Below are 110,708 nucleotides of genomic sequence, written 5' to 3' on the forward strand. Positions count from 1 at the left end.
GCAGGCGGCGCTGCCAGACCGCCAGGTTGACGCCATCCTGAAGAATGTCGGTCATCACCTGGGGCGATTCACCGAACACCTGGCGGATATCCACAGTCATGCCACCGCGTCCTCATGCCAGGCACCGAAAGGATCGGGTAGCCGCAGCCAGGCCATCGGTCCAGTTTCCATCTCCTCGTCCGTGAGCAGGCAGGCCTCCAACTCTGTGGATAACCGCTGGAAGTCGATGTTCTGCCCGATGAACACCAGTTCCTGGCGGCAATCGCCGCTTTCCACCGACCACTGCTTGAGGATCGCCGCGGTGTTCTCTTCGTCCTGCGGCCATTGCTCGCGTGGCACGAAGCGCCACCAGCGCCCCGCCAGGCCGTGACGCATCATGCCACCGGCCTGGGACCAGCTCCCGGCCTCCTGATACTTGCTGGCCAGCCAGAAGAAGCCCTTGGAACGCAGCAACCGGCCGTTGCTCCAGGGCGTGTGGATAAAATCGAAGAAGCGCTGCGGGTGGAACGGCCGACGAGCCTGCCAGGTGCTGGCGGCGATGCCGTATTCCTCGGTTTCGGGTACATGCTCGCCCCGCAGTTCGCGCAGCCACCCCGGAGCCTGGGCTGCCTGGTCGAAATCGAACAGGCCGGTATCGAGGATGCGCGACAGCGCCACCTGGCCCATCACCATCGGCACGATCTGCGCCCGGGCATTGAGGCTGCGCAGGATGGCCACCAGCTCCTCGCGGTCAGACTGGCTGATCAGGTCGATCTTGCTCAGCAACAGCACGTCGGCGAATTCGACCTGCTCGATCAACAGGTCACTGATCGAGCGCTCGTCCTGCTCACCCAAGGTCTCGCCACGGCTGGCGAGACTCTCGGCGGCCTGGTAGTCACGCAGGAAGTTCAGCCCGTCGACCACGGTGACCATGGTGTCCAGGCGCGCCATGTCGGAGAGGCTGCGCCCCTGTTCGTCGCGAAAGGTGAAAGTCTCGGCAACCGGCAGCGGCTCGGATATTCCGGTCGACTCGATCAGCAGGTAATCGAAGCGGCCCTCACTCGCCAACCGCGCCACCTCTTCCAGCAGGTCCTCGCGCAAGGTGCAGCAGATGCAGCCGTTGCTCATCTCCACCAGTTTTTCTTCGGCCCGGTTCAGGCTGACGTTGCGCTGGACCTCGCTGGCATCGATGTTGATTTCGCTCATATCGTTGACGATCACGGCGACGCGCAGGTTGTCGCGGTTGCGCAGCACATGGTTGAGCAGCGTGCTCTTGCCGGCGCCGAGGAAGCCGGACAGCACGGTGACAGGGAGACGGTTGGGCATGACTAACCTCATCGGGCAGGCGCATTCGAATCGATGCATTGCACAATGTTATATTATAACAATACAATTTCGCCAAGCCGTGTCGACCGAACGGTTGTCTGGAGAGCGTCATGAAATCATCCGGCCTCGCTGCCTTGCTGCTGCTCGCAACACCCACGCAGCTCTTCGCCATGCCTCACACCGACCTCGCTCTGTGCACCCGCAGCGCGACCTTGCTCGCCTGCCAGGATGGCCAAGGCAACTACTACAGCGTTCGTACCGAAGGCAGCACCTTCTACCTGCGTGGCTACGAAGTGGCAGGCAAACGCCTGTGGGCTCAGACCAACAGCCGCTACGGCACGCTGACCTTCTTCACCGGGCTGGCCAGCGACGGTGAAGCCTGGGTGGGTTACAGCCGCCGCATCGGCTGGACCACCCTCAACCGTGTCTCCAGCTCCAGTGGTCAACGCTTCAACCTGCACTGCAGCCTTGTCGGCGGTTGCCGTTGACTGCCATCACTTCAGGATCCTTTCATGTCTAGCCTCGCCCTTCCCGACATCGCCGCACAGAGCAGCCAGCAGGCACTTCCGCTGGACTGGGTCGGCATGTACGGTATCGCCCTGCCACTGCTGGTCGACGGACGCAGCCTCGGCGCACACGCCGATGCCGGCGTGAGCCTGGATGACGGCGCAGCCCGGGGCATCCATATGTCACGGCTGTACCTGGCGCTGGAAGCGCTGGAACAGCGAGCGTTGAGCCCGCAGCTGATTCGCCGGACGCTCGAGCATTTTCTCGCCAGCCACGAAGGCCTTTCGAACACCGCCTACCTGCGCCTGGCATTCGATCACCTGTTAAAGCGCCCAGCGCTGGTCAGCCCGCTGGCAGGCTGGAAACGTTACCCGGTGAATATCGAAGCTCGGCTAAAAGATGAAATGTTCCACGTGGAACTATCGGTGCACATTCCCTATTCCTCGACCTGCCCGTGCTCGGCGGCGCTGGCCAGGCAGCTGATCCAGACGCAGTTCGACCGGGACTTCGCTGGCCAGTCGTTGGAGCGGGAACGTGTTCGCCAGTGGCTTGGCAGCAGCGACGGCATCGTTGCGACACCCCACAGCCAGAGGAGCTTGGCCAAGCTGCAAGTCCGCCTGGACGGCGACGAGTTCAGACTGACCGAGTTGATCGAGACTGCGGAGGCAGCTTTGGGCACGGCCGTACAGACGGCAGTAAAGCGCGCCGATGAGCAGGCCTTTGCCCTGGCCAACGGACAGAACCTGATGTTCTGCGAGGATGCCGCCCGCCGCCTGCATGCGGCCTTGCGAACGCTAACGGGCGTGAGCGGCTTCAGCGTGCGCGTGGAACATGCAGAGAGCCTGCATGCCCACGACGCAGTGGCGGTCAGTCGTTATCGCTGGTGACAGATCAGGTACGCGGCTTGACGGTTCCACAGTCATTCCCAAGCCACACCGCCCGGGTGTCCATGCTGCCCTGCTGCTGGACCCCGGAGGCATTGAAGGTGCCGTTGACCTTGGTCAGGAACTCCCGGTCGCTGAGGAAGGTGGCCTGGCCGTTGCCCTGGGCCTTGGGGCAACTGAACTGGAACTTCCAGACATTGCCATTGCGCTCGGTGATCTTCTGCGTGCACCCGGACTGCGGATCCTGCAGCGGAATGTCATTGGTCTTGACCTGCTCCGCAGTCAGGCACGAGCGCACCCCCTTGCCTCCCACCGTGATGCCCTGCTTGGCCAGGGCCCCCTCCATCATCGCCCGTTGCTCGGGCGGCAGGTTCTTCAACTGACCGAGCATGAACTCCATGTCCGGCAACGGCTTGCCATCGACCTGCATGTTGCTGGTGGTCAGTTCCCACAGGCCGGGTTGCAGCATCTGCGCATGAACCAGCGGGCTGCCCAGCCCCAGTACCAGGGCGAGCAGTGGCAGACGAATCTTCATGGATGAAAGCTCCTCGAAATACCGGCTCCGGCCGGACTGAGCCGTTAGACGTCAAAATCGCCTTTGTGTTGCAGGCATACCCTCGAACGTGGTCTGTTAGCAGCAGTGCTCTCGGCAAGCAGGATGCGTATGGATTTCCACAGCCCCTACTTCTTCGGTTACTTGCTCGGCCTGATTCATCTGCTCGGTCTCATCGCCGCGTTGCATGCGGTGTTCACCGTGCGCACCGCCCAGGGTGCGATCGCCTGGGCCATGTCGCTGCTGTTCATCCCCTACCTCACCCTCATCCCCTACCTGGTGTTCGGCGCCCGTTCCTTCTACGCCTACATCCAGGCCCGACGCCAGGCCAACCAGGAGATGCACGTGGCCATGGCCAACCTGAACTGGCGGCCCTGGGTGGAGGAAGCGTTGACCGCCCGCGAGTCCGACAGCTACGCCGCCCTGCGCGCCATGCCCAAGCTGGGGCGCATGCCGTGCCTGGCCAACAACGAGGTGAAGCTGCTGATCGATGGCGCCGCCACCTTCGAGGCGATCTTCTCGGCCATCCGCACCGCGCGCGACACCGTGCTGGTGCAGTTCTTCATCATCCATGACGACGCCCTCGGCCGGGAGTTGCAGCAACTGCTGCTGCGCAAGGCCGCCGAGGGGGTGCGGGTGTTCGTGCTGTACGACCGCGTCGGCAGCCATGCCCTGCCAACCAGCTACAGCCAGGTGCTGCGCGACGGCGGCGTACAGATCGAAGCGTTCGCCACCCGGCGCGGCTGGTTCAACCGCTTCCAGGTCAACTTTCGCAACCATCGCAAGATCGTCGTGGTCGATGGCCTGCTCGGGTTTCTCGGCGGCCATAACGTAGGGGACGAGTACCTCGGGGCGCACCCCAAGCTGTCACCCTGGCGCGACACCCATGTGCAGATCGGCGGTCCGGTGCTGGCCTGCCTGCAGGAGTCCTTCGCCGAGGATTGGTACTGGGCCACGCGCCAGCTGCCGCCGCTGATCCTGCCCGACGTCTACCCGGAGAACGGCGTGCTGTGCCAGGCCTTGGCCAGCGGCCCGGCCGATCCACAGGAAACCTGTGCGCTGTTCTTCCTCGAGGCGATTCACTCGGCCACCCGACGGGTCTGGATCACCAGTCCCTATTTCATCCCCGACGAAGCCATCTTCGCCGCCCTGCGCCTGGCAGTGCTGCGGGGTGTCGACGTACGCATCCTGATTCCCTCGCGCCCCGATCACCGCATCGTCTACGCCGCCTCCAGCCTGTTCGCCTTCGAGGCGGTGCGCGCCGGGGTGCGCATGTTCCGCTACCTGCCGGGCTTCCTGCACCAGAAGGTGGTGCTGGTTGACGATGAGGTCAGCGCCATCGGCAGCGCCAACCTCGACAACCGCTCGTTCCGGCTGAACTTCGAGATCACCCTGCTCACCGTGGACCGCGCTTTCGCCGACCAGGTCGAACGGATGCTGGAGAATGACTTCGAGCAGGCCCGGGAGATCACCGCGGAGGACAGCCGCGACACCCACCGCCTGCAACAGCTGGGGATGCGTATCGCACGGCTGATTTCACCGATCCTGTAGCCCGGCGAGCCTTGTCGGCACGCCGGGCTAGCCGATCAGCGATAGAGGTCCTCACGGGTCCACGGCAGGTCGTGGTGGCCGTCGGCGTAGGGCTTCACCGCGAGAATCTGGTGCAGGTTGATCCAGCCCTTGGTGAAGGCGTAGGCGCAACCGGCCAGGTACAGGCGCCAGATACGCAAGGTCTTCTCCGGCACCAGCGCGGCGGCGCGGTGCAGCTGGTTCTCCAGGTTCTCGCTCCAGTGGTTGAGGGTCTTGGCGTAATGCAGGCGCAGGCTCTCGATATCGACCACCTCCAGGCCCGCCTCGCAGATCCGCGCCGTGATCATCGAGATATGCGGCAGCTCGCCGTGGGGGAACACATAACGGTCGATGAAGTCCCCCGCGCCACGGCCAACCGGACGACCATCGACGTGCTTGGCGGTGATGCCATGGTTCATCACCAGGCCACCTTCACGCACCGCGCCGAACAGCCGCTGGCAATACAGCTCGAGGTTGGCATGCCCGACGTGTTCGAACATGCCGACGCTGACCGCCTTGTCGAAGCGACCATCCTGGGGCAGGTCGCGGTAGTCGAGGATCCGCAGGTCGACCTTGTCGGCCAGGCCCTCCTCCTTGACCCGTTGGCGACCGAGCTTCAGCTGCTCCTTGCTCAGGGTGATGCCAAACACCTTGGCGCCGTACTCGCGGGCGGCGAATCGCGCCAGCCCGCCCCAACCGCAACCGACATCCAGCAGGTAGTCGCCGGCCTGCAGGCGCAGCTTGCGGCACAGGTGGTCGAACTTGTCCTGCTGGGCCTGGGCCAGGGTGTTATCCGGCTCCTTGAAGTAGGCGCAGGAGTAGACCATGTCCGGGTCGAGCCACAGTTGGTAGAAATCGTTGGACAGGTCGTAATGGTAGGAAATGGCTTCGGCATCGGTGCGCTTGTCATGGGACGTGCGCTCCGGCAAGAACTCGTCTTCATCCTTGAGCAAGGCTTCGCTGAGCTCGTCGCAGACCCGGATGACTTCGCCGATATCGCCTTCCAGCTCCAGCTTGCCCTCGACAAAGGCGGAGCCAAGCGCCTCCAGGTTCGGATGGGTGAGCTGGGCGATCAGCTGGGGTTCCTTGACCAGGATGGTGACCTGCGGGCTCGGCCCCAGATCGAACTGGTTGCCGTCCCACAACTTGACGCGCAAAGGTAAGTGCAGGCTCTGCAATGCGGGTGGAAGTTGCGCAAGCATTCATGACCCTCCCTTTCATTGATACGGGACGCCAAGCCTCAAGCTGTCGGACGTCACCGGATCAGGGTAGTTCATTCGTGCGAAGTTTCCGTTAATCGCGACCATAGTCTAGAACTATCTGGTCCGGGCCGCACAACAGATTGTATACAATTTGCATATCTCAGACTAACCTTGTGCCCCTCTTCGCTTCCTCACACTCTCGGAGTAACGAAACCCATGAAATCCTATGACGTGGTGATCATTGGCGGCGGCCCCGGCGGCTACAACGCAGCGATCCGCGCCGGCCAGCTGGGCCTGAGCGTGGCCTGTGTCGAGGGTCGCCCGACCCTGGGCGGCACCTGCCTGAACGTCGGCTGCATGCCTTCCAAGGCGCTGCTTCACGCGTCCGAGCTGTACGAGGCGGCCAGCGGCGAGGAGTTCGCCCACCTGGGGATCGAGGTCAAGCCGACCCTCAACCTGGGCCAGATGATGAAGCAGAAAGACGAAAGCGTGACCGGCCTGACCAAGGGCATCGAGTACCTCTTTCGCAAGAACAAGGTCGACTGGGTCAAGGGCTGGGGCCGCCTGGACGGCGCCGGCAAGGTGGTGGTCAAAGCCGAGGACGGCAGTGAAGCCACCCTGCAGGCCAAGGACATCATCATCGCCACCGGTTCCGAACCCACGCCGCTGCCCGGCGTGACCATCGACAACCAGCGCATCATCGATTCCACCGGCGCCCTGTCGCTGCCCCAGGTACCCAAGCACCTGATCGTGATCGGCGCCGGAGTGATCGGCCTGGAGCTGGGTTCGGTGTGGCGCCGCCTGGGTGCCGAAGTGACGGTGATCGAATACCTGGACCGCATCTGCCCGGGCACCGATGAGGAAACCGCCAAGACCCTGCAGAAGGCCCTGGCCAAGCAAGGCATGACCTTCAAGCTCGGCAGCAAGGTGACCCAGGCCACATCCAGCGCCGACGGCGTCAGCCTGACCCTGGAGCCCGCCGCCGGTGGCAACGCCGAAACCCTGCAGGCCGACTACGTGCTGGTGGCCATCGGTCGCCGTCCTTATACCAAGGGCCTTAACCTGGAAAGCGTGGGGCTGGAAACCGACAAGCGCGGCATGCTCGCCAACGACCATCACCGCAGCACGGTCCCGGGCATCTGGGTGATCGGCGACGTCACCTCCGGCCCGATGCTGGCGCACAAGGCCGAGGACGAAGCGGTGGCGTGCATCGAGCGCATCGCCGGCAAGCCCCACGAGGTCAACTACAACCTGATCCCCGGCGTCATCTATACCCGCCCGGAATTGGCCAGTGTCGGCAAGACCGAGGAGCAGCTCAAGGCCGAAGGCCGTGCCTACAAGGTCGGCAAGTTCCCCTTCACCGCCAACAGCCGGGCCAAGATCAACCATGAGACCGAAGGCTTCGCCAAGGTTATCGCCGACGCCGTCACCGACGAGGTGCTGGGCGTGCATCTGGTTGGCCCGAGCGTGAGCGAGATGATCGGCGAGTTCTGCGTGGCCATGGAATTCTCGGCCTCGGCCGAGGACATCGCCCTCACCTGCCACCCACACCCGACCCGCTCCGAGGCCCTGCGCCAGGCGGCGATGAATGTGGATGGGAAAGCGATGCAGATCTGACGCAAAGCCTTGCGTTAAACCGTGTGGGAGCGGCTTTAGCCGCGAAGCAAGCGACTCGGTGGATGGCACCGGCTTCGCCGGTGTTCGCGGCTAAAGCCGCTCCCACAGGTACTACGCCAACCTGTAGGAGCGGCCTTGCCCCACGAGTGCTCGACCTAGCCGTGGGCCAGTTGTTTATCCACACCCTCACGGAAGCGCGACGCCAGGAATGGCGTGATATCCAGCGGTAACGCCTCGTTGTGGACAACCTTGTCCAGCAACACACCGGTAATCGCCGACGTGAGGATTCCTGTACGGAAATGTCCACAGGCATTGAAATAGCCCTGCACATTATCCACAGGCCCGAGAATCGGCAGCTCGTCCGGTGACCCCGGGCGCAGGCCGGCCCAGGTGCGCTTGAGGTTCACCTGCGCCAGCTGCGGTACGCAACGAATCGCACCCTGCACCAGGCCGCTGATTTCCGGGAAAGTGTTGCTGACATCGAAGCCCTTCTCTTCCGTGGTACTGCCGATCAGGATCTCGCCATTGTCCTTCTGCGCCATGTAGCAATCGCTGGTGGTGATGCAACCATCGAGCAGCTTGGGCAGGCGTTCGGTCAGCACGATCTGGCCCTTCACCGGCTTGACCGGAATGCTCTCCCCGGTCGCCCATTCGCTCAGCTCGGCGGCCCAGGCGCCAGCGGCATTGATCAAGGTGGCGCAATGGAACTCGCCGGCCTCGGCGGTGCGCACGCCCTTGATCCGCGAGCCTTCATGCAGCACGCCGGTGATGTTCACGTTCGGGTACAAATCGACGCCGTTCTGCCGCGCCGCCTCCATGTAGGCATCGCCCAGGCGGAACGGGCTGACCTGATGGTCGCAGAGAAACTCCAGCGCGCCATTGGCCTTGAGCGTCACCGCCGGCTCCGAGGCCCGCAGCGCGTCGCGGTCGAGCCAGCGTACCTGGTCGGCCAGGTGCGGGATCTGTTTGACGATGTGTTCGGCGTACAGTTGGTCTTCTTCATCCTGGATGATGTACTTGAGCCCGGTGCGTTCGAACTTGAAGTCCATTCCGTGGCGCTCGATCAGCTCCTGGTGCAGCTGTGGATAAAGCGCGTTGGACTGCAGGGCGAAGTCAAAGAAGCACTCCGGCAGGATGTGCGGCGTGCTCGAGTCAACCACCACCGCCGCGCCGTTGGCCTCACGCTTGTTGCGCGAGGACATCATGCGAAAGAAGATCACCCCGCAGCCCAGTCCCACCGACTCGCCGATGGCCCACAGGCCGCCGGCCGAGGCACGGGTGGCGTTGCCCGGGCGCTTGCAGTCGATCAGGGCGATCTTCAGGTTGTGCCGCTTGGACAGCTGGTAGGCACAGGACGCGCCGATCACGCCGCCACCGGCAATGATGATGTCGTAATGCTTGTTCATGCTCAGGCCTCCGTGCCGAGTTGTTCGAATGCGGAAAACGGGATCGGGTCCACCGGGAAGCGCGGGCGCAGCCAGCCCACGTCCGGACGTCCAGTGGCGCTGCGCAAGCGGTCGCTGCAGTAGCCGACGCACATGCGCCCCTGGCAGTCGCCCATGCTTACCCGGGTACGCATCTTCAGGCTGGCCATGTCCTCCACGCCCTGCTCCAGGGCCAGGTCGATCTGATCGCGAGTGACGTTTTCGCAACGGCAGATCACCGTGTCGGCCTGAGGCAGCTGGATCTGCGCCGCGCCGCGCGCGGTGTAGCGTTCCACCCCAGAGCGGAAGCGCTTGATCGCCGCCAGCTTGCCGAGGAAACGCTCACGGCGCTCGATCGCCTGCTCGGCATCGAGCTTGCCCATCTGCTGCAGCATCGACACCGCGGCGATACGCCCGGTGAGCATCGCTGCCTCACCACCACGAATACCGGCCATGTCGCCGGCCAGGTGAATGTTCGGCTGGCTGCTCTGCTGCCACACGTTGCACTCGGCGCGCAGGTAGCCGTCCTCGCTGAAACCATGGGCCAGGCCCAGTTGCTGGCTGAGCTGGGTCCGCGGAATGAAGCCGTAGCCTACCGCCAGGGTGCGCACCTGCTCGCGCTGGATGCGGGTCATGTCCGGCTGCCAGTCCTGGGTGTAAGGCGCGACCTGGACCTCCTGCAACTCGCCGTCACCCGTGGCGCCCACCACGCCCCAGCCATAATGCATGGGGATGCCGTTGAGCTTCATGTAGGCCAGCATGCTCAGGCCATCGAGGAACAGCTGCGGCTTGTTCATCAACGCCAGGCTTTCCTTGGCGATACGGTTGAACGAGCAGGCTTCGTACACGCCGGCTACCTTGGCGCCGGCGGCGTGCAGCTGGCAGGCGACCAGCGGCAGCAACGGCCCGGTACCGGCAATCAGCGTGCTGCCCAGTGGCTTGACCACGCCGCTCTTGATCTGTAGCTGCAAGCCGCCGAGCAGGATCACACCGGGCAAGGTCCAGCCGGGGAACGGCACGTTGCGCTCGTGGCATCCGGCGGCCAGCAGCAGGTGCGAGTAGTCGATCTCGTGCAGCTGTTCATCAGCATCGAGGACCATCAGCCGTTGATCGTCCCCACCCACCACGCGATGGTTCAGGCGCAGGTCGATGCGCTCGGCGCAGGCGGCGAAATCTTCATGCAGCTTGGTCAGGGCCTTGGTGTAGCGCGGCCCCAGGTAGCCCAGGTCGACACCCGCGCGCAGCGGGCCCCGATAGACCACGCCACCAGGGCGCGAGGCCTCGTCGAACAGCAGGCAATCCACGCCATGTTCAGCCAGCTCGATGGCGGCGCCCATGCCGGCCGAACCGCCACCGACGATCACGGGACGAAGGCTCATGGATGGGCCTCCTCTTGCACGCGATTGACCTCAGTCTCGATGCTCATGCCTGGCTTGACGATGGTCTGGCAGGCGCGACGCTTGGGACGACCATCGATCTGCACCAGGCAGCAATGGCAGACGCCCATGCCGCAGTAGGCACCGCTGAGCTGGCCATGATCGTTGCGTGCCAGCTGGCGCAGGCCAACGGCGTTGAGCACGCTGAGTACGGTTTCGCCGGCACTGGCGACTGCAGGCAGGCCATTGACCAGCAAGGTCATTTCAGCGCCTTCCAGTGGCTGGATATCGTGCTTTCGTTGCAGCGTCTGCATTTACTGTCGTCCTTGATGACTGATGGGTCGGGCGACGTTAGGGCAAACAACGAGGGAAAACATTGATCCATGCCAGAGGCACGTTTAAGAAATGTCCTACAGCGACGGACGTACAATCGCGTAGGACGAGAGCGCTACAAATCCATTGTCGGACACTCAGAAAAAAAAAGCCCCTGGCGGACCAGGGGCGTTCGGTAGCCTTGCTTCGACAGCCGTGGGGTTACTCCACGGTCACCGACTTGGCCAGGTTACGCGGCTGGTCGACGTCGGTGCCCTTGAGCACGGCGACGTAGTACGACAGCAGTTGCAGCGGAATGGTGTAGAGGATCGGCGCCAGCGCATCGTTGATGTGCGGCACGTTGATCACATGGGTGCCCTCGCCGTTGCTCATGCCGGCCTGCTCGTCGGCGAACACCACCAGCTCGCCGCCACGGGCGCGGACTTCCTGCAGGTTCGACTTGAGCTTCTCCAGCAGTTCGTTGTTCGGCGCCACGGTCACCACTGGCATGTCGCTGTCCACCAGCGCCAGCGGGCCATGCTTGAGCTCGCCGGCCGGGTAGGCTTCGGCGTGGATGTAGGAGATCTCCTTGAGCTTGAGCGCGCCTTCCATCGCCACCGGGTACTGGGCACCGCGGCCGAGGAACAGGGTGTGGTGCTTGTCGGCGAACAGCTCGGCGATCTTCTCGACCACGCCATCCATCGCCAGCGCTTCGCTCAGGCGGGCCGGCAGGCGACGCAGCTCGTCCACCAGCTCGGCTTCGACACCGGCTTCGAGGGTGCCGCGCACCTGGCCGAGGGCCAGGGTCAGCAGCATCAGTGATACCAGCTGGGTGGTGAAGGCCTTGGTCGAGGCGACGCCGATCTCCGGCCCGGCCAGGGTCAGCAGGGTCAGGTCGGATTCACGCACCAGCGAGCTGATGCCCTTGTTGCAGATCGCCAGGCTGCCGAGGAAGCCCAGCTCCTTGGCGTTGCGCAGGGCCGCCAAGGTGTCGGCGGTTTCGCCGGACTGCGAAATGGAGACGAACAGGGTGTCCGGCTGCACCACCACCTTGCGGTAGCGGAACTCGCTGGCCACTTCCACCTGGCAAGGGATGCCAGCCAGGCTTTCCAGCCAGTAACGGGCGACCATGCCGGCGTGATAGCTGGTGCCGCAGGCGACGATCTGCACGTTGCGGACCTTGGCGAACAGCTCGGCGGCCTGTGGGCCGAAGGCCTGGACCATCACGTGGTCCTTGCCCAGGCGCCCTTCCAGGGTGCGCTGCACCACGGTGGGCTGCTCGTGGATTTCCTTGAGCATGAAGTGGCGGTAGTTGCCCTTCTCGGCCGCTTCGGCGCCTTCGTGGTACTGCACCGTCTCGCGCTGGACCGGATGGCCGGCCTGATCCCAGATCTGCACCTGGTCACGGCGGATCTCGGCGATGTCGCCTTCCTCCAGGTACATGAAGCGGTCGGTGACCTGACGCAAGGCCAATTGGTCGGAGGCCAGGAAGTTCTCGCCGAGGCCAAGGCCGATCACCAGCGGGCTGCCGCTGCGGGCGGCGACCAGGCGGTCCGGCTGGCTGGCGCTGATCACTGCCAGGCCATAGGCGCCGTGCAGGCGCTTGACCGCGGCCTTGAGCGCGTCGGTCAGGTCGGGAATGTCCTTGAGCAGGTGGTGGATCAGGTGGACGATCACTTCGGTGTCGGTCTGCGAGACGAAGACATAGCCCAGGCCCTTGAGCTCTTCACGCAGCTCTTCGTGGTTCTCGATGATGCCGTTGTGCACCACCGCCACGTCGTGCCCGGAGAAGTGCGGGTGGGCATTGGTCTCGGTCGGCGCGCCATGGGTCGCCCAACGGGTATGGGCGATGCCCAGCTGGCCGGCCAGCGGATCGGCGCTCACGGCGCCTTCCAGCTCGCTGACCTTGCCAATACGGCGACGACGCTCGAGCGCGCCTTGCTGGTTCAGGACGGCCAGGCCGGCGCTGTCATAACCACGGTATTCCAGGCGCTTGAGGCCTTCGATGAGGATGGCTGTGATATTGCGCTCGGCAACGGCACCAACGATTCCACACATAAGATGTTGCTCCTAGCTGATAGCGGCGCAGATAAGGGTGATGCCGCGGGCTTGAATCCGGTCGCGCGCCTCGGCGGGCAGGCGATCATCAGTAATCAGGGTGTTGACGCTGCCCCAGGGCAGCTCGAGGTTGGGGATCTTGCGACCGACCTTGTCCGACTCGACCATGACGATCACCTCGCGCGCCACCTCGGCCATGACCCGACTCAGCCCCAGCAGCTCGTTGAAGGTGGTGGTGCCACGCTCCAGGTCGATGCCGTCGGCACCGATGAACAGCTGGTCGAAGTCGTATGAGCGTAGTACCTGCTCGGCCACCTGGCCCTGGAAGGACTCAGAGTGCGGGTCCCAGGTGCCACCGGTCATCAGCAGCACGGGCTCATGCTCCTGCTCGCTGATGGCGCGGGCCACGTGGAGCGAGTTGGTCATCACCACCAGGCCTGGCTGGCGCCCGAGCTGTGGGATCATCGCTGCCGTGGTGCTGCCGCTGTCGATGATGATGCGTGCATGCTCGCGAATGCGATCGACCGCTGCCCGGGCGATGGCCTGCTTGTAGAGGGACACCGGCTGGACCGTATCGCCCAACAGCTCCTGGGGCATGGTCACCGCGCCACCGTAGCGGCGCAACAGCAGACCGTTGGCCTCCAGGGCGTGGAGATCCTTGCGGATGGTCACTTCGGAAGTTTCGAAACGCTTGGCCAGGGCATCGACGCTCACCTCGCCCTGCTCGCTGAGCAAGGCCAGGATGTTGTGGCGGCGCTGAGGGGTATTTCGTTTCGACATGTCGGCTTTAAGTTTCGATTCGAAAGATAAGTGTTGCAATCAAAACCTAAGATGGACGATTCGTCAAGTTTATCTCTGCTTCGGCACGGTCCCTGTAGGAGCGGCCTTGTGCCGCGATGGGGCGCGCAGCGGCCCCAATGGAATTCACCTTGGCACCCAATAAAAAGCCGGCTTATTCACATAAGCCGGCTTTCGATCAAAAGCGCTGTGGATAACTCAGCTCTTCTTAATCTTCTCCGGCCGCTTCCAGCCTTCGATGTTGCGCTGGCGCGCACGGGCCACGCCCAGCTGCCCGGCTTCAACCGTCTGGGTGATGGTCGAGCCCGCCGCGGTAGTGGCCCCCGCCTGGATTTCCACAGGTGCCACCAGCGAGTTGTTGGAACCGATAAACACGTCCTCGCCCATCACGGTGCGGAACTTGTTGGCGCCGTCGTAGTTGCAGGTGATGGTGCCAGCACCGATATTGGTACGGGCACCGACCTCGGCATCACCCAGGTAGGTCAGGTGACCGGCCTTGGCGCCCTCGCCCAGGTGCGCGTTCTTCAGTTCAACGAAGTTACCCACATGGGCACGAGCTTCCAGGACGCTACCTGGACGCAGACGGGCGAACGGGCCGGCATCGCTGCCCTCGCCCAGCACCGCGCCTTCAAGGTGGCTGTTGGCCTTGACCACCACGCCCTTGCGCAGGGTGCTGTCCTTGATCACGCAGTTGGGGCCGATCTGCACGTCGTCCTCGATCACCACCTTGCCTTCGAGAATGACGTTGATGTCGATCAGCACGTCGCGGCCGACCGTCACCTCGCCACGTACATCGAAGCGCGCCGGATCACGCAGCGTGACGCCCTGGGCCATCAAGCGGCGGCCTTCACGCAGTTGATAGTGACGCTCGAGCTCCGCCAGCTGGCGGCGGTCGTTGGCGCCCTGCACTTCCATCGGGTCGTGGGGCTGCTCAGTGGCGACCACCAGGCCATCGGCCACGGCCATGGCGATCACGTCGGTGAGGTAGTACTCGCCCTGGGCATTGTTGTTGGACAACCGGCCCATCCAGTCGGCCAGGCGTGCGGCAGGCATGGCGAGGATGCCGGTGTTGCCTTCCTTGATTGCCTTCTGCGCTTCGCTGGCATCCTTGTGCTCGACAATCGCGGTCACGTTGCCCGCTGCATCTCGGACAATGCGGCCGTAGCCGGTCGGGTCCTGCAAGGTCACGGTGAGCAGACCGAGCTGCTGCTCGCTGACCTTGGCCAGCAGACGCTGCAGGGTCTCTACCTCGATCAGCGGCACATCGCCGTAGAGCACCAGCACGGTATCGGCGGTGATGGCCGGCAACGCCTGGGCCACGGCATGGCCGGTGCCCAGTTGCTTGTCCTGCATGACGAAGTTCAGATCGTCGGCTGCCAGGCGCTCACGTACCAGCTCGGCGCCATGGCCGATTACCACGTGAATACCTTCGGGCTGCAACTGGCGCGCGCTGTGGATAACGTGGCCAAGCATGGAATTGCCGGCGACCGGGTGCAGTACCTTCGGCAGCGCGGAGCGCATGCGGGTGCCTTGGCCTGCGGCGAGAATGACGATATCGAGGGACATTGACTGGCTACCAATCCTGGGCGGTCAGGGACGTGACCGAAGGGGAAATTCTGAAAAAGAAAAAGGGTAGCCGAGGCTACCCTTTAACTCAATCGCAACGGCGGTAAGCGGCCAAGGCCGGATTACTTGCCTTTGCGCAATTGCTGGACAGTACGCAGCTGAGCTGCAGCCTCGGCCAGACGTGCGGCAGCAGCACCGTAGTCGAAGTCCGAGCTTTTCGCGTTCAGCGCGTTCTCAGCAGCCTTGAGGGCTTCCTGAGCCTGAGCTTCGTCCAGGTCGGCAGCGCGCTGCACGGTGTCGGCAAGAACCTTGACCATGTTCGGCTGCACTTCGAGGAAGCCACCGGAGATGTAGAACACCTCACGATCGCCACCTTGCTTGGTCAGCGTGATCGGACCAGGCTTGAGATTGGTGATCAGCGGCGCGTGGCCCGGAGCGATACCAAGATCACCCAGGTTACCGTGCGCGACTACCATCTCGACCAGGCCGGAGAAGATCTCTCCTTCCGCGCTGACGATATCGCAATGGACTGTCATAGCCATCTGCTTGCCTCAACCTGATTAGCGCCCCTTGCGGGGCGCCGGGATTACAGTTTCTTGGCTTTCTCGATCGCTTCGTCGATGCTGCCGACCATGTAGAACGCTTGTTCTGGCAGGTGGTCGTAGTCACCTTTGAGGATGCCGCTGAAGCCAGCGATGGTGTCCTTGAGCGAAACGTACTTGCCTGGCGAGCCGGTGAAGACTTCGGCCACGAAGAACGGCTGCGACAGGAAGCGCTGGATCTTACGAGCGCGGGCAACCAGTTGCTTGTCGGCTTCGGACAGCTCGTCCATACCCAGGATCGCGATGATGTCCTTCAGCTCTTTGTAACGCTGCAGAACATACTGAACGCCACGAGCGGTCTCGTAGTGCTCGGTGCCGATCACGTTCGGGTCCAGCTGGCGCGAAGTCGAGTCCAGTGGGTCGACCGCTGGGTAGATACCCAGGGAAGCGATGTCACGGGACAGAACGACGGTGGCGTCCAGGTGGGCGAAGGTGGTCGCTGGCGACGGGTCGGTCAGGTCGTCCGCAGGTACGTATACGGCCTGGACGGAGGTGATCGAACCTTCTTTGGTCGAAGTGATACGCTCTTGCAGAACGCCCATCTCTTCGGCCAGGGTCGGCTGGTAACCTACTGCCGAAGGCATACGGCCCAGCAGTGCGGATACTTCGGTACCGGCCAGGGTGTAACGATAGATGTTGTCGACGAACAGCAGAACGTCGTTACCTTCGTCACGGAACTTCTCAGCCATGGTCAGGCCGGTCAGCGCTACGCGCAGACGGTTTCCTGGTGGCTCGTTCATCTGACCGTAGACCAGCGCTACCTTGTCGAGAACGTTGGAGTCCTTCATCTCGTGGTAGAAGTCGTTACCCTCACGAGTACGCTCACCCACACCAGCGAACACGGAGTAACCGCTGTGTTCCATGGCGATGTTACGGATCAGTTCCATCATGTTCACGGTCTTGCCGACGCCGGCACCACCGAACAGACCAACCTTACCACCCTTGGCGAACGGGCAGACCAGGTCGATAACCTTGATGCCGGTTTCCAGCAGGTCGTTGCCGCCCGCCTGGTCGGAGAACGAAGGCGCTGGCTGGTGGATACCGCGACGCTCTTCTTCGCCGATTGGACCGGCTTCGTCGATCGGGTTGCCCAGGACGTCCATGATACGGCCCAGGGTTGCCTTGCCGACAGGTACCGAGATGGCAGCCTTGGTGTCGACGACATCCAGACCGCGCTTCAGACCTTCGGTCGAGCCCATCGCAATGGTACGAACCACGCCGTCGCCCAGCTGCTGCTGAACTTCCAGGGTGGTTTCCGCGCCTTGTACTTTCAGCGCGTTGTAAACACTCGGCACGGCATCACGTGGGAATTCCACGTCGATGACGGCGCCGATGATTTGAACGATACGTCCGCTACTCATAGCTGGATCCTCTGAATTTTTGAACCGTTAAACCGCGGCAGCGCCGCCGACGATTTCCGAGATCTCCTGGGTGATCGCAGCCTGACGCGCCTTGTTGTAGATCAACTGAAGCTCTTTGATCAAATCACCGGCGTTGTCTGTGGCGTTTTTCATGGCGATCATCCGGGCCGCTTGTTCAGCAGCGTTGTTCTCGACCACCGCCTGGTAGACCTGCGACTCCACGTAACGCACCATCAAGCCGTCCAGCAGCTCTTTTGCGTCGGGTTCGTACAGGTAGTCCCAGTGGTGCTTGAGTTCCTGATCCGGGGTTGCCACCAACGGTACCAATTGCTCGACCGTCGGTTTTTGGGTCATGGTGTTGATGAACTTGTTCGAAACCACCGAGAGGCGATCGATGCGGCCGTCCAGGTAGGCGTCCAGCATCACCTTGACGGAGCCGATCAGATCATTGATCGAAGGCTCTTCGCCCAGATGGCTGATCGCGGCTACGACGTTACCGCCAAAGATGCGGAAGAAAGTCGCACCCTTGCTGCCGATCACGCACAGGTCGATTTCAACGCCCTGTTCGCGGTTTTCGTTCATGTCCTTGACCAGGGCCTTGAACAGGTTGGTGTTCAAGCCACCGCACAGACCACGGTCACTGCTCACCACGATATAACCAGCGCGCTTTACAGGGCGCTCGATCATGAACGGGTGGCGGTATTCCGGGTTGGCGTTGGCCAGATGACCGATCACCTGGCGGATACGCTCCGCGTAAGGACGGCTAGCAGCCATGCGCATTTGTGCCTTGCGCATCTTGCTGACCGCCACTTTCTCCATGGCGCTGGTAATTTTTTGCGTGCTTTTGATGCTCGCAATCTTACTGCGAATCTCTTTTGCGCCTGCCATGTATCACCTATCAGGTTAGCAAGCGGGGGCCGGAGCCCCCGCTGCGGCTTACCAGGTCTGGGTGGCCTTGAACTTCTCGATGCCGGCTTTCATGCCAGCGTCGATTTCGTCGTTGAAGTCACCCTTCACGTTGATCTTCGCCATCAGTTCGGCGTGATCACGGTTGAAGTAGGCGATCAGAGCTTGTTCGAAGCTACCGACCTTGGCGACTTCTACGTCGGTCAGGAAACCACGCTCAGCGGCGTACAGCGACAGGGCCATGTCGGCGATCGACATTGGCGCGTACTGCTTCTGCTTCATCAGCTCGGTAACGCGCTGACCATGCTCCAGCTGCTTGCGGGTAGCCTCGTCCAGGTCCGAAGCGAACTGGGCGAATGCCGCCAGTTCACGGTACTGGGCCAGGGCGGTACGGATACCACCGGACAGCTTCTTGATGATCTTGGTCTGGGCGGCACCACCAACACGGGATACCGACACACCGGCGTTAACGGCAGGACGGATGCCTGCGTTGAACATGGCCGATTCCAGGAAGATCTGACCGTCGGTGATCGAGATCACGTTGGTCGGAACGAACGCGGAAACGTCGCCAGCCTGGGTTTCGATGATCGGCAGAGCGGTCAGCGAGCCAGTCTTGCCGGTTACGGCACCGTTGGTGAACTTCTCGACATACTCTTCGGAAACGCGCGATGCACGCTCCAGCAGACGGGAGTGGAGATAGAACACGTCGCCTGGGTACGCTTCACGTCCTGGTGGACGGCGCAGCAGCAGGGAGATCTGACGGTAGGCAACGGCCTGCTTGGACAGGTCATCGTAAACGATCAGGGCGTCTTCACCGCGGTCACGGAAGAACTCGCCCATGGTGCAGCCGGCGTACGGGGCCAGGAACTGCAGTGCGGCGGATTCCGAGGCGCTGGCAACGACCACGATGGTGTTGGCCAGGGCGCCAGCTTCTTCCAGCTTGCGAACGATGTTGGCAACGGTGGAACGCTTCTGGCCGACTGCAACATAAACACAGAAAATACCGGAGTCTTTCTGGTTGATGATGGCGTCGATGGCCATGGCGGTCTTGCCGATCTGACGGTCACCGATGATCAGCTCGCGCTGGCCACGGCCGACAGGGATCATGGCGTCGACGGACTTGTAGCCAGTCTGTACAGGCTGGTCTACCGACTTACGCCAGATCACGCCTGGAGCTACTTTCTCGACCGCGTCGGTCTGGGTGTTGCCCAGAGGACCTTTGCCGTCGATCGGGTTACCCAGTGCGTCGACGACGCGACCCAGCAGTTCCTTACCAACCGGAACTTCCAGGATACGGCCGGTGCACTTGGCGCTCATGCCTTCGGCGAGGGTGTCATAGGCACCCAGGATCACTGCACCTACGGAGTCTTGCTCCAGGTTCAGGGCCATGCCGAATACGCTGCCAGGGAACTCGATCATTTCGCCGTACATGACGTCGGCCAGACCGTGGATCCGCACGATGCCGTCGGAAACCGAAACGACGGTACCTTCGTTACGGGCTTGGGAGCCGACATCGAGGTTGTCGATGCGGCCCTTGATGATTTCACTAATTTCGGAAGGATTGAGTTGCTGCATTGCTCTGCTGCCCCTTCAAACTCAAGATTTCAAGGCTTCGGCCAGTTTCGCGATCTTGCCGCGAACCGAACCGTCGATTACCAGGTCGCCAGCGCGGATGACGACGCCGCCGATCAGGCTGGCATCCTCCGACGCGTGCAGGCGCACTTCCTGGCCTAACCGTGCACTGAGAACCTTGGCGAGTTTGTCTTGCTGTTCTTGGTTCAACGCAAAAGCACTGGTGACTTCCACGTCCACGGACTTCTCTTGCTCGGCCTTGTACAGGTCGAACAGAGTCGAAATCTCCGGCAGAAGCAGGAGACGTTCGTTTTCCGCGGCAACATGAATGAAATTCTGTGCCTTGGCGTCAAACTTGTCACCGCACACTTCAATGAATGCGGCGGCCTTTTCTGCGCTAGTCAGTTGCGGGGCCTTGAGCAGGCGCTGCATGGTGTCGTCTTGCGACACCGCAGCAGCCAGGCCGAGCATGGCTGACCAATTGGCCAGTTGCTGATGGGCCTGGGCATGCTCGAAGGCAGCCTTAGCGTAAGGTCGGGCCAACGTGGTCAGTTCTGCCATGATCGCCCTCGCTTAAATTTCAGCGGCCAGTTTGTTAACCAGCTCCGCATGCGCGTTTTGATCGATTGTGGCGCCAAGGATCTTTTCAGCACCGCCAACGGCCAGGGCACCCACTTGGGCACGCAGGGCGTCTTTGACGCTGTTCAGTTCCTGTTCGATCTCGGCTTGAGCCTGAGCCTTCACACGGTCAGCTTCGACGCGAGCCTGTTCACGGGCTTCCTCGACAAGCTGAGCAGCGCGTTTCTTGCTTTGCTCAATGATTTCGGCTGCCTGTGCCTTCGCTTCACGCAGTTGCTGACCCGCTTTCTCTTGGGCCAGCTCCAGGTCGCGAGCTGCGCGGTTGGCAGCGTCCAAGCCGTCGGCAATCTTCTTTTGGCGCTCTTGCAGGGCAGTGATGACCGGAGGCCATACGTACTTCATGCAGAAGAGTACAAAAATCAGAAAAGCAACGGATTGGCCAATCAGGGTTGCATTAATGTTCACGCCAACACCTCGCTCGGTCTTTGTCCATCACACCAATCAACTCGTAGGAACGAGTGATTAGCCGGCGATCTGACCAACGAAGGGGTTCGCGAAGGTGAAGAACAGAGCGATACCAACACCGATCATGGTTACGGCGTCGAGCAGACCGGCAACGATGAACATTTTGACCTGCAGCATCGGAACCATTTCTGGCTGGCGAGCAGCGCCTTCCAGGAACTTGCCGCCCAGCAGGCCGAAACCAATGGCGGTACCCAGAGCACCCAGGCCGATCAGCAGAGCAACAGCGATAGCGGTCAGACCAACTACAGTTTCCATCTTTCCTCCCGACTTTTACGTCGTATTGGTTAGGTTTTTAGTTTGAAGCGGTAAAACAAATCGTTTGGTACAGCATGCCCTTGCGGACTTTTTAAGCCCTCCCCCCAAACGGGCAGGGAAGGCTATCAGACACGCCAGGCGGTCTTAATGGTTATCTTCGTGAGCCATCGACAGGTAAACGATGGTCAGCATCATGAAGATGAAAGCTTGCAGGGTGATGATCAGGATGTGGAACACGGCCCACGCCCACTGCAGCACCACACCCAGGCCGCTGAGCCACAGCAGGCCGGAGCCGAACATCACGGCGATCAGGATGAATACCAGCTCACCGGCGTACATGTTGCCGAACAGACGCAGGGCCAGCGAGATCGGCTTGGCGATCAGGGTGACGAACTCGAGCAGGAAGTTGACCGGAATCAGCAGGATCTGCACGAAGATGTTCTTGCTGCCGAACGGGTGCAGGGTCAGCTCGCCGAGGAAGCCACCCAGGCCCTTGACCTTGATGCTGTAGAAGATGATCAGGGCGAACACGCAGAAGGCCATGGCCAGGGTCGCGTTCGGGTCGGTGGTTGGTACCGCACGGAAGACGAGATGCGGATCACCGGAGATCCAGGCCGCCGCTTTCGGAATCCAGTCGACCGGAACCAGGTCGATGGCGTTCATCATGAACACCCAGACGAAAATGGTCAGTGCCAGCGGGGCGATCACCGGGCTACGGCCGTGGAAGGAGTCCTTCACGCTGCCGTTGACGAAGTCGACCAGCACTTCAACGAAGTTCTGCAGACCGCCAGGTTGGCCGGAAGTCGCCTTCTTGGCCGCCATGCGGAAGATGAACAGGAAGATCAGACCCAGCGCGACGGACCAGCCCAGGGTGTCCACGTGGAACGCCCAGAAGCCCATTGCCTTGGCTTCTGCAGCCGAATGGGCGAAGCCCCAGCTGCCGTCTGGTAGTTGACCGTAGGTCAGGTTCTGCAAGTGGTGCTGGATATAACCCGAAGCGGTTTCTTCTGCCATGGTTGCCTCAAACGCCCTAAGGTCTCGAAAGTCTTTTATTCATCAGCAGGGGCGCGAACCAGCTGACCAAAAGGGTCAGCACGAAGACGCCGAATACTGCCAACGGCGCCAATGGCTTCACTCCTGCGAAGGTCAGTGCAAACAGCACTGCCGTCAAAATCATCTTGCCTGCCTCGCCCGCGTAGAACGACTTGACGATGGCCTGCGCCGCCCGGGCTCCGCTGAAGCGAAAAGCCTTCCAGGCGAAATACACATTGGGCAGCCAGGCAATCAACCCTCCGCAGAGGCCTGAATATCCACTGACCGCCCCTTTCCACTGCCACAACACCAGCGTTGCCAGCAGCAGGACGACAAATTGAGCCAGCAGTACCGGAAAAACCGCCCAGCGATGGAAAGGCAGGCGGTTTGGCGTGCGGATTTCCATCACAACTGCTCCTCTAAAGTCGACCGCCTAGTCAGCAATGACTTGGCATAATTTGTGCCGACAAAATGCGCGCAGAGTATAGGGGTGGATTAACCCCTATTCAACTCTTCGGTAGTGATTTCCGACTGCGCGCTACAACAGGAATTGTTTCAGCGGATGTGAGCAAGCACGCCCTGCAACTCGTCAAGGGAGTTATAGCGAATAACCAACTGACCTTTGCCCTTGTTGCCATGGCGAATTTGTACCGCCGAGCCCAGGCGCTCTGCCAGACGCTGTTCGAGACGGGCAATGTCCGGATCAGGTTTGCTCGCCTCGACCGGCTCAGGTTTGCCATTGAGCCACTGGCGCACCAGTGCCTCGGTCTGGCGCACGGTGAGCCCGCGTGCGACAACATGACGCGCCCCTTCTTCCTGGCGATCTTCCTCGAGGCCGAGCAAGGCGCGGGCATGGCCCATCTCCAGGTCGCCGTGGGCGAGCATGGTCTTGATCGCCTCCGGCAGCGAGATCAGGCGCAGCAGGTTGGCCACGGTTACCCGCGACTTGCCGACGGCGTCCGCCACCTGCTGCTGGGTCAGCTCGAACTCCTGCTGCAGGCGCTGCAGGGCGAGCGCCTCTTCCAGCGGGTTGAGGTCCTCGCGCTGGATGTTCTCGATCAGCGCCATGGCGATGGCGGCTTCGTCGGGCACTTCGCGGACCATGGCCGGAACGGTGTCCAGGCCGGCCTGCTGGGTGGCGCGCCAGCGCCGCTCACCGGCGATGATCTCGTAGCGGTTGTCGCCGATCGGGCGCACCACGATCGGTTGCATCACGCCATGGGTGCGGATCGAGTGCGCCAGTTCTTCCAGCGCCTCGGGATCCATGTCGCGGCGCGGCTGGTACTTGCCGCGCTGGATCAGCTCGACCGGCAGGTGTTGCAGTTCCTTCTGGTCGATCTTGACAGCCTGCGCCTCGAGCGCGCTGACGGAAGGACCACTGAGCAGTGCATCCAACCCACGTCCGAGACCGCGTTTCTTGATGGCCATGCGGATTCCTTAAGTTGTCTGTGCAATGCGTGATGGACGGCGCTGACGGCGAACCAGTTCCCCGGCCAGCGCCAGATAAGCGAGCGCGCCGCGGGATTGCTTGTCGTAGGCCAGGGCCGGCATGCCGAAGCTCGGCGCCTCGGCCAGGCGGATGTTGCGCGGGATCACCGTGTCGTACAACTGGTCGCCGAAGTGCTCCTTGAGCTGCGCCGATACATCGTTGTTCAGGCTCAGGCGCGGGTCGTACATGGTCCGCAGCAGGCCTTCGATCTTCAGCTCCGGGTTCAACCGGGCAGCGATGCGCTTGATGTTATCCACAAGGTCGCTGAGACCTTCCAGCGCGTAGTACTCGCACTGCATGGGGATGATCACGCCATCGGAGGCGACCAGGGCGTTGAGCGTCAGCATCGACAGCGACGGTGGGCAGTCGATGAGGATGTAGTCGTAGTTCTCGCGGATCGGCGCCAGCGCGTTGCGCAGGCGGCTCTCCTTCATCTGCATTTCCAGCAGGACCACCTCGGCGGCGGTCAGGTCGCGGTTGGCCGGCAACAGCTGGTAACCGCCGTGCTCGGAGTAGTGCATGGCCTGGGCCAGGTCGCATTCCCCGATCAGCAGGTCGTACACCGAGTGCTCGAGCTCGTGTTTATCCACACCGCTGCCCATGGTGGCGTTGCCCTGTGGATCGAGGTCGATCAGCAGCACGCGACGCTTGGTCGCGGCCAGCGATGCGGCGAGATTGATGCAGGTGGTGGTCTTGCCCACACCACCCTTCTGGTTCGCGATTGCGAATACCTTAGCCATTGTTGCGTGTGTTCCCAGTCATGCCTTGCGGCGCAGTATCAGCAGATGGCGCTGGCCCTGGCAACCTGGAACGGTCAGGGCCTGCTCGCTTTCCACTGTGAAGTCTGCGGGCAATGCTACCAGTTCGTCGGCAGGATGCAGCCCCTTCATTGCAAGCCATTGCGTGCGGGCGTCACCCAGGTGGCGGGTCCAGTTGGTGAAATTCTCCATGCTGCTGAACGCTCGGGAAACGATCCCGCAGAACGGCTGCTCGGGCTGGACCTCTTCCACCCGGCTGTGGATAACCGTGAGGTTGTCCAGTTTCAGTTCCATCTTCACCTGGGTGAGGAAACGGGTCTTCTTGCCGTTGCTGTCCAGCACCGTCACCTGTTTGTGCGGATGCAGGATGGCCAGCGGAATACCCGGCATGCCGCCGCCGCTGCCGACATCCAGCCAGCGCTGGGTGTCATTGTGGATAAACGGCATGACACTCAGGCTGTCGAGCAGGTGGCGCGAGACCATCTCGTCCGGGTCGCGCACCGCGGTCAGGTTGTAGGCCTTGTTCCATTTGATCAACAGGGCCAGGTAGCCCAGCAGCAACTCATGCTGCTGCGCGCTCAGCTCGACACCAAGCTGGCGCGCACCTGTGGACAACTCTTCGGCGTGTTGCGGGGTGACCGGGGAACTCAAGCGCTTTGCTCCAATTCGCGGCCTGCGCCGCGCTTTTTCAAGTGAATCAGCAACAGGGAAATCGCCGCCGGGGTGACACCCGGAATGCGCGAAGCCTGGCCCAGGGTCTCCGGGCGGGTCTGCCCGAGCTTGCCCTGGATCTCCTTGGACAGGCCGGAAATCGTGGTGTAGTCGATATCCACAGGCAGGCGCGTGTCTTCGCTGGCGCGCAGTCGGGCGATCTCGTCCTGTTGGCGGTCGATGTAGCCGGCGTACTTGGTCTTGATCTCGACCTGCTCGGCAACCTGTGGATCGATCACTTCACCGCCGGTCGCCTCGATCAAGCCAGCGTAGTCGACTTCCGGACGGGCGAGCAGGTTGAGCAGGCTGTATTCATGGGCCAGCGGCGTGCCGAACTTATCCACAACAGCTTGGCCCTGCGGCGTACCCGGACGAACCCAGGTGCTCTTCAGGCGCTGTTCTTCACGCTCGATGCCTTCGCGCTTGGCGCAGAACGCAGCCCAGCGCTGGTCGTCGACCAGACCCAGTTCGCGGCCTTTCTCGGTCAGGCGCAGGTCGGCGTTGTCTTCGCGCAGGATCAACCGGTACTCGGCACGTGACGTGAACATGCGGTACGGCTCCTGGGTCCCCAGGGTGATCAGGTCGTCGACCAGCACGCCGATGTAGGCCTCGTCGCGGCGCGGGCACCAGCTTTCACGGCCCTGGGCACGCAGCGCGGCATTGGTCCCGGCCAGCAGGCCCTGGGCGCCGGCCTCTTCGTAACCGGTGGTGCCGTTGATCTGGCCGGCGAAGAACAGGCCGCCGATGACCTTGGTCTCGAGGCTGTACTTCAGGTCGCGCGGGTCGAAGTAGTCGTACTCGATGGCATAGCCCGGACGGACGATGTGGGCGTTTTCCATGCCGCGGATCGAGCGGACGATCTCCAGCTGCACGTCGAACGGCAGCGAAGTGGAAATACCGTTGGGGTACAGCTCGTGGGTGGTCAGGCCTTCCGGCTCGATGAACACCTGGTGGCTTTCCTTGTCGGCGAAGCGATGGATCTTGTCCTCGATCGACGGGCAGTAGCGCGGGCCGATGCCTTCGATCACGCCGGAGTACATCGGCGAACGGTCGAGGTTCGAGGCGATGATCTCGTGGGTGCGGGCGTTGGTGTGGGTAATCCAGCAGCTCACCTGGCGCGGATGCATTTCGGCATTGCCCATGAACGACATCACCGGGATCGGCGTGTCGCCCGGTTGTTCTGTCATCACCGAAAAGTCCACGGAACGGCCATCGATGCGCGGCGGCGTGCCGGTCTTCAGCCGGCCGACGCGCAGCGGCAGTTCACGCATGCGCTGGGCCAGGGCGTTGGCGGGTGGATCGCCGGCGCGACCACCGGAGTAGTTCTGCAGACCAATGTGGATAAGTCCGCCGAGGAAGGTGCCGCTGGTCAGGACCACGGAGTCGGCGAAGAAGCGCAGGCCCATTTGCGTGACCACGCCCTTGACCTGGTCCTGCTCGACGATCAGGTCATCGCAGGACTGCTGGAATATCCACAGGTTCGGCTGGTTTTCCAGGATTTCGCGCACCACCGCCTTGTAGATGGCGCGGTCGGCCTGCGCACGGGTGGCGCGTACGGCCGGGCCCTTGCGGTTGTTCAGGATGCGGAACTGGATGCCGCTCTTGTCGGTGGCCAGCGCCATGGCGCCGCCGAGCGCATCGATTTCCTTGACCAGGTGGCTCTTGCCGATGCCGCCGATGGCCGGGTTGCAACTCATGTGACCGAGGGTTTCCACGTTGTGGGTCAGCAGCAGGGTTTTCACACCCATGCGTGCGGACGCAAGCGCAGCCTCGGTACCGGCATGGCCGCCGCCGATGACGATCACTTCAAAACGGGAAGGGAAATCCACCACGCACCTCGTGCCTGTTTTTGCGAATAGAGAAGGTAAGCGGACAAGTATAGGGACTTACCGCCCTTCAAAGAAACCTTCTGAGCAAAAAATGAGCAGGCTGTGGATGAGTGGCAGGCAAAAGAAAACAAAGAGGAAAAATTTAAAAAAGCTTTGTTTTTATGTTTATGTTTAGGGCCCATCCTGTCTGTGCATAAGTCTTTCAAGGCCACAGAATACGGCATGTACAGAGAATCAAAACCCTGTGTCGAAACGGGCCTGTGGGCTCTGGATAGCGCTGTTTAACCTGTGGATGAATGTGCCTGTTACCCACAGGGCGGTTTGTCCTCAGAAAAAAAGCCCGGTTATCAACGGAGCTGAGGCCGAGTTTTCCACAGAGCTCCCGAGTCAGGACTTTAATCTGTGGATGACGTCGTGGGAGCGAGCTTGCCTCGCGAAGCAGGCTTACAGATTTGGCAACGGCTGCACCGGTGTTCGTGGGTCAAGCCCGCTCCCACAAACCTGAATCACAGGCAAAAAAAAGCCGCTCCAGACTGGAGCGGCCTTGTTATCGAAGGGCTGTGGACTATTTGCCGATGCAGAAGCTCGAGAAAATCCTGCCAAGCAGGTCGTCCGAACTGAACGCCCCGGTGATTTCACCCAGCGCCTGCTGTGCCTGGCGCAGATCCTCCGCCAACAGCTCTCCGGCGCCAGCCAGGGTCAGCTGCGCACGACCATGCTCCAGGTGCTCACTGGCCTGGCGCAGCGCTTCCAGGTGCCGGCGACGGGCGCTGAAGCTGCTCTCCGCGGTCTGTTCATACCCCATGCAGGCCTTGAGGTGGTCACGTAGCAGGTCCAGCCCCATGTCGTCTTCGCGGGCACTCAGGGTAATGGTTACATGCCCATCGTCACTCTGCTCCATGCCGACACGTTCACCACTCAAGTCGGCCTTGTTACGGATGAGCGTGACCTTTGCCACATCTGGTCGTTGATCCAGGAATTCCGGCCACAGCGCAAAGGGATCACTGGCTTCCGGTGCGGTCGAGTCGACGACCAGCAGCACCCGATCAGCCTCGCCGATGGCCTTGAGCGCCCTTTCCACCCCGATCTTTTCCACATGGTCATCGGTATCGCGCAGACCGGCGGTGTCGACCACATGCAACGGCATGCCATCGATGTGGATATGTTCGCGCAGGATGTCCCGGGTGGTGCCGGCGATATCGGTGACGATCGCCGCCTCGCGTCCGGCGAGCTGGTTGAGCAGGCTCGATTTGCCGGCGTTCGGCCGACCGGCGATGACCACCGTCATGCCGTCACGCAACAGGGCACCCTGCCCGGCCTCACGCTGCACTGTGGACAACTCGCTGCGCACGTCATCGAGCATGCGCAACACATGGCCGTCAGCGAGGAAGTCGATTTCTTCCTCAGGGAAGTCAATTGCGGCCTCGACGTAGATGCGCAAGGCAATCAGCGCTTCGGTCAGCCCATGCACGCGCTTGGAGAACGCTCCTTGCAACGAACGCAGGGCATTACGGGCAGCTTGCGTGGAGCTGGCTTCGATCAGGTCAGCGATGGCTTCGGCCTGGGCCAGGTCGAGCTTGTCGTTGAGGAACGCACGCTCGCTGAACTCGCCCGGGCGTGCCAACCGGCAGCCCAGTTGCAGGCAACGCTGCAGCAGCATGTCCATGACCACCGGCCCCCCGTGGCCCTGCAGCTCCAGCACGTCTTCGCCAGTGAACGAGTTCGGCCCGGGGAAGAACAGCGCGATGCCTTCGTCCAGGACCAGGCCATCGGCATCGCGGAACGGGCCGTAGTGGGCATGGCGCGGGGTCAGCGTGCGGCCGGTGATGGCCTGCCCGGCCTGGCTGGCCAGCGGCCCGGACAAGCGGACGATGCCGACCCCACCGCGGCCCTGGGCGGTAGCGATGGCGGCAATGGTTTCACGCACAGTGTTCATGCTCGAAAGCCTCTACAACGAATTCGTCAGATAGCAAAAACGCCCCACTAGGGGGCGTTTTTATTCACAGGCAAACAGGCTTGCCCGTCAAGCGGCAGCTTTCTTGGTCGCTGCCTCGATGCTGCGGGTGATGTACCACTGCTGTGCGATCGACAGGCAGTTGTTCACAACCCAGTACAGCACCAGACCGGCCGGGAACCACAGGAAGAAGAAGGTGAAGATGATCGGCATCATTTTCATCACCTTGGCCTGCATCGGATCCGGCGGGGTCGGGTTCAGACGCTGCTGGATGAACATGGTGGCGCCCATGATGATCGGCAGGATGAAGAACGGATCCTTGATCGACAGGTCGGTGATCCACAGCATCCACGGTGCCTGGCGCATCTCTACGCTTTCCAGCAGTACCCAGTACAGGGCCAGGAACACCGGCATCTGTACCAGGATCGGCAGGCAGCCGCCCAGCGGGTTGATCTTCTCTTTCTTGTACAGCTCCATCATCGCCTGGGACATCTTCTGGCGATCGTCACCGAAGCGTTCCTTGAGCTGGGCCAGTTTCGGCGCCACGGCACGCATGCGCGCCATCGAGCGGTAGCTGGCGGCCGACAGCGGGAAGAACAGGCCTTTGATCAGCATGGTCAGGACAATGATCGACCAGCCCCAGTTGCCGAGCAGGCTGTGGATATGTTGCAGCAGCCAGAAGATCGGCTGGGCGATGAACCACAGGAAGCCGTAGTCGACGGTCAGTTCCAGGCCTGGGGAAAGTTCCTTGAGCTTGGACTGGATCTTGGGACCGGCATACAGCATCGCGCTGGTTTCGACCTTGCCGCCGGCAGGGACGTCAAGCGCAGGGCCGGTGAAGCCGATGATGTAGTTGCCCTGGCTGTCCTTGCGGGTCTGGACGGCGTTGTTGTCCGACTTGCTCGGGATCCAGGCGGTCACGAAGTAGTGCTGCAGCCAGGCGACCCAGCCGCCGGTCACATTTTCTTTCAAATTGCCCTTGTCGATGTCTTTCATCGACACTTTCTTGTACGGCTCGGAAGCTGTCCACAGGGCGGCGCCCAGGTAGGTGGCCGTACCGGTGGCAGTGCTCGACGACGGATCGGAGCTGGCGTCGCGCTTGAGCTGGGCAAACATGTTGCCGCTCCAGGCCTGGCCGCTCTGGTTGTCGATCAGGTAGCTGACGGTCAGGTCGTACTCACCGCGCTTGAAGCTGAAGCGCTTGATGTAGTTGACGCCGTTCTCGCTGAACTTCAGGTCGACGGACAGTTGGTCCTGACCGTCGGCAAGCTGGAAGCTCTTCTGTTCGGCGGCGTACAGCGGGCGACCAATGGAGCGGGCGTCCGGGCCGTTGGTGCCGGTCAGGCCGCTCTGGGCCAGGTACACGCGCTCGCTGCCGTTGTCGAACAGCTGGAACGGAATGTCCGGATGGTCCTGGCGACGTGGGTACTTCGGCAGGTTCAGCTGGACGATGTCACCACCGACCGGGTCGATAGCCAGGTCCAGGACATCGGTCTTGATCCGGATCAGGTCCTTGCTGACCGCGACCGGCGCCAGTTCAGCAGGGCTGGATTCAGCATTGGCGCTCGGCACATCGGCGCTTGCACCGGAGTTGCCGGCCGGCACGGTGTCCGGCAGGGCCGGGGCAGCATTGCTGGCAGCAGCATTCTGAGTCGGCAGGGCAGCCTGGCCATAGTCCTGGTTCCACTTGAGGACCATGACATAGGACACGATTGCCAGGGCGACGATCAGGATCGTGCGTTTAATATCCATGATTACTCGGCTATCGAAGAAGTTCGGGAGGAAGGAGCAGGTGGAACGGGATCGAAACCGCCGTCGTTCCACGGATGACAACGCCCCAGGCGACGAACGGCCAGCCACCCACCACGCAAGAGGCCATGGTTTTCGATGGCTTCATAGGCGTAACAGGAACAGCTGGGATAGAAACGACAGTGACTGGCCATCAGTGGACTGATGGCATAACGGTAGAACTGGATCGGAACGAGGGCCAGTTTACGCATCGTGACTGTCTACCCCTGCGGCATCGGCGACCGCTGGAGAGGGCCGACTGCGGACCAGTCGCTTCCAGAGCTTGCCAAAGTGTTGGTGCAATTCTGGGTTTTCCACTTCGCCCAACCCCTTGCGTGCAACGATCACGATATCCAGCCCAGCCAGCATTTGCTGGTTCAGGCGGAACGAATCGCGCATCAGGCGTTTCAGGCGATTGCGTTGAACGGCGAGCTTGACGCTCTTCTTGCCGATCACCAGGCCGAGGCGTGGATGATCGAGGCCGTTCTCGCGGGCAAGGATAAGCAGGTTTTTCCCTGGAACCTTGCCGGTTGGGGAGTCGAAGACCGCTTTGAAGTGCCGGGGTGTAAGCAGTCGCTTGTCCCGACTGAAGTCCTGACTCACCACCTGTACCGAAAAATCAAATGGCCAGACGCTTACGGCCTTTGGCACGGCGACGCGACAGAACGGCACGGCCGTTCTTGGTAGCCATACGGGCACGGAAACCGTGGGTGCGGGCGCGCTTGATGGTGCTTGGTTGGAAAGTACGTTTCATGGCGTGTTACCTGGGTTGGTCGACAACGGGCCGGAAGGGCCCCCTTTTTAAGAGATCGGCGATTCTAGAGAAAGCAAGGCGATAGGTCAATTTCCAACCAGCCTTTCCTTATGGAAGGTCGAGGCAGGTCGATGGGTGCTACCTCGACCTGGCTGACCTGAAAGCGGGCAAATCAAAAAAACAGAAGAGGCATATAAAAAGCTTTTCTGAAGAACTTATAGATCTTAGGTGGATAACCTTCTGTGGATAACCTATTTGAGCCCTTTAACTGCGGGCTGTACAGAAAACCATAACCTTGTCGGTAAGGGGTGTTCTGTCTGTGCCTGGGGTGAGGAAAACCTGTGGGGGAAAAGGGTGTTTATCCACAGCCGATTTATCCACAGATCAGAACCCAGGGTTGTGCATAGCCCACAGGTGCTGTTATCCACAGGGCTTATCAACAGTGCATGAGTGGTGTTCGAGTCGTTTTTTGGCGGATTTACCCTGATAGTGGGTGGCGTCACGTGTGGATAACTGACCGCCCGCCCGGTACAATGGCGGTTTGTTTTTGCCTCATCCGGCTTTCAACTCAGGGGATATCCGTGTCAGTGGAACTTTGGCAGCAGTGCGTGGAGCTTCTGCGCGATGAGCTGCCTGCCCAGCAATTCAACACCTGGATCCGCCCGCTACAGGTCGAAGCCGAAGGCGACGAGTTGCGCGTCTATGCGCCCAACCGCTTCGTGCTCGACTGGGTCAATGAAAAGTACCTTGGCCGCCTGCTCGAACTGCTGGGTGAACAGGGCAGCGGTATCGCTCCCGCCCTTTCCTTATTAATAGGCAGCCGTCGCAGCTCCGCAGCCCGTGCCGCTCCCAACGCCCCTGTCAGTGCCGCCGTCGCGGCAACCCTTGCGCAACAGGCGCAGGTGCAGCAGGCAGCGCCGGTGCTCGAGCCTGTCAGTGCACCTGTGGTGGAGCCGACGCAGGTTGCCGAAGTCGAAGAACCTTCTTCGCGCGACAGCTTCGACAGCATGGCCGAGATCGCGACCGCTCCGGTTGCCAGTGGGCGTACCGAGCAGCGTACGGTGCAGGTCGAGGGTGCCCTGAAGCACACCAGCTACCTGAACCGCACGTTCACTTTCGAAACCTTCGTCGAAGGCAAGTCGAACCAGCTGGCCCGGGCCGCAGCCTGGCAGGTTGCCGACAACCCCAAGCACGGCTACAACCCACTGTTCCTTTATGGTGGCGTCGGCCTGGGTAAGACGCACTTGATGCACGCTGTGGGTAACCACCTGCTGAAGAAGAACCCGAACGCCAAGGTGGTCTACCTGCATTCGGAGCGTTTCGTCGCCGACATGGTCAAGGCGCTGCAGCTGAACGCGATCAACGAATTCAAACGCTTCTACCGTTCGGTCGATGCGTTGCTCATCGATGACATCCAGTTCTTCGCCCGCAAGGAGCGTTCCCAGGAAGAGTTTTTCCACACCTTCAACGCCCTGCTCGAGGGCGGCCAGCAGGTGATCCTCACCAGCGACCGCTACCCGAAGGAGATCGAAGGCCTGGAAGAGCGCCTGAAGTCCCGCTTCGGCTGGGGCCTGACGGTGGCCGTCGAGCCGCCGGAGCTGGAAACCCGCGTGGCGATCCTGATGAAGAAGGCCGACCAGGCCAAGGTCGAGCTGCCGCACGATGCCGCGTTCTTCATCGCCCAGCGTATCCGCTCCAACGTGCGTGAGCTCGAAGGCGCCCTGAAGCGGGTGATTGCCCACTCGCACTTCATGGGCCGCGACATCACCATCGAGCTGATCCGTGAATCGCTCAAGGATCTTTTGGCGCTGCAGGACAAGCTGGTCAGTGTGGATAACATCCAGCGCACCGTCGCCGAGTACTACAAGATCAAGATCTCCGATCTGCTGTCCAAGCGGCGGTCGCGCTCCGTGGCGCGTCCTCGCCAGGTGGCCATGGCGTTGTCGAAAGAGCTGACCAACCACAGTCTGCCGGAGATCGGCGACATGTTTGGCGGCCGCGACCACACCACCGTGCTGCACGCCTGCCGCAAGATCAACGAATTGAAGGAATCCGACGCGGACATCCGCGAGGACTACAAGAACCTGCTGCGCACGCTGACGACCTGATGGCCGTCTGCGCAGCTAATTGAAGGCAAGGGACTAGACCATGCATTTCACCATTCAACGCGAAGCCCTGTTGAAACCCCTGCAACTGGTCGCAGGCGTCGTCGAGCGCCGCCAGACCTTGCCGGTCCTGTCCAACGTCCTGCTGGTCGTGCAAGGCCAGCAGCTGTCGTTGACCGGTACCGACCTGGAAGTCGAACTGGTTGGCCGCGTCCAGCTGGAAGAGCCTGCGGAGCCGGGCGAGATCACTGTTCCGGCGCGCAAGCTGATGGACATCTGCAAGAGCCTGCCCAGCGATGTGCTGATCGACATCAAGGTCGACGAGCAGAAGCTGCTGGTCAAGGCTGGTCGCAGCCGTTTCACCCTGTCCACCCTGCCGGCCAATGACTTCCCGACCGTGGAAGAAGGCCCGGGTTCGCTGACCTGCAACCTGGAACAGAGCAAGCTGCGCCGCCTGATCGAGCGCACCAGCTTCGCCATGGCCCAGCAGGATGTGCGCTACTACCTCAACGGCATGCTGCTGGAAGTGTCCACCGACACCCTGCGCGCCGTCGCCACCGATGGCCACCGTCTGGCGCTGTGCGCCATGCAGGCACCGATCGGCCAGGCTGAGCGCCACCAGGTTATCGTGCCACGCAAGGGTATCCTCGAGCTGGCGCGCCTGCTCACCGATCCGGAAGGCATGGTCAGCATCGTCCTGGGCCAGCATCACATCCGTGCCACCACTGGTGAGTTCACCTTCACCTCCAAGTTGGTTGACGGCAAGTTCCCGGACTATGAGCGCGTCCTGCCCAAGGGCGGCGACAAGCTGGTGATCGGTGACCGCCAGGCGCTGCGCGAGGCGTTCAGCCGTACCGCGATCCTGTCCAACGAGAAGTACCGCGGCATCCGTCTGCAACTGGCCGCCGGCCAGCTGAAGATCCAGGCCAACAACCCGGAGCAGGAAGAAGCGGAAGAAGAGATCAGCGTCGACTATAACGGCAGCTCGTTGGAGATCGGTTTCAACGTCAGCTACCTGCTGGACGTGCTGGGTGTCATGACCACTGAACAGGTTCGCCTGATTCTGTCCGACTCCAACAGCAGCGCCTTGCTGCAGGAAGCCGGCAATGACGACTCGTCCTACGTTGTCATGCCGATGCGTCTGTAACCCATAGCAGGCGACATGTCCCTTCGACGTCTCTCGGTCACCGCGGTGCGCAACCTGCACCCGGTGACCCTCTCACCCTCCCCCCGCATCAACATCCTTTACGGCGCCAACGGCAGTGGCAAGACCAGCGTGCTCGAAGCCGTGCACCTGCTGGGGCTCGCCCGCTCGTTCCGCAGCACCCGGTTGAACCCGGTGATTCAGTACGAGCAGCCGACCTGTACCGTATTCGGTCAGGTCGAACTGGCCGAAGGTGGTACCAGCAACCTGGGTGTTTCACGGGAGCGGCAGGGTGATTTCACCATCCGTATCGACGGCCAGAATGCGCGCAGTGCCGCGCAACTGGCCGAGATGTTGCCCCTGCAACTGATCAACCCGGACAGTTTCCGCCTGCTTGAAGGTGCGCCCAAGGTGCGCCGGCAGTTTCTCGACTGGGGCGTGTTCCACGTGGAACCTCGCTTCATGGCGACCTGGCAACGCCTGCAGAAGGCCTTGCGGCAGCGGAACTCATGGCTGCGGCATGGTACACTTGATGCCGTTTCGCAAGCCGCCTGGGATCGGGAGTTATGTCTCGCCAGTGCGGAAATAGATGAATACCGTCGCAACTACATCAAGGCCTTGAAGCCTGTCTTCGAGCGTACCCTGAGCGAGCTGGTCGAACTGGACGGGCTGACCCTGAGCTACTACCGAGGCTGGGACAAGGACCGGGAACTCAACGAAGTCCTCGCAACCTCTCTCCTTCGCGATCAGCAGATGGGCCATACCCAGGCCGGGCCACAGCGTGCTGATCTGCGCCTGCGATTGGGCGCGAACAACGCGGCCGACATCCTCTCGCGCGGGCAGCAGAAGCTGGTGGTCTGTGCCCTGCGCATTGCCCAGGGACATCTGGTCAGCCAGGTTCGTCGCGGTCAGTGTATTTATCTGGTGGATGACCTGCCGTCCGAGTTGGACGAGCAGCACCGCCGCGCCCTGTGCCGCTTGCTTGAAGAATTGAACTGCCAGGTGTTCATCACCTGTGTAGACCACGAATTTCTGAGGGAAGGCTGGCAGACGGAAACGCCAGTCGCCTTGTTCCACGTGGAACAAGGCCGTATCACCCAGACCCACGACCATCGGGAGTGAAGGCATGAGCGAAAATCAAACGTACGACTCCTCCAGCATCAAGGTGCTGAAAGGGCTGGATGCCGTACGCAAGCGTCCCGGCATGTACATTGGCGACACCGATGACGGCAGCGGCCTGCACCACATGGTGTTCGAGGTGGTCGACAACTCGATCGACGAAGCCCTGGCCGGTCACTGCGATGACATCACCGTCATCATTCACCCGGACGAATCCATCAGCGTCCGTGACAACGGCCGTGGCATTCCAGTCGACGTGCATAAAGAAGAAGGCGTTTCCGCAGCCGAGGTCATCATGACCGTCCTGCACGCCGGCGGTAAGTTCGACGACAACTCCTACAAGGTATCCGGCGGTCTGCACGGCGTAGGTGTTTCGGTGGTGAACGCCCTGTCCGAGCAACTGGTGCTCACCGTTCGTCGTAGCGGCAAGATCTGGGAACAGACCTACGTCCATGGTGTGCCACAGGCACCCATGGCGGTCGTCGGTGAAAGCGAAACCACCGGTACCCACATCCACTTCAAGCCCTCGGCTGAAACCTTCAAGAACATCCACTTCAGCTGGGACATTCTCGCCAAGCGTATCCGCGAGCTGTCGTTCCTGAACTCGGGTGTTGGCATCCTGCTGAAGGACGAGCGCAGCGGCAAGGAAGAGTTCTTCAAGTACGAAGGCGGCCTGCGCGCATTCGTTGAATACCTGAACACCAACAAGACCCCGGTCAATTCCCAGGTCTTCCACTTCAACGTCCAGCGTGACGATGGCGTGGGTGTCGAAGTCGCCCTGCAGTGGAACGACAGCTTCAACGAAAACCTGCTGTGCTTCACCAACAACATTCCCCAGCGCGATGGTGGTACCCACCTGGTCGGTTTCCGTTCCTCGCTGACCCGTAGCCTGAACAGCTACATCGAGCAGGAAGGTCTGGCGAAGAAGAACAAGGTCGCCACCACCGGTGACGACGCCCGTGAAGGTCTGACCGCGATCATCTCGGTCAAGGTGCCGGATCCGAAGTTCAGCTCGCAGACCAAGGACAAGCTGGTTTCCTCGGAGGTGAAGACCGCCGTGGAACAGGAGATGAACAAGTACTTCGCCGACTTCCTGTTGGAGAACCCCAACGAAGCCAAGGCGGTGGTCGGCAAGATGATCGACGCTGCCCGTGCCCGTGAAGCGGCGCGTAAGGCCCGTGAGATGACTCGCCGCAAAGGCGCGCTGGACATCGCTGGCCTGCCGGGCAAACTGGCCGACTGCCAGGAGAAGGACCCTGCCCTTTCCGAACTGTACCTGGTGGAGGGTGACTCCGCAGGTGGTTCGGCCAAGCAAGGCCGTAACCGTCGCACCCAGGCGATCCTGCCGCTCAAGGGCAAGATCCTCAACGTCGAGAAAGCGCGCTTCGACAAGATGATCTCTTCCCAGGAGGTCGGCACGCTGATCACCGCACTGGGTTGTGGCATCGGCCGCGAAGAGTACAACATCGACAAGCTGCGTTATCACAACATCATCATCATGACCGATGCTGACGTCGACGGTTCGCACATCCGTACCCTGCTGCTGACCTTCTTCTTCCGTCAATTGCCGGAGCTGGTCGAGCGTGGCTACATCTATATCGCCCAGCCACCGCTGTACAAGGTGAAGAAAGGCAAGCAGGAGCAGTACATCAAGGACGACGAGGCCATGGAAGAATACATGACCCAGTCGGCCCTTGAGGATGCCAGCCTGCATCTGGACGAAGCTGCGCCAGCCGTCTCCGGTGTTCAGCTGCAAGCCCTGGTAAATGAATTCCGCGGTGTGATGAAGACGTTGAAGCGTCTGTCGCGTCTGTACCCGGAAGAGCTGACCGAGCACTTCATCTACCTGAATAAGGTTTCTCTCGAGCAACTGGCCAACAAGGCGCAGATGGACGATTGGCTGAAGGCGTTCCAGCAGCGCCTGGATAACAGCCAGCGCTCCGGTCTGGTTTATAAAGCCGACTTGCATGAGGACAAGGAGCGCAACCTTTGGCTGCCTGTCGTTGAAACGACATCCCATGGTTTGGCCAGCTATGTCACCTTCAACCGTGACTTCTTCGGCAGCAATGACTACAAGACTGTCGTTGCCCTGGGTGAAAAGCTGGGTACCTTGCTGGGCGACGGCGCCTATGTTCAGCGTGGCGAACGTCGCAAGGCAGTTACCGAGTTCAAGGAAGCCCTCGACTGGCTGATGAACGAAAGCACCAAGCGCCATACCATCCAGCGATACAAAGGGCTGGGTGAGATGAACCCGGACCAGCTGTGGGAAACCACCATGGATCCGACCGTGCGCCGCATGCTCAAGGTGACCATCGAGGACGCCATCGCCGCCGATCAGCTGTTCAACACCCTGATGGGTGATGCGGTCGAACCGCGTCGCGACTTCATTGAAAGCAACGCGCTGTCGGTGTCCAACCTGGACTTCTGATCTTTCGGTCGGACACGCAAAAGAAAAAAGCCAATACGCGAGTATTGGCTTTTTTTTGAATCAGCAGGTATGACTGATATTCAGGCAACTTTCGCCTGAACGGTGAACAGGCTCGCTCCCAGCGCCACGAACGAGGCGCCGAACAGCCGGTTCATCAACCTCGCACGGTTCGGCGAGGCGAGCTTGCGACGCAGCACCTGGGCCAGGGTCACATAGAAGGCGTGGGAGACGATCGAGCAGGCCGCGAAGGTCAGCACGAGAATGCCCAACTGCACGGTCGAATCACTGCCCGGACGGATGAACTGCGGCAGGAACGCTGCGAAGAACAGGATCGCCTTGGGGTTGGTCAGCGCCACCGTCACGCCGTTGAGCATCAGCCTGTTATTGGTGGAGGCGCGCCCGGCCGGCTGGTCGAGTTTGTCGAAGGCGCTGGTGCGGCTCCTCCACTGCTTGACGCCCAGGTAGATCAGGTAGCTCGCGCCGAGCACCTTGAGTAGCAGTAAGGCGGTGGCGGACGCCTGTAGCACCACCCCCAACCCGGCACTGGTGGCGGCCGAGATTGCCAGCAAGCCGAAGGCGTTGCCGATCGAGCCGAGCATCGCCCGTCGCGGTCCGTAGGCCACCGAGTTGGACAGCGCCATGATGACCCCGGGACCTGGGGTCAGGGTAACCAGCATGGCGACGACGACAAAACCGAACCATTCGTGAAGCGACATCCTTGTACATCTCCTGGGGAACACCACATAGATTCGACGGACTGTAACAGATAGTTGCCCTGCTCATGAATGGCCGGCACCGCTTGCGATTACCGGCGGTCTTTACAGGTCCAGCACCAGGCGAGGCGACTTGCAACCCGACACGCAGATCATCATCGTCTTCCCTGCTTCCTGCTCGTGAGGGCTGAGCACGAAGTCGCGGTGGTCGGGCGTGCCTTCCAGCACACTGGTTTCGCAGGAGCCGCACACCCCTTCCCGGCAGCTGAACGAGACCAGATGACCTGCGTCGAGCAGCGTGTCGATCAGGCTGCCGCGCCCGGGTCGAAACTCGCCAGCGCGCTGGGCCGCGGCACCCTCAATTTCCCGGCATTGGTCGACGCGATGCAGTACACCGGCTGGAAAGGGATGGTCGGTTTTGAAACCCGGGGCGGCACCCTGATGGGCGGTGTCAGTCACCTCAACCAGTTGGTGGCGGCTTCGACCCACTGATCAGCGAGACGCGAGGCACAGCCTCTCGTAAAACACGCGCACGGCAGCTAATCTGGCTGCCGTGCGTGTCTTCGTGCCAAGGAATCGCCATGACCGAACAATCGCTACCTACAGTCCAGGACGTGCAAGCCGCAGCCGATCGCCTGCAAGGCCATGTCCACCGTACTCCTGTGTTCACCTCCTCCACCCTCGACGCCCGGGTTGATGCGCAGGTCTTCTTCAAGTGCGAACAGTTTCAGCGCATGGGCGCCTTCAAGATTCGTGGCGCGCTCAATGCGCTGATGCGGCTCGATCCGGCCAGCCGGCAGCGCGGAGTGGTCGCTTATTCGTCTGGCAACCACGCCCAGGGCGTCGCCCTCGCCGCCCGGGAGCTGGGTATGCCGGCGGTGATCGTGATGCCCGCCGACGCCCCTGCGGCAAAACGGGCAGCCACCGAAGGCTACGGTGCCACTGTGGTCGCCTATGACCGCTACCGCGAAGACCGTCTCGCCATCGCCCGTCAGTTGCAGTTGGATCACGGTTACACGCTGATCCCTCCGTTCGATCACCCGGATGTGATCGCCGGGCAAGGCACCGCGGCGCTCGAGCTGTTCGAGGAGACTGGCCCGCTGGACGTATTGCTGGTACCGGTGGGCGGCGGTGGGCTGATTTCCGGCTGTGCCCTGGCGGCGCATTTACGCAGCCCCGACTGCGAAGTGATCGGGGTCGAACCCGAGGCCGGCAACGACGGTCAGCAGTCCTTCCGCACCGGCAAACTGGTGAGCATCGACACGCCAGCGACCCTGGCCGACGGCGCGCAGTCGCAGTCGCTGGGGACGATCACCTTTCCATTGATCCAGCAGCTGGTGAGCGACATGGTCACGGTATCGGACGCGGAGTTGCTGCAGGCCATGGGTTTTCTGGCTGAGCGCATGAACCTGTTGGTCGAGCCCACCGGCTGCCTGGCGGCAGCAGCGGTAGTGAAGCTGCGCGAACGGCTGCGGGGCAAGCGAGTCGGGGTCATCCTCACCGGCGGTAACGTCGACCTGCAGCACTATGCGCGTTTGCTACTCGAAGCCGAGGGCGCCGCGACCCGCTGACAGCAGGTAACGACTCAAATCCTCGGGATGTTTCACGTGGAACATTTACAGCCCGAGGGTTTTGAGTCGCCGATACAGCGTGCGTTCACTCATGCCCAGATGTGCTGCCAGTTCGTTGCGTGATCCTTTGAAGGTTTCCAGGGCGTGCGCCAGGTCGGCCATTTCTTTGCGCCCCCGACTGCGCAAGTGGCCCTGATCTGACATCGGATGGATGTCTTCGGGCAGATGTTCCGGACGAATGAAACCGTCATCGGCAAACAGCCTGGCCCGTTCCAGGATGTTCCTGAGCTCACGAATGTTGCCTGGGAAGGTATGCAGGTTGAGGCACGAGAGTGTTTCGGCGGTAACCTTGGGCGAGTGCTTGCCGGCCATGCGTTGCAGCAGACTCTCACAGAGCAACGGCAAATCCTCGACCCGCTCACGCAGTGATGGCAGGCGAATCGGGAATCCGCTGATGCGGTAATACAGGTCTTCGCGGAACGTCCCTTCGGCGGCCATCTCTTTCAATGGCTTGTGCGTGGCCGAGACCAGGCGAAAGTCCGAATGGACCGTGCGCGTGCTGCCGACCGGGCGGAAGCTGCCGGACTCGATCAGGCGCAGCAGCTTCACCTGCATCGCCAGCGGTACTTCACCGATCTCATCGAGGAACAGGGTGCCACCGTGAGCGGCTTCGGCCAGGCCGATCTTGCGTTGGGTCGCACCGGTGAAGGCGCCCTTCTCATAGCCGAACAGTTCACTCTCGAACAACGACTCGGTCAGCCCGGTACAGTCCACCACCACCAGGGGACCATTGGCTCGGGGGCTGCCCAGGTGCAAGGCGCGGGCGAACAGCTCCTTGCCCGTGCCCGACTCGCCCTGGAGCAGTACCGGAATCTGCGCAGGGGCTGCACGTTGCAAACTGGCCACGGCGGTCTTGAAAGCTGGCGCCCGGCCAACCAGTCCTTGTTGTTGAGGTTGTGCCGATGCCAGGGTGACGCTGGTCAGGCGTTCGACGAAGGCCACGACCCTGCCCTCGTGATCGAGGATCGGGCGCAACTCTACATCCACATGTTCCGGCCCTCGCGGGGTGTGATGGATGTGCAGCACGCGCTCCGGCACCTTGCTGTCCAGCGACTTGCGCAGCGGGCAATGTTCCCCGGCCTGGTCGCAGGGCACGGCATAGTGGTGCGAGACCCGGTGGCATTTTTCGCCGATCGGCGCGTGCTCCTCGTTGCCGAACTGGCGACGGTACGCCGCGTTGGCAGCCAGGATGTTGTAGTCGGTGTCCAACACGATACTGGGCAGGACATCGTGTTCGAGGTAGGACACCAGCGCGAGGATCGCGGGATGGGAAGCGGCTAGCATGACAGCACCAGATGAAGGACCTGGCGAGGGTAGCAAGGACTGCCAAACACTGCCATTGGCTGACAGTCGACTGCCAGGAACTGTCACCTTTGGTTGGTTGGAATGGGGCTGCTGCGCAGCCCATCGCGGCACAAGGCCGCTCCTACAAGGGGGCGGCGTCCTATCTGAAAGGCTGGCATGTATCTTGATAAAGCACCCTCCACTGCCTATGCCTTCTAGGAGGCCTGGGATAACTGGAGAGTGCAATGATCATCGGCAACAACCTTCACGTCGAAGCATTCTTCGACAAGGCGACCTGGACCATCAGCTACCTGGTCATGGATAGCGAGACGCGCCAATGCGCGCTGATCGACAGCGTGCTGGACTATGACCCCAAGTCCGGGCGCACCTGCACCGATTCGGCGGACAAGCTGATTGCTCGCGTCGAGGCGCTGGATGCCAAGGTGCAATGGATCCTGGATACCCACGTGCACGCAGACCATCTGTCCGCCGCGGCCTACCTCAAGGAGCGGCTTGGCGGCAGCATCGCGATCGGTGCGCAGATCACCCAGGTGCAGAAAGTCTTCGGCACCCTGTTCAACGCCGAGCCGGGTTTTGCCCGTGACGGCAGCCAGTTCGACGTCCTGTTCGAAGATGAAGAAGGATTTCGCATCGGCAACCTGCATGCCCGTGCCCTGCACACCCCAGGGCATACCCCGGCGTGCATGAGCTATATAGTCGAGGACGCAGGTGAGAAGGCCGTGTTCGTCGGCGACACCTTGTTCACCCCCGACTACGGCACCGCCCGTTGCGATTTTCCGGGCGCCAGCGCGCGAACCCTGTACCGGTCGATCCGTCGCCTGCTCGCCTTCCCCGACCAGACCCGGCTGTTCATGTGCCATGACTACCTGCCCGGTGGTCGTGAGTTGTGTTACGTCACCACCGTGGCCGAGCAACGCGCCGACAACATTCATATCCACGAAGGTGTCAGTGAAGAGAGCTTCGTCGAGATGCGCGAAGCCCGTGACAAGACCCTCGACATGCCCGTGCTGATCCTGCCGTCGGTGCAGATCAACATGCGCAGCGGGCAATTCCCCGAACCTGAAGCCAACGGCGTGAGCTACCTGAAGATCCCGCTGAACAAGCTGTAAGCCACGCCGTACCCATAACGAGATTTCCAAGGAACACCGCCATGCCTGCCCTGTCCCCTGCCGATTCCTCCCGTGCCGACCACCACAAGGTGGTGATCGTCGGCGCCGGTGCCGCCGGTATCGCCACCGCCTCCAGCCTGATCGCCCGTGATCCGTCGCTGGATATTGCCCTGATCGACCCCGCCGACGTGCACTATTACCAGCCCGGCTGGACCATGGTCGGCGCCGGTGTGTTCAAGGCGCCGAGTACCGCCCAGACCATGGCGGCCACCCTGCCCCGTGGCGTGCGCTGGATCAAGGCACGGGTGGAGGGCTTCGACCCTCAGGGGCAGCTGGTGGTGCTCGAGGACGGGCGTGCGGTCAGCTATGAGCAACTGGTGGTCTGCCCGGGATTGAAACTCGACTGGAACGCTATCGAGGGTTTGAGCGAGACCCTCGGACGCAACGGCGTCACCTCCAACTACCGCTACGACCTGGCACCCTACACCTGGCAACTGGTGCAGAACCTCAAGCAGGGGCGCGCCCTCTTCACCCAGCCGCCGATGCCGATCAAATGCGCCGGTGCGCCGCAGAAGGCGCTGTACCTGTCCTGCGATCACTGGTTGCGCAATGGGCACCTGGGCAATGTCAGGGCCAGCTTCTTCAATGCCGGGGCGGTGCTGTTCGGTGTACCGGACTATGTGCCGGCGCTGATGAGCTACATCGACAAGTACGGCGTGGACCTGAACTATCAGCATCGCCTGACGGCGGTGGATGGTCCGAACAAGCGCGCCACGTTCATCCGTACCCTCCCCGACGGCAGCACCGAGACCCGGGTCGAGGCCTTTGACATGCTGCATGTGGTGCCGCCCCAGGTGGCGCCTGACTTCATCCGCCAGAGCCCGCTGGCCGATGCGGCGGGCTGGGTGGATGTCGACCCGCATACCTTGCGTCATCGCCAGTTCGGCAATGTCCACGCGCTGGGTGACGTGGCCAATACCAGCAACGCCAAGACCGCCGCCGCCGCCCGCAAGCAGGCGCCGGTGGTGGCCAACAATGTGCTGGTGGCACTCGGTCGTCTGTCGACCCTGGCCCAGTACGACGGCTACGGCTCCTGCCCGTTGACGGTCGAGCGCGGCAAGATCGTCCTGGCCGAGTTCACCTATGGCGGCAAGGTCGCGCCGAGTTTCCCGCGCTGGCTGCTCGATGGCCGCAAGCCAACCCGCCTGGCCTGGTTGCTTAAGGCGCAGATCCTGCCGCCGCTGTACTGGAAGGCCATGCTCAAGGGCCGCGAGTGGCTGGCCCGGCCGCAACCTCTGGTGGTCGAGGCGCAGCAGTGATCGAACAGCAACTGCTGGGCGCCGGGCTCGGCGCGATCATTGGCGCGGTGCTGGCCCTGACCGGCGCAGGCGGCGGCATCCTCGCGGTGCCGCTACTGGTGTTCGGCCTGGGGCTGAGCATGGTCGAGGCGGCGCCGATCGGCCTGCTGGCGGTGGGGCTGGCAGCTGCGGTCGGTGCGGTGCTCGGCCTGCGCCAGGGGCTGGTGCGCTACCGGGCGGCCCTGTTTATCGCGGTGATCGGGATTGCCTGTGCGCCCTTCGGGCTTATGCTCGCTCACCGAGTCCCCAATACGCCGTTGGCCTTGGTGTTCGCCGGGGTGCTGGTGTACGCCTGCCTGCGGATCTGGCGCAAGGCGGCGCGTGAGCTGCGTGGCGAGTCACCCTGTGGTGAGCGGGAGATCATGCCCTGTGTGCTTAACCCGCTGCAGGGGCGCTTGCGCTGGACCCTGCCCTGCGCCCGGGCGCTGGCATTCACCGGGATGCTGTCGGGGTTGCTGTCAGGCCTGCTGGGTGTCGGTGGTGGCTTCGTGATCATCCCGGCACTGAACCGCTATACCAACCTGAACATGAAAAGCATCGTCGCCACCTCGCTGGCGGTGATCGCCCTGGTGTCCACCGGCAGCGTGGTCAGCGCCAGCGTGGCGGGGGTGATGCACTGGAGGGTCGGGGCGCCGTTCGCCGTGGGGGCGGTGCTGGGTCTCTTGCTGGCGCGGCCATTGGCGAGCAAGCTGGCCGGCCCTCGTCTGCAGCAGCTGTTCGCCGTGGTGGGCTGTAGCGCTGCGGTACTGCTGGCCGGCAAGGCGCTACTCGGCTAGCAACTCGTCCTGTTCGGCAGTGCACAGCGCCAGCAGGTAGTCCCACACCACCCGCAGGCGTACCGACTTGTGCAGCTCGCGGCGGGTGCAGATCCAGTAGCTGCGCTGGATGGTCTCGCTGGGCAGCACACGCACCAGCTTGGAGTCGTGGCGAGCCATGTAGTTGGGTAGCACGGCAATACCCAGCCCAGCCTGCGCGGCTTGCTGCTGGGCGATCACGCTGGTGCTGCGGAACACCACGTTGGGCGCCCGGCAGAAACTGTTGAGGAACAGCAGCTCCTGGCTGAACAGCAGGTCGTCGACATAGCCGATCCAGCTGTGCCGGGCCAGGTCTTCGCGGCTGTGCAGCGGCGGTGCGCGGTCCAGATAATCCTGGCTGGCGTAAAGGGCCAGGCGGTAGTCGGTGAGCTTGCGGGTGATCAGCAGGTCGGCGTTGGGGCGTTCCAGGTGAATGCTGATCTCGGCTTCGCGGTTGAGGATGCTGACGAAACGCGGCACGGCCACCAGCTCCACTTCAAGCCCCGGGTAGCGCTGGAACAAGGCTTTCATGCGCGGGGTGAAGAACATGATGCCGATGCCTTCGGTCACCCCCAGGCGGATCTTGCCCAGCGGCGTGATGGCCTGGGTGATTTCTTCCTGCGCCAGCAGGGCGACGTTCTCCATGGCTTCGGCGTGCTTGAGCAGGGCCTGGCCGGAGGGCGTGAGTTCGTAGCCCTGGGCGTGCTGGACGAACAGTGCGGTGCCCAGGTGCTTTTCGATGCTCTCGATATGCCGGGCCACGGTGCTGTGGGTGGTGTTGAGGCGCTTGGCGGCGGTTAGCAGGCGGCCGCTGCGCTGCAACTCGAGGAAAAACCGCAGATCGTTCCAGTCGAACATGCTTGTCCCTTTGGCTGTTCGCGCTGGCCCTTTCGCGGGTAAACCCGCTCCCACAGGCTCACCGCCGACCCTGAATTCAGCGATAACCCTGTGGGAGCGGGTTTACCCGCGAAGGGGCCGGCTCAGGTATGGCGCTGTGCTAAAACGCACAACGGCTGCGCGAAATCTCGTGTTTCCTCGGCGAAATTAATCAATAAGATGGATCGGGACAAGAATAATAATCAGGCGCGAGGTTGCACATGCCATCAGCCGATCCTGTCTACGACTATGTGGTCGTGGGTGCCGGTCCCGCCGGTTGCCTGCTGGCCAACCGCTTGTCCGCCGACCCTTCGTGCCGCGTATTGCTGCTCGAGGCGGGTGGCCGCGACAACTATCCCTGGATTCACATCCCCGTCGGTTACCTCTACTGCATCGGCAACCCACGCACCGACTGGTGCCTGAAGACCGAGGCCCAGCCCGGCCTGAACGGTCGCAGCCTGGGTTATCCACGGGGCAAGGTGCTGGGCGGCTGCTCGTCGATCAACGGCATGATCTACATGCGTGGCCAGGCCGCCGACTACGACCGCTGGGCCGAGCAAGGCAATGACGGGTGGGCGTGGAAGGATGTGTTGCCCTTGTTCAAGGCCAGCGAGAACCACTTCGCCGGCTCCAGCGACAGCCACGGCGTCGAGGGGGAATGGCGGGTCGAGCAGCAGCGCTACAGCTGGCCGATCCTCGATGCCTTCCGCGATGCCGCCGAGCAGAGTGGCATTGCCAAGGTCGGCGACTTCAATACGGGTGACAACGCCGGCTGTGGATACTTTCAGGTCAATCAGCGCAGCGGTGTGCGCTGGAACTCGGCCAAGGCGTTTCTCAGGCCCATCCTCAAGCGCCCCAACCTGACAGTGTTGACGGACGTACAGGTCGACCAGGTGCTGCTCGACAACACCCGCGCCCGGGCGGTGAAGGCCTTGTGGCAAGGCGCTTGGCATGAGTTCGCCGCTCGCCGCGAGATCGTCCTGTGCGCGGGCTCCGTGGGCTCGCCCGGCATTCTGCAACGCTCCGGCATCGGCCCGCGCAAGCTGCTCGAAGGCTTGGGTATCGGAGTTCGCCATGAGATGCCCGGGGTTGGCGGCAACCTGCAGGATCACCTGCAATTGCGCCTGATTTACCAAGTTCGCAACACCCGCACCCTCAACCAGATGGCCAACAGCCTGTGGGGCAAGCTGGGCATGGGCCTGCGCTACGCCTACGACCGTAGCGGCCCGTTGGCCATGGCGCCGAGCCAGCTGGGCGCCTTCGCCCGTTCAGGCCCCGAGCAGGCAACCGCCAACCTGCAATACCACGTGCAGCCGTTGTCGCTGGACCGTTTCGGCGAACCGCTGCACCGCTTCCCGGCCTTCACTGCCTCGGTGTGCAACCTGCGCCCGGCGAGCCGTGGGCGCATCGACATCCGCTCGGCGGACATGAATGCCGCGCCGGTGATCGACCCCAACTACCTCAGTGACCCCGAGGACCTGCGCGTGGCCGCCGAGGCCATCCGCCTCACCCGGCGCATCGTCCAGGCCCCTGCCCTGGCGGCGTTCGATCCTCGCGAGTACTTGCCAGGCCCTGCCCTGCAGAGCGACGAAGATCTGCACCAGGCCGCCGCTCAGATCGGCACCACCATCTTCCACCCGGTGGGCACCTGCCGCATGGGCAGCGGCACGCTCGACGTTGTGGATAACCAGCTGCGCGTGCATGGCATCCCAGGCTTGCGCGTGGCCGACGCCTCGATCATGCCGCAGATCGTCTCCGGCAATACCTGTTCACCCACGTTGATGATTGCCGAAAAGGCGGCACAACTGATCCTCAAGGGGGCCAATACCCAGACCGACCTCAGCGACGCCAGCGCGATACCGACGCCCTGACCCGGGTGTTTGCAACAGCGGCGGCTTGTGGTCGCAAGTCGCCGGCAGTGGAACAACAAGAATAATCACTGTGGCCTGCGGGCCGAGGACAGCAACGATGTCGGATTACATCCAGGAACAGGGGGCGGCGGCGAGCAGCCCAAGCCGTCGTGAAGAGCGCAAGATCATTTTCGCGTCATCCCTCGGGACGGTGTTCGAGTGGTATGACTTTTTTCTCTATGGCGCGCTGGCTGCGGTCATCAGCAAGCAGTTCTTCGCGGGGGTCAACGACACCACCGCCTTCATCTTCGCCCTGATGGCCTTCGCCGCCGGCTTTCTGGTGCGCCCGTTCGGCGCGCTGGTGTTCGGCCGGCTGGGCGACATGATCGGGCGCAAGTACACCTTCCTGGTGACCATCGTGCTGATGGGCCTGTCCACTTTCGCGGTCGGCCTGCTACCGACCTATGCCAGCATCGGCATCGCTGCACCGATCATCCTGGTGGTGCTGCGCATGCTTCAGGGGCTGGCGCTGGGCGGTGAGTACGGTGGTGCGGCCACCTATGTCGCCGAGCACGCGCCTCATGGCAAACGTGGCTTCCATACCGGCTTCATCCAATCCACTGCCACACTGGGCCTGCTGTTGTCGCTGACCGTCGTCCTGGCCAGCCGCTACATCAGTGGCGACCAGTTCGAAACCTGGGGCTGGCGCCTGCCGTTCCTGCTGTCGATCGTGCTGCTGGCGATTTCCACCTGGATCCGCATGAGCATGCACGAGTCGCCGGCCTTCGTGAAAATGAAGGCCCAGGGCAAGGTGAGCAAGTCGCCGATCCGTGAGTCGTTCACTTCGTGGCCGAACCTGAAGGTGGTGCTCACGGCGCTGTTCAGTATCAATGCCGGGCAGGCGGTGACCTTCTACACCGCGCAGTTCTACGTACTGTTCTTCATGACCCAGATGCTCAAGGTGGACCCGGCCCAGGCCAACACCCTGCTGATCATCAGCGTGGTGATCGGTGCGCCGTTCTTCGTGTTCTTCGGCTGGCTGTCGGACCGGGTCGGGCGCAAGCCGATCCTGATGCTTGGCCTTTTGCTGGCGACGGTGTTGTACTTCCCGCTGTTCAAGGCCCTGAGCCATTACGCCAATCCGCAGATCGACGCCGCAAGCCGCCAGGCGCCGATCGTCGTCACCGCCGATCCCAAGGGCTGCACCTTCCAGTTCGACCCGGTGGGCAAGGCACGCTTCGACAGCCCGTGCGACAAGGTCAAGACGTTCCTGGTCAAGCAGGGCCTGCCCTACAGCTCGGTGAGTGTCACGGGCAGCGAGGTGATCGTCAGCGTCGGCGACAAGACCATCAATGGTTTCGACGAGACGGCCATGCGTAGCGCCATCGATAGCGCTGGCTACCCGGCCAAGGCTGATCCCGCGCACGTGAACCAGGTGATGGTGGTCGTGCTGATCGTCGCCATGATCCTGATCGCCACCATGACCTACGGGCCGTTGGCGGCGGTGATGGTCGAACTGTTCCCGACGCGTATCCGCTACACCTCGATGTCCCTGCCCTACCACATCGGCAACGGCTGGTTCGGTGGTTTCCTGCCGACGGTGTCGTTCGCGTTGGTGGTGTACACCGGGGATATCTTCTATGGGCTGTGGTACCCGGTGCTGATCACCGGGGTGAGCCTGGTGGTGGGGATCTTCTGCCTGAAAGAGACTCGGGATGTGGATATCGACAAGGTTTAGGCAGTACAGATGACACGACGTGGGAGCGGGCTTGCCCCGCGATACCGGCGCAGCCGGTGCCATCCATCGCGGGGCAAGCCCGCTCCCACGTACTCGCTATGCCACCATCAAACGAGCACAAAAAAACCGGCGTAAAAGCCGGTTTTTTTATCGCGGGAAAAAACTTATGCACGATTTTCGAAAAAACGTCATACATGGAAATAAATATCTAATTCAATAACTTAGCTATGTTTGGAGACGCTTAATCCAAAAATTGCTAACACGTTATCCACAGATCGTCAGGCAGGCTGCTGCTCGGGTTTTTCCGCCGCGGGCGGCAGCGAACCCATGGCGCGTTGGGCCGCCTCGTTCCATGCCTGGGCACGGTCGTTGAGCTCGGCGATGGCACGTGGGCCAGTGCCCTCCGGGTACATCGGCTCGCCAATCACCACCTCGATGGTGCCCGGGCGCTTGCCCCAGCCTTCACGCGGCCAGAACTTGCCGGCGTTGTGGGCAATCGGCAGTACCGGCAGGCCGGCGTTCACCGCCAATGCGGTACCACCACGGGAGAACTTGCCGATCTGCCCATGCGGCACGCGGGTGCCTTCGGGGAAGATCAGCACCCAGGTGCCCTGCTTGAGCAGCTCGTCGCCCTGGCTGGCAACCTGGCGCAGGGCCTCCTTCGGGTTCTTCCGGTCGATGGCGATCGGTCGCAGCATGGCCATGGCCCAGCCGAAGAACGGCACATACAGCAGCTCGCGCTTGAGCACCTGGCTCAGCGGCGAGAAATACGCCGACAGGAAGAACGTCTCCCAGGTGCTCTGGTGGTTGGACAGGATCACGCAAGGTACCTCAGGCACGTTCTCGGCGCCGGTGATCTTGTAGTCGATCCGCAGGATCGTCCGTACCAGGAACAGCGCGCAGCGGCACCAGTAGACGTTGATGAACCGGTAGCGCTTGGGGAACGGCAGGAAAGGCGCGACAAAGAAGCTCAGCGAGCACCACAGCAGCGAACTGGTGCCCAACAGCAGGTAAAAAAGAAAGATTCTGATCGCCTGCAGGATCGACATAGTGGCATGTACCGTTGCGGGGCGTGCCCGCCTAATGAAAAGTGCGCCGTTCCTGGCGCACTCATTTAAATAAGTTCTCTGGCGATGGCTGCCAGATCGTCGAAAATCAGTGTAGTTTGCGGGACACCTTTTTCCAGGGTCCTTTCACCCTTGCCGGTTTTCACCAACACGGGTTGTGCATCGACGGCCAGGGCCGCCTCCAGGTCACCTTTGCTGTCACCGACGAACCATACGCCGGCCAGCGGTACCTGGTAGTGCTCGGCAATGGTCCGCAGCATGCCAGGCTTGGGCTTGCGGCAGTCGCAGCCCTCGTCCGGGCCGTGCGGACAATGCACGATCAGGCCAACTTCGCCGCCCTGCTCGGCCACCAGCGCGCGCAGGCGTGCATGCATGGCCTCGAGGGTTTCCAGCGGGTAGTAGCCGCGGGCAATGCCGGACTGGTTGGTGGCAACCGCCACCGTCCAGCCCGCCTTGCTCAACTGCGCGATAGCCTCGATCGAGCCGGGAATGGGGATCCACTCCTCCAGCGACTTGATGTAGGCGTCGGAGTCGTGGTTGATCACTCCGTCTCGATCAAGAATCAGCAGTTTCAACGACTCACCCCAGCAGCGAGATATCGGCCACGCCCAGGAACAGACCGCGCAGGCGGCTGAGCAGGGCATAACGGTTGGCGCGTACCTTGGCGTCCTCGGCGTTGACCATCACCGCCTCGAAGAAGGCATCGACCGGGTCACGCAGGGCCGCCAGGCGGGCCAGGGCCTCGCTGTACTGACGCGCGGCCGCCATCGGTTGCACGGCCTGGTCGGCCTGCTGGATGGCCGAGTACAGGGAGAACTCGTTGGCGTTGTCGAAGTACTTCGGCTCGACCTGGTCGGCGATGGCGCCTTCGGCCTTGCCCAGCAGGTTGGATACGCGCTTGTTCGCCGCGGCCAGGGCTTCGGCTTCCGGCAGCTTGCGGAAGGCCTGCACGGCCTGTACGCGCTGGTCGAAGTCCAGCGCCGAGCCCGGCTTCAGGGCACGCACCGACAGGTAGGTGGAGACGTCGATGCCTTCGTCCTCGTAGCGCGCGCGCAGGCGGTCGAAGACGAACTCCAGCACCTGCTCGGACAGGCCGGCGGCCTTGACCTTGGCACCGAACTGCTTGACCGCGAACTCGACCGCGACGGCCAGGTCCAGGTCCAGCTGCTTCTCGATCAGGATGCGCAGCACGCCCAGGGCGGCACGACGCAGGGCGTACGGGTCCTTGCTGCCGGTGGGCAGCATGCCGATGCCGAAGATGCCGACCAGGGTGTCGAGCTTATCGGCGATGGCCACGGCGGCACCGGTGAGGGTCTGCGGCAGCTCGGCGCCGGCGCCGCGCGGCATGTACTGCTCGTTCAGTGCCAGGGCGACGTCTTGCGGCTCGCCATCGTTGAGGGCGTAGTAGTAGCCGGCGATGCCCTGCATTTCAGGGAATTCACCGACCATTTCCGAGGCCAGGTCACATTTGGACAGCAGGCCGGCACGGCCGGCATTGGCGGCGCTGCCGCCGATGTACGGGGCAATGAAGGCGGCCAGCTTGGAAACGCGCTCGGCCTTGTCGAACACGGTACCCAGCTGAGCCTGGAACACCACGTTCTTCAGGCGCTCGTTGAAGCTTTCCAGCGGCTGCTTCTTGTCCTGCTTGAAGAAGAACTCGGCGTCGGTCAGGCGTGGGCGCACGACTTTCTCGTTACCTTCGACGATCTGCTTCGGATCGCGGCTCTCGACGTTGGCCACGGTGATGAAGCGCGGCAGCAGCTTGCCTTCGCTGTCCAGCAGGCAGAAGTACTTCTGGTTGTCCTGCATGGTGGTGATCAGGGCTTCCTGCGGCACCTCGAGGAAACGCTCCTCGAACGAGCACACCAGCGGCACTGGCCACTCGACCAGGGCGGTCACTTCGTCCAGCAGCGCCGGCGGCACGATGGCCGTGCCTTCCTGCTGCATGGCAAGCTCGGCGGTGCGCTTGCTGATCAGCTCGCGACGCTCGGCGAAGTCGGCCAGCACGTGGGCCTTGCGCAGGTCCTCGACGTAGTTGGCCGGGGTGGTAATGAGCACGTTTTCCGGGTGGTGGAAGCGGTGGCCACGGGATTCACGGCCGGCCTTCTGGGCCAGGATGGTGCAGTCGACCACCTGGTCGCCGAGCAGCATCACCAGCCACTGGGTCGGGCGCACGAACTCTTCACGGCTGGCGCCCCAGTGCATGCGCTTGGGGATCGGCAGGTCGTTGAGCGAATCTTCGACGATGGTCGGCAGCAGGCTGGCGGTGGCCTTGCCCGGAATGTGCTGGGAGAAGCGCAGCTTGGGGCCGCTCTGGTCGATGTCCGACAGCTCCACGCCGCATTTCTTGGCGAAGCCCAGGGCGGCCTGGGTCGGCTGGCCTTCGGCATTGAACGCGGCCTGCACGGGCGGGCCGTCGATGTTGATGCTGCGGTCCGGCTGCTGCACGTCCAGCTGGCGGATCAGCACGGCCAGGCGGCGCGGCGCGGCGTAGACCTGCTTGCCGGTGTAGTTCAGGCCGGCGGCCTGCAGGCCTTTCTCGATGCCGGCGAGGAACGCGTCGCCCAGGGTGGCGAGGGCCTTCGGTGGCAGCTCTTCGGTGCCCAGTTCAACCAGGAAATCTTGAGCACTCATTGTGCAGCCTCCAGCTTAGCCAACACTTCGTCACGCAGTTCGGGAGAGGCCATCGGGAAGCCCAGGCGTGCGCGGGCTTGCAGATAGCTTTGCGCCACGTCCCGGGCCAGGGTACGCACGCGCAGGATGTAGCGCTGGCGCTCGGTCACCGAGATGGCGCGACGGGCGTCCAGCAGGTTGAAGGTGTGCGAGGCCTTCAGGACCATTTCGTAGGTCGGCAGTGGCAGGTCCAGCTTGATCAGACGGTTCGCTTCGCTTTCGTAGAAGTCGAACAGTTCGAACAGCTTCTCGACGTTGGCGTGCTCGAAGTTGTAGGTCGACTGTTCCACTTCGTTCTGGTGGAACACGTCGCCGTAGGTGACCTTGCCGAACGGACCGTCGGCCCATACCAGGTCGTAGACCGAGTCCACACCCTGCAGGTACATGGCCAGGCGCTCCAGGCCGTAGGTGATCTCACCGGTGACCGGGTAGCACTCGATGCCACCGACCTGCTGGAAGTAGGTGAACTGGGTCACTTCCATGCCGTTCAGCCAGATTTCCCAACCCAGGCCCCAGGCGCCGAGGGTCGGCGATTCCCAGTTGTCTTCGACGAAGCGGATGTCGTGAACCAGTGGATCCAGGCCGATGGCTTTCAGCGAGCCGAGGTACAGCTCCTGGAAGTTGGCCGGGTTCGGCTTGAGTACCACCTGGAACTGGTAGTAGTGCTGCAGGCGGTTGGGGTTTTCGCCATACCGCCCGTCGGCGGGGCGACGGCTGGGCTGCACGTAGGCGGCGTTCCAGGTCTCCGGGCCTACGGCGCGCAGGAAGGTAGCGGTGTGGAAAGTGCCGGCGCCTACTTCCATATCGTAGGGCTGAAGCACCACACAACCTTGCTCGGCCCAGTAGTTCTGCAGGGCGAGGATCAGGTCTTGGAAGGTACGCACGGCTGGCGTAGGCTGGCTCACGAAATTCACCTGTATCTGGGGATGCGGATGTAAAGAGCGGGAGTATACCCGATTCGCCTCGCCCTCTACGTTATTGGAGCCTTATGCCACGCTGCTTTTGGTGTTCCGACGATCCGTTGTACCAGGCCTATCACGACCATGAGTGGGGAACGCCGCAGCGCGATCCGGCGTTGCTCTTCGAGATGCTTTTGCTCGAAGGGTTCCAGGCGGGGTTGTCGTGGATCACGGTACTGAAGAAACGCGAGCGCTATCGCCAGGTGCTGGATGGCTTCGATCCGGTGAAACTGGCGCGCCTGAGCGACGAGCGCATCGAGGAGCTGATGCTTGATCCCGGCATCATTCGCAACCGCCTCAAGCTCAAGGCCGTGCGCCGCAATGCCCAGGCCTGGCTGGCTGTGGATAACCCCGCCGAATGGCTGTGGTCGTTCGTCGGCGGTGCGCCGAAGATCAACCAGTTCCAGGGGCGCGGCGACGTGCCGGCGGTCACCGATGAGGCCAAGGCCATGAGCAAGGCCCTGCAGAAGGCCGGCTTCACCTTTGTCGGGCCGACCATCTGCTACGCCTTCATGCAGGCCACCGGCATGGTCATGGACCACACCACCGACTGCGATCGCTACGCCGCGCTGGTGCGCTGACGGGGTACAATGCGCGCCTTGCTGAAATAAGGAATTCGCCTGTGGAAAAGTTCAAGGGCGCCCTGATGGTCGGGGTGCTGCGCCTGTTTGCCAAGCTGCCCTGGGGCGCTGTGCAGCGCGTCGGCGCCGGTATCGGCTGGCTGATGTGGAAAGTCCCCAATGGCTCGCGCAATGTCGTGCGGATCAACCTGGCCAAGTGTTTCCCGGAGATGGACCCGGTCGAGCGCGAGCAGCTGGTTGGCCGCGCGTTGAAGGATATCGGCAAGTCGTTCGTCGAGAGCGCCTGCGCCTGGATCTGGCCGCCGCAGCGCTCGCTGGAGCTGGTCAAGGAGGTGCACGGCCTGGAAGTGCTGGAGCAGGCCCTGGCCTCGGGTAAGGGCGTGGTCGGCATCACCAGCCACCTGGGCAACTGGGAGGTGCTCAACCACTTCTACTGCAACCAGTGCAAACCGATCATCTTCTACCGCCCGCCCAAATTGAAGGCTGTGGATGACTTGCTGCGTGAACAGCGCGTACAGATGGGCAACCGCGTGGCGCCTTCGACCAAGGAAGGCATCCTCAGCGTGATCAAGGAAGTGCGTCGGGGTGGCCAGGTGGGGATTCCGGCCGACCCGGAGCCGGCGGAGTCGGCGGGCGTGTTCGTGCCGTTCCTCGGCACCCAGGCGCTGACCAGCAAGTTCGTGCCGAACATGCTGGCTGGCGGCAAGGCGGTGGGTGTTTTCCTGCATGCCCTGCGGTTGCCGGATGGCTCGGGCTTCAAGGTGTTCCTGGAAGCGGCGCCGGAAGCGATGTACAGCACCGATGTGACTGAATCGGCGGCGGCCATGAGCAAGGTGGTCGAGCGTTATGTGCGCGAGTACCCGAGCCAGTACATGTGGAGCATGAAGCGCTTCAAGAAGCGTCCGGCGGGCGAGCCGCGCTGGTATTGAGATTGCTGGGGGCGCTTCGCGGCACAAGGCCGCTCCTACAAGGTGACCGCGATCCCCTGTAGGAGCGGCCTTGTGCCGCGAAAGGGCTGCAAAGCAGCCCCGGCGATCTCAGATCTTGTTCAATTTCTTCAGGAACACGGTCATCTCTTTCTCAGCCTGCTTGTCGCCATGGGCCTGCGCCGCGACGATCCCCTCTTCCCAGGCCTTGCGCGCGCCGTCCAGATCCCCGCTCAACTGATACGCCTTCCCCAGCAGTTTCCACGCCGCCGAGTACTTTGGATCCTGCTTCACACAAGCCGCCAGGTGCACCGCTGCTTCAGCCCCATTGCCCTCGTCCAGCCAGGCCTTGCCCAGCCCGAACCTCAGCAGCGGGTTATCCACACCCTTGGCCAGCATCTTCTCCAGCGATTCGCGCATAGGTTTCTCTCCCGAATCCATGATGTTGCGGGCGCCTGTGGGAGCGGGTTCACCCGCGAATGCGTCGCTGAATCGGCAATCGTATTCGCGGGTAAACCCGCTCCCACAGGGGTTGGCTTTCTCTTCTAGAAGAAACTCAGGCCCACGTGGAACAGCTTCTCCACGTCCCGAATATGCTTTTTATCCACAACGAACAGGATCACATGGTCGCCCGACTCGATCACCGTGTCGTCGTGGGCGATCAGCACTTCCTCGTCGCGGATGATCGCGCCGATGGTGGTGCCCGGCGGCAGCGAGATGTCCTCGATGGCCTTGCCCACTACCTTGCTCGACTTCGAATCGCCATGGGCCACCGCCTCGATGGCCTCGGCCGCGCCGCGGCGCAGCGAGTGCACGCTGACGATATCGCCGCGGCGCACGTGGGCCAGCAAGGTGCCGATGGTGGCCAGCTGCGGGCTGATGGCGATGTCGATCTCGCCGCCCTGCACCAGGTCGACGTAGGCCGGGTTGTTGATGATGGTCATCACCTTGCGCGAACCCAGGCGCTTGGCCAGCAGCGACGACATGATGTTGGCCTCGTCGTCATTGGTCAGGGCCAGGAAGATGTCGGCGTCGGCGATGTTCTCTTCGAGCATCAGGTCGCGGTCGGAGGCGCTGCCCTGCAGCACCACGGTGCTTTCGAGGGTGTCGGAGAGGTAGCGGCAGCGCGCCGGGTTCATCTCGATGATCTTCACCTGGTAGCGGCTCTCGATGGCCTCGGCCAGGCGTTCGCCGATCTGCCCGCCGCCGGCGATGACCACGCGCTTGTTGGTCTCGTCGATACGCCGCAGCTCGCCCATCACCGCGCGGATGTCCTTCTTCGCGGCGATGAAGAACACCTCGTCGTCGGCCTCGATCACCGTGTCGCCCTGGGGCGTGATCGGCCGGTCGCGGCGGAAGATCGCCGCCACGCGGGTGTCGACGTTGGGCATGTGGGCGCGGATCTGGCGCAGTTGCTGGCCCACCAGCGGGCCGCCGTAGTAGGCCCTGACCGCCACCAGTTGGGCCTTGCCTTCGGCGAAGTCGATCACCTGCAGCGAGCCCGGGTGTTCGATCAGTCGCTTGATGTAGTTGGTCACCACCTGTTCGGGGCTGATCAGCACGTCCACCGGGATGTGGTCGTTGTCGAACAGCTCTTCGCGGGTCAGGTAGGCTGACTCGCGCACCCGGGCGATCTTGGTCGGGGTGTGGAACAACGAATAGGCGACCTGGCAGGCGACCATGTTGGTCTCGTCGCTGTTGGTCACCGCCACCAGCATGTCGGCGTCGTCGGCGCCGGCCTGGCGCAGCACCGTCGGCAGCGAGGCGCGGCCCTGCACGGTGCGGATGTCCAGGCGATCGCCCAGGTCGCGCAGGCGCTCGCTGTCGGTGTCGACCACGGTGATGTCGTTGGCTTCGCTGGCCAGGTGCTCTGCCAGCGTACCGCCTACCTGGCCTGCGCCGAGGATGATGATCTTCATCCGCTACTCCCTACCCTTTTTGTTCTTTACCCGCGCGAGGCGGCAATCTTGATCAGCTTGGCATAGTAGAACCCGTCGTGGCCGCCTTCCTGGGCCAGCAGCTGGCGGCCGTGGGGCTGGCGCAGGCCGGCCTCAAGGGCCAGGTCCAGCTCGCGGGCGCCGGGGGTGCGGGCGAGGAAGGCGTCGATCACTTCGGTGTTCTCGGTTGGCAGGCTCGAGCAGGTCGCGTAAAGCAGCATGCCGCCCACTTCCAGGGTCGGCCACAAGGCATCGAGCAGCTCGCCTTGCAGCGTTGCCAGGGCCGGGATGTCCTCGGCCTGGCGGGTCAGCTTGATGTCCGGGTGGCGGCGGATCACGCCGGTGGCCGAGCAGGGCGCATCGAGCAGGATGCGCTGGAATGGCTTGCCGTCCCACCAACTGGTGGTGTCGCGGGCGTCGCAGGCGATCAGCTCGGCGTCGAGCTTGAGGCGGTCGAGGTTCTCGCGCACGCGGGCCAGGCGTTTGGCTTCCAGGTCGATGGCGACCATGTGGGCCAGGCCAGGTTCGGCTTCCAGCAGGTGGCAGGTCTTGCCGCCCGGGGCGCAGCAGGCGTCGAGCACGCGCTGGCCGGGGGCCAGTTCGAGCAGGTCGGCGGACAGTTGCGCGGCTTCGTCCTGCACGCTCACCCAGCCGTCGGCGAAGCCCGGCAAACCACGTACGTCGCAGGCTTCGGCCAGGACGATACCGTCGCGGCTGAACTGGCAGGCGCTGGCCTGGATGCCAGCCTCGGCCAGCAGCACCAGGTAGGCGTCGCGGCTGTGGTGGCGGCGGTTGATCCGCAGGATCATCGGCGGGTGGGCGTTGTTGGCGGCGCAGATGGCTTCCCATTGCTCCGGCCAGAACGTTTTCAGCGCCTTCTGCAGCCAGCGCGGGTGTGCGGTGCGTACCACGGGGTCGCGTTCCATGCCGGCGAGCAGCTCCTCGCCTTCACGCTGGGCGCGGCGCAGCACGGCATTGAGCAGGCCCTTGGCCCACGGCTTCTTGAGCTTGTCGGCGCAACCCACGGTCTCGCCGATGGCGGCGTGGGCCGGGATGCGCGTGTAGAACAGCTGGTACAGGCCGACCAGCAGCAGCGCCTGTACATCGGCGTCGGCGGCCTTGAACGGCTTCTGCAGCAGTTGCGCGGCCAGCAGGTCCAGGCGCGGCTGCCAGCGGGCGGTACCGAAGGCCAGGTCCTGGGTCAGGCCACGGTCGCGCTCTTCGACCTTGTCCAGTTGCGCCGGCAACGAGCTGTTCAGCGAGGCCTTGCCGCTGAGCACGGCGGCAAGGGCGCGGGCGGCGGCCAGGCGTGGGTTCATTGGCCAAGCACCTTGCCGCTGGCGAACTTCTCGCGGCGGCTGTTGAACAGGTCGCTGAAGGCCAGGGCCTTGCCGCCGGGCAGTTGCAGGCGGGTCAGGCTCAGGGCGCCGTCACCGCAGGCGACGACCAGGCCGTCCTTGCTGGCGGAGAGGATTTCACCGGGGGCGCCCTGGCCTGTGGACAAGTTGGCGGCCAGCACCTTCACGCTTTCGCCGTCGAGGGTGCTGTGGCACACCGGCCAGGGGTTGAAGGCACGGATCAGGCGCTCCAGCTCCACGGCCGGGCGGCTCCAGTCGATGCGTGCTTCGTCCTTGTTCAGCTTGTGGGCGTAGGTGGCCAGGGCATCGTCCTGGACTTCACCTTGCAGCGAACCGTCGGCCAAGCCGGCAATTGCCTGGACTACAGCAGGTGGGCCCATTTCGGCGAGGCGGTCGTGCAGGGTGCCGCCGGTGTCGTCGGCGCCGATAGGGGTAACCACTTTGAGCAGCATCGGGCCGGTGTCCAGGCCGGCTTCCATGCGCATCACGGTCACGCCGCTCTCGGCGTCGCCGGCTTCCACGGCGCGCTGGATCGGCGCCGCGCCGCGCCAGCGTGGCAGCAGGGAGGCGTGGCTGTTGATGCAACCCAGGCGCGGGATATCCAGCACCACTTGCGGCAGGATCAGGCCGTAGGCGACCACCACCATCAGGTCTGGCTTCAGTGCGGCGAGTTCGGCTTGTGCATCGGCATTGCGCAGGGTCTGCGGCTGGTACACCGGGATATCATGGGCCACGGCCAGCGCCTTGACCGCGCTCGGCATGAGCTTCTGGCCACGGCCGGCCGGGCGGTCGGGCTGGGTGTAGACGGCCACGATCTCGTACGGGCTGTCGAGCAGGGCCTTGAGGTGTTCGGCGGCAAACTCTGGAGTGCCTGCGAAGACGATGCGCATGGAGTTCTCGCTTCTTCAAAAAGAAAAAGGCTTGCCGGAGCAAGCCTTCTGGAAGGTGGGGATCAGGCTTGCTGGCGGTGCTGCTTTTCCAGCTTCTTCTTGATCCGGTCGCGTTTGAGCTGGGACAGGTAGTCGACGAACAACTTGCCGTTGAGGTGATCGAACTCGTGCTGCACACACACCGCCAGCAGGCCTTCGCATTCCAGTTCGTAGGGCTTGCCGTCGCGGTCCTGGGCCTTGACCCGCACGCGCAGCGGGCGGTCGACGTTCTCGTAGAAGCCGGGCACCGACAGGCAGCCTTCCTGGTACTGGCCCATGTCGTGGGTCAGTTCCTCGACCGTGGGGTTGATGAAGACGCGCGGCTCGCTACGGTCTTCGCTCAGGTCCATCACCACGACCTGCTTGTGCACGTTGACCTGGGTGGCGGCCAGGCCGATGCCAGGCGCCTCGTACATGGTCTCGAACATGTCGTCGATCAGCTGGCTCAAGGCGTCGTCAAACTCCGTCACCGGTTTGGCGATGGTGCGCAGGCGCGGATCGGGGAATTCGAGAATGTTCAAAATGGCCATGGTGGTCAGGCAGTCACTGTGCGGTCGGTTGAAAACTGAGCACACATAATAAAGGGAAATGGGGCGTTCGGCACCTGTGAAGCTTGGCTAGGGTCTCTATGGGCTTGATAGCTGCCATTTCATGGACAGCTTTTCAAAGTGTTATTCACAAAGATATCCACAGGTTGTGCCACGTATCTGGCCCCCTGTCGATCAAGGACGATCCACCATGAACCCATCCCGTTCGTCGCCTTGTCCGCCTGCGGAACTGGAGGCGCGACTGCGTCTTCATAGCCTTCCGGATATTGGCTTGCGTCGTTTCCATACCCTCATCGACGCGTTCGGCAGTGCCTCGTCGGCACTCAGCGCGCCGGCCAGCGCCTGGCAGGCGTTGGGGCTGAAGGATGCCAGTATAGACGCCCGCCGCAGCCCGCAAGTGCGCGACGGCGCATTGGCTGCAATGCGCTGGATAGAGCGTCCGGGCCAGCATTTACTGATGTGGGACAGGCCTGGCTACCCGGCGTTGCTGGCCGAGATAGACGATCCGCCGCCGCTGTTGTTCGTCGCGGGCGAGCCCGCTTTGCTCGAGCAACCGCAACTGGCGATCGTGGGCAGCAGGCGTGCTTCACCCCCGGCGCTGGATACCGCGGGCGCGTTTTCCCGATGCCTTTCCCAGGCGGGTTTCACCATCACCAGCGGGCTGGCACTGGGCGTCGACGGTGCCGCTCATCGGGCCGCGTTGAAGGCTGGCGGGTACACCATCGGGGTGCTCGGCACGGGGTTGCAAAAACTTTATCCACAGCGCCACCGTGACCTGGCCAGGGCGATGATCGACAGCGGTAGCGCGCTGGTTTCCGAGTATCCGCTGGACGCTGGGCCACTGGCCGGCAACTTTCCGCGCCGTAACCGGATCATCAGCGGCTTGTCGCTGGGTGTGCTGGTGGTCGAGGCCAGCCTCGCCAGTGGCTCGTTGATCACCGCACGGCTCGCCGCCGAACAGGGGCGGGAGGTGTACGCGATTCCTGGGTCCATTCATCACCCTGGCGCCAAGGGCTGCCACCAGCTGATCCGCGATGGCGCCCTGCTGGTGGAAAGCGTGGAGCAGATCCTCGACAGCCTGCGCGGTTGGCAGAACCTGCCGCCCGCAGTTGTGGATAAACCCGCCCATCCCCTGCTCGCCCTGCTCCACGCTGCCCCCCACACCAGCGAGGGCCTGGCCCACAGCAGCGGCCTGCCGTTGGCCCAGGTGCTTGCCAGTCTCACCGAGCTGGAGCTCGAAGGCCGGGTGAGCAACGAAGCCGGGCGTTGGTTTGCCCGTGCCGGCTAAGTACACTGCGCGCACGGCGTTTATGCGGAGAGACGGAAAATGGTGAGCAGTTGGCGTGTGCAACAAGCCGCGCGCGAGGTGAAGGCGGGTGCGGTGATTGCCTATCCGACGGAAGCGGTCTGGGGCCTGGGCTGCGACCCATGGAACGAGGACGCGGTGTATCGCCTGCTGGCGCTCAAGTCGCGCCCTGTGGATAAAGGGCTGATCCTGGTCGCCGACAACATCCGCCAGTTCGACTTTCTGTTCGAGGATTTCCCCCAGGACTGGATCGACCGCATGAGCGCCACTTGGCCTGGGCCTAACACCTGGCTGGTGCCGCACCAGGGCCTGCTGCCCGAGTGGGTGACCGGGCAGCACGACACCGTGGCGCTGCGGGTCAGCGATCATCCACAGGTGCGGGAGTTGTGCGCGCTGGTCGGGCCGCTGATCTCCACCTCCTGCAACCCGGCCGGGCGGCCGGCGGCCAAGAGTCGGTTGCGGGTGGAGCAGTATTTCCACAACGAGCTGGATATGGTGCTGGGTGGGGCGTTGGGTGGGCGGAAGAACCCGAGCCTGATTCGCGACCTGGCGACCGGCGAGGTTGTGCGCCCGGGTTGATACCGCTGGCGAGGGCTTCGCCCTCGTTTCGCGGCACAAGGCCGCTCCTACAGGCAATCGCGATCCCCTGTAGGAGCGGCCTTGTGCCGCGAAAGGGCCGCAAAGCGGCCCCAGAATCCCCGCCGATTTTTCTGATTTGCACCCAGATGGCTGCCCATTCTGAATTCAGAGAAATATCCTACGCAGTCTGTCGACTGCCATTACCTTCTCAGTGGGAACGCCTGCCTTTAGGCTCCAAACCGTCGCCGAATAACTTGGCGATCGGGTGTGGTAACCCGGTAACAGGAAGGTATCAGAGTCGTCTATGGCGGCTGTGCGCGGGAGGCTTTCGAGCCTGCCGGGTCTGGTACCTCCCCGGTTTACCACCCCGTGTACAGCTGCCACCCATTCGTGTGGTAACGGACGAGGTGTCAGCCCTACTCTGGTAGAGGTTGCCATGAACAAGAAGATTGTTCCCGATCCACCACTCCCAAACACCACAACCCACCCTTTCGGCCGCTGCGACGCCGGCCACCCTCCACTCTTCACCGTAAACCCCAACATCGAAGCCCACAACGCCCTGGTACACGTCGCGCTCTACCTGCGCTGTGCCTACGACACCGGCATCAAGGCCCTCGATCACCTGCGCGATGAGGGGCGAGGCATGTACTGGTCCAGCCTGCATTCGCTGGAAATGGCGGAGGGGTTGGTGGAGGCGATGCTCGATGGCCTCGAGTCGGCTCCAGCGTTGAAGAAACCCGCCGGCTGAACTGACGCAATCGCGGGGCCCGCTCCCACGCCGATCTCTGGTCATGACGTGGGAGCGGCGGTTCGCCGCTGCGACTTGCCCCGCGATGAAATAGAAACTGGGAAATACCCTACGTGTCACACCGATCCAATCACGTTCTCGCTGAAGGTTTGGGCCGGTAATCTCCCTTTGCTTTGCGCAGCACTCCATCCCGAGTGATGAAGACGCCGACGGCGGGTCGTTGAGATTTGTACACAGCTTTGTACAATGTTCGCTCAGCTCTCCTTTGTAATCCGGGAAGGATTGGACAAATGCATGTACTGACTTTTAGCCAAGCTCGCGCCGACCTGAAGCAAACGATGGATGACGTATGCCGTGACCATGAGCCGGCCATCATCACGCGCCAACGTGGTGAGCCGGTGGTCATGCTGTCCCTGGAGGATTACAACGGCATGCAGGAGACCCTTTACTTGCTAGGGTCATCTGCCAACGCAAGGCGCTTGCGTTCATCAGTCGAGCAGCTGCGGTCGGGTCAGCCAGTTACCCAAGAGCTGATCATCGATGAACATGAAGTCAAAGCAACGCAACAAGACTGAGGCTCGGAATTCCGTGAGTGTTGCGTTCACTGTCGAGGGGTGGGAGGACTATCACCACTGGCGCGAAGCTGATTCGGTGATCTTCGAGGCAGTCAATGTGCTTATTCGCGAGTGCTGCCGCACACCCTTCAAAGGGACGGGCAAACCTGAGCCGCTCAAGGGCGATCTTTCCGGGTTCTGGTCTCGTCGCATCACCCGAGAGCACCGTCTGGTCTACTTCTATGAAGGTGGCCGGTTGACGGTACTGCAATGCCGGTTCCACTACGACTGAGCAATAGCATCGCGGGACAAGTCGCAGCGGCGAACCGCCGCTCCCACACCGGTCTCTGATTATGGCGTGGGAGCGGCGGTGCGCCGCTGCGACTTGCCCCGCGATAGGGCCCTCAAGGTAGAAGCACAGTCGAGCCAACAGTCCGCCGCGCCGACAACTCCGTCTGCGCCTTGGCCGCCTCGCTCAATGGATACCGCTGCTGGATATCCACAGCGAGCTTGCCACTGGCGATCATCGCGAACAGGTCGTCAGCCATTGCCTGGGTGTTCTCGGCATTGTTGGCGTAGCTCCCCAGCGTCGGCCGGGTGACATACAACGACCCCTTCTGCGACAGGATCCCCAAGTTGACCCCGGTTACCGCCCCGGACGCATTGCCGAAACTCACCATCAACCCCCGTGGCCTCAGGCAATCCAGCGAGGTCAGCCAGGTATCGGCGCCCACGCCGTCATACACCACCGCGCACTTTTGACCGTCGGTCAGCTCCAGCACGCGCTTGGCCACGTCTTCATGGCTGTAGTCGATGGTCGCCCAGGCGCCGAGGGCCTTGGCCCGTTCGGCTTTCTCAGCAGAGCTGACGGTACCGATCAGCTTCGCCCCCAGTGCCTTGGCCCACTGGCATGCCAGCGACCCCACACCGCCGGCGGCGGCGTGGAACAGCACGAAGTCCCCCGGCTGCACGGCATGGGTCTGCTTGAGCAAATACTGCGTGGTCAGCCCCTTGAGCATCACCGCTGCCGCCTGTTCGAAGCTGATCGCCTCCGGCAGCTTCACCAGGTTGGCCTCCGGCAGCGTATGCACCTCGCTGTAGGCCCCCAGCGGCCCACCGGCATAGGCCACGCGGTCGCCGACCTTGATCCGGCTGACGCCCTCGCCCACCGCCTCGACCACGCCGGCCGCTTCGGTGCCCAGGCCAGACGGCAGCGCAGGCGGCGCATACAGCCCGCTGCGGAAATAGGTGTCGATGAAATTCAAGCCGATCGCATGGTTACGCACCCGCACTTGCTGCGGGCCGGGCGGTGCCGGGTCGAACTCCACCAGTTGCAGGACTTCCGGGCCGCCATGCTGGCTGAACTGGATACGCTTGGCCATCACACACTCCTGTTGTCGAGGGTCGCAAAGGCCTTCTATCGGACGCCTTTGCTTGACCGCCGTCAACTGCGACGCGGCGTCGGCCGGTGGTATGCTACGCGGCGAATTTTCCCGCTCCTTCCAGGTGACCCGATGACCAGCCGCACCGAGGCCGTAAAAGCCTACCTGCTCGACCTGCAAGACCGCATCTGCTCTGCCCTCGAAACCGAAGACGGCGGCGCCCGCTTCGTCGAGGATGCCTGGGTGCGCGATGCCGGCGGCGGCGGTCGCACACGGGTGATCGGCGAGGGCAAGGTGATCGAGAAAGGTGGGGTGAATTTTTCCCACGTGTTCGGCGCCGGCCTGCCGCCGTCGGCCAGTGCCCACCGGCCGGAGCTGGCGGGCCGTGGTTTCGAGGCCCTGGGCGTGTCGCTGGTGATCCACCCGCACAACCCGCATGTGCCGACTTCCCACGCCAACGTGCGCTTCTTCATCGCCGAAAAAGAAGGCGAAGAGGCGGTATGGTGGTTCGGCGGTGGCTTCGACCTGACCCCGTACTACGGCAATGAAGAAGACTGCGTGCACTGGCACCGCGTCGCCGAGCAGGCCTGCGCGCCGTTCGGCGCCGATGTCTACCCACACTACAAGGCCTGGTGCGACCGCTATTTCCACCTCAAGCACCGTGGCGAGCCGCGTGGCATTGGCGGCCTGTTCTTCGACGACCTGAACGAGTGGGACTTCGACACCTGCTTCGCCTTCATGCGCGCCATCGGCGACGCCTACGTCGATGCCTATCTGCCGATCATCCAGCGCCGCAAAGACACGCCGTACACTGCCAAGCAGCGTGAATTCCAGGAATACCGCCGTGGCCGCTACGTCGAGTTCAACCTGGTCTACGACCGCGGCACCCTGTTCGGTTTGCAGTCAGGCGGTCGCACCGAGTCGATCCTGATGTCGCTGCCGCCGCAGGTACGCTGGGGTTACGATTGGAAAGCGGAGCCTGGCAGCGAGGAAGCGCTCCTGACCGACTACTTCCTGCAGGACCGCGACTGGCTCGCCCAGTAAGCCAGTGGATAACCGAGGAGCCCTCATGGACCAATACGTCGTATTCGGCAACCCCATCGGCCACAGCAAGTCGCCGCTGATCCACCGCCTGTTCGCCGACCAGACCGGCCAGGACCTGGAGTACGGCACCCTGCTGGCGCCGCTGGATGAGTTCAGCGACTGCGCCACAGGCTTCTTCAAGCAAGGCAGCGGCGCCAACGTCACCGTGCCGTTCAAGGAAGAGGCCTATCGCCTGTGCGACAGCCTCACCCCGCGTGCACAGCGTGCCGGTGCGGTGAACACCCTGACCAAGCTGGCTGACGGCACCTTGCAGGGTGACAACACCGACGGTGCGGGGCTGGTGCGTGACCTGACGGTGAACGCCGGGGTGGTCTTGACTGGCAAGCGCATCCTTATCCTTGGCGCCGGCGGTGCTGTTCGAGGTGTGCTGGAGCCTATCCTGGCGCACAACCCGCAATCGCTGGTTATCGCCAACCGCACCGTGGAAAAGGCCGAGCAACTGGCGCGCGAATTCGATGAGCTTGGGCCGGTGGTGGCCAGTGGTTTCGGCTGGTTGCAGGAGCCGGTGGACGTGATCATCAACGCCACTTCGGCGAGCCTGTCCGGCGAGCTGCCGCCGATTGCCGACAGCCTGGTCGAGGCGGGGCGCACGGTCTGCTATGACATGATGTATGGCAAGGAGCCGACGCCGTTCTGCCAGTGGGCCACCAAGCTTGGCGCGGCCAAGGTGCTGGATGGGCTGGGGATGCTGGCCGAGCAGGCGGCTGAGGCGTTCTTTATCTGGCGGGGGGTGCGTCCGGACACGGCGCCTGTGCTGGATGAGCTGCGTCGTCAACTGGCGCGCAGTTGACTTCGGGGCGCTGCTGGATGAATTGGCGTTCCAGGTAGATCTGCTGCTGGTAGTGAGCGAGTTTTGCTGTGGATTGCGTTTCGCCAGTGTAGGGATCGCGAGCGGTCATGTCGCTTTCCAGTCGGGCAATCCGTACCTGAGCATCGGCAACGCTCCAGCAGTTATCCACAGCGCCGCTGCCTGGAGCGGCTAGTAATGGCACGAGTGCCAGTGCGAGATGAACGCAACTACTCATGGCGTGCTCCGCAGTGAATGGGCGTTATTCACTCTTTCATCGCCTGCACGCTGTTGGCAACTGACAGAAATGCCAGTTGACCATCAGTCCTCGAAGCGAATCGGGCAACTCGCCATCCCTTCCAGCTTTTGCAGTTCCTCTATCACCTGCGGCCGTGCCCGCTGCAACGTCAGGCTACCGCCATTGCGCATCAACCGCCGCGCCTCGCGGTGCAACATATCCACACCCGAATAGTCGATGAAGTTCACCTGTCGCGCATCGATCACCACATGCGGCCCCTGGCAGCGCTGCAAGCGCACCTGCAGGTAATGCGCCGCGCCGAAGAAGATCGACCCGCCCACCCGCAACACGTCCGCCTCCCCTTCCCGGCTCTGCTGCACTCGCGGCCTCGAGGTGCGCTTGAGGTAGAAGAACAGCGATGCCAGCACCCCGGCGTAGATCGCCGTTTGCAGCTCCAGCAGCAGGGTCGCGGCGGCGGTCAGCGCCATCACCAGGAACTCCGAGCGGCTGACCCGGAACAGCGCGCGGATGCCGCGATGGTCCACCAGCCCCCAGCAGATCAGCAGGATGCTGCCTGCCATTGCCGGGATCGGCAGATGGGCGATCAGCCCGGCACCAGCGACCGCGAACAGCGCCACCCACAGCGCCGAGAACACCCCGGCCAACGGTGAGCGGGCGCCTGCGTCGTAGCTGAGCCCGGAGCGGGTAAAGGAGCCGGAGGACAGGTAGCCGGAGAACAATGCCCCCATGATGTTCGACAGGCCCTGGGCGCGGATCTCCTGGTTGGCGTCGATCAGTTGCTCGGAGCGCGCGGACAGGGAGCGGGCGATGGACAGGCTGGTGACCAGCCCAAGCATGCCGATGGCCACGGCGCTGGGCAGCAGGCGCAGCATCAGTTCCACATCGAGTAGCGGCAGTGGGCTGAGCGGTGGCAACTGGCCGATGAAAGCAGGCACGCGTGGCACATGGCCGAACACGCCGGGCAACAGCCAAGCCGCCAGGCTGACCAGCAGCAGACTTATCAACAGGCTAGGCCAGCGTGGACGCCACAGCTTCAATACAACACCAATCGCCAGGGTGCTCAGTCCGAGTACCAGCGATGGCATGTCCACCTCGCCAATATGACCGGCCAATTCCTGCACGGTCTTCAGAGCCGTGGCCTGGCTAGATAGGTCCAGGCCCAGCAGGTTGGGCAATTGGCCCAGGGCGATGACAACGGCGGCACCGAGGGTGAAGCCCAGCACCACCGAATGGGAGACGAAGTTGACCAGCGCGCCGAAGCGCAGCAGCCCCAGCAAGAGTTGGAAGATGCCGCCGAGAAAGGTCAGCAGCAGCACCAGGGTCACGTAGTCGGCGCTGCCGACCACGGCCAGTGGGCTGATGCTGGCGTACAGGACGATGGAGATAGCGGCGGTGGGGCCGCAGATCAGGTGCCAGGAAGAGCCCCATAGGCAGGCGACCAGCACCGGCACGATGGCGGCGTACAGGCCGTACTCGGCGGGCAGGCCGGCGATCAGGGCGTAGGCGATAGATTGCGGCAGGGCGAGGATGGCGCCGCTCAGGCCCACCAGCATGTCCTGGCGCAGGCTGCGGCCCGATTGGCGGGGGAGCCAGGTGAGGAAGGGCAGCAGGTGGGTAAGACGAGACATGCGTCATTCCTGTTCAGTATCGCTGGCGAGGGCTTTGCCCTCGTTTCGCGGCACAAGGCCGCTCCTACAGGGATTCGCGCTCGCCTGTAGGAGCGGCCTTGTGCCGCGAAAGGGCCGCAAAGCGGCCCCGGCAGCCTAACAGACAAAAATCAGAGTTTGGCTTTGACCGTTTCTGCTGCATCCCCGCCAGCTTTGGTGGTCACCCCCGCGAGCCAGGCATTAAGCACCTGTGGATGGGCCTTCACCCAACCCCTGGCTGCCTCATCAAAGCTCACCTTCTTATCCACAACCTCGGCCATGATGCTGTTCTCCATATCCAGCGTGAACGTCAGGTTGCCCAGCAACTTCGCCGCATTCGGGCACACCTGTGGATATCCCTTGCGGGTCAGCGTGTACACATCACCTTTGCTGCCAAACCATTTTTCGCCACCCGTGAGGTAATGCATCTTCAACTTCACGTTCATCGGGTGCGGGGTCCAACCCAGGAAGGTGATGAACTGCTGCTTCTTCACTGCCCGATCCACCTGGGCCAACATCGCCTGCTCGCTGGACTCGACCAGCTTCCACTGGCCGAGCTCGAAGTCGTTCTTGTCGATGATCTCCTTCAGCGACAGGTTGGCCGGCGCGCCGGAGCCGATGCCATAGAGCTTCTTGTCGAACTTGTCGGCGTACTTGTGCAGGTCGGCGAAGTCCTTCACGCCGGCCTCCCACACATAATCGGGCACCGCCAGGGTGAACTCGGTGCCCTCCAGGTTGCGCGCCAACTGCTGCACGTCGCCATTGGCGATGAACTTGTCATGAAAACCCTGCTGCGCCGGCATCCAGTTGCCGAGGAAGGCATCCACCCGGCCATCCTTGAGGCCGCCGTAGATGATCGGCACGGCCAGGCTGTCAATCTTCACCTGGTAACCCAGGCTTTCCAGGAGCAGGCGGGCGACAGCGTTGGTGCTGGCAATATCGCTCCAGCCGGGGTCGGCCAGCTTCACGGTGCTGCATTGCGCGTCGCCGTCGGCGGCGTGGGCCGTGCCCAGGCTCAGGGCCAGGGCGAGCACGGCGGTGGAGAACTTCTGCATGGCGGCCTCTCTTCTCAATCCAGGGGTGCGGGCTGTGGATAACGTGCCTTGCGCTCGAGGTCGTCGAGATCGATGTGGTTGCGCATGTACTGTTGGCTGGCGTCCACCAGGGGTTGGTGGTCCCAGCTTTTCAGCGTGCCGATGGCCAGCGCCTCGGCCACCAGGCGGCGGCGGCGCTGGCTGGCCAGCACCTGCTGGCGCAGGCTGGGGATATCCCAGCGCTGGCGTGCTTCATCGACAAATGCCTGCAGCAGCGCCTGGTGCTCCGGGCTGCCGGTGAGGTTCTCCCGCTCGTGCGGGTCGCGGCTCAGGTCGTAGAGTAAACAGGGGTCGTCCTCGCTGTACACGAACTTGTATGCGCCGCGGCGGATCATCATCAGCGGGCCGACGGTGCCTTCGGCCATGTACTCGCCGATCACCTCGTCATGGCCCCCCTGCCCTTGCAGGTGGCCGAGCAGCGAGCGGCCGTCCAGATGAAGGGTGTTATCCACAGCGCCGCCGGCCAACTCGACCAGGGTCGGCAGCAGATCGCAGGTGGATACGCTGGCGCTGACCCGCGCTGGTGCGAAGCGTTTGGGCGCGTGGATCAGCAACGGCACCCGCGCCGACATCTCGAACCAGTGCATCTTGTACCAGAGCCCGCGCTCGCCAAGCATGTCGCCGTGGTCGCCGGAGAAGACGATCAGGGTGTCGTCGGCCAGGCCGCAGTCTTCCAGCGTCTGCACAAGCAGGCCGATATTGTCGTCGATGTAGCTGCAGGCGCCGAAGTAGGCGCGGCGGGCATCGCGGATCTTGTCCACGGGCAGCGGCTTGTCCCACAGGTCGTAGACCTTGAGCAGGCGTTGCGAGTGCGGGTCTTGCTGGCTCTGGGCGATCATGTCGCGGGGCTGCGGGATATCCACCGCCTCGTAGAGATTCCAGTAGCGTTTGGGGATGGTGTACGGGTCATGCGGGTGGGTCATCGACACGGTCAGGCAGAAGGGCCGGCCATCGTCTTCGCGCACGTGGTCGTAGAGGTACTGGCGTGCCTTGAACACCACCTCTTCGTCGAAATCCAGCTGGTTGGTACGCACGCAGGGTCCGGCCTGCAACACCGAGGACATGTTGTGGTACCAGCTAGGGCGCTCGTCGGGGGCGTCCCAGTTCACCGCCCAGCCGTAATCGGCCGGGTAGATGTCGCTGGTCAGTCTTTGCTCATAGCCATGCAACTGGTCCGGGCCGCAGAAATGCATCTTGCCCGACAGCGCGGTGCGGTAGCCGAGGCGGCGCAGGTAGTGGGCGTAAGTCGGTATATCGGCGGGGAAATCGGCGGCGTTGTCATAGGCGCCGATGCGGCTGGGCAACTGGCCGCTGACCAGGGTGAAGCGCGAGGGGGCGCACAGCGGGCTGTTGCAGTAGGCGGAATCGAACACCACGGCCTGCTCGGCGAGGCGCGCCAGGTTGGGCATCCTGATCGGCGACGGGGTGTAGATCGGCAGCAGCGGCGCGGCCATCTGGTCGGCCATGATGAACAGTATGTTGGGTTGCTTCATGGTGACTTCCATCGTCGAGGGTTATGGAGAACGCTTGCAATCCAGCATGGTGCTGTGGATAACGTGGGTAAAGCCCACGTCGGGCAATGACTGGGATTAGCCAAGCTTATGTTTGAGCACCTTGCGGAACTGTCCCTCGATGCCCTGCGTGTATTCGAGGCCGCCGCACGTCTGCGTGGCTTTACTGCCGCTGCCCTGGAGCTGGGCACCACGCAGCCGGCGGTGAGCCAGCAGGTGAAGCGCCTGGAGGCGCGGCTGGGGACGCGATTGTTCGATCGCATCTACCGGGGCATCGAGCTGACCGAAGCGGGCCAGTTGCTGTTCGAACAGGTGCATCAAGGGTTGCAGGCCATGGACGAGGGTGTTGCCCAGGCCAGTGGCCGCGGGCAGCGCGAGGTGTTGCAGGTGGCCACCGACTTCGCCTTCGCGGCGTTCTGGCTGATGCCGCGCTTGCAACGCTTTCACGAGGCCAATCCACAGGTGGATGTGAGCCTGGTCACCGGCGAGCGCAGCCAGGGGATGTTGCGCCCGGACATCGATGTGGCGGTGCTGTTTGGCGATGGGCGCTTTCACCAGGGTGAGAGCCGCTGGTTGTTCGACGAGGAGGTCTTCCCGGTCTGCAGTCCGCGGCTGGCTCATGGCAAACCCTTGTCAGCCGTGGCTTTGCAACGATTGCCCTTGCTGCATCTGAAGGGCGAGCAGGCCAGTCGCTGGTTCGATTGGGCGGGGGTGTTTCGTGGTCTTGGTGTGGACAGCCCGCCTCCGTCCGGGCAGCTACGGTTTGATAACTACACGCTGCTGATTCAGGCCGCGATTGCCGGGCAAGGGGTGGCCATCGGTTGGGCACATCTGGTTGATGGGCTGGTCGAGCAAGGGTTGTTGTGTCGGCCTATGGAAGGCAGTCTGCGGTCGGAGCGCGGGTATTACGTAGTGCTGCCGCCGCGCAAACGACGCGGGGCGCTGATCCAGCGGTTCGTAGATTGGCTGGAGCTGGAGCGCATGTAGGAGCGGCCTTGTGTCGCGAAAGGGCTGCAAAGCAGCCCCGGTAGTGTTGCGGGATTGCCATAATCTGGGGCCGCTTCGCGCCCCTTTCGCGGCACAAGGCCGCTCCTACAGGGATGGCGTAGACTTCCAGATGTTCGTATTACTGTAATCAGGAGCCACCGTGCAAAGGATCAAGGGCTATCACGCCCACGTGTACTACGACGCATCGACCATGGAACAGGCCCGCGAGCTGTGCGAGGAGGCGACGCGGGTGTTTCCCGTGACCATGGGGCGCATGCACCAGAAGCCGGTCGGGCCGCACCCGGACTGGAGCTGCCAGCTGGCCTTCGGGCCGGAAGTGGTGGGGGTGGTGCTGCCGTGGCTGGCGCTGTATCGCAAGGGGCTGGTGGTGTTCCTGCACCCGGAAACCGGGGATGAGCTGGCGGATCATCGCGATCATGCGATCTGGATGGGGGCGATCAGGCCGTTGGATCTGTCGATTTTCAAAGAGTAGATCGTTGTTGCCTGTGCGGGCCTCTTCGCGGGTAAACCCGCTCCCACAGGTCAGGTGAAACTATCAGGATCACACCATTACTGTGGGAGCGGGTTTACCCGCGAAGCAGGCGACGCGGATCAGGCCCGGGCGGCGCGCACGCCTTCGGCCAGCGCCGAGCACAGGCTCAGCACATCCTTCACTGCCTGGCCGGCATCCTTGGCCTGGGCGATCTTGTCGACCAGCGCCGAACCCACCACCACGCCATCGGCCAAACGGGCAATGGCGGCGGCCTGCTCAGGCGTGCGGATACCAAAGCCAACACTGATCGGCAGATCGGTATGCCGACGCAGGCGCGCAATGGCCTCGGTCACATGCTCGGTGGTTGCCGAACCGGCACCGGTCACACCGGCCACCGACACGTAGTAGACGAACCCGGAGCTGCGCTCCAGCACGCGCGGCAGGCGCGCATCGTCGGTGGTCGGGGTGGTCAGGCGGATGAAGTCGATACCCGCGGCCTGGGCCGGAGTGGCCAGCTCGGCGTCGTGCTCCGGTGGCAGGTCGACGATGATCAGGCCATCGACGCCGGCTTCCTTCGCCTCGGCGACGAACTGCGCCACGCCGAAACGGTGGATCGGGTTGTAGTAACCCATCAACACGATGGGCGTGGTCTGGTTATCCACACGGAATTCGCGAACCATCTGCAGGGTCTTGGCCAGGGTCTGGCCGGCCTCCAGGGCGCGCAGGGTGGCGAGCTGGATGGCCACGCCGTCGGCCATGGGGTCAGTGAACGGCATCCCCAGTTCGATCACGTCGGCACCGGCCGCTGGCAGGCCCTTGAGGATCTCCAGCGAAGCGTCGTAGCCCGGGTCGCCGGCAGTGACGAAGGTGACCAGTGCCGAGCGGCCTTCGGCCTTCAGTTCGGCGAAGCGTTGTTCGAGACGGCTCATGCCTGTTTCTCCTGGGCGGCCATGTGGTTCATCACGGTTTGCATGTCCTTGTCACCACGACCGGACAGGCAGATCACCATCAGGTGGTCCTTGGGCAGCTTCGGCGCGCGCTTGATCGCCTCGGCCAGGGCGTGGGAGCTTTCCAGCGCCGGGATGATGCCCTCCAGGCGGCAGGTGGCGTGGAAGGCGTCGAGAGCCTCGTCGTCGGTGATACTGACGTACTCCACGCGCTTCACTTCGTGCAGGTAGGCGTGCTCCGGGCCGATGCCGGGGTAGTCCAGGCCTGCCGAGATCGAGTGGGCGTCGGTAATCTGGCCGTCGTCGTCCTGCAGCAGGTAGGTGCGGTTGCCGTGCAGCACGCCCGGCACGCCGCCGTTCAGGCTGGCCGCGTGCTTGTCGGTGTGCACGCCGTGGCCGCCGGCTTCGACGCCGATGATCTGCACGCTGGCATCATCGAGGAAGTCGTGGAACAGGCCCATGGCGTTGGAGCCGCCGCCGACGCAGGCGATCAGGCTGTCGGGCAGGCGCCCTTCCTTCTCCTGCAACTGGGCGCGGGTTTCCTTGCCGATGATCGACTGGAAGTCGCGGACCATCGCCGGGTACGGGTGGGGACCTGCCACGGTGCCGATCAGGTAGAAGGTGTCGTCGACGTTGGTGACCCAGTCACGCAGGGCCTCGTTCATGGCGTCCTTGAGCGTGCCGGTGCCGGCGGTCACCGGGACGATCTCGGCGCCCAGCAGCTTCATGCGGAACACGTTGGCCTGCTGACGCTCGATGTCGGTGGCGCCCATGTAGATCACGCAAGGCAGGCCGAAGCGCGCGGCGACGGTGGCTGTGGCCACGCCATGCATGCCGGCGCCGGTCTCGGCGATCAGGCGTTTCTTGCCCATGCGCTTGGCCAGCAGCACCTGGCCGATGCAGTTGTTCACCTTGTGCGCGCCGGTGTGGTTGAGCTCTTCACGCTTGAAGAAGATCTTCGCGCCGCCGCAGTGCTCGGTCAGGCGCTCGGCGAAGTACAGCGGGTTGGGGCGGCCGATGTAGTCGCGCTGGAAGTAGGCCAGTTCTTCGAGGAACTTGGGGTCGGCCTTGGCGGCTTCGTATTCGCGGGCCAGGTCCAGCACCAGGGGCATCAGGGTTTCGGCCACGTAGCGGCCGCCGAACGAGCCGAACAGGCCGTTGGCATCGGGGCCGGCGCGGTATTGGGTCTGGGTCATGGGGCGCTCCATAAGCGGTGTATGGGTTGGGATCGTGCTGGCTTCTTCGCGGGTAAACCCGCTCCCACAGGTACGGCGTCGCACTTGGAATCTGTGGGAGCGGGCTTGCCCGCGAAGAGGCCGACACTGGTCGATGGGCTTTACTCTACCCACGACATGCCCGGCTGAAAACCGATAAGATTGCGAAAACCTGTCAGGAAAACTCACAAGTCAAATGGCCCAGGACCTTCCCCCCCTCAACGCCCTGCGGGCCTTCGAGGCGACCGCCCGGCTGAACAGTGTCAGCCAGGCTGCCGAAGTACTTCACGTCACCCATGGCGCCGTCAGCCGACAGATCAAGGTGCTTGAGGAGCATCTGGGCGTGGCCCTGTTCGCCAAGGACGGGCGTGGCGTCAAACTCACAGATGCCGGGGTGCGCCTGCGTGATGCCAGCTTCGAGGCCTTCGACCGCTTGCGCAGTGTCTGCGCCGAGCTTTCCCGCGATGCCGACGAAGCGCCCTTCGTGCTCGGTTGTTCCGGCAGCCTGCTGGCGCGCTGGTTCATCCCGCGCCTGGGACGTTTGAAGGCTGACCTGCCGGAGTTGCGCCTGCACCTTTCAGCTGGCGAAGGCGATCTCGATCCTCGCCGCCCGGGGCTGGATGCCCTGCTGGTCTATGCCGAACCGCCCTGGCCGGCGGACATGCAGGTGCATGTGCTCGCCGAAGAGCGGATCGGCCCGGTGATGAGCCCGCACTTCGAAGGCTTCGATCGTTTGAAAGCCGCGCCAGCCGTGGCTTTGCAACGAGAGGCGGTGTTGCACACGACCTCGCGGCCACAGGCCTGGCCGACCTGGGCGCAGCAGCATGGCATCGAGCCCGGCGCGCTGAGTTACGGCCAGGCATTCGAGCATTTGTACTACCTGCTGGAGGCGGCGGTGGCAGGGCTTGGCGTGGCCATCGCGCCACAACCACTGGTGGCGGACGACCTGAAGGCCGGGCGGCTGGCTGCGCCATGGGGCTTCTCACCGACCCGCGCCGCGTTGGCCCTGTGGGTGCCCCGGCGCGCCGCGGACGGGCGCGCCGAGCAGCTGGCGCAATGGCTGCGCCGGGAGCTGCAACAGCAGGCCGGCTAGCTGCGCCGGCACATCAGGTAGGCGGCCAGCAGGCCGAGGGCGCCGACTGCCACACCGGCGGTGGTCCAAGGGTGTTCCTGGGCATAGTCGCGGGTGGCGACACCGGTCTGGCGGGTGCGGGTCTTCACTTCCTCGTAGGCGTCACCGAGCAGGCTGCGTGAATGCTTGAGGGCGTTTTCGGCATTGCCGCGCAGCGCCTTCATGGTCTTGTGCGACTCCTCCGAGGCATCGTGCTTGAGGTGCTCCAGTGTCTTGAGCAGGCTTTCGATCTCGGCTTCCATGCTTTCCAGGGAGGCTTGGCGCAGGGAATTGCGTGGCATGTTGACTCTCCTTCGCGGTATGGGCTGTAAGGAGTGCGACTGCGCGGCAGTGGGAAAGTGCAGTCGAACTTTCTCCTGCGGCGATCGCTCGCAGGTAAACCGGGCCTGCGCTGCTAGGCTCAACGGACTACCCAACCAAGGAGAGCACTCATGTCGGATCATCACACCTACAAGAAGATCGAGCTGGTCGGATCCTCCCCCACCAGCATTGAAGAAGCGATCAACAATGCCCTGGCCGAGGCCGGCAAGAGCATCAAGCACCTGGAGTGGTTCGAGGTGGTCGATACCCGCGGGCATATCCGCGACAACAAGGCCGCGCACTTCCAGGTGACGCTGAAGGTGGGCTTTCGCATCGCCAACAGCTGAAACGAAGCTGGGCTAGGCTTGCCCGGCCTGATCGGGTAATAAGGTTGCAGGGCGCGAGCTTCGCGCCCTTTTCGTCTTTGATCTGTACAAGGAAAGCGATCGATGAAGAAGTTGATTCTGGCCGTGGGGCTGATGGCATTGGCCGGCGGCGCGCTGGCGGCGGGCAAGCCGTGCGAGGAGCTCAAGGCGGAGATTGCGGCGAAGCTGGATGCCAAGGGGGTGAAGGGCTATACGCTGGAGATCGTCAACAAGGGCGATCCGGCGGGCAAGGTGGTCGGCACCTGCGAGGGCGGGACCAAGGAGATTGTCTACCGCCGTGGCTGATGCGCTGGATTCTTCGCGGGCAAGCCCGCTCCCACAGGTATTCCACTGTTATCAAGGTCAGTGAGGTACCTGTGGGAGCGGTTTTACCCGCGAAGAAGATCACTCGGTCTTGAGGGCCTGCGCCATCAGCTCATAGGACCTGATCCGGTCGGCATGCTCATAAAGATCACTGGTAAAGATCAGCTCATCCGCCCCGGTCTGTTCCAGCAGCACCTCCACCTTCGCCCGCACCTTCTGCGGGCTGCCGATCATCGCCAGGCCCAGGAAGCTGCTCACCGCATCGCGCTCATGGGGCAGCCATAGTCCATTCATGCTTTCGACCGGCGGGCGCTGCATCAGGCTCTGGCCACGGATCAGCGCAAGGATGCGCTGGTACACCGACGTCGCCAGGTACTCGGCCTTTTCGTCGGTCTCGGCCACCACCATCGGGATGCCGAGCATCACGTAAGGCTTGTCCAGCGTGGTGGACGGCTTGAAATGGTCACGGTAGATGCGGATCGCCTCGTGCATGTAGCGTGGCGCGAAGTGCGAGGCGAAGGCATAGGGCATGCCGCGCATGCCGGCCAGCTGGGCGCTGAACAGGCTGGAGCCGAGCAGCCACATCGGCACCTCGGTGTCGTGACCGGGCACGGCGATCACTTTTTGATCATCGGTACGCGGGCCGAGGTAGCGTGACAGTTCCTCGACATCGTCGGGGAAGTCGTCGGCACTGCCGGAGCGTTCACGCCGCAGGGCGCGGGCGGTCATCTGGTCGGAACCCGGGGCGCGGCCCAGGCCCAGGTCGATACGGCCAGGGTACAGGCTGGCCAGGGTACCGAACTGCTCGGCAATCACCAGCGGCGCATGGTTGGGCAGCATCACCCCGCCGGAACCGATGCGGATGGTCGAGGTGCCACCGGCCAGGTAGCCGATCAGCACGGCGGTGGCCGAACTGGCGATGCCGTCCATGTTGTGGTGTTCGGCGACCCAGAAGCGGTTGTAGCCAAAGCGTTCGGCGTGCCGGGCCAGGTCCAGCGAGTTGTGCAGCGATTGCGCCGGGCTGCCATCGGCGCGCACGGGCACCAGGTCGAGGGTGGATATCTTCAGGTCTCGCAGGTGCGTCATTGGAGCCTCCGCTTCAGGTGATTGGCCAAGGGCCTTGCGAACTCTGTATGGGCATATTCGGCGGATTCAATGCCTGCCTGCAGATTGATCTGAACTTGGCGCAGGCCCAGTCCTCAGAACTGTACATACCCAACCCATGTCCGGGAGGCAGCATGAAAAAGACAGCATCGGCGGTCTGGCAAGGTGGTCTGAAGGACGGCAAAGGCCAGATTTCCACTGAAAGCGGCGCGCTCAAGCAGGCGCCCTACGGCTTCAACACCCGCTTCGAGGGCAGCCCCGGGACCAACCCGGAGGAGCTGATCGGCGCCGCCCATGCCGGGTGCTTCTCGATGGCGCTGTCGATGATGCTGGGCGAGGCGGGTTTCACCCCGGAACGTATCGATACCGTTGCCGAAGTGAGTCTCGACAAGCAGGCCGACGGCTTTGCCATTACCGCCGTGCACCTCACGCTCAAGGCAACAGTGCCGGGTGCCAGCGAAGCGCAATTCAAGGAGATCGCCAACAAGGCCAAGGCGGGTTGCCCGGTCTCCAAGGTACTGAACGCGACTATCAGCCTGGACGCCACCCTGCTTTCCTAGGCGGCGCAACGGCGGCGGTTTCCTGTAGTCTAAACAGCGTTGGCAGCTCGTCTGCCCTGTCTCAGGAGCCGTTCCATGATCCGCGTAGCAATTGGTGTGCTGGCTTCCCTGCTCGCCACGGTCGCACTGGCCGCGCCCAAGCCGTGCGAGGAACTGAAGGCCGAGATCGAAGCGAAGATCCAGGCGCGCGGGGTGACCTCCTACACGCTGGAGATCGTGCCTAACAGCGAAGTCCGCGATCAGAACATGATCGTGGGCAGCTGCGATGGCGGCACGAAGAAGATCATCTACCAGAAGAACGATAGGTAAGGCCGGCTTCCACCTCTGTAGGAGCGGCCTTGTGCCGCGATGGGGCTGCGCAGCAGCACCGGTGATTTTTGTTTGATGCTGAAATCCTGGCGTCCCTATCGCGACACAAGGCCGCTCCAGGCGAATGGCTGTGAGTCCTAGGGAATACAGGTCACGTTGCTCGGCTCGTTGACCACCACCTTGCGGTTGGCGTCGTACAGCAGCACCTGCGGTTGCATCGCCGGGGCCCGTGCCTCCAGGCGATAACGCTGGCCGGCCTTGAAGTCGTTGTAGCGCACGGTGAGATAGCAGGTTCGCTCGGTGGGGTCGGTGCTGAAGCCGCCGGAATGGATCTCGTAGTCAAAGCGCACCACCAGTTCGTGCTTGCCCGGCGTCACCTGGAAGTAGCGACCGTCATCCAGGCGCTGGCCGTCGAGGCGGTCGGCCATGATGGTCCTGCCGGGGGTGATGGTGTAGAGATCGACCCAGGCCTTGCCTGGGTCTACGGGCGGCAAGGGGCTGGCGCACGCCCCCAGTGCACTGAGGGCCATCAGCATCATGGGCTGGCGCATGGTGAAACTCCCGCTCGCGGTTCACAGGTTACAAGCATAGCGCCGTTCGCAGGGTTCAGGTGCGCTGGCAGCCTGCCGGCTCACCTTGGCCGATCAGTTTCTGCTGCTGGTCGTAGAGCTTGATCCAGGGGCGGAAACCGATGCTGCCCGCCTGCATCTGGTAGCGTTGCCCGGCGGTGAAGTCCTTGTAGCTGATATTGAGCTGGCAGTCGCGCCACAGCGGCTCGTCCACCGGGCCGATGTTGCTTGGCGTCACGGTGAACTGGTAGCGCACGGTCAGCTCATGATTGCCGGGCTGCACCTGGAAATAGCGGGTGTCGGCCCAGTCGCGCTCATCGACCTGCAGGGCGTGCAGCGAGTCGTTGTCACCCGCGGCGAGGTCGATCCAGGCCTGGTTCGGGTCGGCGCGCGGCAGGAATGAGGCACAACCGGACAGCAGCACGAGCGTGCCGGCGGCAAACAGCAGAGTACGCATGGCGAAGCTTCCCCTTGGCGAGATAGTCTTGGTCGCATTCGGCCGACGAGCGAGATAGACAGCCTCGATGTTTGGACTTTTTCTTTTCATGCGCTGCGGCCGTCGGGCTCTGGACCGCGTTTTCACCCGGTTGGTTCCCGTGGCGCTGGGCGTCCTGCTGAGCGGTTGCTCCAGCGTGGGCTATTACGGCCAGTTGGCCGAGGGCCAGTGGCAGTTGTTGCGGGCGCGCCAGCCGCTGGATCGGGTGATCGAGGATCCGGCCACCAGCCCGGTGCTGCGCCAGCGCCTGTCGTTTGCCGAAAAGGCCCGGGCGTTTGCCAGCTCGCAGTTGAAGTTGCCGGACAACGGCAGTTACCGGGTCTACGCCGATTTGGGGCGACCGTATGTGGTGTGGAATGTGTTCGCGACACCTGAGCTGTCGTTGCAGCCGGTGACCCATTGCTTCCCCATCGCCGGCTGCGTGGCTTATCGAGGGTATTACCGGCAGGGCGCGGCCCGCGGCGCGGCGGCGTTGATGCGCCAGGAAGGCCTGGATGTCTATGTGGGAGGCGTGGAGGCTTACTCCACCCTGGGATGGTTCGATGACCCGATTCTGTCGACCATGGCCGGCTGGGGGGATGAGCGCCTGGCCACGGTGATCTTCCATGAGCTGGCGCACCAGCGCTTCTACGTGCAGGACGATACCGAGTTCAACGAGTCGTTCGCCTCGTTCGTCGAACAGGAGGGCACCCGGCAATGGCGCGCGGCACGTGGCTTGGCAGCCATCGACGAGGCTGGCGCCCGGCAGCGCGAGCAGTTCACCCGGCTGGTGCTGGCCAGCCGCGAGCGGTTGCAGGCGATCTATGCCGGGCCGTTGGATGAGGCGAGCAAACGGGCGGCCAAGCAGGTTGAGTTCGAGCGGTTGCGCCGGGAATACCGCGAGGTGCGGGATCGGGATTGGGGCGGGGATCGGCGGTTCGATGCCTGGATCTTTGCGCCATTGAACAATGCCAAGTTGTTGCCTTTTGGGCTTTATGATCAGTGGGTTCCGGCGTTTTCGCAGTTGTTCAAGGATGTTGGTGGGGATTGGTTGCGGTTTTACCAGCGAGTCGAAGAATTGGGTCGGATGCCCATTGATAGGCGCAAGGCACAGTTGGAGCGTCTGATGCCATCGCGGGGCAAGCCCGCTCCCACGCCATGATCAGCTGCCAGCGTGGGACAGAGGACAGCGTGGGAGCGGGCTTGCCCCGCGAAGAGGTCAGCGCGTAAAGGCCTGGTGCAACTCGGCCAGTGTCTCGAAATGGAACGCTGGCGCCTCGGCCTCCAGTTCCTCCCGGCTGCCGAACCCATAGCCCACCGCCACGGCCTGCAACCCATTGCTGCGCGCACCGATCAGGTCATGCTTGCGGTCGCCGATCATCAGGGTCTGTGCCGGGTCCAGCCCTTCTTCATCCAGCAGGTGGCGAATCAGCTCGACCTTGTTGGTGCGGGTGCCGTCCAGCTCGCTGCCGTAGATCACCTTGAAGTGCTGGTCGAACTCGAAATGCCGGGCGATCTCGCGGGCATACACCCACGGCTTGGAAGTGGCGATATACAGGGTGCGGCCTTGGCCGTTTAGCGCCTGCAGCAGCTCGGGTACGCCGTCGAACACCAGGTTCTCGTACAGCCCGGTGACCTTGAAGCGCTCGCGGTAGAAGTTCACCGCGTCCCAGGCCTTGGCCTCGTCGAAGCCATAGAACTGCATGAAGGCCTGCAACAGGGGTGGGCCGATGAAGTGCTCGAGACGGGTCAGGTCCGGCTCGTCGATGCCCAGCTTGGCCAGGGCGTACTGGATCGAGCGGGTGATTCCTGAGCGCGGGTCGGTCAGGGTGCCGTCGAGGTCGAAAAGGATGTTCTGCTGGTGCATGTAATGGATTCCGCTCGAATTCTGGGTCGACTGCTTCGCGGGTAAACCCGCTCCCACAGGCTGTGTGCAAGATCTGTGGGAGCGGGCTTGCCCCGCGATGGCGTCATTGCGGTTGGTCGTAGCCTTCGGCCAGGTGCTGGTCCTTGAGCTTCACGTAGTTGCCGGCACTGTAGGCAAAGAACGCGTGTTCCTGCTCGCTCAGCAGGCGCACCTGCTTCACCGGGCTGCCCATGTACAGGTAGCCGCTGACCAGGCGCTTGCCGGGCGGCACCAGGCTGCCGGCGCCGATGATCACCTCGTCCTCGACGATGGCGCCGTCCATGAGGGTGCTGCCCATGCCGACCAGGATGCGGTTGCCCAGGGTACAGCCATGCAGCATGACTTTGTGACCGATGGTCACCTCGTCACCGATGATCAGCGGAAAACCGTCGGGGTTGAACGGCCCGGCGTGGGTGATGTGCAGCACGCTGGCGTCCTGCACGCTGGTGCGCGCGCCGATGCGGATGCGGTGCATGTCGCCGCGTACCACGGTCAGCGGCCAGATCGAGCTGTCCTCGCCGATCTCGACGTCGCCGATGACCACCGCCGAGCGGTCGACGAAGGCCCGTGCTCCCACTTTCGGCGTGTGTTGCTGGAAGGTCCGGAGGGCCATGATAGTGTTCCTCTGCAATGCCGATAGGCAGGCTGCCTGCTGCGGTCGGCGTCGATTGTAATTAAGATGGTCCCGTGTTTCTCCTGCCAAGGTACCCGAACCGTGAGTGCGAACAACCCGCTGCTGCAGTCCCATGATCTGCCGCCCTTCTCGGCGATCCGCGCCGAGCATGTGCTGCCGGCGATCGAGCAGATCCTCGCCGACAACCGCAAGGCCATCGCCGAGATCCTCGAAAAGCAGGGCAAGAACCCGACCTGGGCCGGCCTGGTGCTGGCGATGGACGAACTCAACGACCGCCTGGGCGCCGCCTGGAGCCCGGTCAGCCACCTCAATGCGGTGTGCAACAGCCAGGAGCTGCGCGAGGCCTACGAGTCGTGCCTGCCGGCCCTGAGCGCCTATTCCACCGAACTGGGCCAGAATCGCGCCCTGTTCGAAGCCTATGAAGCCCTGGCCGCCAGCCCCGAGGCCGCAGGCTTCGACGTGGCGCAGAAGACCATCATCGACCACGCCCTGCGCGACTTCCGCCTGTCGGGCATCGACCTGCCGGCCGACCAGCAGCGGCGCTACGCCGAAGTGCAGAGCAAGCTCAGCGAGCTGGGCAGCCGCTTCTCCAACCAGCTGCTCGATGCCACCCAGGCCTGGACCAAGCACGTCACCGACGAGGCCGCCCTCGCCGGCCTGACCGACTCGGCCAAGGCGCAGATGGCCGCCGCCGCCCAGGCCAAGGGCCTCGACGGTTGGCTGATCACCCTGGAATTCCCCAGCTATTACGCGGTGATGACCTACGCCGACGACCGCGCCCTGCGCGAAGAGCTGTATGCCGCCTACTGCACCCGCGCCTCCGACCAGGGGCCGAACGCCGGCCAGTTCGACAATGGCCCGGTAATGGAAGAGATCCTCGACCTGCGTCAGGAGCTGGCCAAGCTGCTGGGCTACCCGAACTTCGCCGAGCTGAGCCTGGCCACCAAGATGGCCGAGTCCAGCGACCAGGTGCTGAGCTTCCTGCGCGACCTGGCCAAGCGTTCCAAGCCGTTCGCTGCCCAGGACCTGGAACAGCTCAAGGCCTACGCCGCCGAGCAGGGTACCCCTGAGCTGGCCAGCTGGGACGCCGGCTACTTCGGCGAGAAGCTGCGCGAGCAGCGCTACAGCGTGTCGCAGGAAGCCCTGCGCGCCTACTTCCCGATCGACAAGGTGCTGACCGGCCTGTTCGCCATCGTCCAGCGCCTGTACGGCATCGAGATCGCCGAGCTCAAGGGCTTCGACAGCTGGCACCCGGACGTGCGCCTGTTCGAGATCAAGGAAAACGGCCAGCACGTCGGGCGCTTCTTCTTCGACCTCTATGCCCGCGCCAACAAGCGTGGCGGTGCCTGGATGGACGGCGCCCGCGATCATCGCCGCACCGCCGCCGGCTCGCTGCAGAGCCCGGTGGCCAACCTGGTGTGCAACTTCACCCCGGCCACGCCCGGCAAACCGGCGCTGCTGACCCACGACGAAGTCACCACCCTGTTCCACGAGTTCGGCCACGGCCTGCACCATCTGCTGACCCGCATCGAGCATGCTGGCGTGTCCGGCATCAACGGCGTGGCCTGGGACGCGGTGGAGCTGCCGAGCCAGTTCATGGAGAACTGGTGCTGGGAGCCCGAGGGCTTGGCGCTGATTTCCGGCCACTACGAGACCGGCGAACCACTGCCCCAGGACCTGCTGGACAAAATGCTGGCGGCGAAGAACTTCCAGTCCGGCATGATGATGGTGCGCCAGCTGGAGTTCTCGCTGTTCGACTTCGAGCTGCACGCCACCCACGGCGACGGCCGCAGCGTGCTGCAGGTGCTCGAAGGCGTGCGAGACGAGGTCTCGGTGATGCGTCCGCCGGCCTACAACCGTTTCCCCAACAGCTTCGCGCACATCTTCGCCGGCGGTTACGCGGCGGGTTACTACAGTTACAAGTGGGCCGAAGTGCTGTCGGCCGACGCCTTCTCGCGCTTCGAGGAAGAAGGCGTGCTGAACGCCGAGACCGGCCGTGCCTTCCGCGAAGCCATCCTGGCCCGTGGCGGCTCCCGTGAGCCGATGGTGCTGTTCGTCGACTTCCGTGGCCGTGAGCCTTCCATCGATGCATTGCTGCGCCACAGTGGCCTTACCGAGGACGCGGCGGCATGAGCGAGGTAGCCGTGAGCAAGAGCAAGCGACGTTTCATCGCCGGGGCGGTATGCCCGGCGTGCAGTGAGATGGACAAGCTGATGATGTGGAACGAGGACGGCGTGCCGCACCGCGAGTGCGTGGCCTGCGGGTTCACCGACACCCTGAACGAACAGGGCCTGTCGGTACCCTCGGAGCTGGGCACCCGGGTCAACCACCTGGCGCCCAAGGCGGCGCCGGCCAAGGTGCAGACCGTGCAGTTCTTCCCCAATCCGAAGCTGAAGAAGCCGGAGTAACCGGGTTTCGCAATTCCTTGCGCCCATTCGCGGGTAAACCCGCTCCCACAGGAGTATCACAGGCCTGTGGGAGCGGGTTTACCCGCGAATGGGGCAGGCGGTACTGGCATCACTTCGAAAACCGGATTACTGTGTTTATGTACAGTAATCCGGTCTTCCATCATGAAACCAGCCCCCATTCGCGGCCGCGGCACCGCCGACAACCCCCACAACCGCTTCGCCCCGAGCGTTTCAGTGGCCGAGGACGATGGCTGGTACCAGGAAGTCCCACTCACCCAGGGCACCGAGGTGCGGATCGAGACGGCCAAGACCATCATCGCCCGCAACACCTCCCCCGACCTGCCCTTCGACCGCTCCATCAACCCCTACCGTGGTTGCGAGCACGGCTGCATCTACTGCTATGCGCGCCCCAGCCATGCCTACTGGGACCTCTCTCCCGGTCTCGATTTCGAAACCAAGCTGATCGCCAAGACCAATGCCGCCGAAGTGCTCGAGCAGCAACTGAGCAAGCCGGGATACGTCTGTGCGCCGATCAACCTGGGTTCGAACACCGATCCCTACCAGCCCATCGAGCGTGAGCACCAGCTCACCCGGCGTCTGCTAGAGGTGCTGCTGCGCTACCGCCACCCGGTAACCATCGTCACCAAGGGCTCGCTGGTATTGCGCGACCTCGACCTTCTGAGCGAACTGGCCAGCCAGCGCCTGGCGCGGGTGATGATCAGCCTCACCACTCTCGACGATGAACTCAAGCGCACCCTCGAACCCCGCGCGGCCGCTCCGAAGGCGCGCCTGCGGGCGATCCGCGTGTTGCGTGAGGCCGGCGTTCCGGTGGGCGTGCTGTGTTCGCCGATGATCCCGATGATCAACGACAGCGAGCTGGAGCACCTGCTGGAGGCGGCGAAGGAAGCCGGCGCGCAGAGCGCGGCCTACATGATGCTGCGCCTGCCGCTGGAGGTGGCGCCGCTGTTCGAGCAGTGGCTGCACGATCACTACCCGCAGCGGGCCGCGCATGTGCTGAGCCTGATCCGCCAGAGCCGGGGGGGCGAGTTGTATGACAGCCGTTTCGGCGCTCGGATGCGCGGCGAGGGAGTGTTCACCGAGCTGTTGGCCCAGCGCTTTCGCAAGGCGGCCAGGCGGTTGGGGTTCGAGGGGCGTGAGGACCTGCAGCTCGATTGCAGCGCTTTCTGCGTCCCCGGCGCACAGATGGCGCTGTTCTAGCAGCGCAATCTCTTTGTCCGAGAGCTATAAGTACAACTAACACAACCCAACAATTTCACTCATGAAGCTTGGCATCTGATGCTTTTTTGCTATTATCCAGTGCTCCCCTCGCCAATCCAGAACGCCCGTTCTAGAGCCAGCGCAATTAAGTTTCAGTTAAGTTTCCTACGCTAGCGTGAGTCATGAGTCAGCAGTGACTGTGATTATTTACCCGTGCGCGTCATCTAAATCCCCGCGTCCCCCCAATCTTTCCCCGGTAACATGGAATTCACTTTCAAACCGTCAAGAGGATGAATCATGCCCGTCAAGGACCCATCCAAGGTTGTCCCGGCCGCACCCGCCGAAAGCGCCGATGCCGCCCTCAAGCATATCGTCGACGGCTTCCTGCGGTTCCACACCGAAGTCTTCCCCGAACAGCAAGAGCTGTTCAAGAAACTGGCCACCGCGCAGAAGCCGCGCGCCATGTTCATCACCTGCGCTGACTCGCGCATCGTGCCTGAGCTGATCACCCAGAGCTCGCCGGGCGACCTGTTCGTCACCCGTAACGTCGGCAACGTCGTGCCACCGTATGGCCAGATGAACGGCGGTGTGTCGAGTGCCATCGAATACGCGGTGCTGGCGCTGGGCGTGCACCACATCATCGTCTGCGGCCACTCCGACTGCGGCGCCATGCGCGCGGTGCTCAACCCGCAGTCGCTGGCCAAGATGCCGACCGTTTCCGCCTGGCTGCGTCACGCCGAGGTAGCGCGGACCGTGATCGAGGACAACTGCTCCTGCGGCAGCGAGCACGAGAGCATGCAACTGGTGACCAAGGAAAACGTCATCGCCCAGTTGCACCACCTGCGTACCCATCCGTCGGTCGCTTCGCGCCTGGCCGCCGGACAGCTGCATATCCACGGCTGGATCTACGACATCGAAACCAGCCAGATCGAAGCCTACGATGCCGCCAGCGATCGCTTCCTGCCGCTGACCGCAGGTGAGCCGATCCCCTCTGCCACACCGAGAGGCCGCTACTAAGCGACCCGAACACGCTGAACAAGCCTTGATTGCCGGCTGCACCCGATGGGTGCGGCGCGGCCTTCGCCTGCCTTGAATCTCCCTGAATACCTTGCCGGCACACCCGCTGGCGGCCCGCGCCTGCGCGTCATTCAGGGTTCCCCGTGCTAGCGGCCAGCGGAATGGCCGTGAATCTAGAAAGGAGCTACATGGTGAACATGACACAGATAAAGGCGGCCCTGCCGCGCGAGTTGCTGGCTTCGGTGGTGGTCTTCCTGGTCGCCCTGCCATTGTGCATGGGCATTGCCATTGCCTCGGGCATGCCACCGGCCAAAGGACTGATCACCGGGATCATCGGCGGTATCGTGGTGGGCTTTCTCGCCGGCTCGCCGTTGCAGGTCAGCGGCCCGGCGGCCGGCCTGGCGGTGCTGGTGTTCGAACTGGTGCGCCAACATGGCGTGGCCATGCTCGGGCCGATCCTGTTGCTGGCCGGATTGCTGCAGCTGCTGGCCGGGCGCCTGCGCCTGGGTTGCTGGTTCCGGGTCACGGCGCCGGCGGTGGTGTACGGTATGTTGGCCGGGATCGGCGTGCTGATCGTGCTGTCCCAGGTGCATGTGATGTTCGATACGGCGCCTCAGCCCTCGGGTGTGGATAACCTGCTGGGCTTCCCGGCGACGCTGGCTTCGGCCCTGCCGCTGGAAAGCGCGGGCAATGGTTGGCAGGCCGGTGCGCTTGGGCTGGGTACTATCGCCATCATGTGGGGCTGGGAGCGTCTGCGCCCGCAGCGCCTGCGCTTCATTCCCGGAGCCCTGCTCGGGGTGGCGGCAATGACCGCCGTCAGCCTGTGGCTGGCGCTGCCGGTCAACCGTGTGCAGGTGCCGGCCGATCTGTCCGAAGCCATCGACTGGCTGCGTCCGGATGACCTGCTCAAGCTCGCCGACCCGACCCTGCTGGTGGCGGCCTTCGCCCTGGCCTTCATCGCCAGCGCCGAGACCTTGCTGTCCGCCGCCGCCGTCGACCGCATGCACAGCGGCCAGCGTTCGGACTTCGACCGTGAGCTGTCGGCGCAGGGCATTGGCAACATGCTCTGCGGGGTGCTGGGTGCGCTGCCGATGACCGGGGTGATCGTGCGCAGCTCGGCCAACGTCCAGGCCGGCGCCCAGACTCGGGCCTCGGCGATATTCCATGGGCTCTGGCTGCTGGCCTTCGTGGTGGCGCTGAGTAGCGTGCTGCAGCAGATCCCGGTGGCCAGCCTGGCTGGGGTGCTGGTCTATACCGGCGTGAAGCTGGTGGACTTCAAGGCGTTCCGTGGCCTGGGCCGCTATGGGCGGATGCCGATGTTCACCTATGCGGCGACGGCACTGGCGATCATCTTTACCGACCTGTTGACCGGTGTATTGCTGGGCTTTGCCCTGACCCTGCTGAAGCTGGCACTGAAGGCGGCGCGGTTGAAGATCAACCTGGTGGCGTTGGGTACGCCGGGGCACATGGAACTGCGCCTGAGCGGCGCGGCGACGTTTCTCAAGGTGCCGGCGCTGACCCAGGTGCTTGATACCGTGCCGGAGGGGACGACATTGCATGTGCCGCTGGGCAACCTGAGCTATATCGACCATTCCTGCCTGGAGTTGCTCGAGGACTGGGGGCGCAGCGGCGCGGCCAAGGGCTCGCGGCTGGTGCTGGAGCAGCGGCGTCTGAAGCGGCGGGTCGAGGGACGGTTGCGGACTACGGCGGGGGTTGGGGTTTAGTCTGTCAGATTGCAGGGGCCGCTTTGCGGCCCTTTCGCGGCACAAGGCCGCTCCTACAAGAGATCGCGTTCCCTTGTAGGAGCGGCCTTGTGCCGCGAAAGGGCTGCGCAGCAGCCCCGGCGATTTCGAACGTTGCTCAGGCCGATTGCCCCAACTCCACACCAAGCTGGCGCGACAGGCACGGCCAGCGTTTCCACGCGTTGCCGGTTTCCGGGCTCGACAGCTTGTCGCGGTAGACCTCCACCGATTCCACGGCGAAGCTCTCCTCATCGAGCATCTTGTCCACCGAATGGTGCACCACCTCATCCAGCTGGTTGGCAAACGTCTCGCCGATCAGCTGATGGGCGATCAGGTTGGCGACCGTGGTATCCACCGGAATCAGCGGCTGCTGGAAGTGGCGGATGTACAGGTCGTTGACCTCCTCGACCAGACGATGCGCCAGGTAGGCCTCGTCCAGCAGGCAATCCAGCCCGACCTGCCCCGCCATCACGCTCGGCGGCTGCAGGAAGTAGGCCTCGGCAATCTTCAGTACCGGTTTGATCTGCGTCTCGATGCCTGCTTCGAGCGCCACGTTGTGCGCGGCCTCGAGCAGTTCCGGAACCTCGTTGATGTAGGCGCCGACGAAGCGCGCCAAGGTACCCTGGGCATCCTGCTGGGGTAGTTGGATCGATGGATGCAGGTGTGGCAGTTGCAGTTCGAGGCGGGCTTTCAGTTGGCCTGTGCGGCCCTCATGTTGATGGGCGTTTTCGATCTGCTCGCGTACAGCAGCGATGTTCATGACAACTCCAGGGGCATGGCGTTACAAACGGAAGACACTAAGTTAGCTTGCTTACGAGAATGGCTAAGACGCATTTGTTATATCTCTGAGGCACGTGTAGGAAATTGGCTATATCAATGTGCCATTATTGTGCCCCGGCCCAGCATTCATGCGGCTTTCAGCGCAAACGTTTGGTTGAGTGAAGATCATTTCAAGTGCTGCGTTGCGCACCATTGGTCGGTGTCTATACTCCGGGTGAAACGTGATTCGTTGATGAGGCCCGACTGCCTTAAGCAGGGGGCTCGGTCGTCGAAGCCAGGCAGTCTTGGCCACCGTTCCCCCCTTTGTCGTAGCAGGTCGTCCACGCCTCCGGGACTACAAGAACGATAAGGGGAACCCGCAATGATGCGACATCCACATGTCTGGATGGGCCTGTTGCTGTGGTCGGTTTTCGGTCAGGCACAGGCAGCATGGACGGTGAACATGGCGCCCGGGGCGACGGAAGTCTCCCACGCAGTGTTCGACCTGCACATGACCATCTTCTGGATCTGCGTGATCATCGGCATCGTGGTGTTCGGCGCGATGTTCTGGTCGATGGTCATCCACCGCCGCTCGACCGGGCAAAAGGCTGCGCACTTCCATGAGCACACCTGGGTCGAGATCCTCTGGACCGTGGTCCCTTTCCTGATCCTGGTGGTGATGGCCATCCCGGCCACCAAGACCCTGATCGACATCTACGACGCCAGCGAGTCCGACATCGACATCCAGGTCACCGGCTACCAGTGGAAGTGGCACTACAAGTACCTGGGCCAGGACGTCGAGTTCTTCAGCAACCTGGCCACCCCCGCCGAACAGATCCACAACAAGTCGCCGAAGGACGAGCACTACCTGCTCGAGGTCGACCAGCCGCTGGTGTTGCCGGTGGGCGCCAAGGTGCGCTTCCTGGTGACCGCCGCCGACGTCATCCATTCCTGGTGGGTACCGGCCTTCGCGGTCAAGCGCGACGCTATCCCCGGCTTCGTCAACGAGGCCTGGACCCGGGTCGAGAAGCCGGGCATCTACCGTGGCCAGTGCACCGAGCTGTGCGGCAAGGACCACGGTTTCATGCCGGTGGTGGTCGAGGTGAAGTCCAAGGCCGACTACGACACCTGGCTCGGCGAGCGCAAGGCCGAGGCGGCCAAGCTCAAGGAACTGACCAGCAAGGAATGGACCCTCGAAGAGCTGGTCGCCCGCGGCGACAAGGTCTACCACACCACCTGCGTGGCCTGTCACCAGGCCGAAGGCCAGGGCCTGCCGCCGATGTTCCCGGCGCTCAAGGGCTCGAAGATCGCCACCGGGCCCAAGGACGCCCACCTGGGCATCGTCTTCCACGGCAAGCCCGGCACCGCCATGGCGGCGTTCGGCAAGCAGCTTTCGGAAGTCGATATCGCCGCCGTGGTCACCTACGAGCGCAATGCCTGGGGCAACAACAAGGGCGACATGGTCACGCCGAAGGACGTGCTGGCGCTCAAGCAGGCCGAAGCGCAATGAGCCGGGCTAGACACGGCAGTCAGTGGATTGCAGGAGACAGGACATGAGTGCAGTGATCGACGACCACGCCCACGGTCATGAACACGCCCACGGCCCGGCCAAGGGCCTGATGCGCTGGGTGCTGACCACCAACCACAAGGACATCGGCACGATGTACCTGTGGTTCGCCTTCAGCATGTTCCTGCTCGGCGGCTCGTTCGCCATGATGATCCGCGCCGAGCTGTTCCAGCCCGGCCTGCAGATCGTGGAACCGGCGTTCTTCAACCAGATGACCACCATGCACGGGCTGATCATGGTGTTCGGCGCGGTGATGCCGGCCTTCGTCGGCCTGGCCAACTGGATGATCCCGCTGATGATCGGCGCGCCGGACATGGCCCTGCCGCGGATGAACAACTTCAGCTTCTGGCTGCTGCCGGCGGCGTTCCTGCTGCTGGTCTCGACCCTGTTCAGCCCCGGCGGCGGGCCGAACTTCGGCTGGACCTTCTACGCCCCGCTGTCGACCACCTACGCCCCGGCCAGCGTGACCTTCTTCATTTTCGCCATCCACCTGATGGGCATCAGCTCGATCATGGGCGCGATCAACGTGATCGCCACCATCCTCAACCTGCGCGCCCCGGGCATGACCCTGATGAAGATGCCGCTGTTCGTCTGGACCTGGCTGATCACCGCGTTCCTGCTGATCGCGGTGATGCCGGTGCTGGCCGGCGTGGTGACCATGATGCTGATGGACATCCACTTCGGCACCAGCTTTTTCAGCGCCGCCGGCGGTGGCGACCCGGTCTTGTTCCAGCACGTGTTCTGGTTCTTCGGCCACCCCGAGGTGTACATCATGATCCTGCCGGCCTTCGGCGCGGTCAGCTCGATCATCCCGGCGTTCTCGCGCAAGCCGCTGTTCGGCTACACCTCGATGGTCTACGCCACCGGGGCGATCGCCTTCCTGTCATTTATCGTCTGGGCCCACCACATGTTCGTGGTCGGCATCCCGGTGGTGGGCGAGCTGTTCTTCATGTACGCGACCATGCTGATCGCCGTGCCCACCGGGGTGAAGGTGTTCAACTGGGTCAGCACCATGTGGGAAGGCTCGCTGACCTTCGAGACACCGATGCTGTTCGCCATCGCCTTCGTCATCCTGTTCACCATCGGTGGCTTCTCCGGCCTGATGCTGGCCATTGCGCCTGCGGACTTCCAGTACCACGACACCTACTTCGTGGTCGCCCACTTCCACTACGTGCTGGTGCCCGGGGCGATCTTCGGCATCTTTGCCTCGGCCTACTACTGGCTGCCGAAATGGACCGGCCACATGTATGACGAAACCCTCGGCAAGCTGCACTTCTGGCTGTCGTTCGTCGGCATGAACCTGGCCTTCTTCCCCATGCACTTCGTCGGCCTGGCAGGCATGCCGCGGCGGATCCCGGACTACAACCTGCAGTTCGCCGACTTCAACATGGTCTCGTCGGTCGGTGCCTTCATGTTTGGCGCCACGCAGATCTTCTTCCTGTTCATCGTCATCAAGTGCATCCGCGGCGGCGCGCCGGCAGCGGCCAAGCCCTGGGACGGCGCCGAGGGCCTGGAGTGGTCGATCCCGTCGCCGGCGCCCTACCACACCTTCCAGACCCCACCGGAAGTGAAGTAGGAGCCCGCCCATGGACGGCCTGTCGCTCAAACGCCTGGTCACCCGCCTGCTGATGCTGACCGTGGTGATGTTCGCCTTCGGCTTCGCCTTGGTGCCGATCTATGACGTGATGTGCAAGGCCTTCGGCATCAACGGCAAGACCGGCGGGCAGTACGCGGGCACCCAGGTCAGCGACCCGTCGCGCTCGGTGCGGGTGCAGTTCATGTCCACCAACGCCGGTGACATGAGCTGGGAGTTCCACTCCACCGCCGACCAGATTGAGGTCAACCCGGGGGCGGTGAACCAGATGATCTTCATCGCCCGCAACCCGACCAACCAGCCGATGAGTGCCCAGGCCATCCCCAGCATCACCCCGGCCGAGGCCGCGGCGTACTTCCACAAGACCGAATGCTTCTGCTTCACCCAGCAGGTGCTGCAGCCGGGAGAGCGCATCGAGATGCCGGTGCGCTTCATCGTCGACCGTGACCTGCCGGAGTCGGTGAAGCACCTGACACTGGCCTACACCCTGTTCGACATCACCGCTCGCCACCCGCCGGTCGCACAAACCGCGACCGAGGCCGCCCGTTGAGGGAAGGAGATCAAGCATGGCAAGCCACGAGCACTACTACGTTCCGGCGCAGAGCAAGTGGCCGATCATCGCCACGATCGGCATGTTCATCACCGTGTTCGGCCTGGGCACCTGGTTCAACGACCTCAAGGCCGGCCACCCGGAATCCCACGGGCCACTGATTTTCTTCGTCGGTGGGCTGTTCCTGGCGTACATGCTGTTCGGCTGGTTCGGCGCGGTGATCAAGGAGAGCCACGCAGGGCTTTACAGCGCGCAGATGGACCGCTCGTTCCGCTGGGGCATGAGCTGGTTCATCTTCTCCGAGGTGATGTTCTTCCTGGCCTTCTTCGGCGCGCTGTTCTACGTGCGCGTGCTGGCGGGGCCATGGCTGGGCGGTGAGGGAGACAAGGGCGTGGCGCACATGCTCTGGCCCAACTTCGAGTTCGTCTGGCCGCTGCTGCACACGCCGGACCCGAAACTGTTTCCGCCGCCGAAGGAAGTGATCGACCCGTGGCACCTGCCGCTGATCAACACCATCCTGCTGGTGAGCTCCAGCGTGACCGTGACCATTGCCCACCATGCCCTGCGCAAGGGCCATCGCGGCACGCTGAAGCTGTGGCTGGGGCTGACCATCCTGCTGGGGCTGGGGTTCCTTGCGCTACAGGCCTACGAGTACCACGAGGCCTACAACAAACTGGGGCTGACCTTGGGCTCGGGGATCTACGGTGCGACGTTCTTCATGCTCACGGGCTTTCACGGCGCTCACGTGACGCTGGGGACGCTGATCCTGTTCGTGATGTTCTGCCGGGTGATGCGCGGGCATTTCGAGCCGGACAAGCACTTTGGTTTCGAGGCGGCGAGCTGGTACTGGCACTTCGTGGATGTGGTGTGGGTGGGGTTGTTCATCTTTGTGTACGTGCTTTGACGGGTGGCGCGGTCCCCTGTTGTAGGAGCGGCCTCGTGCCGCGAAAGGGCTGCGAAGCAGCCCCGGCGATTTTGCATGATGCCAAGATCCTGGGGCCGCTGCGCAGCCCTTTCGCGGCACAAGGCCGCTCCTACAGGGACCGAGACAATTCAGAACGGCGCGTGGGAGACCAACTGCCCACTGATGAAGCCCCAGGCCACCAGCCCGATGGTCAGGGTGGCGAGGGCGACACGCACGGTAAGGGCCTTGAGCAGGCGGGTCGACTGGTCGTCGTCCTTGACCAGGAACACCAGGCCACTGAACAGGCTGGAGATGGTGGCCAGTAGCATCAGGACTATCGCGGCCTTGAGCATGGCGTAACTCCAGGGGGATGCGGTGATGAATACAAGTATAGCGCTCGACCTGACGAGGCCCTGGTGAAGCCGTTTCGCCCCGGGCTGCTGCCGACCCTGGTGGTGCTTGCGCTGCTGCCGGGACTGATCGCGCTCGGCTGCTGGCAGCTGCGCCGCGCCGATGAGAAGCGCGACCTGCTCGCCGCGTACACCGAGCGCCAGATCGAGGCGCCGGTCGCTGTCGAACAGCTGCGCCAGCTGCCGGACCCGGCGTTCTACCCCGTGCATCTGTATGGCCGCTTCGACGCCGCCCACAGCCTGCTGCTGGACAACCAGATGCGCGACGGCAAGGCCGGCGTCGAGCTGCTGCAACCCTTCCACGATCAGGCCAGCGGGCTGTGGCTGCTGGTCAACCGCGGCTGGCTGCCCTGGCCCGATCGCCGGGTGCCGGTGCGTTTCGACACCCCGGACCAGGCCCTGGCGCTGGACGCCACGGTCTACGTGGCGCCGGGCAAGACCTTCCAGCTGCACCCGGACAACCCGGACGGCCGCTGGCCGCAACTGCTGACGGCAATCGACCCGGGTGGGCTCTGGCAGCAGCTTGGCCGTGAAGGTTTCACCCATGAGCTGCGCCTGCAGGCCGGCCCGGGTGCCTACCGCCTGGACTGGCCGGTGGTCGCCATGGGCCCGGAAAAGCACCAGGGCTACGCCGTGCAGTGGTTCGCCCTGGCCACCACGCTGGTGTTGCTCTACCTGTATTTCGGCTGGCATCACAACGACAAGGAGAACCGCCATGGCCGCCGCCACGAGTCCACTGGACGCGCCTGATCGCCGCAAGCCGAGGGGACGTCTGCAACTGTTGCTGATCCTGTTCGTCGTGCTCGGGCCGATGATCCTCGCCACCTTCATGTACAAGCTCAAGTTCTGGGTGCCGGAGGGGCGCAGCTATCACGGCGTGATGATCGGCAATGGCGAGGGCCGCGTAGATATCGGCATCGATGCCCGGGACGAGCGTTGGCAGTTGCTGGTCAGCACCCCCGAGGCCTGTGCCGAGGAGTGTCGGCAACTGGTGTACCTGGCCCGGCAGATCCAGGTTGGCCTGGGCCGCGACGCCAGCCGCGCCAGCCATGCCCTGGCGGCGGCCCAGCCACTGGCCGCCGACTACCAGGCGCAGTTGGGCCGCGAATACCCGCAGTTGCAGCGCTACCCGCTGGACGCCCAGCGCTATGTGCAGAAGGTCGGCGAAGCGGGCCCGCAGCTGTGGATCGTAGACCCTCACGGCAACCTGGTGCTGCGCTACGACGCCAAGGTCAACGGCAAGCATGTGCTGGACGACCTGCGCCACCTGCTCAAGCTGTCCAACATCGGCTAGGAGGCCGCCATGGCCAGACCCGGATACCGTCTCGCTGTGTTCGCCACCCTGCTGGCGTTGCTGGTCGTGCTGCTCGGTGCCTATACCCGGCTGACCCATGCCGGCCTTGGCTGTCCCGACTGGCCGGGGTGCTACGGCTTCATCAGCGTGCCCAAGACCGATGCCCAGCTGGCCCATGCCGAGCTGCACTTCCCCGAGCACCCGGTGGAAGAAGCCAAGGGCTGGGCCGAGATGGTCCATCGCTATTTCGCCGGCACCCTGGCGCTGGTGATCGCCCTGCTCGCCTTCCAGGCCGTGCGCCGGCATGCCCGTGATGGCCAGCCCTATCGCCTGCCGGTGTTGCTGCTGGCAGTGGTACTGGCCCAGGCGGCGTTCGGTATGTGGACCGTGACGCTGAAACTGTGGCCGCAAGTAGTGACCGCGCACCTGCTCGGCGGGTTCACCACGGTGAGCCTGCTTTTCCTGCTGTCCCTGCGACTATCCCGGGCCTTTGCGCCATTGCCGAAATTGCCGCTGAGCCTGCGCCGGATCGCCGCGCTGGCGCTGCTGGTGGTCATCGGCCAGATCGCCCTGGGGGGCTGGGTCAGCGCCAACTACGCGGCGGTGGCCTGCATCGACCTGCCCACCTGCCACGGGCAGTGGTGGCCAGCGGCGGACTTCAGCAACGGCTTTCACCTGACCCAGCACGTCGGCCCCAATTACCTTGGCGGGCAGCTGGACAGCGACGCGCGCACCGCGATCCATATCAGCCATCGCCTGGGCGCGTTGCTGGTTCTGCTGGTGTTGCTGACCCTGAGCTGGAAGCTGCACCGCCACGGCCTGGGTGGCCTGGCCCGCCTGGTGTTGCTGGCGCTGGCGCTGCAACTGGGCCTGGGCATCAGCAACGTGCTGTTGCACCTGCCCCTGGGCGTGGCCGTCGCGCACAACGCTGGCGGCGCCCTGCTGCTGCTGTGCATGGTGCTGGTCAACTACCGCATCCGCGTGGTCGACAAGGTCCGTGTGGGCCACGGCTGGCGTCTGACGCCGGTGACCGGCGTGCACCTTTCCCATCACATGAGGAACGATTCGTGGCGACGCTTCTGAGCACGGAACGCCAGCGCGCCGGATGGCGCGACTACATGGAACTGACCAAGCCGAAGGTGGTGGTGCTGATGCTGATCACCTCGCTGGTGGGCATGTTTCTCGCCACCCGCGCGGGGGTGGCCTGGAGCGTCCTGCTGTTCGGCAACCTGGGGATAGGCTTGTGCGCGGGGGCCGCGGCGGCGGTCAACCACGTGGTCGACCGCCGCGTCGATGCGCTCATGGCCCGCACCCACAAGCGTCCGCTGGCCCAGGGCCGGGTAGGGCCCTTGCCGGCACTGCTGTTCGCCTTGCTGCTGGCCGTGGCGGGGATGGCCCTGCTGCTGGCGTTCACCAACCCCCTCACCGCCTGGCTTACCCTGGCCTCGCTGCTGGGTTATGCGGTGCTCTACACCGGCTTTCTCAAGCGCGCCACGCCGCAGAACATCGTGATCGGCGGCCTGGCCGGGGCAGCCCCGCCGTTGCTGGGCTGGGTGGCGGTCAGTGGGCACCTGGGCGCCGAACCGCTGCTGCTGGTGCTGATCATCTTCGCCTGGACGCCGCCGCACTTCTGGGCCTTGGCGATTCATCGCAAGGAGGAGTACGCAAAAGCTGATATTCCCATGCTCCCCGTTACCCACGGCGAGCGCTACACGGCCCTGCATATCCTGCTCTACACCTTGATATTGCTGGCGGTGAGCCTGTTGCCCTATGCCATCCACATGAGCGGACCACTGTACCTGGCCTGTGCCCTGGGGCTGGGGCTGCGCTTCCTGCACTGGGCCTGGGTGTTGTACCGTGGCACCCGGCCGCACGCGGCGATCAAGACGTTCAAGTACTCTATCGGCTACCTGTTCGCCCTGTTCATCGCGTTGCTCGTAGACCATTACCTGTTGCTGAACCTATGACCCGAACCCAGAAAACCGTCTTCATCCTCGTTGCCCTGGTCGCGCTGATCATGGGCCTGACCATCAACAAGGTGCTCAACGACCGTGGTCAGTTGAACCCCACCGAACTGATCGACGCCGGCATCATCCTGCTGCCGCAGAGCCGCACCGTGCCCGACGTGACCATGACCGACCAGAACGGCCAGCCGCTGGTGCTGGACCAGCTCAAGGGCAAGTGGTCGTTGCTGTTCTTCGGCTACACCTACTGCCCGGACATCTGCCCGACCACCCTGGCCCAGCTGCGCCAGGTGAAGAGCGAGCTGCCCAAGGAGGCGCTGGAGCGTTTGCAGGTGGTGCTGGTGAGCGTCGACCCGAACCGCGACACGCCGAACCAGCTCAAGCAGTACCTGGGCTACTTCGACAAGGATTTCGTCGGGGTGGCGGGGTCGATCGAGGATACCCAGAAGCTGGCCAATGCCTTGAGCATTCCGTTCATTCCGGCCGATACCAGCAAGCCGGGCTACACCGTGGATCACAGCGGCAACCTGGCGGTGGTCGGCCCGGACGGGCGCCAGCGTGGGTTCATCCGTGCGCCGTTCAACAACCAGAAGCTGGTGGCACAGTTGCCGGGGCTTGTGAAGCGCGACTGACCGTTGAAATGAATCGCGGGGCCAGCCCGCTCCCACGCCAGATTGGGTTCTGGCGTGGGAGCGGGCTGGCCCCGCGATTGGCATTCGATCCTCGGGCCTGCTGCGCAGGCCGTCGCGGCACAAGGCCGTACTCTGTAGGAGCGGCCTTGTGCCGCGAAAGGGCCGCAACGCGGCCCCAGGGATGTCAGATCAGAACGCCGGAATCACCGCGCCCTTGTACTTCTCGGTGATGAACTGCTTCACCTCAGGCGAGTGCAGGGCCGCGGCCAGCTTCTTCATGGCATCGGCGTCCTTGTTGTCCGGACGCGCCACCAGGATGTTCACGTAGGGCGAATCGCTGCCTTCGATCACCAGGGCGTCCTTCTCCGGGTTCAGCTTGGCTTCCAGCGCATAGTTGGTGTTGATCAGCGCCAGGTCGACCTGGGTCAGCACGCGTGGAATGGTGGCCGCTTCCAGCTCGCGGAATTTCAGCTTCTTGTCGTTGCCGGTGATGTCCTTCACGGTCGACAGGATGTTGTTGCTGTCCTTGAGCTTGATCACGCCAGCCTTGTCCAGCAGCAGCAGGGCACGGCCGCCGTTGGTGGCGTCGTTGGGGATGACCACGGTGGCGCCGGATGGCAGTTCGTCGAGCTTCTTGTACTTGCTCGAGTAGGCGCCCAGCGGCTCCAGGTGCACGCCGGCAACGCTGACCAGCTGGGTGCCCTTGGCCTTGTTGAACTCATCCAGGTACGGCTGGTGCTGGAAGAAGTTGGCGTCCAGACGTTTTTCGGCCACCTGCACGTTCGGCTGGATGTAGTCGGTGAACTCCTTGACCTTCAGCTCCACGCCCTCCTTCGCCAGCTGCGGCTGGACGAACTTGAGGATCTCGGCGTGCGGCACCGGGGTGGCGGCGACGGTCAGGGTCTCGGCGTGGGCCGAGAAGGCCGCGACGGCGGCGACAACAGCAAGCAGCTTCTTCATTGATCACTCCTTGTGAGGGCCGCGACGGCCCCCGAACGGGTCGGCCAGGCCGACCCCATTGGGGTTATTTACGGGAAAAATGCACGACCAGCTTGTCACCGACGCTCTGCAGCACCTGCACCAGGATCAGCAGCAGGACCACGGTGACCACCATCACGTCGGTCTGGAAACGCTGGTAGCCGAAGCGGATGGCCAGGTCACCCAGGCCGCCCGCGCCCACCACACCGGCCATGGCGGTGTACGAGACCAGGGTGATGGCGGTGACGGTGATCGCCGCGAAGATGCCCGGACTGGCCTCAGGCAGCAAGGCGTTGGTGATGATCTGGCGGGTGGTGGCGCCCATCGACTGGGTGGCTTCGATGATGCCGCGATCCACCTCGCGCAGGGCGGTTTCCACCAGGCGCGCGAAGAACGGCGTGGCCCCCACCACCAGCGGAGGAATCGCCCCCGCAACACCCAGCGAGGTGCCGGTGATCAGCACGGTGATCGGGATCATCACGATCAGCAGGATGATGAACGGCAGCGAGCGCAGGATGTTCACCACCAGCGACAGCAGCGCGTAGACGCCCTTCTGCTCGAACATCTGCCGCGGCCCGCAGAGGAACAGCAGCACGCCCAGCGGCAGGCCCAGCAGCACGGTGAAGAACAGCGAGCCGAACAGCATGATCATGGTGTCGATGCTGGCCAGCCAGATTTCGGCCCAGTCGACGTTGGCGAAGAAATTCAGGGCGTCCATCAACGCAGTACCTCCATATGTACGTCAGCTGCAGTGAAGCGGGCGAATGCCGCGTCCATGTCTCCGCCGATCAGGGCGAGGGTCAGCTGGCCATAGGGAATGTCCTTGATGCGGTCGATGCGTCCGGCCAGGATGCTGTAGTCGACACCAGTCTCGCGGGCCACGGTGCCCAGCAGCGGCGCGTAGGTGGCGCAACCCTGGAACGTCAGGCGCACGATGCGGCCCGGCACATGGGCGAAGTCGTCGCGTTGCTCGTTCTCGTCGACCTGCTCGTCCTCCTGGACGAAGCGCCGGGTGGTGGCGTGCTGCGGGTGCAGGAACACGTCGGCCACCGGGCCGGCCTCGACGATCTGCCCGGCGTCCATCACCGCCACGCGGTCGCAGACCCGGCGGATCACATCCATCTCGTGGGTGATCAGCACGATGGTCAGCTTCAGCTCGCGGTTGATCTCGGCCAGCAGTTGCAGCACCGAGGCGGTGGTCTGCGGGTCGAGGGCGCTGGTGGCCTCGTCGCACAGCAGGATCTTCGGGTTGGTGGACAAGGCGCGGGCGATGCCGACGCGCTGCTTCTGTCCGCCCGACAGCTGTGCCGGATACTTCTTCGCGTGCTCGGACAGGCCGACGCGGGCCAGCAGCTCGGTGACGCGCTTGTCGATCTCGCCACGTGGCAGTTCGCCGGCCAGCACCAGTGGCAGGGCGACGTTGTCGGCGACGGTCTTGGACGCCAGCAGGTTGAAGTGCTGGAAGATCATCCCGACCTGCTGGCGGAAGCGGCGCAGCTGGTTGGCGTCGAAGGCGGTGACGTCCTCGCCGTCGACCACGATCTTGCCGCCGGACGGCTCCTCGAGGCGGTTGATCAGACGCAGCATGGTGCTCTTGCCGGCACCGGAGTGGCCGATCAGGCCGAACACCTGGCCATCTTCGATGGTCAGGCTGGTCGGGTTCAGGGCCGGGATATCCCTACCGGCGACGCGGTAGGTCTTGTGGACATTTTGAAACTCGATCACTGAGCGAACCTTGTGGGGCGCATGGAATTTGGGTCAGCGGTTAGCCGGGGTCGCGCATTTTAGCCTTTTCCCCTGCCTGTTCTTAGCATTAATTTCGCAATGCTCCAATCCAATCGGCATATCGCGACGGTCGGCAATCCGATTGAACGCATCCGACGGCCTTCCAGTCATCTACTTGAACAAGCCCGAGTACTGATGAGGAGAGCCGAAGATGCCCAGCAAGAAGCCCCAGGCGCCGCAGCCGAGCCCGGTCGCGGGCACCGAAACCCCCGACAAGGCCAACACCAACGCCAAGTTGCAGAGCCTGGAAGCCTTTCGCAGCGACGCCAGCGGCCAGGCGCTGCGCACCAACCAGGGCGTGAGAATCGCCGACAACCAGAACAGCCTCAAGGCCGGCGCCCGTGGGCCTTCGTTGCTCGAAGACTTCATCATGCGTGAGAAGATCACCCACTTCGACCATGAGCGCATACCGGAACGCATCGTCCACGCCCGGGGCTGTGGCGCCCACGGCTATTTCCAGAGCTACGGCTGCCATGGCGAACTGACCAAGGCCGGTTTCCTGCAGGATCCCGAGAAGATCACCCCGGTGTTCGTGCGTTTTTCCACCGTGCAGGGGCCACGCGGCTCGGGCGACACGGTGCGTGACGTGCGGGGCTTTGCGGTGAAGTTCTACACCGACGAGGGCAACTTCGACCTGGTCGGCAACAACATGCCGGTGTTCTTCATCCAGGACGCGATCAAGTTTCCCGACTTCGTCCACGCGGTGAAACCCGAGCCGCACAACGAGATGCCCACCGGCGGCTCGGCCCACGACACCTTCTGGGACTTCGTCTCGCTGGTGCCGGAGTCGGCGCACATGGTCATGTGGGCCATGTCCGACCGCGCCATCCCGCGCAGCCTGCGGATGATGGAAGGCTTTGGCGTGCATACCTTCCGCCTGGTCAACGCCGAGGGCGTGGCCAGTTTCGTCAAGTTCCACTGGAAACCGCGCCAGGGCGTGCACTCGGTGCTGTGGGACGAGGCGCAGAAGCTGGCGGGCAAGGACACCGACTACCACCGCCGCGACCTGTGGGAGGCCATCGAGACCGGGCATTACCCGGAATGGGAGTTGGGCGTGCAGATCGTCCCCGAAGCCGATGAGCACAAGTTCGACTTCGACCTGCTCGACCCGACCAAGCTCATCCCCGAAGAACTCGTTCCGGTGACACCGTTGGGCAGGATGGTGCTCGATCGCAACCCCGACAACTTCTTCGCCGAGGTGGAGCAGATCGCCTTCTGTCCGGGGCATATCGTCCCTGGCATCGACTTCAGCAATGACCCGCTGCTGCAGGGCAGGCTGTTCTCCTACACCGATACCCAGATCAGCCGCCTGGGCGGGCCGAACTTCCATGAAATCCCGATCAACCGCCCTGTCGCGCCCAACCACAGCAGCCAGCGTGATGCCATGCACCGCATGACCCTCGACAAGGGGCGCGCCGCCTACGAGCCCAACTCGATCGATGGCGGCTGGCCGCAAGAGACGCCACCCGCCGCGCGGGACGGTGGCTTCGAGAGCTATGGGGAGCGTATCGATGCCCACAAGATCCGCCAGCGCAGCGCGTCGTTCGGCGATCATTTTTCCCAGGCCCGATTGTTCTTCCAGAGCATGAGCCCGACGGAGCAGCAGCACATCATCAAGGCTTACAGCTTCGAGCTGGGCAAGGTGGAGCGTGAGGCGATTCGCGCCCGGGAAGTGAACGAGATCCTTGCCAACATCGACCTCAAGCTGGCGGCGGCGGTGGCGGCCAACCTCGGGTTGCCGGCGCCGAAGGCCGGCACGGTCAAGGTAAAAGGCAGCAAGCCCTCGCAGTCAAAGGCCTTGAGCCAGATGAGCCATCCCGGTGGGATCGGCATCAGTGGGCGCAAGGTCGCCATTCTGGTTGCCGATGGCGTGGATGCTGGCAGCGTCGACAAGGTTGTGAAGGCGCTGGAGGCCAAGAGCGCCCGCCCCGTGCTGTTGGGCCCGACCTCGGCACCGGTCAAGGCTGCCGATGGCACGCCACTGCCGGTGGATGCCTCCATGGAAGGCATGCCGTCGGTGATGTTCGATGGCGTGTGGGTGCCGGCGGGCAAGGCTTCGCTGGAGGCGCTGGAGAAAAGCGGCGTGGCCAGGCATTTCCTGCTGGAGGCCTACAAGCACCTCAAGCCCATTGGGGTGACCAGCGAGGGCAAGCTGTTGCTGAACAAGCTGGGGCTGAAGGAGGATGCGGGGCTGTTGCTGGGGGATGGGCAGAAGGCGTTCGATGGGTTCTTCAAGGCGCTCGAAGGGCACCGGGTGTGGGCGCGGGAGGCGGCTGCAGAGGCGATACCAGCGTAGGAATCAGCCCTTTCAGTGTCGATATGGTGCTCGGCATTGGAAATGCCGGGGCTGCTTTGCAGCCCTTTCGCGGGGCAAGCCCGCTCCTACAGGGATCGCATAACCCCTGTAGGAGCGGGCTTGCCCCGCGATTGTTCACTGCTGATGGGGGATCAAGACCACCTGCGCCGGCAGCGAACGCTGGATCTCATGTTTCTGCTCAAGCTCGAAACCACTGTCGAGCTTGCGCACGCGCTTCTCCAGCAGGGTCTTGAGCCACGGCGCGTCCTGGGTGCGTGGCACCTGGAACACCACCTCGCACTGGTAGTTCACCACATCGGCGGCGATGTCATCCAACTGGCGGCGCATCGCCCGACTGTCGGTGGTCTTCAACGCCACGACGGTGCTGGGCGCGGTCGGGTCGATGACCCGGGCCTTGGGCTTGGACTCGGCCGCCTTCAGCGCTGCCTCGGCCTTTTCCAGCTCGGCCTTGCGCGCCTGGGCCATGGCATCGCCACCGGTCAGGGCTGGTGCCTGGGGCATCAGCGCCCGGGCGCGGGCCAGCGCGGTGGCGGCGGCATTCACATCGCCCTTTTGCAGGACGATGCGGCTGCGTTGCAGGTAGGCCTCGGCCAGCTGGCGCTGGTGCGGCTCGAGGCGCGCATCGCCTGGTGCCTGGGCCTGCAGCGCGGCCAGCTGGTCCTCGGCGGTGGCCAGTTCGTTGCTGGCGATGCTCTGTTCCAGCTGCTGCCAGGCATCCGGCTGGGCAGGCGCGACCGGCTGCTCGGCCGGCTTGCTGGAGCAGGCGGCCAGGAACAGGGAAAACGCGGCAACAAGCAGATAACGTGAGGCGAACGGCTTCATTCCTGCGACTCTCTATTTGCGCAAAAAGCGAGCAAGTCTACACCCAGGTGCGCACGCTCGAAAACTGGTCTTGTCAGACCTGCAAGCGATGAAAAGGTTGCAGGGCGCGTCAGCAGGCGCCCTGGAATCTCAGCGTTTCGGCAACGCCAGGCTCAGCAAGAATAGCACTGCCGCACAGACCACGATCGAAGGCCCGGCCGGGGTGTCCTTGAACCAGGACAGCGCCAGGCCGCCACAGACTGCGGTAACCCCCAGCAGGCTGGCGCCCACGGCCATCTGCTCTGGCGAGCGGGCGTGACGCTGTGCCGCGGCGGCCGGGATGATCAGCAGCGAGGTGATCAGCAGCACGCCGACGATCTTCATTGCCACCGCGATCACCACGGCGATCAGCAGCATCAGCGCCAGGCGCAGGCCGGCCACGGGAAGGCCCTCGACCCTCGCCAGCTCCTCGTGCACGGTGACCGCCAGCAGCGGCCGCCAGAACATCGCCAGCAGTACCAGCACCAGCGCGCTGCCGCCGAGGATCCAGGCCAGGTCGGTGGTGCTGATCGCCAGCAGGTCGCCGAACAGGTAGGCCATCAGGTCGATGCGCACATCGTGCATGAAGCTCAGCACCACCAGGCCCAGCGACAGGGTGCTGGGGGCGAGGATGCCGAGCAGGGTGTCCGAGGCCAGTGGCTGGCGCTGTTGCAGGGTCACCAGCAGGATCGCCAGCAACAGGCAGCCGACGGTCACCGCCAGCGCCGGGCTGACGTCCAGGGCAAAGCCCAGCGCCACGCCGAGCAGCGCGGCGTGGGACAGGGTGTCGCCGAAGTAGGCCATGCGCCGCCAGACCACGAAGGAGCCCAGGGGGCCGGCGACAAGTGCCAGCGACAGGCCGGCAAGCAGGGCGTAGAGAAGAAAATCAGCCATGCTTGCAGTGCTCTCCGTGGACATGGGCGCCGGGGGCGATCACCGAGCCGTGCAGGTCGTGGCTGTGATCGTGATGGTGGTGGTAGACGGCCAGGCTCTTGGCATTCTGGCCGAACAGCTCGACGAAGGCCGGGTCGTTGCTGACCTGCTCCGGATGGCCCGAACAGCAGACGTGGCGGTTGAGGCAGACCACCTGGTCGGTGGCGCTCATCACCAGGTGCAGGTCGTGGGAGACCATCAGCACGCCGCAGCCATGACGGTCGCGCAGGCGGGTGATGAGGTTGTACAGCTCGGTCTGGCCGACTACGTCGACGCCCTGCACCGGCTCGTCCAGCACCAGCAGCTCGGGTTCGCGCAACAGGGCGCGGGCCAGCAGCACGCGCTGCATCTCGCCGCCGGAGACGGTCTGGATCGGGCTGTCGATCACCTGCTCGGCGCCGACTTCCTGCAGCGCCGCCAAGGCTGCCGCGCGGTCTACCCCGGGCACCAGGCGCAGAAAGCGCAGCACCGACAGCGGCAGCGTGGCGTCTACCTGGATCTTCTGCGGCATGTAGCCGATGCGCAGCTTCGGCTTGCGCCACACCTTGCCGCGGTGTGGCTTGAGCAGGCCGAGCACGGCGCGTACCAGGGTGGTCTTGCCGGCGCCGTTGGGGCCGATCAGGGTGACGATCTGCCCCGGCGCGACGGCCAGGTCGATGCTGTCGAGCACCGCTTCGCCACCGAAGTTGACGCCGACCTGCTCGAGGCGGATCAGGGCGTCGCTCATGCCTTGCCCCGGCAGTTGCCGCACAGGCCGACCACTTCGACCGTCTGCGTCTCGACGGCGAAGCCCACGGCCTTGGCGCTGCTGACGATGGCGTCGCTGATGCTGTGTTGCTCCAGCTCGATGGCCACATGGCAGGCGCGGCAGATCAGGAACTGGCCCTGGTGCGCATGCTCGGGATGGCTGCAGCCGATGAAGGCGTTGAGCGAGGCGATGCGGTGCACCAGGCCGTTCTCCAGCAGGAAGTCCAGCGCCCGATAGACGGTCGGTGGCGCGGCGCGGCGGCCGTCCTGCTCGCTGAGCACGGCGAGGATGTCGTAGGCACCCAGCGGCTTGTGGCTCTGCCACACCAGCTCCAGCACGCGGCGGCGCAGGGCGGTCAGGCGCAGGCCCTGACGGTTGCACAGCGCGTCGGCCTCGGCCAGCGCACTGTGGACGCAGTGGGAATGATCGTGGGGACGGTGGGCCAGCGGCGTGATGGACATGGGCAGCGACGGTTCAGGATGGAGACGTTATTATGTTACCTGTTTCTGACGACCCGAGTATCCACCGTGTCCCGATTCCTTGCCCTGTTTGTCGCTTTCATCGCTTTTTCGGCCCACGCCGACGTGCGCGTGCTGACCAGCATCAAGCCCCTGCAGCAGATTGCCGCCGCCGTTCAGGACGGTGTCGGCAGCCCTGACGTGCTGCTGCCGCCGGGCGCCTCCCCGCACAACTACGCGCTGCGCCCCTCCGACGTGCGCAAGGTCGCCGATGCCGACCTGCTGTACTGGATCGGCCCGGACATGGAAGGCTTCCTGCCCCGCGTGCTGAAGAGCCGCGCCAAGCCGACCGTGGCCGTGCAGTCGCTGTCGGGCCTGCAACTGCGTCACTTCGGCGAGGACAGCCACTCCCATGACGAGGAAGACCACGACGATCACGACCATGACCACCGTCCGGGCAGCCTCGATGCGCACCTGTGGCTGTCGTCGGTGAATGCCCGGGTGATCGCGACGAAGATGGCCGGCGACCTGGCGACAGCGGATCCGGCCAATGCGCCGCGCTACCAGGCCAACCTCAAGCTGTTCGTCGAGCGCATGGATGCCCTGGATGGGCGGATCAAGCAGCGGGTGGTGGGGATCGCCGGCAAGCCGTACTTCGTGTTCCACGAGGCCTTCGACTACTTCGAGGCCGCTTATGGCCTGAAGCACGCCGGTGTGTTCAGCGTCGCCTCGGAAGTGCAGCCGGGCGCGCAGCACGTCGCGGCCATGCGCAAGCGCCTGCAGGCGGTGGGCAAGACCTGTGTGTTCAGCGAGCCGCCGCTGCGCCCACGCCTGGCCGAGACGCTGACGGCCGGGTTGCCGGTGCGCCTGGCGGAGCTGGATGCGCTGGGGGGCAGCGATGCGGTGGATGCCAGGGGCTATGAGCGTTTGCTGGAGAAGCTGGGCAACGACCTGACCGGCTGCCTGGAACAGCTCTGAGGTTGTAGGCAGATCAGGTGGGAGCGGGCTTGCCCCGCGATAGCGTTGGCAGGCCCGGCGCTATCGCGGGGCAAGCCCGCTCCCACAAATGCCGCTATTGCCTAATCAGAGCGCGAACGGCAGGTGCAGCGCCACCTGCTGGCGCTGCGCCAGGCGCACTTCGAACTCGCTTGGGTCATGGATCATCACGTCCATCCCGGCGAATGCCTGCGCCGCGATCAGGCGCGACAGCCAGAAGCGCACGCAGGCCACCCGCAGCATCACCGGCCACAGCTCGGCCTCGGCGGCAGTGAACGGCCGCAGCGCCGCATAGGCGCCCAACAGGGCCTGGGCGCGTGGCAGGTCGATGCCGCCCTGCTCGTCCAGGCACCAGTCGTTCACGGTGATGGCGATGTCGTACAGCATCGGCCCGGAACAGGCGTTGTAGAAGTCGATCAACCCGGTCAGGTGGGTGCCTTCGAACATCACGTTGTCGCGGAACAGGTCGGCGTGCAGGTTGGCCTTGGGCAGGGCGAGGATCTGCGCCTTGTGCGCGGTGATTTCCGCCAGTGCCGGCTGTAACAGCCCTGTCTGTTCCCGGTTCAGGCCCGGCAGCAGCTCGGCGCCCGATTCGAGCATCCAGTCCAGGCCACGGTCGGTGCGGCGCTCGATGATGTGCTCGCGGGTGGCCAGGTGGATATGCGCCAACAGCTCGCCGACCTGGGCGCAGTGCTGGTTGTTCGGAGCCTTGATGTGCTTGCCCGAAAGCCGTGGCTGCAGAAGAGCCGGCTTGCCGCACAGTTCGCGCAGGCCGTTGCCGTCGCGGTCGCGCACGGCGTAGGGCACCGGCATGTCGGCAGCGTGCAGCACGTCGAGCAGTTCGATGAAGAACGGCATGTCTTCAGCCGGCCCGCGCTCGATCAGTGTGAGGACGAACTCCCCCTTTTCCAGGCTGACGAAGAAATTGCTGTTCTCGGTACCGGCGGCGATGCCCTGGAAGTCGAGCAGGCGACCCAGCTCGTACGGCGCCAGAAAGGTTTCCAGCTCAGGCCGGGACACAGGGGTGAAGACTGACATGTTGAAGAATTGCCCATGCGGGCACTTCCGCCGGAAGTGCCTGGTTGATAAGAACGATACGCGTTACTAGCTTACCACTCGAAGATCTTCCAGGACGGAATCAGCATGTCCGGCTGGTCGGAACGAATGAAATTGCCTTCGGAGCCATCGGCGCGTACCAGGAAATAAGGCTTGCCGTTCTTCGGCGTGACCTTGATCGCATACAGGAAGCCGTTTTGACGGTACTCCTGGATGGTCTTGTCGCCTTCCGTGCGAATGGTTACATCGGGATCGGCCGATGGGGCTTCGTCCGCCGCCAGGGTGACGACCGGCATGGTGGCCAGCAGACCGAGCAGTAACAGGCGAATGGGTGTGCGCATGATAACCTAGTCCTTTTGTCGTCATTGATCCGGCTATTCTAGCGCCGGACCCGTCGAAAAGGTTGATTCTCCTCATGAGCCAAGCGCCCCTCGTCCTGGTGGACGGTTCGTCCTACCTCTACCGCGCCTTTCACGCGCTGCCGCCGCTGACCACCTCCAAGGGCATGCCCACCGGCGCGGTCAAGGGCGTGCTGAACATGCTCAAGAGCCTGCGCAAGCAGTACCCGGACAGCCTGTTCGCGGTGGTTTTCGACGCCAAGGGCGGGACCTTCCGCGACGCCATGTTCGCCGAGTACAAGGCTAACCGCCCGAGCATGCCCGACGACCTGCGGGTGCAGGTCGAGCCGCTGCACGCCAGCGTCCGCGCCCTCGGCTACCCGCTGCTGTGCGTCGAAGGCGTGGAGGCCGACGACGTCATCGGCACCCTGGCGCGCAGCAGCGCCGCCGCCGGCCGCCCGGTGATCATCTCGACCGGCGACAAGGACATGGCCCAGTTGGTGGACGGTCACGTCACCCTGGTCAACACCATGACCGGCAGCGTGCTGGACATCGCCGGCGTGCACGAGAAGTTCGGCGTAGGTCCCGAGCACATCATCGACTTCCTCGCCCTGATGGGCGACAAGGTCGACAACATCCCCGGCGTGCCGGGTGTTGGCGAGAAGACCGCGGTCGGCCTGCTGACCGGTATCGGCGGCGGCCTGCGCGACCTGTACGACAACCTCGACAAGGTGCCGGCCCTGGCCATCCGTGGCGCCAAGACCCTGCCGGCCAAGCTCGAGGAGCACCGCGACGCGGCCTTCCTGTCCTACGAGCTGGCGACCATCAAGTGCGATGTCGAGCTGGATGTCGAAGTGGACGCCCTGGTCTGCGGCGAGCCGGACCGCGAGGCGCTGCTGGCGCTGTACACCGAGATGGAGTTCAAGAGCTGGGTGGCCGAGGTCCAGCGCAGCGCGCCCCAGGCCGGTGACAGCGTTGCTGCCGACGTTGAGCCTGTGGCCGAGAAGGTCGAGCCGAAGTACGAGACCATCCTCGACCAGGCGCGTTTCGACGCCTGGCTGGAGAAGCTGCGCCAGGCGCCGCTGTTCGCCTTCGACACCGAGACCACCGGCCTCGACGCGCAGCAGGCGCAACTCGTTGGCCTGTCGTTCGCCGTCGAGCCCCACGAGGCCGCCTATGTGCCGCTGGCCCACGATTACGAAGGCGCCCCCGCCCAGCTCGACCGTGACGCCGTGCTGCTGGCCCTCAAGCCCCTGCTGGAAGACCCGGCCAAGGGCAAGATCGGCCAGAACGCCAAGTACGACATCAATATCCTGGCCAACGGCAGCCCGGCCATCCTGATGCGCGGCGTGGCCTACGACACCATGCTCGAGTCCTACGTGTTCAACTCCACCGCCACTCGCCACGACATGGACAGCCTGGCGCAGAAGTACCTGGACCACTCCACCATCGCCTTCGAGGATATCGCCGGCAAGGG

General features: G+C 63.5%; 113 protein-coding genes and 1 pseudogene (2 of these 114 cut by a window edge). 50 read left to right on the top strand and 64 right to left on the bottom strand.

What is annotated here, in order from left to right; translation table 11 throughout:
- A protein-coding gene (locus tag LU671_RS08620; RefSeq protein ID WP_186732161.1) for a DUF1826 domain-containing protein crosses the window boundary here: on the bottom strand, window positions 1-100 show its 5' portion. Its footprint begins 518 nt before the window's first position; only the first 100 of its 618 coding nucleotides appear in the window; its start codon is at window positions 98-100; its stop codon lies beyond the left edge, outside the window.
- Window positions 97-1,305, bottom strand: coding sequence for a zinc metallochaperone GTPase ZigA (zigA, locus tag LU671_RS08625; RefSeq protein ID WP_203649302.1), 1,209 nt, complete (start codon window positions 1,303-1,305; stop codon window positions 97-99). Before zigA ends, LU671_RS08620 begins: the two co-directional genes overlap by 4 nt.
- Window positions 1,306-1,415: 110 nt before the next feature.
- Between zigA and LU671_RS08630 the strand changes: the two genes are divergently transcribed.
- The gene (locus LU671_RS08630; RefSeq protein WP_203649300.1) at window positions 1,416-1,793 is read left to right on the top strand and encodes a glutamine synthetase; all 378 of its coding nucleotides are present in this window, start codon (window positions 1,416-1,418) and stop codon (window positions 1,791-1,793) included.
- A gap of 24 nt (window positions 1,794-1,817) precedes the next feature.
- A complete protein-coding gene (gene folE2 / locus LU671_RS08635) occupies window positions 1,818-2,699 on the top strand; it encodes a GTP cyclohydrolase FolE2 (protein ID WP_232855422.1) in 882 nt (293 codons plus the stop codon).
- Window positions 2,700-2,703: 4 nt separating this feature from the next.
- On the opposite strand, the gene LU671_RS08640 is transcribed toward folE2, so the two are convergent.
- Window positions 2,704-3,231: a DUF3617 domain-containing protein gene (locus tag LU671_RS08640; RefSeq protein WP_050707585.1), complete on the bottom strand. Its 528-nt coding sequence runs from the start codon at window positions 3,229-3,231 to the stop codon at window positions 2,704-2,706.
- A gap of 129 nt (window positions 3,232-3,360) precedes the next feature.
- On the opposite strand from LU671_RS08640, the gene cls reads away from it, so the two are divergent.
- The gene (cls, locus tag LU671_RS08645; RefSeq protein ID WP_232855423.1) at window positions 3,361-4,800 is read left to right on the top strand and encodes a cardiolipin synthase; all 1,440 of its coding nucleotides are present in this window, start codon (window positions 3,361-3,363) and stop codon (window positions 4,798-4,800) included.
- A gap of 35 nt (window positions 4,801-4,835) precedes the next feature.
- Here the strand turns inward: cls and cfaB are convergent, their stop codons facing one another.
- Window positions 4,836-6,020, bottom strand: coding sequence for a C17 cyclopropane fatty acid synthase CfaB (cfaB, locus tag LU671_RS08650; protein WP_232855424.1), 1,185 nt, complete (start codon window positions 6,018-6,020; stop codon window positions 4,836-4,838).
- 216 nt (window positions 6,021-6,236) lie between these two features.
- Here cfaB and lpdA point away from each other — a divergent pair, with 216 nt between their 5' ends.
- Entirely contained in the window at window positions 6,237-7,637 is a 1,401-nt protein-coding gene (lpdA, locus tag LU671_RS08655; protein WP_232855425.1) for a dihydrolipoyl dehydrogenase, read from the top strand.
- Between the two features lie 155 nt (window positions 7,638-7,792).
- Here lpdA and hcnC read toward each other — a convergent pair whose 3' ends face one another.
- The 24 genes from hcnC to rpmH all read right to left on the bottom strand — a co-directional run bounded on the left by hcnC (window position 7,793) and on the right by rpmH (window position 31,286).
- Window positions 7,793-9,043 carry a cyanide-forming glycine dehydrogenase subunit HcnC gene (gene hcnC, locus LU671_RS08660; protein WP_096049068.1) on the bottom strand — a complete coding sequence of 417 codons (1,251 nt, stop codon included), beginning with the start codon at window positions 9,041-9,043 and terminating at the stop codon, window positions 7,793-7,795.
- 2 nt (window positions 9,044-9,045) lie between these two features.
- Window positions 9,046-10,440, bottom strand: a complete 1,395-nt coding sequence (gene hcnB / locus LU671_RS08665; protein WP_186712253.1) for a cyanide-forming glycine dehydrogenase subunit HcnB — start codon at window positions 10,438-10,440, stop codon at window positions 9,046-9,048.
- A complete protein-coding gene (hcnA, locus tag LU671_RS08670) occupies window positions 10,437-10,751 on the bottom strand; it encodes a cyanide-forming glycine dehydrogenase subunit HcnA (protein WP_050707591.1) in 315 nt (104 codons plus the stop codon). The genes hcnB and hcnA overlap by 4 nt, the downstream gene beginning before the upstream one ends.
- A 220-nt stretch (window positions 10,752-10,971) precedes the next feature.
- Entirely contained in the window at window positions 10,972-12,807 is a 1,836-nt protein-coding gene (glmS, locus tag LU671_RS08675; RefSeq protein WP_232855426.1) for a glutamine--fructose-6-phosphate transaminase (isomerizing), read from the bottom strand.
- Window positions 12,808-12,819: 12 nt separating this feature from the next.
- Window positions 12,820-13,587, bottom strand: a complete 768-nt coding sequence (locus LU671_RS08680) for a DeoR/GlpR family DNA-binding transcription regulator (protein WP_232855427.1) — start codon at window positions 13,585-13,587, stop codon at window positions 12,820-12,822.
- Window positions 13,588-13,803: 216 nt separating this feature from the next.
- Window positions 13,804-15,171 carry a bifunctional UDP-N-acetylglucosamine diphosphorylase/glucosamine-1-phosphate N-acetyltransferase GlmU gene (gene glmU / locus LU671_RS08685; protein WP_232855428.1) on the bottom strand — a complete coding sequence of 456 codons (1,368 nt, stop codon included), beginning with the start codon at window positions 15,169-15,171 and terminating at the stop codon, window positions 13,804-13,806.
- Window positions 15,172-15,293: 122 nt separating this feature from the next.
- Complete coding sequence (locus LU671_RS08690; RefSeq protein WP_011536500.1) at window positions 15,294-15,713, bottom strand: F0F1 ATP synthase subunit epsilon; 420 nt, start codon at window positions 15,711-15,713, stop codon at window positions 15,294-15,296.
- A gap of 44 nt (window positions 15,714-15,757) precedes the next feature.
- Window positions 15,758-17,134: a F0F1 ATP synthase subunit beta gene (atpD, locus tag LU671_RS08695; protein ID WP_028690019.1), complete on the bottom strand. Its 1,377-nt coding sequence runs from the start codon at window positions 17,132-17,134 to the stop codon at window positions 15,758-15,760.
- Between the two features lie 27 nt (window positions 17,135-17,161).
- Window positions 17,162-18,022, bottom strand: coding sequence for a F0F1 ATP synthase subunit gamma (atpG, locus tag LU671_RS08700; RefSeq protein WP_028690020.1), 861 nt, complete (start codon window positions 18,020-18,022; stop codon window positions 17,162-17,164).
- Between the two features lie 48 nt (window positions 18,023-18,070).
- Window positions 18,071-19,615, bottom strand: coding sequence for a F0F1 ATP synthase subunit alpha (atpA, locus tag LU671_RS08705; protein ID WP_050707597.1), 1,545 nt, complete (start codon window positions 19,613-19,615; stop codon window positions 18,071-18,073).
- Window positions 19,616-19,636: 21 nt separating this feature from the next.
- Entirely contained in the window at window positions 19,637-20,173 is a 537-nt protein-coding gene (locus LU671_RS08710; RefSeq protein ID WP_023628561.1) for a F0F1 ATP synthase subunit delta, read from the bottom strand.
- A gap of 12 nt (window positions 20,174-20,185) precedes the next feature.
- Window positions 20,186-20,656, bottom strand: a complete 471-nt coding sequence (locus tag LU671_RS08715) for a F0F1 ATP synthase subunit B (protein ID WP_023383136.1) — start codon at window positions 20,654-20,656, stop codon at window positions 20,186-20,188.
- A 57-nt stretch (window positions 20,657-20,713) separates the two neighbouring features.
- Window positions 20,714-20,971, bottom strand: a complete 258-nt coding sequence (gene atpE, locus LU671_RS08720) for a F0F1 ATP synthase subunit C (RefSeq protein ID WP_003097235.1) — start codon at window positions 20,969-20,971, stop codon at window positions 20,714-20,716.
- A 144-nt stretch (window positions 20,972-21,115) separates the two neighbouring features.
- The gene (atpB, locus tag LU671_RS08725; protein ID WP_232855429.1) at window positions 21,116-21,985 is read right to left on the bottom strand and encodes a F0F1 ATP synthase subunit A; all 870 of its coding nucleotides are present in this window, start codon (window positions 21,983-21,985) and stop codon (window positions 21,116-21,118) included.
- A gap of 16 nt (window positions 21,986-22,001) precedes the next feature.
- Entirely contained in the window at window positions 22,002-22,409 is a 408-nt protein-coding gene (locus LU671_RS08730) for a F0F1 ATP synthase subunit I (RefSeq protein ID WP_008092225.1), read from the bottom strand.
- Between the two features lie 149 nt (window positions 22,410-22,558).
- The gene (locus LU671_RS08735; protein WP_110736140.1) at window positions 22,559-23,431 is read right to left on the bottom strand and encodes a ParB/RepB/Spo0J family partition protein; all 873 of its coding nucleotides are present in this window, start codon (window positions 23,429-23,431) and stop codon (window positions 22,559-22,561) included.
- Between the two features lie 9 nt (window positions 23,432-23,440).
- Entirely contained in the window at window positions 23,441-24,232 is a 792-nt protein-coding gene (locus LU671_RS08740) for a ParA family protein (RefSeq protein WP_011536509.1), read from the bottom strand.
- An 18-nt stretch (window positions 24,233-24,250) separates the two neighbouring features.
- Window positions 24,251-24,901 carry a 16S rRNA (guanine(527)-N(7))-methyltransferase RsmG gene (gene rsmG, locus LU671_RS08745; RefSeq protein WP_203649276.1) on the bottom strand — a complete coding sequence of 217 codons (651 nt, stop codon included), beginning with the start codon at window positions 24,899-24,901 and terminating at the stop codon, window positions 24,251-24,253.
- A complete protein-coding gene (gene mnmG, locus LU671_RS08750; protein ID WP_232855430.1) occupies window positions 24,898-26,790 on the bottom strand; it encodes a tRNA uridine-5-carboxymethylaminomethyl(34) synthesis enzyme MnmG in 1,893 nt (630 codons plus the stop codon). The genes rsmG and mnmG overlap by 4 nt, the downstream gene beginning before the upstream one ends.
- A gap of 565 nt (window positions 26,791-27,355) precedes the next feature.
- Complete coding sequence (gene mnmE, locus LU671_RS08755; protein WP_232855431.1) at window positions 27,356-28,726, bottom strand: tRNA uridine-5-carboxymethylaminomethyl(34) synthesis GTPase MnmE; 1,371 nt, start codon at window positions 28,724-28,726, stop codon at window positions 27,356-27,358.
- 87 nt (window positions 28,727-28,813) lie between these two features.
- A complete protein-coding gene (gene yidC, locus LU671_RS08760) occupies window positions 28,814-30,496 on the bottom strand; it encodes a membrane protein insertase YidC (RefSeq protein WP_232855432.1) in 1,683 nt (560 codons plus the stop codon).
- 2 nt (window positions 30,497-30,498) lie between these two features.
- Window positions 30,499-30,744 (bottom strand): membrane protein insertion efficiency factor YidD, encoded by a 246-nt coding sequence (yidD, locus tag LU671_RS08765; RefSeq protein WP_011536514.1) that lies wholly within the window; start codon window positions 30,742-30,744, stop codon window positions 30,499-30,501.
- A complete protein-coding gene (gene rnpA / locus LU671_RS08770) occupies window positions 30,737-31,138 on the bottom strand; it encodes a ribonuclease P protein component (RefSeq protein WP_232855496.1) in 402 nt (133 codons plus the stop codon). The genes yidD and rnpA overlap by 8 nt, the downstream gene beginning before the upstream one ends.
- Window positions 31,139-31,151: 13 nt before the next feature.
- Window positions 31,152-31,286 carry a 50S ribosomal protein L34 gene (gene rpmH / locus LU671_RS08775; protein WP_003253163.1) on the bottom strand — a complete coding sequence of 45 codons (135 nt, stop codon included), beginning with the start codon at window positions 31,284-31,286 and terminating at the stop codon, window positions 31,152-31,154.
- 581 nt (window positions 31,287-31,867) lie between these two features.
- Between rpmH and dnaA the strand changes: the two genes are divergently transcribed.
- From dnaA to gyrB, 4 genes are read left to right on the top strand one after another with little or no spacing between them, the layout of a single operon-like run.
- Complete coding sequence (gene dnaA, locus LU671_RS08780; RefSeq protein ID WP_232855433.1) at window positions 31,868-33,394, top strand: chromosomal replication initiator protein DnaA; 1,527 nt, start codon at window positions 31,868-31,870, stop codon at window positions 33,392-33,394.
- 40 nt (window positions 33,395-33,434) lie between these two features.
- Window positions 33,435-34,538, top strand: a complete 1,104-nt coding sequence (gene dnaN, locus LU671_RS08785; protein WP_050707605.1) for a DNA polymerase III subunit beta — start codon at window positions 33,435-33,437, stop codon at window positions 34,536-34,538.
- Between the two features lie 15 nt (window positions 34,539-34,553).
- Complete coding sequence (gene recF, locus LU671_RS08790) at window positions 34,554-35,657, top strand: DNA replication/repair protein RecF (protein ID WP_028690032.1); 1,104 nt, start codon at window positions 34,554-34,556, stop codon at window positions 35,655-35,657.
- A gap of 4 nt (window positions 35,658-35,661) precedes the next feature.
- Window positions 35,662-38,082 carry a DNA topoisomerase (ATP-hydrolyzing) subunit B gene (gene gyrB / locus LU671_RS08795; RefSeq protein ID WP_232855434.1) on the top strand — a complete coding sequence of 807 codons (2,421 nt, stop codon included), beginning with the start codon at window positions 35,662-35,664 and terminating at the stop codon, window positions 38,080-38,082.
- A gap of 80 nt (window positions 38,083-38,162) precedes the next feature.
- On the opposite strand, the gene LU671_RS08800 is transcribed toward gyrB, so the two are convergent.
- Both LU671_RS08800 and LU671_RS08805 read right to left on the bottom strand, forming a co-directional pair.
- Window positions 38,163-38,798 (bottom strand): LysE family translocator, encoded by a 636-nt coding sequence (locus LU671_RS08800; protein ID WP_232855435.1) that lies wholly within the window; start codon window positions 38,796-38,798, stop codon window positions 38,163-38,165.
- A 102-nt stretch (window positions 38,799-38,900) separates the two neighbouring features.
- Window positions 38,901-39,119: pseudogene (locus tag LU671_RS08805) on the bottom strand (2Fe-2S iron-sulfur cluster-binding protein); the annotation flags it as partial.
- Here LU671_RS08805 and LU671_RS08810 point away from each other — a divergent pair.
- Window positions 39,075-39,287, top strand: a complete 213-nt coding sequence (locus tag LU671_RS08810) for a hypothetical protein (protein ID WP_232855501.1) — start codon at window positions 39,075-39,077, stop codon at window positions 39,285-39,287. The pseudogene LU671_RS08805 and the gene LU671_RS08810 overlap by 45 nt on opposite strands.
- Before the next feature lie 89 nt (window positions 39,288-39,376).
- Window positions 39,377-40,366 carry a threo-3-hydroxy-L-aspartate ammonia-lyase gene (locus tag LU671_RS08815; RefSeq protein WP_203649241.1) on the top strand — a complete coding sequence of 330 codons (990 nt, stop codon included), beginning with the start codon at window positions 39,377-39,379 and terminating at the stop codon, window positions 40,364-40,366.
- Between the two features lie 45 nt (window positions 40,367-40,411).
- On the opposite strand, the gene LU671_RS08820 is transcribed toward LU671_RS08815, so the two are convergent.
- Window positions 40,412-41,710 carry a sigma-54 interaction domain-containing protein gene (locus LU671_RS08820; RefSeq protein WP_232855436.1) on the bottom strand — a complete coding sequence of 433 codons (1,299 nt, stop codon included), beginning with the start codon at window positions 41,708-41,710 and terminating at the stop codon, window positions 40,412-40,414.
- A gap of 245 nt (window positions 41,711-41,955) precedes the next feature.
- On the opposite strand from LU671_RS08820, the gene LU671_RS08825 reads away from it, so the two are divergent.
- The 3 genes from LU671_RS08825 to LU671_RS08835 are packed head-to-tail and all read left to right on the top strand — an operon-like array spanning window position 41,956 to window position 44,974.
- A complete protein-coding gene (locus LU671_RS08825) occupies window positions 41,956-42,840 on the top strand; it encodes an MBL fold metallo-hydrolase (RefSeq protein WP_232855437.1) in 885 nt (294 codons plus the stop codon).
- Window positions 42,841-42,881: 41 nt separating this feature from the next.
- Window positions 42,882-44,159, top strand: a complete 1,278-nt coding sequence (locus tag LU671_RS08830) for an NAD(P)/FAD-dependent oxidoreductase (protein ID WP_203649235.1) — start codon at window positions 42,882-42,884, stop codon at window positions 44,157-44,159.
- Window positions 44,156-44,974 (top strand): sulfite exporter TauE/SafE family protein, encoded by an 819-nt coding sequence (locus LU671_RS08835; protein ID WP_203649233.1) that lies wholly within the window; start codon window positions 44,156-44,158, stop codon window positions 44,972-44,974. The genes LU671_RS08830 and LU671_RS08835 overlap by 4 nt, the downstream gene beginning before the upstream one ends.
- Here the strand turns inward: LU671_RS08835 and LU671_RS08840 are convergent.
- Entirely contained in the window at window positions 44,963-45,850 is an 888-nt protein-coding gene (locus LU671_RS08840) for a LysR family transcriptional regulator (RefSeq protein ID WP_232855438.1), read from the bottom strand. The genes LU671_RS08835 and LU671_RS08840 overlap by 12 nt on opposite strands.
- Before the next feature lie 239 nt (window positions 45,851-46,089).
- On the opposite strand from LU671_RS08840, the gene LU671_RS08845 reads away from it, so the two are divergent.
- Together LU671_RS08845 and LU671_RS08850 are read left to right on the top strand one after the other, a co-directional pair.
- The gene (locus LU671_RS08845) at window positions 46,090-47,739 is read left to right on the top strand and encodes a GMC family oxidoreductase (RefSeq protein ID WP_232855439.1); all 1,650 of its coding nucleotides are present in this window, start codon (window positions 46,090-46,092) and stop codon (window positions 47,737-47,739) included.
- Between the two features lie 97 nt (window positions 47,740-47,836).
- Window positions 47,837-49,456, top strand: a complete 1,620-nt coding sequence (locus LU671_RS08850; RefSeq protein WP_232855440.1) for an MFS transporter — start codon at window positions 47,837-47,839, stop codon at window positions 49,454-49,456.
- Between the two features lie 278 nt (window positions 49,457-49,734).
- Here LU671_RS08850 and LU671_RS08855 read toward each other — a convergent pair whose 3' ends face one another.
- The 4 genes from LU671_RS08855 to glyQ form a co-directional block, all read right to left on the bottom strand.
- Complete coding sequence (locus LU671_RS08855) at window positions 49,735-50,505, bottom strand: lysophospholipid acyltransferase family protein (RefSeq protein WP_203649224.1); 771 nt, start codon at window positions 50,503-50,505, stop codon at window positions 49,735-49,737.
- 65 nt (window positions 50,506-50,570) lie between these two features.
- On the bottom strand, window positions 50,571-51,098 hold the full coding sequence (gene gmhB / locus LU671_RS08860; protein ID WP_062572332.1) for a D-glycero-beta-D-manno-heptose 1,7-bisphosphate 7-phosphatase: 528 nt from the start codon (window positions 51,096-51,098) through the stop codon (window positions 50,571-50,573).
- 4 nt (window positions 51,099-51,102) lie between these two features.
- Window positions 51,103-53,157: a glycine--tRNA ligase subunit beta gene (gene glyS, locus LU671_RS08865; RefSeq protein WP_203649222.1), complete on the bottom strand. Its 2,055-nt coding sequence runs from the start codon at window positions 53,155-53,157 to the stop codon at window positions 51,103-51,105.
- Window positions 53,154-54,101, bottom strand: a complete 948-nt coding sequence (gene glyQ, locus LU671_RS08870) for a glycine--tRNA ligase subunit alpha (protein WP_011531473.1) — start codon at window positions 54,099-54,101, stop codon at window positions 53,154-53,156. Before glyQ ends, glyS begins: the two co-directional genes overlap by 4 nt.
- 83 nt (window positions 54,102-54,184) lie before the next feature.
- Here glyQ and LU671_RS08875 point away from each other — a divergent pair, with 83 nt between their 5' ends.
- Window positions 54,185-54,736, top strand: a complete 552-nt coding sequence (locus LU671_RS08875; protein WP_050707617.1) for a DNA-3-methyladenine glycosylase I — start codon at window positions 54,185-54,187, stop codon at window positions 54,734-54,736.
- 41 nt (window positions 54,737-54,777) lie between these two features.
- Window positions 54,778-55,665, top strand: a complete 888-nt coding sequence (locus tag LU671_RS08880) for a lysophospholipid acyltransferase (RefSeq protein ID WP_232855441.1) — start codon at window positions 54,778-54,780, stop codon at window positions 55,663-55,665.
- A 108-nt stretch (window positions 55,666-55,773) separates the two neighbouring features.
- Here LU671_RS08880 and LU671_RS08885 read toward each other — a convergent pair whose 3' ends face one another.
- The 5 genes from LU671_RS08885 to def all read right to left on the bottom strand — a co-directional run bounded on the left by LU671_RS08885 (window position 55,774) and on the right by def (window position 60,416).
- Window positions 55,774-56,082 (bottom strand): tetratricopeptide repeat protein, encoded by a 309-nt coding sequence (locus LU671_RS08885; protein WP_186712233.1) that lies wholly within the window; start codon window positions 56,080-56,082, stop codon window positions 55,774-55,776.
- A gap of 125 nt (window positions 56,083-56,207) precedes the next feature.
- Window positions 56,208-57,581, bottom strand: a complete 1,374-nt coding sequence (gene trkA, locus LU671_RS08890) for a Trk system potassium transporter TrkA (RefSeq protein WP_050707620.1) — start codon at window positions 57,579-57,581, stop codon at window positions 56,208-56,210.
- Window positions 57,582-57,607: 26 nt separating this feature from the next.
- Window positions 57,608-58,918 carry a 16S rRNA (cytosine(967)-C(5))-methyltransferase RsmB gene (gene rsmB, locus LU671_RS08895; protein WP_232855442.1) on the bottom strand — a complete coding sequence of 437 codons (1,311 nt, stop codon included), beginning with the start codon at window positions 58,916-58,918 and terminating at the stop codon, window positions 57,608-57,610.
- Window positions 58,915-59,847, bottom strand: coding sequence for a methionyl-tRNA formyltransferase (fmt, locus tag LU671_RS08900; RefSeq protein WP_232855443.1), 933 nt, complete (start codon window positions 59,845-59,847; stop codon window positions 58,915-58,917). Before fmt ends, rsmB begins: the two co-directional genes overlap by 4 nt.
- 62 nt (window positions 59,848-59,909) lie before the next feature.
- The gene (def, locus tag LU671_RS08905; RefSeq protein ID WP_028690050.1) at window positions 59,910-60,416 is read right to left on the bottom strand and encodes a peptide deformylase; all 507 of its coding nucleotides are present in this window, start codon (window positions 60,414-60,416) and stop codon (window positions 59,910-59,912) included.
- A gap of 208 nt (window positions 60,417-60,624) precedes the next feature.
- Here def and dprA point away from each other — a divergent pair, with 208 nt between their 5' ends.
- From dprA to LU671_RS08930, 5 genes are all read left to right on the top strand, one after another.
- A complete protein-coding gene (dprA, locus tag LU671_RS08910; protein ID WP_232855444.1) occupies window positions 60,625-61,722 on the top strand; it encodes a DNA-processing protein DprA in 1,098 nt (365 codons plus the stop codon).
- A gap of 39 nt (window positions 61,723-61,761) precedes the next feature.
- A complete protein-coding gene (locus LU671_RS08915) occupies window positions 61,762-62,319 on the top strand; it encodes an L-threonylcarbamoyladenylate synthase (protein ID WP_028690052.1) in 558 nt (185 codons plus the stop codon).
- A gap of 436 nt (window positions 62,320-62,755) precedes the next feature.
- On the top strand, window positions 62,756-63,067 hold the full coding sequence (locus tag LU671_RS08920; RefSeq protein ID WP_232855445.1) for a DUF3077 domain-containing protein: 312 nt from the start codon (window positions 62,756-62,758) through the stop codon (window positions 63,065-63,067).
- A gap of 290 nt (window positions 63,068-63,357) precedes the next feature.
- Window positions 63,358-63,642, top strand: coding sequence for a type II toxin-antitoxin system Phd/YefM family antitoxin (locus tag LU671_RS08925; RefSeq protein ID WP_046853585.1), 285 nt, complete (start codon window positions 63,358-63,360; stop codon window positions 63,640-63,642).
- Window positions 63,608-63,913, top strand: coding sequence for a Txe/YoeB family addiction module toxin (locus LU671_RS08930; RefSeq protein ID WP_203649203.1), 306 nt, complete (start codon window positions 63,608-63,610; stop codon window positions 63,911-63,913). Before LU671_RS08925 ends, LU671_RS08930 begins: the two co-directional genes overlap by 35 nt.
- Window positions 63,914-64,025: 112 nt before the next feature.
- On the opposite strand, the gene LU671_RS08935 is transcribed toward LU671_RS08930, so the two are convergent.
- Window positions 64,026-65,003: an NADPH:quinone reductase gene (locus LU671_RS08935; RefSeq protein ID WP_232855446.1), complete on the bottom strand. Its 978-nt coding sequence runs from the start codon at window positions 65,001-65,003 to the stop codon at window positions 64,026-64,028.
- A 132-nt stretch (window positions 65,004-65,135) separates the two neighbouring features.
- On the opposite strand from LU671_RS08935, the gene hemF reads away from it, so the two are divergent.
- The 3 genes from hemF to LU671_RS08950 are packed head-to-tail and all read left to right on the top strand — an operon-like array spanning window position 65,136 to window position 67,090.
- A complete protein-coding gene (gene hemF, locus LU671_RS08940; protein ID WP_232855447.1) occupies window positions 65,136-66,047 on the top strand; it encodes an oxygen-dependent coproporphyrinogen oxidase in 912 nt (303 codons plus the stop codon).
- 25 nt (window positions 66,048-66,072) lie between these two features.
- Window positions 66,073-66,897, top strand: coding sequence for a shikimate dehydrogenase (gene aroE / locus LU671_RS08945; protein WP_232855448.1), 825 nt, complete (start codon window positions 66,073-66,075; stop codon window positions 66,895-66,897).
- Window positions 66,866-67,090 carry a hypothetical protein gene (locus LU671_RS08950; protein WP_232855449.1) on the top strand — a complete coding sequence of 75 codons (225 nt, stop codon included), beginning with the start codon at window positions 66,866-66,868 and terminating at the stop codon, window positions 67,088-67,090. Before aroE ends, LU671_RS08950 begins: the two co-directional genes overlap by 32 nt.
- Window positions 67,091-67,215: 125 nt before the next feature.
- Here the strand turns inward: LU671_RS08950 and LU671_RS08955 are convergent, their stop codons facing one another.
- The 3 genes from LU671_RS08955 to betC all read right to left on the bottom strand — a co-directional run bounded on the left by LU671_RS08955 (window position 67,216) and on the right by betC (window position 71,386).
- Window positions 67,216-68,781, bottom strand: a complete 1,566-nt coding sequence (locus LU671_RS08955; RefSeq protein WP_232855450.1) for a SulP family inorganic anion transporter — start codon at window positions 68,779-68,781, stop codon at window positions 67,216-67,218.
- Between the two features lie 149 nt (window positions 68,782-68,930).
- A complete protein-coding gene (gene choX, locus LU671_RS08960; protein ID WP_232855451.1) occupies window positions 68,931-69,854 on the bottom strand; it encodes a choline ABC transporter substrate-binding protein in 924 nt (307 codons plus the stop codon).
- Between the two features lie 14 nt (window positions 69,855-69,868).
- A complete protein-coding gene (gene betC, locus LU671_RS08965) occupies window positions 69,869-71,386 on the bottom strand; it encodes a choline-sulfatase (protein ID WP_232855452.1) in 1,518 nt (505 codons plus the stop codon).
- 108 nt (window positions 71,387-71,494) lie between these two features.
- On the opposite strand from betC, the gene LU671_RS08970 reads away from it, so the two are divergent.
- On the top strand, window positions 71,495-72,391 hold the full coding sequence (locus LU671_RS08970; RefSeq protein WP_232855453.1) for a choline sulfate utilization transcriptional regulator: 897 nt from the start codon (window positions 71,495-71,497) through the stop codon (window positions 72,389-72,391).
- 160 nt (window positions 72,392-72,551) lie between these two features.
- Window positions 72,552-72,884, top strand: coding sequence for a DOPA 4,5-dioxygenase family protein (locus tag LU671_RS08975; RefSeq protein ID WP_232855454.1), 333 nt, complete (start codon window positions 72,552-72,554; stop codon window positions 72,882-72,884).
- Between the two features lie 119 nt (window positions 72,885-73,003).
- Here LU671_RS08975 and trpA read toward each other — a convergent pair whose 3' ends face one another.
- Together trpA and trpB are read right to left on the bottom strand one after the other, a co-directional pair.
- Window positions 73,004-73,813, bottom strand: a complete 810-nt coding sequence (gene trpA, locus LU671_RS08980; protein WP_203649191.1) for a tryptophan synthase subunit alpha — start codon at window positions 73,811-73,813, stop codon at window positions 73,004-73,006.
- On the bottom strand, window positions 73,810-75,027 hold the full coding sequence (gene trpB, locus LU671_RS08985; RefSeq protein WP_110736082.1) for a tryptophan synthase subunit beta: 1,218 nt from the start codon (window positions 75,025-75,027) through the stop codon (window positions 73,810-73,812). Before trpB ends, trpA begins: the two co-directional genes overlap by 4 nt.
- A gap of 214 nt (window positions 75,028-75,241) precedes the next feature.
- Between trpB and LU671_RS08990 the strand changes: the two genes are divergently transcribed.
- Window positions 75,242-76,138 carry a LysR family transcriptional regulator gene (locus LU671_RS08990; RefSeq protein ID WP_232855455.1) on the top strand — a complete coding sequence of 299 codons (897 nt, stop codon included), beginning with the start codon at window positions 75,242-75,244 and terminating at the stop codon, window positions 76,136-76,138.
- On the opposite strand, the gene LU671_RS08995 is transcribed toward LU671_RS08990, so the two are convergent.
- Window positions 76,135-76,458 (bottom strand): DUF883 family protein, encoded by a 324-nt coding sequence (locus LU671_RS08995; protein ID WP_203649189.1) that lies wholly within the window; start codon window positions 76,456-76,458, stop codon window positions 76,135-76,137. The two genes, LU671_RS08990 and LU671_RS08995, sit on opposite strands and share 4 nt — an antisense overlap.
- 150 nt (window positions 76,459-76,608) lie before the next feature.
- On the opposite strand from LU671_RS08995, the gene LU671_RS09000 reads away from it, so the two are divergent.
- Together LU671_RS09000 and LU671_RS09005 are read left to right on the top strand one after the other, a co-directional pair.
- Entirely contained in the window at window positions 76,609-76,824 is a 216-nt protein-coding gene (locus tag LU671_RS09000; RefSeq protein WP_011531496.1) for a dodecin, read from the top strand.
- A gap of 102 nt (window positions 76,825-76,926) precedes the next feature.
- The gene (locus LU671_RS09005; protein WP_110736077.1) at window positions 76,927-77,148 is read left to right on the top strand and encodes a DUF1161 domain-containing protein; all 222 of its coding nucleotides are present in this window, start codon (window positions 76,927-76,929) and stop codon (window positions 77,146-77,148) included.
- 99 nt (window positions 77,149-77,247) lie between these two features.
- On the opposite strand, the gene LU671_RS09010 is transcribed toward LU671_RS09005, so the two are convergent.
- Window positions 77,248-78,252, bottom strand: a complete 1,005-nt coding sequence (locus LU671_RS09010; RefSeq protein ID WP_203649187.1) for an LLM class flavin-dependent oxidoreductase — start codon at window positions 78,250-78,252, stop codon at window positions 77,248-77,250.
- Window positions 78,253-78,404: 152 nt separating this feature from the next.
- Here LU671_RS09010 and LU671_RS09015 point away from each other — a divergent pair, with 152 nt between their 5' ends.
- Together LU671_RS09015 and LU671_RS09020 are read left to right on the top strand one after the other, a co-directional pair.
- A complete protein-coding gene (locus LU671_RS09015) occupies window positions 78,405-78,830 on the top strand; it encodes an OsmC family protein (protein WP_203649185.1) in 426 nt (141 codons plus the stop codon).
- Between the two features lie 75 nt (window positions 78,831-78,905).
- The gene (locus LU671_RS09020; protein WP_203649183.1) at window positions 78,906-79,139 is read left to right on the top strand and encodes a DUF1161 domain-containing protein; all 234 of its coding nucleotides are present in this window, start codon (window positions 78,906-78,908) and stop codon (window positions 79,137-79,139) included.
- Between the two features lie 137 nt (window positions 79,140-79,276).
- Here LU671_RS09020 and LU671_RS09025 read toward each other — a convergent pair whose 3' ends face one another.
- Window positions 79,277-79,690, bottom strand: a complete 414-nt coding sequence (locus LU671_RS09025; protein WP_203649181.1) for a PA0061/PA0062 family lipoprotein — start codon at window positions 79,688-79,690, stop codon at window positions 79,277-79,279.
- 55 nt (window positions 79,691-79,745) lie between these two features.
- Window positions 79,746-80,165: a PA0061/PA0062 family lipoprotein gene (locus tag LU671_RS09030; protein WP_232855456.1), complete on the bottom strand. Its 420-nt coding sequence runs from the start codon at window positions 80,163-80,165 to the stop codon at window positions 79,746-79,748.
- 88 nt (window positions 80,166-80,253) lie between these two features.
- On the opposite strand from LU671_RS09030, the gene LU671_RS09035 reads away from it, so the two are divergent.
- Window positions 80,254-81,345: an aminopeptidase gene (locus LU671_RS09035; protein ID WP_232855457.1), complete on the top strand. Its 1,092-nt coding sequence runs from the start codon at window positions 80,254-80,256 to the stop codon at window positions 81,343-81,345.
- A gap of 57 nt (window positions 81,346-81,402) precedes the next feature.
- Here LU671_RS09035 and LU671_RS09040 read toward each other — a convergent pair whose 3' ends face one another.
- Window positions 81,403-82,050, bottom strand: a complete 648-nt coding sequence (locus LU671_RS09040) for an HAD family hydrolase (RefSeq protein ID WP_203649175.1) — start codon at window positions 82,048-82,050, stop codon at window positions 81,403-81,405.
- A 103-nt stretch (window positions 82,051-82,153) separates the two neighbouring features.
- On the bottom strand, window positions 82,154-82,702 hold the full coding sequence (locus tag LU671_RS09045) for a gamma carbonic anhydrase family protein (RefSeq protein ID WP_232855458.1): 549 nt from the start codon (window positions 82,700-82,702) through the stop codon (window positions 82,154-82,156).
- Between the two features lie 66 nt (window positions 82,703-82,768).
- Between LU671_RS09045 and prlC the strand changes: the two genes are divergently transcribed.
- From prlC to LU671_RS09070, 5 genes are all read left to right on the top strand, one after another.
- Entirely contained in the window at window positions 82,769-84,856 is a 2,088-nt protein-coding gene (prlC, locus tag LU671_RS09050; RefSeq protein WP_232855459.1) for an oligopeptidase A, read from the top strand.
- A complete protein-coding gene (locus tag LU671_RS09055) occupies window positions 84,853-85,131 on the top strand; it encodes a YheV family putative zinc ribbon protein (RefSeq protein WP_110736062.1) in 279 nt (92 codons plus the stop codon). Before prlC ends, LU671_RS09055 begins: the two co-directional genes overlap by 4 nt.
- A gap of 162 nt (window positions 85,132-85,293) precedes the next feature.
- The gene (locus LU671_RS09060; protein WP_269806691.1) at window positions 85,294-86,349 is read left to right on the top strand and encodes a PA0069 family radical SAM protein; all 1,056 of its coding nucleotides are present in this window, start codon (window positions 85,294-85,296) and stop codon (window positions 86,347-86,349) included.
- 297 nt (window positions 86,350-86,646) lie between these two features.
- Complete coding sequence (locus LU671_RS09065) at window positions 86,647-87,366, top strand: carbonic anhydrase (RefSeq protein ID WP_203649169.1); 720 nt, start codon at window positions 86,647-86,649, stop codon at window positions 87,364-87,366.
- A 188-nt stretch (window positions 87,367-87,554) separates the two neighbouring features.
- Complete coding sequence (locus LU671_RS09070) at window positions 87,555-89,090, top strand: SulP family inorganic anion transporter (protein ID WP_269806692.1); 1,536 nt, start codon at window positions 87,555-87,557, stop codon at window positions 89,088-89,090.
- 136 nt (window positions 89,091-89,226) lie between these two features.
- Here LU671_RS09070 and LU671_RS09075 read toward each other — a convergent pair whose 3' ends face one another.
- A complete protein-coding gene (locus tag LU671_RS09075; RefSeq protein WP_232855460.1) occupies window positions 89,227-89,868 on the bottom strand; it encodes a hypothetical protein in 642 nt (213 codons plus the stop codon).
- Between the two features lie 381 nt (window positions 89,869-90,249).
- On the opposite strand from LU671_RS09075, the gene coxB reads away from it, so the two are divergent.
- From coxB to LU671_RS09095, 4 genes are read left to right on the top strand one after another with little or no spacing between them, the layout of a single operon-like run.
- Entirely contained in the window at window positions 90,250-91,377 is a 1,128-nt protein-coding gene (gene coxB / locus LU671_RS09080; RefSeq protein ID WP_203649163.1) for a cytochrome c oxidase subunit II, read from the top strand.
- A gap of 43 nt (window positions 91,378-91,420) precedes the next feature.
- Window positions 91,421-93,010: a cytochrome c oxidase subunit I gene (gene ctaD / locus LU671_RS09085; RefSeq protein ID WP_232855461.1), complete on the top strand. Its 1,590-nt coding sequence runs from the start codon at window positions 91,421-91,423 to the stop codon at window positions 93,008-93,010.
- 10 nt (window positions 93,011-93,020) lie between these two features.
- Window positions 93,021-93,578 carry a cytochrome c oxidase assembly protein gene (locus LU671_RS09090; RefSeq protein WP_203649159.1) on the top strand — a complete coding sequence of 186 codons (558 nt, stop codon included), beginning with the start codon at window positions 93,021-93,023 and terminating at the stop codon, window positions 93,576-93,578.
- Between the two features lie 16 nt (window positions 93,579-93,594).
- On the top strand, window positions 93,595-94,482 hold the full coding sequence (locus LU671_RS09095) for a cytochrome c oxidase subunit 3 (RefSeq protein ID WP_203649157.1): 888 nt from the start codon (window positions 93,595-93,597) through the stop codon (window positions 94,480-94,482).
- Between the two features lie 149 nt (window positions 94,483-94,631).
- Here the strand turns inward: LU671_RS09095 and LU671_RS09100 are convergent, their stop codons facing one another.
- Window positions 94,632-94,835, bottom strand: coding sequence for a twin transmembrane helix small protein (locus tag LU671_RS09100; RefSeq protein WP_232855462.1), 204 nt, complete (start codon window positions 94,833-94,835; stop codon window positions 94,632-94,634).
- 63 nt (window positions 94,836-94,898) lie between these two features.
- Here LU671_RS09100 and LU671_RS09105 point away from each other — a divergent pair, with 63 nt between their 5' ends.
- From LU671_RS09105 to LU671_RS09125, 5 genes are read left to right on the top strand one after another with little or no spacing between them, the layout of a single operon-like run.
- The gene (locus tag LU671_RS09105) at window positions 94,899-95,642 is read left to right on the top strand and encodes an SURF1 family protein (RefSeq protein ID WP_232855463.1); all 744 of its coding nucleotides are present in this window, start codon (window positions 94,899-94,901) and stop codon (window positions 95,640-95,642) included.
- Window positions 95,608-96,186 carry a hypothetical protein gene (locus LU671_RS09110; RefSeq protein WP_232855464.1) on the top strand — a complete coding sequence of 193 codons (579 nt, stop codon included), beginning with the start codon at window positions 95,608-95,610 and terminating at the stop codon, window positions 96,184-96,186. Before LU671_RS09105 ends, LU671_RS09110 begins: the two co-directional genes overlap by 35 nt.
- A gap of 9 nt (window positions 96,187-96,195) precedes the next feature.
- Window positions 96,196-97,269, top strand: a complete 1,074-nt coding sequence (locus LU671_RS09115) for a COX15/CtaA family protein (RefSeq protein ID WP_232855465.1) — start codon at window positions 96,196-96,198, stop codon at window positions 97,267-97,269.
- The gene (cyoE, locus tag LU671_RS09120; RefSeq protein WP_232855466.1) at window positions 97,254-98,153 is read left to right on the top strand and encodes a heme o synthase; all 900 of its coding nucleotides are present in this window, start codon (window positions 97,254-97,256) and stop codon (window positions 98,151-98,153) included. The genes LU671_RS09115 and cyoE overlap by 16 nt, the downstream gene beginning before the upstream one ends.
- Window positions 98,150-98,782, top strand: coding sequence for an SCO family protein (locus LU671_RS09125; protein WP_232855467.1), 633 nt, complete (start codon window positions 98,150-98,152; stop codon window positions 98,780-98,782). The genes cyoE and LU671_RS09125 overlap by 4 nt, the downstream gene beginning before the upstream one ends.
- Before the next feature lie 189 nt (window positions 98,783-98,971).
- Here LU671_RS09125 and LU671_RS09130 read toward each other — a convergent pair whose 3' ends face one another.
- From LU671_RS09130 to LU671_RS09140, 3 genes are all read right to left on the bottom strand, one after another.
- On the bottom strand, window positions 98,972-99,742 hold the full coding sequence (locus tag LU671_RS09130) for a MetQ/NlpA family ABC transporter substrate-binding protein (protein WP_232855468.1): 771 nt from the start codon (window positions 99,740-99,742) through the stop codon (window positions 98,972-98,974).
- A 64-nt stretch (window positions 99,743-99,806) separates the two neighbouring features.
- Window positions 99,807-100,478, bottom strand: a complete 672-nt coding sequence (locus LU671_RS09135; RefSeq protein ID WP_232855469.1) for a methionine ABC transporter permease — start codon at window positions 100,476-100,478, stop codon at window positions 99,807-99,809.
- Window positions 100,478-101,485 carry a methionine ABC transporter ATP-binding protein gene (locus LU671_RS09140; protein WP_203649148.1) on the bottom strand — a complete coding sequence of 336 codons (1,008 nt, stop codon included), beginning with the start codon at window positions 101,483-101,485 and terminating at the stop codon, window positions 100,478-100,480. The genes LU671_RS09135 and LU671_RS09140 overlap by 1 nt, the downstream gene beginning before the upstream one ends.
- 211 nt (window positions 101,486-101,696) lie before the next feature.
- Here LU671_RS09140 and katE point away from each other — a divergent pair, with 211 nt between their 5' ends.
- Window positions 101,697-103,841 carry a catalase HPII gene (gene katE / locus LU671_RS09145; protein WP_232855470.1) on the top strand — a complete coding sequence of 715 codons (2,145 nt, stop codon included), beginning with the start codon at window positions 101,697-101,699 and terminating at the stop codon, window positions 103,839-103,841.
- Between the two features lie 135 nt (window positions 103,842-103,976).
- Here the strand turns inward: katE and LU671_RS09150 are convergent, their stop codons facing one another.
- From LU671_RS09150 to zur, 4 genes are all read right to left on the bottom strand, one after another.
- Entirely contained in the window at window positions 103,977-104,684 is a 708-nt protein-coding gene (locus tag LU671_RS09150) for a PA5502 family lipoprotein (protein WP_203649144.1), read from the bottom strand.
- A gap of 129 nt (window positions 104,685-104,813) precedes the next feature.
- Window positions 104,814-105,596, bottom strand: a complete 783-nt coding sequence (gene znuB, locus LU671_RS09155) for a zinc ABC transporter permease subunit ZnuB (protein WP_203649142.1) — start codon at window positions 105,594-105,596, stop codon at window positions 104,814-104,816.
- The gene (znuC, locus tag LU671_RS09160) at window positions 105,589-106,362 is read right to left on the bottom strand and encodes a zinc ABC transporter ATP-binding protein ZnuC (protein WP_203649140.1); all 774 of its coding nucleotides are present in this window, start codon (window positions 106,360-106,362) and stop codon (window positions 105,589-105,591) included. Before znuC ends, znuB begins: the two co-directional genes overlap by 8 nt.
- Entirely contained in the window at window positions 106,359-106,844 is a 486-nt protein-coding gene (gene zur / locus LU671_RS09165; RefSeq protein WP_203649138.1) for a Fur family transcriptional regulator, read from the bottom strand. The genes znuC and zur overlap by 4 nt, the downstream gene beginning before the upstream one ends.
- Window positions 106,845-106,862: 18 nt before the next feature.
- Between zur and LU671_RS09170 the strand changes: the two genes are divergently transcribed.
- Window positions 106,863-107,819 carry a zinc ABC transporter substrate-binding protein gene (locus LU671_RS09170; RefSeq protein WP_232855471.1) on the top strand — a complete coding sequence of 319 codons (957 nt, stop codon included), beginning with the start codon at window positions 106,863-106,865 and terminating at the stop codon, window positions 107,817-107,819.
- 105 nt (window positions 107,820-107,924) lie between these two features.
- On the opposite strand, the gene LU671_RS09175 is transcribed toward LU671_RS09170, so the two are convergent.
- Both LU671_RS09175 and LU671_RS09180 read right to left on the bottom strand, forming a co-directional pair.
- Entirely contained in the window at window positions 107,925-108,875 is a 951-nt protein-coding gene (locus LU671_RS09175) for a homoserine kinase (RefSeq protein ID WP_203649121.1), read from the bottom strand.
- Between the two features lie 71 nt (window positions 108,876-108,946).
- On the bottom strand, window positions 108,947-109,234 hold the full coding sequence (locus tag LU671_RS09180) for a DUF2782 domain-containing protein (RefSeq protein ID WP_050703199.1): 288 nt from the start codon (window positions 109,232-109,234) through the stop codon (window positions 108,947-108,949).
- Between the two features lie 74 nt (window positions 109,235-109,308).
- Here LU671_RS09180 and polA point away from each other — a divergent pair, with 74 nt between their 5' ends.
- On the top strand, window positions 109,309-110,708 hold the 5' portion of the coding sequence (gene polA, locus LU671_RS09185) for a DNA polymerase I (protein ID WP_232855472.1). The gene runs 1,351 nt beyond the window's last position; the window shows 1,400 of its 2,751 coding nt (coding positions 1-1,400); it begins with the start codon at window positions 109,309-109,311; its stop codon lies off the right edge, out of view.

It is taken from the genome of Pseudomonas sp. NMI760_13 (assembly GCF_021283245.1).
Classification (GTDB): domain Bacteria; phylum Pseudomonadota; class Gammaproteobacteria; order Pseudomonadales; family Pseudomonadaceae; genus Aquipseudomonas; species Aquipseudomonas peradeniyensis.

Coding starts and splice junctions, on each gene's coding strand:
- zigA (WP_203649302.1), bottom strand. CDS start 1,305: ATGCCCAACCGTCTCCCTGTCACCGTGCTGTCCGGCTTCCTCGGCGCC.
- LU671_RS08630 (WP_203649300.1), top strand. CDS start 1,416: ATGAAATCATCCGGCCTCGCTGCCTTGCTGCTGCTCGCAACACCCACG.
- folE2 (WP_232855422.1), top strand. CDS start 1,818: ATGTCTAGCCTCGCCCTTCCCGACATCGCCGCACAGAGCAGCCAGCAG.
- LU671_RS08640 (WP_050707585.1), bottom strand. CDS start 3,231: ATGAAGATTCGTCTGCCACTGCTCGCCCTGGTACTGGGGCTGGGCAGC.
- cls (WP_232855423.1), top strand. CDS start 3,361: ATGGATTTCCACAGCCCCTACTTCTTCGGTTACTTGCTCGGCCTGATT.
- cfaB (WP_232855424.1), bottom strand. CDS start 6,020: ATGCTTGCGCAACTTCCACCCGCATTGCAGAGCCTGCACTTACCTTTG.
- lpdA (WP_232855425.1), top strand. CDS start 6,237: ATGAAATCCTATGACGTGGTGATCATTGGCGGCGGCCCCGGCGGCTAC.
- hcnC (WP_096049068.1), bottom strand. CDS start 9,043: ATGAACAAGCATTACGACATCATCATTGCCGGTGGCGGCGTGATCGGC.
- hcnB (WP_186712253.1), bottom strand. CDS start 10,440: ATGAGCCTTCGTCCCGTGATCGTCGGTGGCGGTTCGGCCGGCATGGGC.
- hcnA (WP_050707591.1), bottom strand. CDS start 10,751: ATGCAGACGCTGCAACGAAAGCACGATATCCAGCCACTGGAAGGCGCT.
- glmS (WP_232855426.1), bottom strand. CDS start 12,807: ATGTGTGGAATCGTTGGTGCCGTTGCCGAGCGCAATATCACAGCCATC.
- LU671_RS08680 (WP_232855427.1), bottom strand. CDS start 13,587: ATGTCGAAACGAAATACCCCTCAGCGCCGCCACAACATCCTGGCCTTG.
- glmU (WP_232855428.1), bottom strand. CDS start 15,171: ATGTCCCTCGATATCGTCATTCTCGCCGCAGGCCAAGGCACCCGCATG.
- LU671_RS08690 (WP_011536500.1), bottom strand. CDS start 15,713: ATGGCTATGACAGTCCATTGCGATATCGTCAGCGCGGAAGGAGAGATC.
- atpD (WP_028690019.1), bottom strand. CDS start 17,134: ATGAGTAGCGGACGTATCGTTCAAATCATCGGCGCCGTCATCGACGTG.
- atpG (WP_028690020.1), bottom strand. CDS start 18,022: ATGGCAGGCGCAAAAGAGATTCGCAGTAAGATTGCGAGCATCAAAAGC.
- atpA (WP_050707597.1), bottom strand. CDS start 19,615: ATGCAGCAACTCAATCCTTCCGAAATTAGTGAAATCATCAAGGGCCGC.
- LU671_RS08710 (WP_023628561.1), bottom strand. CDS start 20,173: ATGGCAGAACTGACCACGTTGGCCCGACCTTACGCTAAGGCTGCCTTC.
- atpE (WP_003097235.1), bottom strand. CDS start 20,971: ATGGAAACTGTAGTTGGTCTGACCGCTATCGCTGTTGCTCTGCTGATC.
- atpB (WP_232855429.1), bottom strand. CDS start 21,985: ATGGCAGAAGAAACCGCTTCGGGTTATATCCAGCACCACTTGCAGAAC.
- LU671_RS08730 (WP_008092225.1), bottom strand. CDS start 22,409: ATGGAAATCCGCACGCCAAACCGCCTGCCTTTCCATCGCTGGGCGGTT.
- LU671_RS08735 (WP_110736140.1), bottom strand. CDS start 23,431: ATGGCCATCAAGAAACGCGGTCTCGGACGTGGGTTGGATGCACTGCTC.
- LU671_RS08740 (WP_011536509.1), bottom strand. CDS start 24,232: ATGGCTAAGGTATTCGCAATCGCGAACCAGAAGGGTGGTGTGGGCAAG.
- mnmE (WP_232855431.1), bottom strand. CDS start 28,726: ATGAACACTGTGCGTGAAACCATTGCCGCCATCGCTACCGCCCAGGGC.
- yidC (WP_232855432.1), bottom strand. CDS start 30,496: ATGGATATTAAACGCACGATCCTGATCGTCGCCCTGGCAATCGTGTCC.
- yidD (WP_011536514.1), bottom strand. CDS start 30,744: ATGCGTAAACTGGCCCTCGTTCCGATCCAGTTCTACCGTTATGCCATC.
- rpmH (WP_003253163.1), bottom strand. CDS start 31,286: ATGAAACGTACTTTCCAACCAAGCACCATCAAGCGCGCCCGCACCCAC.
- dnaN (WP_050707605.1), top strand. CDS start 33,435: ATGCATTTCACCATTCAACGCGAAGCCCTGTTGAAACCCCTGCAACTG.
- recF (WP_028690032.1), top strand. CDS start 34,554: ATGTCCCTTCGACGTCTCTCGGTCACCGCGGTGCGCAACCTGCACCCG.
- gyrB (WP_232855434.1), top strand. CDS start 35,662: ATGAGCGAAAATCAAACGTACGACTCCTCCAGCATCAAGGTGCTGAAA.
- LU671_RS08800 (WP_232855435.1), bottom strand. CDS start 38,798: ATGTCGCTTCACGAATGGTTCGGTTTTGTCGTCGTCGCCATGCTGGTT.
- LU671_RS08810 (WP_232855501.1), top strand. CDS start 39,075: ATGACCTGCGTCGAGCAGCGTGTCGATCAGGCTGCCGCGCCCGGGTCG.
- LU671_RS08815 (WP_203649241.1), top strand. CDS start 39,377: ATGACCGAACAATCGCTACCTACAGTCCAGGACGTGCAAGCCGCAGCC.
- LU671_RS08820 (WP_232855436.1), bottom strand. CDS start 41,710: ATGCTAGCCGCTTCCCATCCCGCGATCCTCGCGCTGGTGTCCTACCTC.
- LU671_RS08825 (WP_232855437.1), top strand. CDS start 41,956: ATGATCATCGGCAACAACCTTCACGTCGAAGCATTCTTCGACAAGGCG.
- LU671_RS08830 (WP_203649235.1), top strand. CDS start 42,882: ATGCCTGCCCTGTCCCCTGCCGATTCCTCCCGTGCCGACCACCACAAG.
- LU671_RS08840 (WP_232855438.1), bottom strand. CDS start 45,850: ATGTTCGACTGGAACGATCTGCGGTTTTTCCTCGAGTTGCAGCGCAGC.
- LU671_RS08845 (WP_232855439.1), top strand. CDS start 46,090: ATGCCATCAGCCGATCCTGTCTACGACTATGTGGTCGTGGGTGCCGGT.
- LU671_RS08850 (WP_232855440.1), top strand. CDS start 47,837: ATGTCGGATTACATCCAGGAACAGGGGGCGGCGGCGAGCAGCCCAAGC.
- LU671_RS08855 (WP_203649224.1), bottom strand. CDS start 50,505: ATGTCGATCCTGCAGGCGATCAGAATCTTTCTTTTTTACCTGCTGTTG.
- glyS (WP_203649222.1), bottom strand. CDS start 53,157: ATGAGTGCTCAAGATTTCCTGGTTGAACTGGGCACCGAAGAGCTGCCA.
- LU671_RS08875 (WP_050707617.1), top strand. CDS start 54,185: ATGCCACGCTGCTTTTGGTGTTCCGACGATCCGTTGTACCAGGCCTAT.
- LU671_RS08885 (WP_186712233.1), bottom strand. CDS start 56,082: ATGCGCGAATCGCTGGAGAAGATGCTGGCCAAGGGTGTGGATAACCCG.
- trkA (WP_050707620.1), bottom strand. CDS start 57,581: ATGAAGATCATCATCCTCGGCGCAGGCCAGGTAGGCGGTACGCTGGCA.
- rsmB (WP_232855442.1), bottom strand. CDS start 58,918: ATGAACCCACGCCTGGCCGCCGCCCGCGCCCTTGCCGCCGTGCTCAGC.
- fmt (WP_232855443.1), bottom strand. CDS start 59,847: ATGCGCATCGTCTTCGCAGGCACTCCAGAGTTTGCCGCCGAACACCTC.
- def (WP_028690050.1), bottom strand. CDS start 60,416: ATGGCCATTTTGAACATTCTCGAATTCCCCGATCCGCGCCTGCGCACC.
- dprA (WP_232855444.1), top strand. CDS start 60,625: ATGAACCCATCCCGTTCGTCGCCTTGTCCGCCTGCGGAACTGGAGGCG.
- LU671_RS08915 (WP_028690052.1), top strand. CDS start 61,762: ATGGTGAGCAGTTGGCGTGTGCAACAAGCCGCGCGCGAGGTGAAGGCG.
- LU671_RS08920 (WP_232855445.1), top strand. CDS start 62,756: ATGAACAAGAAGATTGTTCCCGATCCACCACTCCCAAACACCACAACC.
- LU671_RS08925 (WP_046853585.1), top strand. CDS start 63,358: ATGCATGTACTGACTTTTAGCCAAGCTCGCGCCGACCTGAAGCAAACG.
- LU671_RS08930 (WP_203649203.1), top strand. CDS start 63,608: ATGAACATGAAGTCAAAGCAACGCAACAAGACTGAGGCTCGGAATTCC.
- LU671_RS08935 (WP_232855446.1), bottom strand. CDS start 65,003: ATGGCCAAGCGTATCCAGTTCAGCCAGCATGGCGGCCCGGAAGTCCTG.
- hemF (WP_232855447.1), top strand. CDS start 65,136: ATGACCAGCCGCACCGAGGCCGTAAAAGCCTACCTGCTCGACCTGCAA.
- aroE (WP_232855448.1), top strand. CDS start 66,073: ATGGACCAATACGTCGTATTCGGCAACCCCATCGGCCACAGCAAGTCG.
- LU671_RS08950 (WP_232855449.1), top strand. CDS start 66,866: ATGAGCTGCGTCGTCAACTGGCGCGCAGTTGACTTCGGGGCGCTGCTG.
- LU671_RS08955 (WP_232855450.1), bottom strand. CDS start 68,781: ATGTCTCGTCTTACCCACCTGCTGCCCTTCCTCACCTGGCTCCCCCGC.
- choX (WP_232855451.1), bottom strand. CDS start 69,854: ATGCAGAAGTTCTCCACCGCCGTGCTCGCCCTGGCCCTGAGCCTGGGC.
- betC (WP_232855452.1), bottom strand. CDS start 71,386: ATGAAGCAACCCAACATACTGTTCATCATGGCCGACCAGATGGCCGCG.
- LU671_RS08970 (WP_232855453.1), top strand. CDS start 71,495: ATGTTTGAGCACCTTGCGGAACTGTCCCTCGATGCCCTGCGTGTATTC.
- trpA (WP_203649191.1), bottom strand. CDS start 73,813: ATGAGCCGTCTCGAACAACGCTTCGCCGAACTGAAGGCCGAAGGCCGC.
- trpB (WP_110736082.1), bottom strand. CDS start 75,027: ATGACCCAGACCCAATACCGCGCCGGCCCCGATGCCAACGGCCTGTTC.
- LU671_RS08990 (WP_232855455.1), top strand. CDS start 75,242: ATGGCCCAGGACCTTCCCCCCCTCAACGCCCTGCGGGCCTTCGAGGCG.
- LU671_RS08995 (WP_203649189.1), bottom strand. CDS start 76,458: ATGCCACGCAATTCCCTGCGCCAAGCCTCCCTGGAAAGCATGGAAGCC.
- LU671_RS09000 (WP_011531496.1), top strand. CDS start 76,609: ATGTCGGATCATCACACCTACAAGAAGATCGAGCTGGTCGGATCCTCC.
- LU671_RS09005 (WP_110736077.1), top strand. CDS start 76,927: ATGAAGAAGTTGATTCTGGCCGTGGGGCTGATGGCATTGGCCGGCGGC.
- LU671_RS09010 (WP_203649187.1), bottom strand. CDS start 78,252: ATGACGCACCTGCGAGACCTGAAGATATCCACCCTCGACCTGGTGCCC.
- LU671_RS09015 (WP_203649185.1), top strand. CDS start 78,405: ATGAAAAAGACAGCATCGGCGGTCTGGCAAGGTGGTCTGAAGGACGGC.
- LU671_RS09020 (WP_203649183.1), top strand. CDS start 78,906: ATGATCCGCGTAGCAATTGGTGTGCTGGCTTCCCTGCTCGCCACGGTC.
- LU671_RS09025 (WP_203649181.1), bottom strand. CDS start 79,690: ATGCGCCAGCCCATGATGCTGATGGCCCTCAGTGCACTGGGGGCGTGC.
- LU671_RS09030 (WP_232855456.1), bottom strand. CDS start 80,165: ATGCGTACTCTGCTGTTTGCCGCCGGCACGCTCGTGCTGCTGTCCGGT.
- LU671_RS09035 (WP_232855457.1), top strand. CDS start 80,254: ATGCGCTGCGGCCGTCGGGCTCTGGACCGCGTTTTCACCCGGTTGGTT.
- LU671_RS09040 (WP_203649175.1), bottom strand. CDS start 82,050: ATGCACCAGCAGAACATCCTTTTCGACCTCGACGGCACCCTGACCGAC.
- LU671_RS09045 (WP_232855458.1), bottom strand. CDS start 82,702: ATGGCCCTCCGGACCTTCCAGCAACACACGCCGAAAGTGGGAGCACGG.
- prlC (WP_232855459.1), top strand. CDS start 82,769: ATGGTCCCGTGTTTCTCCTGCCAAGGTACCCGAACCGTGAGTGCGAAC.
- LU671_RS09055 (WP_110736062.1), top strand. CDS start 84,853: ATGAGCGAGGTAGCCGTGAGCAAGAGCAAGCGACGTTTCATCGCCGGG.
- LU671_RS09060 (WP_269806691.1), top strand. CDS start 85,294: ATGAAACCAGCCCCCATTCGCGGCCGCGGCACCGCCGACAACCCCCAC.
- LU671_RS09065 (WP_203649169.1), top strand. CDS start 86,647: ATGCCCGTCAAGGACCCATCCAAGGTTGTCCCGGCCGCACCCGCCGAA.
- LU671_RS09070 (WP_269806692.1), top strand. CDS start 87,555: ATGGTGAACATGACACAGATAAAGGCGGCCCTGCCGCGCGAGTTGCTG.
- LU671_RS09075 (WP_232855460.1), bottom strand. CDS start 89,868: ATGAACATCGCTGCTGTACGCGAGCAGATCGAAAACGCCCATCAACAT.
- coxB (WP_203649163.1), top strand. CDS start 90,250: ATGATGCGACATCCACATGTCTGGATGGGCCTGTTGCTGTGGTCGGTT.
- ctaD (WP_232855461.1), top strand. CDS start 91,421: ATGAGTGCAGTGATCGACGACCACGCCCACGGTCATGAACACGCCCAC.
- LU671_RS09090 (WP_203649159.1), top strand. CDS start 93,021: ATGGACGGCCTGTCGCTCAAACGCCTGGTCACCCGCCTGCTGATGCTG.
- LU671_RS09095 (WP_203649157.1), top strand. CDS start 93,595: ATGGCAAGCCACGAGCACTACTACGTTCCGGCGCAGAGCAAGTGGCCG.
- LU671_RS09100 (WP_232855462.1), bottom strand. CDS start 94,835: ATGCTCAAGGCCGCGATAGTCCTGATGCTACTGGCCACCATCTCCAGC.
- LU671_RS09110 (WP_232855464.1), top strand. CDS start 95,608: ATGGCCGCCGCCACGAGTCCACTGGACGCGCCTGATCGCCGCAAGCCG.
- LU671_RS09115 (WP_232855465.1), top strand. CDS start 96,196: ATGGCCAGACCCGGATACCGTCTCGCTGTGTTCGCCACCCTGCTGGCG.
- LU671_RS09125 (WP_232855467.1), top strand. CDS start 98,150: ATGACCCGAACCCAGAAAACCGTCTTCATCCTCGTTGCCCTGGTCGCG.
- LU671_RS09130 (WP_232855468.1), bottom strand. CDS start 99,742: ATGAAGAAGCTGCTTGCTGTTGTCGCCGCCGTCGCGGCCTTCTCGGCC.
- LU671_RS09135 (WP_232855469.1), bottom strand. CDS start 100,478: ATGGACGCCCTGAATTTCTTCGCCAACGTCGACTGGGCCGAAATCTGG.
- katE (WP_232855470.1), top strand. CDS start 101,697: ATGCCCAGCAAGAAGCCCCAGGCGCCGCAGCCGAGCCCGGTCGCGGGC.
- LU671_RS09150 (WP_203649144.1), bottom strand. CDS start 104,684: ATGAAGCCGTTCGCCTCACGTTATCTGCTTGTTGCCGCGTTTTCCCTG.
- znuB (WP_203649142.1), bottom strand. CDS start 105,596: ATGGCTGATTTTCTTCTCTACGCCCTGCTTGCCGGCCTGTCGCTGGCA.
- znuC (WP_203649140.1), bottom strand. CDS start 106,362: ATGAGCGACGCCCTGATCCGCCTCGAGCAGGTCGGCGTCAACTTCGGT.
- zur (WP_203649138.1), bottom strand. CDS start 106,844: ATGTCCATCACGCCGCTGGCCCACCGTCCCCACGATCATTCCCACTGC.
- LU671_RS09170 (WP_232855471.1), top strand. CDS start 106,863: ATGGAGACGTTATTATGTTACCTGTTTCTGACGACCCGAGTATCCACC.
- LU671_RS09175 (WP_203649121.1), bottom strand. CDS start 108,875: ATGTCAGTCTTCACCCCTGTGTCCCGGCCTGAGCTGGAAACCTTTCTG.
- LU671_RS09180 (WP_050703199.1), bottom strand. CDS start 109,234: ATGCGCACACCCATTCGCCTGTTACTGCTCGGTCTGCTGGCCACCATG.